Origin of the sequence: Helicobacter pylori (assembly GCF_014498195.1) — a bacterium.
Taxonomy (GTDB): Bacteria; Campylobacterota; Campylobacteria; order Campylobacterales; family Helicobacteraceae; genus Helicobacter; species Helicobacter pylori_DO.
In genome coordinates this window covers 1-115,343 of the sequence record NZ_JACTGH010000004.1, presented here as the reverse complement: position 1 = coordinate 115,343, position 115,343 = coordinate 1, and the positions used below count along the sequence as shown (strand labels likewise).

Here is a 115,343-nt window from a genome sequence, read left to right as displayed (position 1 = left end):
AAGCGCAAATCCTAGCCATTAGAGATGATTTTTCTATCAAGGCGTTCAAAATGGGGGCGTTGTGCAACGCTCAAATCATTGAATGCGTGGCGGACACTTTAGAAACTTGCGATTTTGGGTTGTGCGTTTTAGATCCGGTGATGGTGGCAAAGAATGGGGCTTTGCTTTTAGAAGAAGAGGCGATTTTAAGCTTAAAAAAACGCCTTTTACCTAAAAACCATTTACTAACCCCTAACCTCCCTGAAGTTTATGCGCTCACAGGCGTTCAAGTGCGAGATGATAAAAGCGCTTCAAAAGCGATGGGCGTTTTAAGGGATTTAGGCGTTAAAAACGCTGTGATTAAAGGGGGGCATACAGAGCGTTTTCAAGGGGAATTTAGCAACGACTGGGTGTTTTTAGAAGACGCTGAATTTATCCTAAACGCCAAGCGATTCAACACGAAAAACACGCATGGCACGGGTTGCACTCTTTCTAGCTTGATTGTGGGCTTACTCGCTCAAGGGTTGGATTTGAAAAACGCTATTTCAAAGGCTAAAGAGCTTTTAACCATCATCATTCAAAACCCTTTAAACATTGGGCATGGGCATGGGCCTTTGAATTTGTGGAGCATCAAAAATCTTGTTTGATGCGAATTGTTTGAAACTCATGTTTGTGGCTGGATCGCAAGACTTCTACCACATAAAAGGCGGCAAAAACGATAGGATAAACGCGCTTTTAGACACTTTAGAATTAGCTTTACAATCTAAAATCACAGCGTTTCAATTCCGCCAAAAAGGCGATTTAGCCTTACAAGATCCTACTCAAATCAAACAATTAGCCCTAGAGTGTCAAAAATTATGCAAAAAATACGGCGTGCCTTTTATTATTAATGATGAGGTGCAACTCGCGCTAGAATTAAAGGCTGATGGCGTGCATGTGGGGCAAGAGGACATGGCTATAGAAGAGGTAGTAACTTTATGCCAAAAGCGCCTTTTTATCGGTTTGAGTGTTAACACTTTAGAGCAAGCCCTAAAAGCGCGCCATTTAGATAGCGTAGCCTATTTAGGGGTAGGCCCTATTTTCCCCACATTATCTAAAAAAGACGCTAAAGAAGTTGTAGGCGTCAATCTTTTAAAAAAAATACACGATAGCGGGGTAAAAAAACCCCTCATAGCGATTGGAGGCATCACGACAGATAACGCTTCAAAATTGCGCGAATATGGGGGTATCGCAGTCATTAGCGCGATCACGAAAGCCAAAGATAAAGCCTTAGCGGTTGGAAAACTTTTAAACAATGCGTGAGAGATTCTAAAATTTTGCAATGAAAATTTTTCTACCCTATCGTGTCCAATAAACGCTCTTCAAAGGCAAAAAGCATGGGGGTTTTTTCGCACACGATTTCCACAGAAGAAAAGCCTAAAAGGGTGTTTTGAGCCTCTTTTAAAACCTCTTTAGTCCTTTGGAGGGTGGTTTTTAAAAAAAGCTGTTTTTCTTTTTCTTTCAAGTAAATAACGCCGCCGATCTCGCCTAAGTTAGGATACAGAGCGTAAAAATCAACGCTTTGTTTTTTGGCTTTCATCTGTAAAAAGGCTTTTTTGCGTTCGTTTTCAACCACAAAGCTTAAAACTTGCGATTGCAAGCTTAAAAGCATGTTGGCTGTATTCAAAAACTCTTGCGAATTTTTAGCATGGACTAATTTTTCGCTCAAAAACTCTTTGTATTCTTTTAAAGGGGTATTGTCTTTGGCGCTTAAGATTTCTTTTAATTTATGCATTTCAATAGCGGGCAAATCGTCCAATCCGTCTAAGATTTTTGGGGCAGGCACTAAATTTTTAAGCACAATATCGCCCAGCTGATTTCTTTGCATAGTCGCAAAATAAGGCTGATTGATTTTTAATTCCTGTTCGCTTTTGGTGGGGATAATTTTATTGCCCACTTGCAAAAGAAAAAGATCTTTATCTTGTTTTTCTAAAACCTTTAAAAGAATGGGTAAGGCAGCGTTAAAATGGTGCGCGGCGTTTTTGGAATGCAGAGCGTTAAGCTGGTTTAGGGCGTTTAGGGCTTCTAACATTAAAGGGCGTTGTCTTTGATAAAATCAAGGATTTTAAAACTCGCTTCTAATTTGTTCATAGAAGGGATTTTTTGGGTTTTTTTATGGCTAAAAAGCCACAATTCATTTTCTAATGATCCAAAAGGGCGTGAATCTTTAATGAGATTCAAAGCAACCACAGAGCAATCCTTGCCGTTATCTTGAGAAGGTTTTAAAAGATTTTGAGCGTTTTTGATGGCGTTTTGTTGATTATCTTCGGCTTTAAAACCGATTTTAACGAATTGATTGGAATTGATAGAAGCCAGTAAATCCTTATTTTGAACGCATTCAATGTTTAGGGTTTTGCCGATCTCGCTTTTTTTAAGCTTATGGTTAAAAGAAATTTTAGGCAAATAATCGCTAATGGCGGCTAAATTAAAGAGCAGGGGTTTTAAGGCATGCTTTTGCAAGTTGTTAGCGGCGTTATTTAAGGCGTTTTCATAAGAAGCGGTGTCGCTAACGGAAACGCTTTTGATTCCTTTGGGCAAGGGGGTAGGGAAGTTTGATGCAATCAAAGTAACTTTGGCTCCCTTAAAATATAACGCTAGGGCTAAAGCGCTCGCTTGAATCCCGCTAGAAAGATTGCTAATAATTCGAACGCTGTCAATCTTTTCCACGCTCGCTCCGCCCATGATTATGACTTCTCTGTTTTCAAAATAAGCGTCTTTTAAGAGCGTTTGAGCGGCTTTAAAAAGGATTTCTAAAGGCTCAGCCATCGCTCCATCGCCTTTAGTATCGCATGCTAAAAGGCTGTTTTGCGTGTCTAAAATAGTGTGGTTGGAATCTTTCAAGCGTTTTAAATGGCTTTGAATGATAGGGGAATGAAGCATGTTAGTGTTCATGCTGGGGGCTAGGATTTTAGGGGAAGCGCAAGCTAAAAAAGTCGCGCTTACGATATTATCCGCTAAAGCGTGAGCGATTTTAGACAGGCTGTTAGCGCTTAAAGGGGCAAAGATGAGTAAATCAGCATTAGCAGCGCATGCGATGTGGTTATGGTGCAACGCGTTTTGGTGGTTGTAATACCATTTTTCATTACGATCATGCAAGACTTTGTGGTGGCTCAAAGCTTCAAAGCTTAAGGGCTTGATGAATTTTTTTGCGCCCTTGCTCATCACCACTTGAATACTAGCTCCGCTTTTAAACAACAAACGCACTAATTCTAGGGATTTATACGCCGCAATAGAGCCGCTCACGAGCAATAAAACGCGCTTGTTTTCTAACAACCTTAAGGGGTAAAACAAATCTTCTAAAAAATTCATAGTAATTTCAATAAATCATCAGGCTCTAGCCATTTGCTGTTATTATGGCTGCTGTATTCAAAATCGGGGGCGACTTTTTGGCCTTTTTCGTGGAGTCTGGTGAGCGTGTAATCTTTAGGCGTTTGGAAGCTTATAGTGGGCTGAATGATAAAAAAGTCTTCAAATTCTAGGGCTAAATGGCTCTCATCTTTAGGGATCATCACTTCATGGAGTTTTTCGCCCGGGCGAATGCCTATGATTTTAGTAGGGGTATTAGGGGCTAGGGCTTTAGCGAGATCAGTCATTTTCATGCTGGGGATTTTAGGCACAAAAATTTCCCCCCCATGCATTCTTTTCAAGCTTTTAAGCACAAAAGAAACCCCCTCATCTAAGGTGATCCAAAATCGTGTCATGCGAATATCGGTAATGGGGATTTCATTCGCCTTGTTTTGGACTAATTTTTTAAAAAACGGCACCACGCTCCCGCGACTCCCCACCACGTTACCATAACGCACCACGCTAAATTGCGTTTGAGAAGAGCCCTTAAAATTATTCGCGCTCACAAAGAGCTTATCGCTGCACAATTTCGTCGCGCCGTAGAGGTTAATGGGGTTAGCGGCTTTATCGGTGCTTAGGGCGATGACCTGACTGATAGCGTTTTTTAAGCATGCGTTAATCACGTTGCTCGCTCCCATGATGTTAGTTTTAATGCATTCTAGGGGGTTGTATTCAGCGATGGGCACATGCTTGAGCGCGGCGGCATGGATACAAATATCCACGCCCTCTAAAGCGTAATTCAAGCGCTCTAAATCCCTCACATCGCCGATAAAAAAACGCATCCTGGGATCATTAAATTCCATGGCCATTTCGCTTTGCTTTAATTCATCTCGGCTATAAACGATGATTTTTTTAGCGTTGGTGGTGTCTAAAACTTTACGCACAAAGCGTTTGCCAAAACTCCCAGTGCCACCGGTGATTAAAATCGTTTTGTTATCCAACATGTTTTGATGATTTGGCATGTTTTACCAGCGATAGCCTAAAGAGGCGCTAAAGATTCTCAATTGCCCAATGTTTGAGGATTGATACAAACTAGAGCGGTTGCTTTTAAAAGTGAAACTCCCCGCTACGCCCAAATCAAATCCCCTAAAATTGTATTTAGTCCCAAAAGCCACGGTATAGCCATTGGAATCCGGAATGCCTATCGCGTCTTGGGGGCTTGGAGCTTGGTCATAATCAATAGCGCCCATTAAACGCAAGCTTTTGCCCATGTAAGTTACCCCTAATCTAAAGGTGTTGGTGTCCCTCCAGCCAGCCCCCATGTTCATCACGCTTTTAAAATTCGCTAAGCCTACCATTTTTTTAAGCGTTTCAGAGTCTAGTGAAGCCACCGTCCCGCTCAAGCCCTTGTAAGTGGCGTTCGCAAAATCAGGGGTTACTAAAAATTTATTCCCTTGACTCCAAAAAGTGCGCTCAAACACCCCCTCTATTCTTAAATGGTCTTTAAAAAATTGGTGGGCGTAGGCTAGGCTTAGGGTTTGGGGGAGTGAAACATTGATATTCAAGCTGCCTTTAGTCAAAACGCTCCCTAAAGAAGGGCCAAGCTCGGTGATGGCCACTAGAGCGCCTTTCATATTGAATGTAACTGAAGAATTATACACCACAGAAAACATGCCATGATCAAAGATACGCAAACTCGAACCCACTCTATAGCCCCCCGATACGCCTTGCCCGTTGGATTTTTGCACGACTTGAGTCGTGCCATAAAGATTCGCGTTCGCTTTGATTAAGCCACTATAGCCCATGATTTTTTTCAAGCCGTTATAAAACTCTTGACAGCTTTGATCGCTCATATCCCCACCGGCTTTTTGGCAATTAAGTGCTGGCTGGTAGCCAATATTGCCCAATAAAGTCATCATGTTGCTTGGCACTTGATCGGCAAAAACATTGTTGGGTAAATTTAAGATTTGCTCCGCGCTCAAAACCGAAGCGCCTTCTAAAGGCACATAAACGGTGTTATTAAAGCTCCCGGTCGCATAAAGCCCCCTTAAGCCTACACCCACTGAAAAGCGCTTATTAATAGTATAACTCATGCTAGGGGCAAGCTCTACCATCATGATGAAAACGTCATGCAAAAATTCCCCCCCTTTACCATTCCATTTCATGCCCAACCCACTAGGAGCGGTGAAACTCCCCCCAAAAGTGAAGCCGTTATGCGTGCGCGTTTTATAAAAGAATTTGGGTAAAACAAAATTAGTCGTGCCCGTCCAGCCATTCACGATTTGAGAATCAGGTTTTGAAGCGAGGGTTACGACTTTTTGATTGGTTAGATTCATAAGCCCTTGAACACGATTGATAGCTTGTGATAAGCCGTTGGTAGCGGCCGCATTGCCAAGCGCTTTAAGGATATTGCCTAACCCTATAGTGTTGATGATGCCTAAAATATTTTGTTGGCTTTTATCAATTTCTAAACTCGTTACCGAATACAAGCCTTGATTAGTCGTAGGGACTTTAAAGCTAAAGGCCGGGATATTGATCACGGTGGTGGTCATTTCAAATTCGCTTCTGTTTTCACCCCAATCGTTAGTAAAGCCCATATTCGCCGGGTTATAAAAGGAAGCATCAGCCCCCCTAGCCCCAGCGACATACGCCGAGCCTAAAGCCGTGCCATTTAGGCTTTGCTCTTGGATTTTAAAGCCATTGGCATAAGAAAGCAAAGGCAAGCTCAAAGCGATTAAATGGCGTTTTTTGAGCTTTTTAAAACAACAAAGTGGGGAAAAGTTTTTCATTGAAGCTCGCTATCAGCGTTTTCATTGTCTTCTAAATCTTGCAAAGAAGGCTCATAGGGTTCAATCCTAATAGCAATTTTTTGCGTCAAGTTTTGGAAAGAAATCAAACCATTTTTTCTTTCATAAAGGATAATTTCCCCGCTTTTTTGAAACCTTTGGATCACGTATTCAGGGGTTAGGTGGCGTTTCCCTAAACCTTTAAAAATATCCCTCCCTAAAACAATATCATCAAACAAATCCCCATAGCTCACCTTGCCAAACAAATCCCTTGCAGCAATCCATTTGGCCGAACATTTTTGGCTAAAACAAATGCTCCGTTTAGTCATGTAAATATCGCCCACTTTTTGGCTGAGCTTGTAAAGGGTTACTTCAATATTATGGTCTTTATCGGTTTTGATCGTGCCGTAATCATAAAAGCGAAAAACCGGCGTGTTAATGTAAATGAGCCTGAATTGGCGCAAGGCGTTCAAAGTCTCTTCTCTTTTTTTATTGGCTTCTTCTTGTCTGATTTGCTCCCTAGTTTTGGGGGTTTGCTTAGAAAAAGGGTGCTTAGAGCAAGAGACAAAAAAAAGCGTCATGAAAAATAATAAAAAAGCGCTTCTAAAATACCGCATGATTATAGAGTAAGAGAATTTATCCTCTCGCTCCGCTCAAAATACGATACCAAATCCTGCCGTCTAATTTAAGCTCCATGCTCACTTGACACAAGCCGTCTTTATAGATGGTCTCAGTGATTTCAGCGTTACGAATGAGAGCATTGACTCTCGTTTTAATCACGGAATTTTGTAAAACCATGTCTTTGACGGTGTCTTGAGCGTTCACCCTAATACCATACATTTTTTCACCCAATTGGCGGTAGCCATCAACAATGGCCGCTCGCTTGGCCAAAGCCAAGGCTTGAGAGGGCGAAATGGTGGATTCTGGAGCCACACCCATGCCCACTGCGTTTAATTCAATGACATTATTAGGCGTGAGAATGGGGGTGTTAGGGATAGCGTTAGTGGGGTTAGAGCTAATGATGGGCTGATTGTTATTCTCAAAGCGTGGGCTTGGGAGAGGCTGAATGCTCTTTCTGGGGGTGAAATTGGTTGGAGGATAAATGGGGGCTTGCAAGCCATTAGCTGAAGGGGGGATTAGCTGGGCGTTAGTGTTACGCTTTTTAAAGAGACTGCAACCGCTTATCAAAAGAGTGGCGACAAGTAACGAATTAATACCAAAAAAGGCAGAGTGCAAACGCATGGGCATTTCCTTAAAATGAGTTCATCAAGTCTATTATATCATTTTTGAAGGGATTTGTCATGCGGATATTCTCACTAATCTTATAAGGCTAGTGAGCTTTAAGTTTAAAGTCTAGGGGGTTATGATTTATTTTTTGGCTTTCCTAAAATTTTTAATAGGGATCACTCAATTTTTTAAAAAAGGGATTTTAATGGCTTGATTGTATCGTTTTGAGGTTTTATTTTACGATAAAACTCATTTTTTAAGTTTGATTTTTAAACCCATTTTCTTAATAGGATAGGGGGCATTTTGAAAAATCCTCCCCTACAACCCACAACTAAAACCCCCTTAAAGAGCGCTTTTTTAAGAGGTTATCGCTTGCTTTTTGCAAGATCTTTTTAATTGTAAAAAATGCTTTGAATATTTTTTAAATAAGATGAAAAATAAAATATTTTTTTGAGTGCTTTTTAAGGATAAGGTTAAATTTTTAAAATGATTCAAAAAGAGTTTTTAAGTTCTTTTAATTACCAACCTTTTTCATCAAAAACACAAACAACGACTATTTTAAATCCCTATGGTAGTAGAAATAGTGTGAATGGTGTCCTTGGCGGGATTCGAACCCACGACCTTACGATTAGGAATCATACGCTCTATCCAGCTGAGCTACAAGGACATAAGAAAGCAAGAAACTCTATTGATAAGCCCCTTGCTGAGTGGATCAGATTTACTTGCCTTCTTCAACTTTTTGTTTAAGGATTTTGCCGGGTTTGAATTTAGGCACTCGTTTGTCTTCGGTTTTATAAGTTTTATCGCTTCCTGGAACTTTACCCTCTTTGCCTTTTTGCTCTGCGGTTTCAAATTTGCCAAAACCAACCAACTCCACGCTCTCACCCTTGCTTAAAGCTGTTTCTACCGCTAGAGTAAAGGCGCTGATCGCTTCTTCGGCTTCTCTTTTGCTGTTGTATTTACCCGCTTCTTTAACCAAATCAATAAATTCCGCTTTGTTCATGTGGATAACCCCTTTTTAATGGATGCCAAAACCAAGCGGTTCAACCGCTTAGCCTGACTGATTGAGCGGTAATTATAATCAAATCCTAAAGATAAATCAAGCAAAAAACGCTTTTTTAAGGGGGTTTAACGCATAAAAAATTTAATTTTGTTGGGTGCTTTTTTTATCTTTAGCGTTAAGGATTAAAGGCGTGCCTAAAAAATTAAATTCTTTCCTTAAGGTGTTGATCAAATAGCGTTTGTAACTGAAATGCAAGGCTTTAGGGCGATTCATGATAAGAGAGATTTGAGGGGGTTTGGTGGCAAATTGCGTGGCGTAATACACTTTCACTAATTTCCCTCCATCGCTTGGCAAGGGGTGTTTTTGGGTGGCTTGATTGATCACATTATTGAGCAAGCTTGTGGGAATGCGTTTGGAAAAACACTCATAGACTTCTATGATTTTATGCTTGATTTCATCAATATGACGCGCTTTTAAGCAGCTGGTTGTGATCACGGGGGCGTATTCTAAAAAGCGGAATTTCCTTTTTAAGGTTGCCATGATCTCTTCATAAGGGGCGTAGCGGATGTCCCATTTGTTTAAAATGAGAATGATGCCTAAAGAGTGTTTATCCGCTAAAGAGCTAATTTTTTCGTCTAATTCCACAAAAGGAGCGCTCACGTCTAAAACTAAAAGCGCAATGTGGGATTTTTCTAAGGCTTTTTGCGTGCGTTCTAGCGCGTATTTTTCAATGCCTAAGATTTTACCCCTATGCCTGATGCCAGCGGTATCCACAAAGCAAATTTTTTGATCGCCTATGAGAATGGTTTCATCTATGGGGTCAATAGTCGTGCCAGCCACGCTAGAGACAAGACTCCTTTCTTTTTTCGTGAGCGCGTTTAAGAGCGAGCTTTTGCCCACATTCACCCTCCCAATGATGCCTACTTGAATGATTTCTTCTTCTTTATTTTCTTCTAAAGCGTTATTAGGGGTTTCTAAGCTTTCTAAAATATCCGCATCCAAATCTTGCTCTATGATTTGGTTTAAATTCAATGCGTTCAATACCGCATCAATTAATGCGCTAATGCCTCTATTGTGCGAAACGGAGATATTAAAACTCTTGGGAATGCCAAAAGAAGAAAACGCATAAGATCGCTCTTTCTCTTTGTCGTTATCAATTTTATTGATCACTAAAAAGCAGTTAGGGTTGATCTTAAAAACCTCTCTAAAAAGTTTGATGTCTTCATCGCTAGGGATAGACTTGCCATCCACAACATATAAAATCAAATCGCTCATTTGAGCGGCTTTTAAATTGAGGGCTTTGATTTCTTTAGACAAAAGGGCGTCTTTGGCCATGCCTCCTGTGTCTAATAGTTCCACTTCATGGCCATTCAATGCGATTTTTCGTTTGTTAATGTCTCGTGTAGTGCCTGCAAAATTTGAAGTGATAGCGATCCTTTCTCTAGCCAGGCGGTTAAATAACGAGCTTTTCCCCACATTAGGCTGGCCTAAAATCGCAATGGTTTTTAAAGTTTTATGGCTTGTATTCATCTTTTTTATCGCTTCAATTTAATCAAAATTAGATTACAATATTATAGTTATTTAAAGCTTAAATAAGGGTCTAGCATTGTTTTTAGTCAAAAAAATAGGCGTGGTAGTAGTGGTTTTAATATGCTTTTTAGCTTGCTCGCAAGAGAGGTTTATTAAATTGCAAAAAAAAGCCCAAGAACAAGAAAATGACGGCTCTAAACGCCCTAGCTATGTGGATTCGGATTATGAAGTCTTTAGCGAAACGATTTTTTTACAAAACATGGTGCATCAGCCTACAAATGAAAGAAACGCTTTTTTCCAACTGACTAAAGATGAATATGATTCTTTTAACCCTGAAACTTCTGTGATTTTGTTGAATGAGCCAAGCGATAATAATGAAAAAAACCCGCCCTTAAACCAAAATGAGTCTAATACTAACACTGCCAATAACGATACAAAAAACCCGTTCCTTTACAAACCAAAAAGAAAAACAAAAGATCCAAAACTCATTGAATATTCCCAACAAAATTTCTACCCCCTAAAGGATGGGGATATTATCATGAGTAAAGAAGGGGATCAATGGCTGATAGAAATCCAATCCAAAGCCTTGAAGCGTTTTTTAAAAGATCAAAACGATAAAGATCGCCAGATCCAAACTTTCACTTTTAATGACACTAAAACGCAAATCGCGCAATTTAAGGGCAAAATTTCTTCGTATGTTTATACCACCAATGACAGCGATTTGAGTTTAAGGCCCTTTTATGAATCCTTTCTCTTAGAAAAAAAGAGCGATAATGTTTATACGATAGGGGATAAGGCTTTAGATACCATAGAGATTTCAAAGTGTCAAATGGTGTTAAAAAAGCATTCAACCGATAAATTAGACAGCCAGCATAAAGCCATTAGCATTGATTTGGATTTTAAAAAAGAACGCTTTAAGAGCGATACGGAACTCTTTTTAGAATGCCTTAAGGAAAGTTAGGGCGTTTATTACGACAATTTAGATTTTTTTGGGTAGCATGTTAGCGTTTCAAAGGCATGGATATTGTTAAAAAGTAAGGAATGTTTATGTGGATCACCCAAGAAATCACGCCGTATTTGCGTAAAGAATACACCATAGAAGCGAAATTATTAGATGTTAGAAGCGAGCATAATATCTTAGAGATTTTTAAATCTAAGGATTTTGGTGAAATTGCGATGCTTAACCGCCAATTATTGTTCAAGAATTTTTTGCACATTGAAAGCGAGTTGCTCGCTCATATGGGGGGTTGCACTAAAAAGGAGCTTAAAGAGGTTTTAATCGTGGATGGGTTTGATTTGGAATTAGCCCACCAGCTTTTTAAATACGACACGCATATAGATTTTGTGCAAGCGGATGAAAAGATTTTGGATAGCTTCATTAGTTTTTTCCCCCATTTCCATGAAGTGAAAAACAACAAGAATTTCACGCACGCTAAACAACTCTTAGATTTAGACATTAAAAAATACGATTTGATCCTTTGCTTGCAAGAGCCGGATATTCATAAAATGGATGGTTTAAAAAGAATGCTTAAAGAAGATGGGGTGTTTATTTCGGTAGCCAAACACCCATTATTAGAGCATGTGAGCATGCAAAACGCCCTTAAAAACATGGGCGACTTTTTTGCTGTTGCCATGCCTTTTGTAGCACCTTTAAGGATTTTGAGCAATAAGGGTTATATTTACGCTTCTTTTAAAAACCACCCCTTAAAAGATTTAATGGTGCCAAAAATAGAAGCACTAAAAAGCGTGAGATACTATAACGAAGACATTCATAGGGCCGCATTCGCTTTGCCTAAAAATTTACAAGAAGTCTTTAAAGACAATATCAAATCTTAAAATGATCTTAAAAAACGCTATCGCTCTCACAGGGGGGATAGGCACCGGTAAAAGCACTACTATTAAAATATTAGAATCGCAAGGCTATAAAATTTTAGATGCGGATAAGATCGCCCACCAATTATTGCAAGAGCATCGGTTTAAAATCGCCCAACATTTTGGATCAGATATTTTAGAAAAAGATATTTTAAACAGAAAAAAACTTGGTGCGATCGTGTTTCAAAATGCTAATAAATTAAAGTGGCTAGAGGATTTTTTACACCCCTTAATCCGTGAACGCATGCTTAAAAAAGCCTATGAATTAGAAAAGAATCATCAAGCGTATTTTTTAGACATCCCTTTGTTTTTTGAAGTGGGGGGTAAAAAACGCTATCCTGTGAGTAAAGTGGTTTTAATCTATGCGCCCAGGGCCTTACAAATTGAGCGCCTTTTAGAGCGAGACACACTCAAAGAGGCTGAAATCTTGCAACGCTTAGCTTGTCAAATGGATATAGAGCAAAAACGCGCCATGAGCGATTATATTATAGACAACAGCTCCAGTTTAAAAGATTTAAATAAGCGAGTTGAACGCTTTTTAAAAACGCTCTTATAAGCTCGTTTTATATGTAAGCATGTTAAACTACTATTAAATTTTTTGTAAGGCTAAAAACATGATCACTTTAAAACAAGCCCTTTCTTTATCCCAAGATGAATTAGAAACCCTTAAAAACGAAATTGACGCTAAGGTTAGAGCTTCAGATTTGAACGCTTATATTAAAGCCCCTAGCCTTAATGGCGCTAGCGCTAAAGGGGTGCCGATCCTCATTAAAGACAATATCAGCGTTAAAGGGTGGGAAATCACTTGCTCTAGTAAGATTTTAGAAGGCTATGTCGCTCCTTATCATGCGAGCGTGATTGAAAACTTGCACCAAAACGGCATGGCAGGGTTTGGGCTTTCTAACATGGACGAGTTTGCGATGGGAAGCACCACGGAGTCTAGTTGCTATGGGATCACTAAAAACCCACGAGACAAAAACAGAGTGCCTGGGGGGAGCAGCGGGGGAAGCGCGGCAGCAGTCGCTGGTGGCTTGGCGGTGGCGGCTTTAGGGAGCGATACGGGTGGGTCTATCAGGCAGCCGGCGAGTTATTGCGGGTGCGTGGGGTTAAAGCCCACTTATGGGAGGGTGAGCCGTTATGGCTTGATCGCTTATTGCTCTAGTTTTGATCAAATCGGGCCTATCACGCAAAATGTAGAAGACGCTTCTATTTTATTTGACGCTATTAGCGGGTATGATAGCAAGGACTCCACGAGCATAAATCTCAAACCCACGCAAACCTTTAAAAACCTTAACAGAGACAAACGCTTTAAAATCGCTGTCTTAAGGGATCACATTAAAGACGCGAGCAATGAAGTGCAACTCGCTTATGAAAACACCCTTAAAGCCTTGAAAGAAATGGGGCATGAGATTGTGGAAAAAAAGATGCTAGATTCGCATTATCAAATCTCTATCTATTATATTATCAGCATGGCTGAAGCGAGTTCGAATCTGGCCAGATTTGATGGGGTGCGTTATGGGAGGAGGGCTCAAAATATTAAAGATTTGAAAGAATTGTATCTCAAAAGCCGTAGTGAAGGTTTTGGCGATGAGGTGAAACGGCGCATCATGTTAGGGAATTTTGTCTTAAGCAGTGGGTATTATGACGCTTATTATTTGAAAGCCCAGCAAATGCGTTTGATAATTAAAGAGCAATACAACAAGATTTTTGAAGAAGTGGATTTGATTTTTACCCCTGTAGCCCCTACGAGCGCTCATTTATTCAACTACCATGCAAGCCCTTTAGAAATGTATTTGAGCGATATTTACACGATTGGGGCGAATTTGAGCGGTTTGCCAGCCCTTGCCTTGCCGGTCGCTAAAGATCCTTTAGGCTTGCCCATAGGGATGCAATTCATTGCTAAGGCTTTTGATGAGCAAAGCCTTTTAGACGTTTCTTACGCTTTAGAGCAAGAATTGGATTTAAAATTAGATTAAGGATAGAAAATGAGAATTGTACAAAGGGCTTTGACTTTTGAAGACGTGTTGATGGTGCCTAGAAAATCCAGCGTTTTACCTAAAGACGTGAGCTTAAAGTCTCGCCTAACCAAAAACATTGGTTTGAATATCCCTTTTATTAGCGCGGCTATGGATACGGTTACAGAGCATAAAACCGCTATCGCTATGGCGCGCCTTGGGGGTATTGGCATCGTGCATAAAAACATGGATATTGAAACGCAAGTTAAAGAGATCGCTAAGGTTAAAAAAAGTGAGAGCGGGGTGATTAATGATCCTATTTTTATCCAAGCGCACAGGACGCTAGCGGACGCTAAGGCTATAGCGGACAATTACAAGATTTCAGGCGTGCCTGTGGTAGATGATAAGGGGTTGTTGATCGGGATTTTAACCAACAGAGACGTGCGCTTTGAAACCGATTTGAGTAAAAAAGTGGGCGATGTGATGACTAAAATGCCTTTAGTTACCGCTCATGTGGGCATTAGTTTGGATGAAGCGAGCGATTTGATGCACAAGCATAAGATTGAAAAATTGCCTATTGTGGATAAAGATAATGTTTTAAAAGGCTTGATCACGATCAAGGACATTCAAAAACGCATTGAATACCCTGAGGCCAATAAAGATGATTTTGGGAGGTTGAGAGTGGGGGCAGCTATTGGAGTGGGGCAGTTAGATAGGGCTGAAATGTTAGTTAAAGCTGGGGTGGATGCGTTGGTGTTGGACAGCGCGCATGGGCATTCAGCTAATATCTTACACACCTTAGAAGAGATTAAAAAAAGCTTGGTAGTGGATGTGATTGTGGGGAATGTGGTGACTAAAGAAGCCACAAGCGATTTGATTAGCGCGGGAGCGGACGCTATTAAAGTGGGTATTGGGCCAGGAAGCATTTGCACCACTAGGATTGTGGCTGGAGTGGGAATGCCCCAAGTGAGCGCGATTGATAATTGCGTAGAAGTGGCGTCTAAATTTGATATTCCTGTGATTGCAGATGGAGGGATCCGCTATTCAGGCGATGTGGCTAAGGCTCTAGCTTTAGGGGCATCAAGCGTGATGATAGGCTCTTTACTCGCTGGCACAGAAGAATCTCCTGGGGATTTTATGATTTACCAAGGGAGGCAATATAAAAGCTATAGGGGTATGGGCAGCATTGGGGCTATGACTAAGGGGAGTTCTGATCGGTATTTTCAAGAGGGCGTGGCGAGTGAAAAATTAGTCCCAGAAGGCATTGAGGGGCGTGTGCCTTATCGTGGTAAGGTTTCGGATATGATTTTCCAATTAGTAGGGGGCGTGCGCTCTTCTATGGGGTATCAGGGGGCGAAAAATATTTTGGAATTGTATCAAAACGCTGAATTTGTAGAAATCACTAGCGCGGGGTTAAAAGAAAGCCATGTGCATGGCGTGGATATTACTAAAGAAGCCCCCAATTATTATGGGTGAATTGTAAAAGAAAACAAGACAAATCGTTAAAAAACTCGTTAAAAAGCTTGGTTTAATGAGTTTTTAAAACTTAATTGCTACAATTAAGGAAATTTTCAATAAGGCTTAGAGAAACTTTTTCATGGAACACAGAGTATTTACTATTGCTAATTTTTTTAGCTCCAATCATGATTTTATCACCGGGTTTTTTGTCGTTTTGACAGCGGTTTTGATGTTTTTAATCTCGCTTGGCGCGTCGCGTAAAATGCAGATGGTGCCTATGGGTTTGCAGAATGTGTATGAGAGCATTATTAGTGCGATTTTGAGCGTGGCTAAGGATATTATAGGCGAAGAATTAGCCCGCAAATACTTCCCCCTAGCAGGCACGATCGCTTTGTATGTCTTTTTTTCTAACATGATAGGTATCATTCCTGGTTTTGAATCCCCTACGGCTAGCTGGAGCTTTACGCTGGTTTTAGCACTGATTGTGTTTTTTTATTACCATTTTGAAGGCATTAGAGTGCAGGGTTTTTTTAAGTATTTCGCTCATTTTGCAGGCCCTGTGAAGTGGCTCGCCCCTTTCATGTTCCCTATTGAGATCATCTCGCATTTTTCTAGGATCGTGTCTTTATCGTTTCGCTTGTTTGGGAATATCAAGGGCGATGACATGTTCTTGCTCATCATGCTTTTATTAGTGCCTTGGGCGGTTCCTGTAGCACCCTTTATGGTGTTGTTTTTTATGGGGATTTTACAAGCTTTTGTTTTTATGATTCTTACTTATGTGTATCTGGCAGGGGCTGTTTTAACCGATGAAGGGCATTAAACAAAGCGTCCTTGTTTGGCTTTGATATGGTGTTTTTAAACTTTGTTTTATGGTAAAGCTTAAAAGGATAGGGGGGTGATTTTGAAACCATATTCCCCTTATCCTTTGATAATACTTTTTGAAATTACCGCTTGCTTGTGTAAGTTCTATTTTATTATCAATACCCAATTTTAATAGCTTTTATAATTTTTTAAGCAATCATTAGATAGAATCCACCATACTTCTGTTTTGGATGTGTTTGGGTTTTAGAAGTGTTACTTTTTTATAACTTTTTCATATTCTTATGGGTATATTGTCATTTTTTTACCGGAGAATTTTATCTTGAAAAACATTTATGTAGGGAATTTGGTTTATAGCGCTACCAGTGAGCAAGTTAAGGAGCTTTTCAGTCAATTTGGCAAAGTTTTTAATGTCAAACTGATTTATGACAGAGAAACGAAGAAACCTAAAGGTTTTGGCTTTGTAGAAATGCAAGAAGAGGGCGTTAGCGAAGCGATTGCTAAATTGGATAATACGGATTTTATGGGCAGAACGATTAGGGTAACCGAAGCCAATCCTAAAAAGTCTTAATCTTAAAGCATTAGAAAATTAGAAAATAATTTTCTGATGCACTTCATTTTCTTAATGCGTCTTATTTAGATTGCTTATAGAAGCTAAAAGGGGTTAAAAACCCTTTTAAAATCCATTTAAAGATTGTAATCCATTCTTAAAAGCGATTAAAAACTGGTTTTGTTCTAATCAAACAAGGACAACTAAAATTTTAAAACGCTCTTTAGTATTTTTATTATTGACTATACAAACTGCCAATATTTCAAATATTTAAAATGGAGTTCTCTCATTAAGGCGATTTTAGGGCTATAAGGTTCTTCTTTTCGCACTATCGTAGAGATCTGCTCATCATCAGCGATCACAAAAGGTTGTAACACCAGATTTTTCACGCCATGGATAAAAGTAGCGTCCATTATCGTATCCACAGGAACAACCCATTTTCGGCTGTGTTTCAAAAAAACTTTGGCAATCTTGGGCGTGATCACATAGCCTTGAGTCCCCACCCCATGACTATAAGCTTTAATGATCCCCACACGCTCTTGTATCTCGTGGTTTTTGTGGTTCAATGGCTCACTTCTTACATTGGCATCATACAATAAATGCATCAAGCGGATATAGCCTAACTCTTGGATGTGTTTTTCTAAAAAATCCAAGCCCTCTTTAAAATCCTCTTTCAAGGTTATATCGTCTTCTAAAATACAGATCGCTTCATTGAGCTCTATGCATTTTTGCCACAAGGAATAATGACTCGCATAGCACCCAAGTTCTCCCAAACTCATAAACTTCGCATGGTATTTTAAAGCGTAATAAAACTTAGAAACCTCACTGATGAGATTGGTTGTAATCCCCATGTCTTTGATGTTTTGCGTGATGAAATAAGGGTGTAAATGCTTTTTCACTAAGGGGTGCAACCCGCCTTCAAAAGTTTTAGAATAAATCGCATCAAAAATTTGTGCTTGGTGGTGGGTGGCATTGATGCTATTGAGTAAAGTCGTGGTGTCTCTAAAAACCAAACCAAATTTATCGCACACTTTTTGATTTAAAGAAATGATAAAAACACGCAAAGCTTAGACTCCCATAATTTTTAATAGAGTATATCGTTTTTAGGCTCTGTTTTACAATAAAACTCTTAAGAGAATAGGGGGTATTAAAATAGTTCTCCCCCCTACAACCCCCAACTAAATCCCCACAACCCCCTAAGGAGCGCTTTTTTGATTAAACAAGTTCTTTTTATTATATTGATTGTAAAAAATGTTTTGAGCGTTTTTAAATTTTGTGATCAATATTTAATTAAAACAAAGCAAGAGAACGAAATCGCATTGCAACTAAACAAAAAACTAAAATACCTTACAAGTTTTGAAAATCCAATGAATGTTTGAAGCGAGAACTCATAACCCTAAAATCTAGGGCTATGAGCTTGATTTAATGGTGTTCTAAATAAGAAATCACGCTTAAAGCCGCCGTAGCGCCATCGCTTGCAGCACAAACCACTTGCTTAGGGGCAAAAATGCGAATATCTCCTGCCGCAAACAAGCCTTGAACATCCGTCTTCATGGAAAAATCCACGACTATAGAGCCGTATTCATCGCATTTGCATAGCATGGAGTTATCTTCTTGTTTCAACACGGCGTTATTCACATCATAACCCACAAAAATAAAAAACCCCGGCACAACTAATTCTCTTTTTTCGTTAGTGGCTGTGTTTTTAATGCTTAAAGAAGACACGCCAGAAGCATCGCCCTTGATTTCTTCCACCACATAAGGGGTTAAAAACTCAATCTTATCATTGTTTTTGGCATGTTCTAAAGTGATAGGCGCGCACCTAAAACCATCTCTTCTGTGGATGAGATAGACTTTTTTGCAGATGTTGGCCAGATAAATCGCCTCTTCTACGGCGGTATCGCCCCCACCAAGCACCGCTACTTCTTTATTTTTGTAAAAGAAGCCATCGCATGTCGCACAAGTGCTAACGCCTTTACCCCAATATTCTGACTCGCCCTTGATTCCTGTGCGTTTAGGGCTACCACCGGTAGCGATAATCACGCTCTTAGCTTCAAAAGTCTTGCCATCTTCTGCCAAAATAACAAAATGAGAGTCTTTTTTAGAAACCCTTTGAACAGCGGTCATCTCATGCTTTAAGCCAAAGCGGAAACACTGCTCTTGCCATGGCTGCATGAAATCCAACCCGCTCACCACTTCCTTAACGCCCGGATAGTTTTCAATCTCACTGCTGCCAGTGATTTGCCCCCCAGGCATTCCTTTTTCAAATAAAACGGCGTTTTTAACACCGCCCCTAGTGGCATAAAGCCCCGCGCTCAAACCTGCAGGACCACCTCCAATAATCGCACAATCTATCATGGCTACTAGCCTAGAAGTTTGTTCAATTGCTCTTTTAAAGCAACTTTAGTTTGCACGCCCACCAACTGATGGACAACTTCGCCATCTTTTGTGAATAAAAGCGTAGGAATGCTTCTAATCCCAAATTTCGCGCTCAACTCTTCTTGCTCATCGGTATTGACTTTACAAATTTTAGCCTTACCTTCATATTCGCTAGCTAATTCATCAATCACAGGGGATAGCATCTTACAAGGACCACACCATGGCGCCCAAAAATCCACTAACGCAACCCCTTTTTTAATGGTGCTTTCAAAATTTTCTTCAGTTAATTCAATATAGTGACTCATTAGTTACTCCTAAATATATGATTTTGATTAACGAGAATTATATTAGCTTAAGAATGTTAATGAAAACGCATGGGTTTTCTATAAAAATCTAAAAAGTGATATTTTCTAAAAGCTCAAATTTACCATTTTTCACAATAATAGCGTCAATGCAAAAATCGCTATTGGGATCTTTTTGAGACAAATAACAGCGGATCGTTTTAATCATCTTTTTTAATTTACTCGGCGTGATCGCATAAATGGGATCAAAATTTTCCCCGCTTTTGACTTCAATGAAATGCAAAACCCCTTTTTTCAAAGCGATAATATCAATTTCGCCAAATTGTGAAAAAAAGTTCCTTTCTATTATTTCAAACCCTAGCGTTTTTAAAAATTCGCAAGCTTCTTCTTCAGCCTTCAAGCCCTTTGCCCTGTGCTTGTTATTCAAAAAGTGCATCAATTTTCCAAACGGATCATTTTAGGGGTATCCAACACGCTTTGTAGATTTTCAAGTTCTTTAAGGGCGTTCAGCATAGACTTTTCGTTGGTGGTGTGCGTGGAAAGTAAGATTTTAGCCTTGTTGGAATGCGGGATTTCTTTTTGCAAGACATTGTTGAGTGAAATATCATTTTTAGCTAAAATCGCGCTGATTTGAGAAAAAACCCCTTTTTCATCGCTCACTAACAAGCGCGCATAATAAGCACATTGGATTTCTTCTTTGGGTTTTAGGGGGAGTTTTTGAGGGGTTTCAAAGCCTAGCATTAAAGAGCTTTTTTTCCTTGCGATTTCTATAATATCGCTAATGACCGCGCTTGCGGTAGGCTCTCCCCCAGCCCCAGCCCCATAATACAAAGTCTCGCCCACCTTATCCCCTATAACGCTGATAGCGTTCATCACCCCATCCACTTTAGAAAGCATGCATTCGTTTTTGATCATGCTTGGATGCACTCTTAATTCAATGCAATCTTGGTGTTTTTTAGCGATGCCTAAAAGTTTAATGCTATAACCAAACTCTTTAGCAAACTCCATGTCGTCTGGCTCTATTTTTTCAATGCCTTCAATCAAAATTTCTTCTAATTTCGCGTCAATGCCATACGCTAAAGACGCTAAAATCAATAATTTGTGTGCCGCATCAATGCCTTTAATGTCAAATTCAGGGTTCAATTCCGCATAGCCTAAATGCTGCGCGTCTTTCAAAGCGTCCTTAAAGCTCGCTTGATTTTTAAACATCTGGCTTAAAATGTAATTGCTGGTGCCGTTTAAAATCCCTTTAAAAGAAAGGATGTGATTAGCGCTCAAGCCGTCTTTTAAAGCCTTGATAATAGGGATACCCCCACACACGCTCGCTTCAAAGCCTATGGGGGTGTTTTTAGCGATTTGTTCTAATTCATAGCGGTGATACGCTAACATGGCTTTATTGGCTGTAACGAAGGCTTTTTGTTTGGCTAAAGTTTTTTTAGCTAAAAGATAAGGCGCTTCCACCCCACCCATAAGCTCCACGACAATATCAATCTCTTCATCTTCTATCAGGCTTTCTAAATCATTACTGATTTCAAAAGGATAGTCTTTGCGCTTTTTCACATCTCGAACCACCGCTTTTTTAATCATGATTTCCACACCGGCTCTGTCTTTAATGATTTCTTGATTTTCTTGTAAGATTTTAGCGACCGCGCTCCCCACACACCCTAAACCCACAAGCCCTATATTCAATCTTTTTTTCATGTTTTTTCCTTTAGATTCGTTTTTTTAAAACGGCGTTTTTTTCCTGCTCGCTCGCTTTTTCTATCGCTTCAAAACTCCCAAAATAATCCAACAATTTTTTCACGCTGGCTTCTCCTATTCCCTTTTCTTTTAAAAGAGCGATTTGTTTCATGTTTTTAAGTTTAGTGGATCTATGGAAGTTTATCGCATACCGGTGGCTTTCATCGCGCAATTTTTGCACCCACTGCAAGCGTTTGTCGCTAGGGAGCAATTTAAAAGTATCGCTAGGCGTATGGATAATGTCTTTAGCGCCCCCTTTAGAGCGATAAGCTTTAGAATCCCTTTTTTCTTTAGAAATAGCGATCACTTCTACAAAACTCCCGCTGCTTTTTAAAATTTCTAAAGCGATGTTTAATTGCGCCCTCCCTCCATCAATCACCCATAAATTAGGCGGCGGCTCTTTGGCAAAGTCTAAAGCCCTTCTAGTGAGCAATTCGCTCATTTGAGTGTATTCGTTAGAGCCTTTTAAATGGTAGCGCCGATAAGAATCTTTTTGAAATGCGTTGTTTTCATACACGACCATTCCCCCCACGCATTGGCTGTTGGCATGGTGGCTTACATCAAAGATTTCCACCCTATAAGGCATGCACTCTAATTTAAAGAGCGATCGCGCTTCTTCTAAAATCAGATCCTCATTAGAGGTTTTTTCTTGGCTAAAAATCTCTTGAGCGTTTTTCATAGCGATTTCTATTAAAGCGAGCTTATCGCCCTTTTTAGGAATGCTAAGAGCGATTTTTTTAGAATATTGATGAGAGATAAATTCTTGCAATTCTTTAAGCAATTCATTAGAGCAAGCGTTTAATAGAATTTGTTCAGGCATCAAAGGCAAATGCGATTGGTAATGATTGATAATGGCTTGTTTCATCGCTTCATCGGTGTCAAACCCATTGAGGGAGTGGATTTTTTCAAACGCTGAAGAAATGATTTTACCCCCGCGCATAAACATTTTCACCAACACCGCCTTATTGCTTGCGCCATAAAAAGCGAAAATATCCAAATCATAGAGTTTGGCTAAATCCATGCAAGTGAAAGGGGCGATTTTTTGGATTTTTGCAATCCTATCCCTGTAAATTAGGGCTTCTTCAAAACGCAAGTTATTGGAAAGGCGCTCCATTTTCAATTCAAGCTCTTTGATGAGCCTGTCTTTATTTTCAATCATTTCTAAACATTCTTTAGCGATTTTTAAATACTCTTCTTTAGTGATTTTATCCTCGCATGGGGCTTTACAACGCTCTATTTGATAAAACATGCATGCCTTTTTATCCTTGATGCAATTTTTCTTTTGAACCAACGGGAGCAACTCATACAAGCTGTCCAAAATATCCTTAGACCCACTCGTAAAAGGGCCAAAATATTTAACGCCAGGCTGTTTTAAAATTTTTCGTGTGATTAAAGGGATAGGGAAATCAGTGGAAAAATCCATGTAAATATAAGGGTAAGTTTTATCATCTCTTAAAAGAATGTTGTATTTGGGCTTGAGCTGCTTGATTAAAGAATTTTCTAAAATCAAAGCGTCTTGCTCGTTTTCCACTAAAATGGTTTCTAAAAAAGCGATTTGTTTGACCATCATTTGGATGCGTAAGCTTGCACGAGGATTGGGCGTGATTTCATTGTTACGGATGGAAAAATAGCTTTTGATGCGCTTTTTTAAGTTTTTTGCTTTACCGATATAGAGTAATTGGCGGTTTTTATCAAAATATTGATACACGCCACTGCTATTAGGAAGGTTTTTCAAACTGGACAATAAATCAGCCATTCATTTCTCAAAAAAACTTCGTTGGTAGTGGATCAAAGCGCGTGCTTTTTCAAAACATTCATGCAAACGAGCGTCTTTAATGGGGTTATGGAACAACCCTAAAGCGCTAGGGCGAAAAAAACGGGCTTGTTTTTTAATGGGGGCATAAAAATTGGCTTTTTTTAGCGCGTCTTTAGGCACATAACCTAAAATTTCTAACCCATTCAACCCGTCAAACCCATAAGCATGCCCTTGCGTGTTCAAAAAATGGCTGATTTCTTTAGCGAATCGCTGGTTAAATTCTTTAGAAGCCCAAAGATCTTTAAACGCAAAAAGCAATTTAGAGTCTTTTATGAAGATAAAAAGCAAATTTTCTTGTAAACTTAAAGGCATAAAAACCTTAAGCTTTTTGAGTTTCAAAAGAGTTTCAAGCTTTTTATAAGACTTTTTTTGAATGAGTAAGGAGAAAATATTTTGTTCCATAAACTGATCTTAACATGCTTTTTAACGCTTGTGGCAATAACGATTCAAGCTTGCGGCTATAAAGCCCCCCCATTCAATGAAAAACCCGCCAAAAAAACTTCAAACAGCTCTAATTCTTCTATGCAAACGCCCACCAACAGCACCACGCCAGAATTTTTAAACGAGCCTTAAAATCATTGCTCTTGTTTAAGGGCTTTGATTTCTAGGGTTTTTGTGGCTAACTTTTGCGCCTCTTCCTCATCATGCGTTACCATAATGAAAGTAGCGCAAGAATTTTGGTGTATCTCTTTGATGAGATCCTGTAAATTCTTACGATTTAAACTATCTAAAGCGCTAAAAGGCTCGTCTAATAAAATGAGTTCTGGCTTGTGGATAATCCCCCTAATAATGCCCACCCTTTGGGCTTGCCCCCCACTCAATTCATTAGGGAATTTATCCATAAGGCTCTCATCTAACCCCATTTTTAACGCTAAGGCTTTGGCCTCTTTTTGAGCGGCTTGTTTGTTTATGCCTTGCAGATTAAGGCAAAAAGTCATGTTTTGTAAGGCGTTTAAATGGGGGAATAAGGAATTGCCTTGAGCGATATAGCCTATTTTTTGGCGTAAAAAAGCGTTGTTTGAAAGGGTCTCATTAAAGATTTTAACGCTCCCCAGACTGGGTTTTAAAAGCCCTAAAATCAAGCCTAAAAGCGTGCTTTTCCCGCTCCCGCTCTCCCCTAAAACGCATAAAAAATCCCCTTCTTGAATGCTTAAATTAAAATCCTTAAAAACAGCACGATTGTGGTAGTTAAAAGACACATTCTCTATTGTAACGATTTCTTTCATGTTATAACCCTAATCTTTCTAAAAACTCTTTAGCGGCTATTTGGGGGCTTTTTTTCAACGCTTCCACCTGATAGTTTAAATCCTGCATCGTCTCATCGTTAATTTTTGAATCCAATTTTTCTAAGATTTCTAACGCTTCAGGATACTTTTTTACTATTTCTTTTCTCATAACAATACCGGCCTGATAATTGGGGAAAAACCCTTTATCGTCCTTAAGCACCTTTAAATCCAATTCTTTGATTTGAGCGTCTGTGGTGAAGACATCTAAAGCGTTGATTTTATGGGATTCAAAACTTTTATAACGCAAATTAATATCCATTTCATGCAAACTTCTAAAATGAAAGGGATAAGCTTTCACTAAGCCCTTAAAAGCGTCCTCTCTTTCAAAAAAGTCAAACTCCGCTCCAAAATCAAAATTTGGGCTATAAAGGGCTAAATCGCTGAAAGTTTCAATCGCGTATTTTTGAGCGTCTCCTTTAGAAATCGCTAAAGAATAGGTGTTGTTAAAGCCCAAAAGCCCCACCCACAAAAGATTAAATTCCTTCTCATAACGCTTTTTAATCGCTTCAAAATCCACTTTTTGAGTCAAAGGGTTTTTGAGCGTGTTCACCCAAGCGGTGCCGGTATATTCCACATACAAATCAAAATCGCCCCTAAGTAATGCCGGATGGATATTCATCGTCCCCCCACCAATGCCAAACGCCCGCTTGATAGGGATATGGTGTTTTTCTAACAAAAGGCTTAAAATCTCGCCCAAAATATACTGCTCGCTGCTAGGTTTTGTAGCCACGACTAAGGGCTTTTCTTCTATGGCGTTTCTAGGAATGAGCCATAAAGTGCTCGCTAGCAATAAAAAAAGAAACACCGCTAAATTAGTATAAACTCTTCTTTTTTGTTTTTGGGTGGCGTTTTGAGAAAATAGGCGTTGCAAGGCGTTTTCATGCTGAAAGACGCTCACAAATTTATCCGCTAAAACGCTAAAAAGAGCAATGATCAAACTACCCGCCACTAAAAGCGTGGTATTTTGTGTGTTTAGCCCTCTAAAAATCGCCTGCCCTAAGCCTCCAGCCCCAATGAGCGCCCCGATCCCAGCCATCGCCACTAACATCACCACCGCAATCCTTAAACCCGCTAAAATTTGGGGGATAGCGAGCAAGAAGTGCACCCTAAAAAACAACTCTTTGGGGTTACACCCTAGCCCAATAGCGGCCTTAATGACTTCTTCTCGCACCTCTTTTAAAGCGTTATAAGTGCTATGGACAATGGGCAATAAGCCGTATAAGACCAACACTAAAAGCGCGTTTTTTAACCCCACCCCAATCACAGGAATGAATAACGCGAATAACGCTAGCGATGGGATGGTGTAGAGGAAATTCACCACAGGGAGCAAGAACGCTCTGGCCTTTGAATTATAAAACACCAAAACCCCAATCAAAACCCCAAACACCAACACGAGAAAACCAGAAAGCGCAACGATGATAAAATGCTGTGCGAGTAAGTCTATAAAGTAAATGAAGCGATCATGAAATTCTTTTATCAAATATTTTACCACGCCTATTTTTAACATCATAGCAACTAAATGCTGCGTAGCCACATCTATAGAATGGAGCAACCATTCATACAATTCTTTGATCAATTGTTTAAAAACGCCCATGCTTGGCATTATAACCAAACTTATTTGAATAAAGGGGTTTTAAAACGCTAAAGGCATTCTTTAATGTTGGTTGTAGGTTAAAACTGAAAGGTGCGTTTGCCTAAATTGGTGCTCACTTCTATCCATAGCGGCTGGTTTTCGCATAAAATTTCATAGGCTACGCTTTGATTCCTCACTAAAGAAACGCTTTTAGGCGTGGGGTAGAGCGAGCAAGAACGCCCTTGATTGATGTCAATTTTTAAAATAACCACGCTCTCCACCACAGCGCTCACCTTCAAATAATACGACTCCCTAGCCCCTTGCCATTCTAAATAGGGCGTTTCTTGGGGGACAATCTCTAAAGCCACTAAAGGGCTTTGAGCCAGTTTTAAACGCGTTTTTTGCTCCTGCTCTTTTAATTCTTGTTCTCTGTTGATCCCTTTATCAATCAAATCAAAGAGGTTTGAAGAAGCGTCCTTTTCTCTAGCGATAAGGCTCGCTAACAACAAAAAGATTAAAAGATAATTTTTATTCATGCGATTCATTCTTGCTGTTTGTGGGGATTGAATTCTTCATCTAAAATAGAATGGATTTTACTCAAATCGTTCGCATCGGTTGAAAAAAAGATTTCCACACGATTGTTTTTCATTCTGTTTTCTAGGGAATCATTAGGCGCGATAGGGTTGGTAGAGCCGTAAGAAGAAAAAGACAATTGGTTAGGATCCACGCCGTATTGTATAAGGACTTTCATCACCCTATAAGCGCGATTGGCGGCTAATTCATAGTGGCTTTTAAAACGGGTTTTAGTTAAAGGCGTATTATCTGTAAAACCTCTCACATTGATATGCACCCTTTTAGGGAGTTTTTGAATGATTTTAGCGATCCGTTCAAGATAAAGCATCATGTCTTGATTGATGGCGTCTGAAGTGGCGTTTTCAAACAACAAACTAGAGGGGAGCTTTAAGATAGAGCCTTGATCAATTTGCTCTAAAACACTGCCTTCGCCTTTGCGAGCGATAGTGGCTTTTGTTTCGGTATTTTGCGAAGCCGGTTTGGAGCTTTCGCTCGCCATTTGCTCTTCTTCTTTCCCTGAATCAGGGGGGATCACTACAACCGGCTGCATCGCCTCTGGCTTAGGAGCGTAATTAAAAATCTTAATAAATTCGGTTTTTAAGGCTTCCACTTTGGATTTATTGACCGCTGAAATGGCATAAAGAGCGATAAAAAGCGCGAGCAACAACGACAAAAAGTCCGCATAAGGAACCGCCCATTTTTCGCCGGCGGGGCATTCGGTGGGTTTGTTTTTCTTAGCCATCTTTAGCCCTCAAATTGAGATTTTTTAGGCTCACCGGGAGCGATGTAGTTTAAGAGTTTGTTTTCTAAATCCCTTGGATTTTCCCCATTAGCGATGCCTAAAATCCCCTCTAAAAGAACGGTTTTTTCTTTGATAATGTCTTTAGATTTAGCTTTGAGCTTATGCCCAAAAGGGCCAAAAATCGCATAAGAACACATAATCCCTGTAACAGTAGCCGTAAATGCCCCAGCGATCCCTGCTGCCATTTCAGCCGGGTTGTCTAGTTTTTGCAAGGCCAACATAAGCCCCATAACCGCCCCCACTAACCCCATAGTAGGAGCGGTCTCACCGGCCGTCTCCCAATAATGAGCGGCGCCGTGGTAATACTCTTCCATTTCTTCAATGCTGATTTCTAAGCTTTCCTTAACGGATTTTAAATCCTTGCCATCTATGATCATAGACAAACCATTACGGGTGAAATCGTCTTCAATTTGCGCCACTCGCCCCTCCAAACTCAACACCCCATCTTTTCTAGCCAGAGTGGCTAATTCCACTAAATTTTTAATGGTTTCGTTTAAATTGATTTTAGGGTTTAAAAAAACAATTTTTATCTCTTTGTAAGCGGCTTTCACGTAACGAGCATGCGTGCCTGTCATGGCGGCAAAAAGCGAAGTAGGCACGATGATGATGACTGAACTCAAATGGATAATGTGCAACGGGTTGCCATCTTCTAAAATATCGCCTAGCGAAATAGAAGCGACCGCCAATACCAAGCCTAGTATGGTTGATAAATCCAAAACTTACCCCTTAATCTAAATTTCATAATCTTGTAAATGCGTGATTTTATGCGTGCCACAAACCCTGCATTCAGGGTTTTTGGGTGCTTGAATTTTTTTAAAATCCATCGTTTTAATATCGGCTATAAGTAAAGTATTTATAAGTAAAGTTTCAAACCCTAAAAAATATTTAAGGCATTCGCTCGCTTGGATACACCCTAAAACCCCAGGTAAGACCCCAAAAAGCCCTGAAAGTGGATTCAATCCCTTTTTAGGGGGCTTATCAAAAACACACGCTAAGCATGCGCTATTAGGTAAAACGCTCATGCTTTGCCCCCTGTATTTTAAAACCCCGGCATGCGAATAGGGTTTTTGGGCTAACACGCAAGCGTCATTGATCAAAAATTTAGCGTTAAAATTGTCTGTAGCGTCTATGATAAAATCGTAAGGTTCTATGAGAGAAAGAGCGTTATGAGCCTCAAAGCGTTCTTCAAAAGCCTCTATTTCAATACCGGCATTGAGTCGTTTTAAGCGCGCTTTAGCGCTAGAGGCTTTAGGTTGGTTTAAAAAATCCTGTGAATGGATGATTTGGCGTTGCAAATTACTCATATCCACCACATCAAAATCCACAATACCGATTTTTCCTATTCCAGCGGCACACAAATACATCAAAACCGCCGATCCAAGCCCACCGGCTCCAATGACTAAAACGCTAGATTTTAAAAGCTTCAATTGGCCTTCTTCGCCCACATCTTCTAGCATGATATGGCGCAAATAACGCTCTTTGTCTAGCCGGCTTAACAATTAAGCCATCCTTGAAACCCAAATTTTAGAATGCTCTCTTTCAGCAAAAAAACTTGTCTTATCCCCATGCCCTGGATAAATCTCTATGTCTTTAGAAAAATCTAAATTTTGAAACCTTAATAGGGACTCTTTCATGTCTTTTTCATTAGAATAAGGGAAATCATAACGGCCAATGCTACGATAAAAAATAAAATCCCCGCTAAAAATCACCCCTTCTATTTCTATGATAGAGCAGCCGGGCGTGTGCCCGGGAAAATGCCAGTACTTAATGGTGGTGTTTTCTATCTCTAAAGTGGTGCAACCCTTATTGCAAGGCACGCTGAAATTGGGGCTAAAAACCGGCATGCCTAAATGGAAAATATCATTTTCTAGCATGAACACATCGTCTTTGGGGGCGTAAATGGGGGTGTTTTTAAGGAGTTTTGACAATTGAGCGCTATCCCATACATGATCATAATGCCCATGCGTGATTAAAATCGCCTTAGGGTTTTTAGCGTTTTCTAACACCCATTCGCTGCTAGAAAATCCGGGATCAATAATAAAATCTATCCCACTAGAAAGCTTCACAATATAAGCGTTTTCTTCCACCGCCCCGCATTCTCGCCTTAAAATTTCCAAACTCTAAACTCCCTTCAAACTTAGCTTAAAAAGTCATTATTATTGAATATCATAGCGCAAAAATAAGGCGATTTTGACTAGAATAGCGCTTCTATTGTTGTTGGTTGAGATGAGTTTAATGAAAGGAAAATCATGCGTTCGTTTGGGAATTACATGCAAGAGTGGCTTTATGGAGAAAAGGGGTATTACAAAAAGGCGCTAATCGGTCAAAAAGGGGATTTTTACACTTCGGTGTCTTTGAGTAAGTTTTTTGGGGGCGCTGTTGCGTTTTATATCGTCAAGCTTTTAGAAGAAGAAAAATTATTTTTGCCTTTAAAAATTGTAGAAATTGGCGCCCATCATGGGCATTTTTTGAGCGATATAGCGAATTTTTTAAACGCTTTGAGCGTGGGCGTAATGGAAAAATGCGAGTTTGTCAGCTGCGAGCCTTTAAAGGAATTGCAAAAACTCCAACGAATTATTTTTAAACAAGCCACGCAATTGGATTTGAGTAGTTGCAGTTTAGAAGAGCTTGATTTTAAAGAAAAAAAAAGTGCGTTTGTTGTCTCTAATGAATTGTTTGACGCATTCGCTTGCGAGATCATTAAAGATAACAAAATGCTTTTTATTAACCATGATCATAAGGGTGTTTGGGGCGCTATTGATGAATCCACTAAAGAACTTCTTAAAAATTTGGATTTAAAACAAGGGTGTGCACCGTTATTTTTAGAGGCTTTCATTAAGGATTTGTTAGAGAAATTGGATGAGGCTTCTTCTTGGGTGTTTTTGAGCTTTGATTATGGCGATGAAATAGAGAGGAAAGACATGCATTTAAGGGCTTTTAAAAACCACCAAGCGCTGGATTTTAAGGATATTTTAAACAATCTGGCTTTTTTGTATCAAAAGAGCGATTTGACCTATGATGTCAATTTTTCTCTGGTGCGCTTTTTATTTGAAAAACACCATGCGCAATTTTCATTCTTCAAATCGCAGGCTAACGCTTTATTGGATATGGGGCTTATGGAATTATTAGAAACATTTTCAAAGAGCGTGGGTTATGAAAGGTATTTAAAAGAAGCGGCTAAAATCAAGCCCCTAATTAGCCCTGGGGGCTTGGGGGAGCGTTTCAAAGCGTTAGAGTTTGTGAAAAAAAATAATTTGTGAAAAAAAATAAAATGTAAAGCATTTTTACAATCTAAATAATAAAGAGTTTGCGTATTTTTAAAGGGGGGATTGGTGTCTTGGATTTTATAATATTAAACACTACGCTTTCAAGGTTAGTTTGTGTGAAAAGTTGAGAGAGGCTAGCTTGCTTTCTCAATTTTAAGGTAAGAGCGTCAGGACATTTTAATGAAAAAGTTTATTAAAATGCTAAGTTATAGTAAAGAAGGAAGGAATATAAAACGCCTTTTGCTCTTACCTTCACCGAGCATTATACCAAAAAAAAAAAAAAACGATGTTATTTGGACTTTATTTTTAACATTCTTTTTTTCTTTTTCACAAAATAAAACACTTTTTGATCGTATTTATTTAGTATTGGCGCTTAAAAGAAAGAATTGCTATAATTTGAAACAATTTAAATCTATTGATGGGATAAAAGGGGTTTTTTGAAAATTTTTCTTTCTTGCAAGTCTTTGTTGATTCAAAGGAGTTTGGAATTTTATTTGAGCGATTGTCTTTCTCCTATGGAAGTTTGCGATCTTGTTTTAAGCGATGATGGAAAGCTAGAAACCAATAAGCCCCTATGCTTTATAGAAGAGCGCTTAAGAAAGCCTTTCACTAAACAGAGCGTGAAAGAAGATGTAAAAAATTTTTATTGCACTTTAAAGACGAGCGAAAAACCTTGCGAAGAAATGAAAATTTCTAAAGAGCAAAAGATTAAGCAATTACTAGAAGAATACACCCACAAATTATGCCAAATCATCAGCCAGTAAAAAAATTTAAGATTATTGGGGGGGCTTGTAAGGGATTGGGCTTGAATTTGCCCAAAATTTCTAGCACGCGCCCCACAAAAGCGATCGTAAGAGAGTCGTTTTTTAACACCTTGCAAGCAGAAATTAGGGGGGTGCATTTTATAGAAGTGTTTTCAGGCAGCGCTTCTATGGGTTTAGAGGCTTTGAGTAGGGGGGCTAAAAGCGCGGTGTTTTTTGAGCAAAACAAAAGTGCTTATGCCACGCTTTTAGAAAATATTTCCCTTTTTAAAAACCGCCTGAAAAAGGAAATTGAAATTCAAACCTTTTTAGATGACGCTTTCAAACTTTTGCCCACGCTGGGTTTAAAAAATGGCGTTTTGAATATCCTTTATTTGGATCCTCCTTTTGAAACGAGCGGATTTTTAGGGATTTATGAAAAGTGTTTTCACGCTTTAGAAAGGTTATTAAAACGCTTTAATCCAAAAAATCTTTTAGTGGTTTTTGAGCATGAAAGCCTGCATGAAATGCCTAAAAGTCTTGCAACTTTAGCTATAATCAAACAGAAAAAATTTGGGAAAACCACTTTAACTTATTTTCAATAGGAATAGGCATGGCAGAAGAACAAGAAAATACCGCGCAACAACCTCCCAAAAAAAGCAAAGCCCTTTTATTTGTCATTATTGGAAGCGTGTTAGTGATGCTTTTATTGGTAGGGGTGATTATCATGCTGCTTATGGGGAATAAGGAAGAATCTAAAGAAAACGCTTCTAAAAACACCCAAGAAATTCAAGCTAATCCTATGGCGAACAAAAATCAAGAGGCCAAAGAAGGCTCTAATATCCAGCAATATTTGGTGCTTGGGCCTTTGTATGCGATTGATGCACCTTTTGCGGTGAATCTGGTTTCTCAAAATGGCAGACGCTACCTTAAGGCTTCTATTTCGTTAGAATTGAGTAATGAAAAGCTTTTAAATGAAGTCAAGGTTAAGGACACAGCGATTAAAGACACGATTATAGAAATTCTGTCGTCTAAAAGCGTGGAAGAAGTGGTTACTAATAAAGGCAAAAACAAGCTTAAAGATGAAATTAAGAGCCATTTGAATTCGTTTTTGATTGATGGCTTTATTAAAAATGTCTTTTTCACTGATTTTATCATCCAATAATTTTAAATGATTGGCATAGATATTATCTCTATTGCTAGGATAGAAAAGTGTGTAAAACGCTTTAAAATGAAGTTTTTAGAGCGTTTTTTATCGCCAAGTGAGATTGTTTTATGCAAGGATAAATCCAGCAGTATCGCCGGGTTTTTCGCGCTTAAAGAGGCTTGCTCTAAAGCCCTTCAAGTGGGCATTGGTAAGGAATTGAGCTTTTTGGATATAAAAATCTCTAAAAGCCCTAAAAACGCCCCCTTAATCACCCTTTCCAAAGAAAAAATGGATTATTTCAATATCCAAAGCTTGAGCGCAAGCATCAGCCATGACGCTGGTTTTGCGATAGCGGTTGTGATGGTTTCTTCGTCAAATTGATAAATAACGCGCTCTAAAACTCCCATAACATTCTGTTTTAAAAAGCGCTTAGTAGCTGTCTAAAAACACAAAAAACCTTTTTCAAATCGTTTTGATAACAAATTGTAAATCAATAAAATCAAACTTCAAAATTTAAGTTAATTATAATAATTATTTTTATAGTATACATCGGTTTGAATTAAATGAGAAAGGTTATCATAATGAATGGTTATTTGAGGGTAAAAACCCCGTATTTTTTAGCGTTGGGTGCTTTGACTTTTTGGACTTTTAATTCTTTTATGAGCGCGAAAGATAAGCACCATTTTTTAAAAAAAGTTACAACCACCGAGCAAAAATTCAGTTCTAGCGCGCCGCTTTCATGGCAAAGCGAAGAGGTGCGCAATTCCACAAGCTCTCGCACGGTGATTTCCAACAAGGAACTCAAAAAAACGGGGAATTTGAATATTGAAAACGCCTTGCAAAACGTGCCTGGGATTCAAATCAGAGACGCTACAGGCACAGGCGTGCTGCCTAAAATTTCGGTGCGCGGTTTTGGTGGGGGCGGTAACGGGCATAGCAATACGGGCATGATTTTAGTCAATGGTATCCCCATTTATGGCGCGCCGTATTCCAATATTGAATTGGCGATTTTCCCTGTAACTTTCCAGTCAGTGGATAGGATTGATGTGATTAAGGGGGGAACGAGCGTCCAATACGGCCCTAACACTTTTGGAGGCGTGGTGAATGTTATCACTAAAGAAATCCCAAAAGAATGGGAAAATCAAGCGGCTGAAAGGATCACTTTTTGGGGGCGATCCTCTAATGGGAATTTTGTCGATCCCAAAGAAAAAGGCAAGCCTTTAGCCCAAACTTTAGGAAACCAAATGCTGTTTAACACTTACGGGCGAACGGCCGGGATGCTAGGCAAACATATAGGCATTAGCGCGCAAGCCAACTGGATCAACGGGCAAGGTTTTAGGCAAAATAGCCCCACAAAGGTGCAAAACTACTTGCTTGATGCGATTTATAAGATTAATGCGACCAATACTTTTAAAGCCTATTACCAGTATTATCAATACAACTCTTACCATCCAGGCACTTTGAGCGCGCAAGATTACGCCTATAACCGCTTTATTAATGAACGCCCTGACAATCAAGATGGAGGGAGAGCCAAGCGCTTTGGGATCGTGTATCAAAACTACTTTGGCGATCCGGATAGGAAAGTGGGGGGCGATTTTAAATTCACTTATTTCACGCATGACATGAGTAGGGATTTTGGCTTTTCTAACCAATACCAAAGCGTGTATATGAGCAGTCAAAATAAGATTTTACCTTTTAAGGGAAAGGGGGAGATTAGCGCGACTAACCCTAATTGCGGTTTGTATTCTTATAGCGATACGAACAGCCCTTGTTGGCAATTTTTTGATCAGATCCGCCGCTTCGTGGTGAATGCCTTTGAGCCAAAACTCAATCTCGTAATCAATACCGGTAAAGTCAAACAAACTTTTAACATGGGAATGCGGTTTTTAACCGAAGATTTATACCGCCGATCCACCACCAGGAAAAACCCTAGTGTGCCTAATAATGGCAGTGGGTTTGATGCAGGAACTTCACTCAATAATTTCAACAATTATACCGCTGTGTATGCCAGCGATGAAATCAATTTCAATGACGGCATGCTAACGATCACGCCGGGCTTGAGATACACTTTTTTAAATTATGAAAAAAAAGACGCTCCCCCTTTTAAAGCAGGCCAAACAGGAAAAACCACAAAAGAGCGTTATAACCAATGGAATCCGGCGCTGAATGTCGGCTATAAACCCATTAAAGAATTGTTGTTTTATTTCAACTATCAAAGAAGCTATATCCCGCCCCAATTCAGCAATATCGGTAGTTTTGTAGGCACAAGCACGGATTATTTTCAAATCTTTAATGTCATGGAGGGCGGCTCAAGATATTATTTCAACAACCAAGTGAGTTTTAACGCGAATTATTTTGTGATTTTTGCGAATCACTATTTTACTGGGCGCTATGGGGATAATAAAGAACCAGTCAATGCGAGATCGCAAGGCGTGGAGCTAGAGTTGTATTACACGCCGATTAGGGGGCTTAATTTCCATGCGGCTTACACTTTCATAGATGCCAATATCACAAGCCACACGATGGTTACTAACCCTGCTGATCCTAAAGGGCCTAAAAAAGATATTTTTGGCAAAAAGCTCCCTTTTGTCAGCCCGCACCAATTCATTTTAGACGCGAGTTACACTTACGCTAAAACCACGATTGGGTTGAGTTCTTTCTTTTATAGCCGTGCTTATAGCGATGTGTTAAACACCGTGCCTTTTACTCAATACGCGCCCACGATTAAAAATGGGGCCATTACCACAAGAACAGCGGGCATGACGCCGTGGTATTGGGTGTGGAATTTGCAAATTTCTAGCGTTTTATGGGAACGCAAAAATCAAAGCGTTAATGCGAGCTTGCAAATCAATAACATTTTTAACATGAAATATTGGTTTAGCGGGATAGGCACTAGCCCTAACGGCAAAGAAGCCACACCTCCTAGAAGCATCACAGCGTATGTGAGCTATCATTTTTAAGGCTTAACGTTTATGGCTGTAATGGCTTGAGCAGTTGGGTATAAAAAACAACCCTTTGCTTTAAACGCTCCCTTAGAGCACGGTAATTATGGCAAAAGGTTTTTACGCAACGCCAGAAATTTTTGGAATGGTTTTTGTGGATCGTGTGGGCGAGCTCATGGATGATGACATAATCAATCGCTTCTTTTTGGGCGCAAACCAATAAAAGAGCGAAACTCAAGCGGTTATGATAAGAGCAGCTCCCTAAAACTTTGGCGTTGTTCCTAACACTAAAACCGGTATAGGAAGTTTGCATTTTTTGAGCGATTAAGGGGAGTTTTTGCTCCAAATAAGTTTTTAAGATTTTTTTAAGTTCTGTTAGGGTGTAATCGTTGGCGTTTTTCACCTCATCAAACACAAGGATTTTGTTTTTATATTTTTCTAGGTTAGCGCGCAAGAGCGAGTGTTTTTCTTGCATGGCTGAAAGGGTTTTTTTTAGCCAAGCTTCTTGTTCTTTTAAAAAAGCGTTCGCCCTAGCTTGAGGGCAAGAATCAGGCATTTTTAGAATCACTTCTAAAGAAGGCGTGATATTCAAGCTCAGGGTTTTGATTTTTTTACTTTTTTGAATGGTAATAGGAATATCATCTAACATGATGCGTATTTTACTAAAATTTGCGCTAGAATGTAAGTCTGTTTAATATTGATTTTATTTGTATTAAGAATTAAGGCTAACATGCGTGTTTTTATTATTCATTTAAGCCCAAAAACCTGTCAAAATTTTTCTTTAAAAGAAACTCATATAACCCCTCTTTTAGAGAGCCTTAAACTTCAAGGGATCTCTTATGAAATTTTTGATGCGATCTATTCTAAAATCTCTCCCACTCAATTACACCCCTTGATTTTAGAGCATTTGCACCCTTCTTTTATGGTTGAATATTTATTGGCTTTTTGTAAAGATAAAAAACACCCCCCTTGTGCGTTCAAAAATTTCTTTTACGCGCTCAAGCATTGCGGGAAGAGGATGGGGTTTGGGGAGCTTGGGTGCTATGCGAGCCATTATTCATTGTGGCAAAAATGCATAGAACTCAATGAAGCGATCTGTATTTTAGAAGATGATATTATTATAAAAGAGCGTTTTAAAGAGAGCTTGGAGTTTTGTTGCCAACACATCAACGAATTAGGCTATATCCGCTTGATGCATTTAGAAGAAAATGTGGCTAAACAAAAGACTCCCGTTAAAGGGGTTTCTCAAATCTTAAATTTTAAAGATGGCATTGGCACTCAAGGGTATGTTTTAGCCCCCAAAGCCGCGCAAAAATTATTGAAATACAGCGCGAAAGAATGGGTGATGCCTATAGATTGCGTGATGGATAGGCATTATTGGCATGGGGTTAAAAACTATGTGTTAGAAGAATTTGCGATCGCTTGCGATGAGATGAACGCTCAAAACTCCAACACAGAAAAACAAAGGCCTAAAAAATTACCTTTAAGCATCAGGATTGGCCGTTTTTTGCATAAAAGCGCGGTTAAAATCTTGGATAAAGTTTTTAGGTATAGCCCAAAACCAACCATTAGAAAAAACTAATCATTAGGCTTTGCAAACATTAGAATAAGTCTTTGAGCATTTCTTGCATGAATAGGGGGAGTTTCATTCAATTGATTTAAAGGCTTAGCGGTTTGCTAAATGCGGTTTGCTAAATAAAGCAATAAAGTAATAATCGTTATTAAACATGCTATATTTCTTTTTTTTATAAAACTCAATATTATTGAAAAACTAGGGAGTTAGAATGATCTTAAGAAGAGTTACCGAAGCTTTAGAAGCGTATAAAAATGGCGAAATGATCATTGTTATGGACGATGAAGACAGAGAAAATGAGGGGGATTTGGTTTTAGCTGGGATTTTTTCCACCCCTGAGAAAATCAATTTCATGGCCACGCATGCTAGGGGGTTGATTTGTGTGTCTTTGACTAAAGATTTAGCGAAAAAATTTGAATTACCCCCTATGGTTAGCGTGAATGATTCTAACCATGAGACCGCTTTCACGGTTTCTATTGACGCTAAAGAAACCAAAACCGGGATTTCTGCTTTTGAAAGGCATTTAACGATTGAATTATTGTGTAAAGACACCACAAAACCGAGCGATTTTGTGCGCCCAGGGCATATTTTCCCTTTGATTGCAAAAGATGGAGGCGTGTTAGCGCGCACGGGCCATACGGAAGCGAGCGTGGATTTGTGCAAATTAGCCGGATTAAAACCCGTGAGCGTGATTTGTGAAATCATGAAAGAAGATGGCTCTATGGCGAGGAGAGGGGATAAATTTTTGAGCGATTTTGCCATTAAACATAACCTTAAAACCCTCTATGTCTCTGATTTGATTAGCTATCGTTTGGAAAATGAAAGTTTATTGAAAATGTTTTGCCAAGAAGAAAGGGAATTTTTAAAACACCAAACGCAATGCTACACTTTTTTAGACCACCAGCAAAAAAACCATTACGCTTTTAAATTTAAAGGCGCAAAAACCCATGATTTGGCCCCTTTAGTGCGTTTCCACCCTATCAAAGAGGATTTTGATTTTTTAACGACTGATGCGTTTGAAGTGTTTTTTAAGGCTTTAGAATGTTTAAAGCACGAAGGGGGTTATTTGATCTTTATGAACACGCATTCCAAAGAAAACAATATCGTTAAAGATTTTGGGATTGGGGCGTTAGTGTTAAAAAATTTGGGGATAAAGGATTTCAGGCTTTTAAGCTCTTCTGAAGACAGGCAGTATAAGGCTTTGAGTGGGTTTGGGCTTAAGCTTGTAGAAACGATTAGCCTTTAGAGGCTTGTTAAGTTTTATTGAATGTGTTGTAATGTTTTTAAGATATAATAAACTCTTTTTAAGTCAAGCAATAAAGTTTGCAACCTGATGAGAGTAATAATAGAGTTTATGCTGATTTCATTAAAAACATTCCTAAAAATATTATTGAAAATATTCCTAAAAACCTTCCAAAAGATTTGGATGGTTTGCGTTATTATTTGGGGGTTAGGTTGTAGTTTTTTAAACGCTAACAGCATTCAATTAGAAGAAACGCTCAAACGAAGCCCTAAAAATCTTGTTTGGCAACACTTTAAAAAGAAGTTTAAAAAGAGCAATACGATCCCTTATGCCCCAAATAGCCGTTGGAAATATTTAGGCACGAGTATAGGGATTTTGGGCGTGTCTTTGGTGATAGGGATTGTGGGGTTGTATCTCATGCCAGAGAGCGTAACGAATTGGGATAAAGAAAAGTTTGGGATCAAAAGTTGGTTTGAAAATGTCCGCATGGGGCCAAAACTGGACAACGATAGTTTTATTTTTAATGAAATTTTGCACCCTTATTTTGGGGCTATGTATTATATGCAACCGCGCATGGCTGGGTTTGGCTGGATGGCATCAGCGTTTTTTTCTTTTATCACTTCCACGCTTTTTTGGGAATATGGCTTGGAAGCGTTTGTGGAAGTGCCTAGCTGGCAGGATTTAGTGATCACCCCTTTATTAGGCTCCATTTTAGGGGAAGGTTTTTACCAGCTCACGCGCTATATCCAACGCAACGAAGGCAAGCTTTTTGGCTCTTTATTTTTAGGGCGTTTAATTATCGCTCTTATGGATCCTATCGGTTTTATCATTAGGGATTTAGGGCTTGGGGAAGCCTTAGGGATTTATAATAAAAAACATGAAATCCGTTCTAGTCTAAGCCCCAATGGTTTGAATTTGACTTACAAATTTTAAGAATTTAAAATTTAAGAAAATTATAAAGAGTTTTGATAGAATACCTTTTTTTAAAAGACGCGTTTTAAAACTAATTTTAGGAGTATCCTTGAAACGATTAGAAGTTTCTAACCAAGCCAAATTACCCACTCAATTTGGGGAGTTTTGTATCCAGTGTTTTAGAGAAAAGGGTTCTAATGGCTCTAAAGATCATTTAGTCATTTTCACCCCTAATTTTTCTCAAAACCCCTTAGTGCGTTTGCATTCAGAATGCTTAACGGGTGATGCTCTAGGCTCTCAAAAATGCGATTGTGGGGGGGCGTTGCAAATGGCGTTAGAAAGGATTTCTAAAGAAGGGGGGCTAGTGATTTATTTGCGCCAAGAAGGGCGTGGGATAGGGCTATTTAATAAAGTCAATGCTTACGCTTTACAAGATAAGGGCTATGATACCATTCAAGCCAATGAAATGATAGGGTTTAAAGACGATGAAAGGGATTATAGTATTGCGGGTGAGATTTTGGAATATTACCGCATTAAAAAAATGCGCTTGCTCACGAATAACCCTAAAAAAATCGCCGCTTTAGAAAAATACGCTGAGGTAACAAGGGAGAGCTTGATCGTGTGCGCTAATGAGCATAATCAAGGGTATTTGGAAGTTAAAAAGCTCAAAATGGGGCATTTATTGTGAAAACTAAAAGCGCTTTTCAAAGAGGTTTTAAAAATATTTAAAATCATGCTTTAAAAGATTTAATATAAGGGTAAATAATGGTAGAAGTGCGATTCTTTGGACCCATAAAAGAAGAAAATTTTTTCATCAAAGCGAGCGGTTTAAAGGAATTAAGGGCGATTTTACAAGAAAAAGAGGGCTTAAAAGAGTGGTTGGGCGTTTGCGCGATAGCCCTTAATGATCACTTAATAGACAATTTGGATACGCCTTTAAAAGATGGCGATGTAATAAGTTTGTTGCCACCGGTTTGTGGGGGCTAGGTGTTAAAAATCATTCAAGGGGCATTAGATACTGACAAGCTTTTAAAAGCCTATCAAGAGGAAGCTTGCGCGAAAAACTTTGGAGCGTTTTGCGTGTTTGTTGGGATTGTGAGAGAAGGGGATAACATTCAAGGCTTGAGTTTTGATATTTATGAAGCGCTATTAAAGACTTGGTTTGAAAAATGGCACCATAAAGCCAGAGATTTGGGTGTGGTGTTAAAAATGGCACACAGCTTGGGCGATGTTTTGATAGGACAAAGCTCATTTTTATGCGTTTCAATGGGAAAGAACAGAAAAAATGCCTTAGAACTATACCAAGATTTTATTGAAGATTTTAAGCATAACGCCCCTATTTGGAAATACGATTTAATCCACAATAAACGCATCTATGCTAAAGAAAGAAGCCACATTTTAAAAGGGAGTGGGCTTTTAGCTTAAAAAGGAGTTAAAATGCAAACGATTCATATAGGCGTTTTGAGCGCAAGCGACAGAGCGTCAAAAGGGATTTATGAAGATTTAAGCGGTAAAGCGATACAAGAAGTGTTGAGCGAATATCTGCTCAATCCTTTAGAATTTCATTACGAAATTGTCGCTGATGAAAGGGATCTAATTGAAAAATCGCTGATTAAAATGTGCGATGAATACCAATGCGATCTAGTCGTTACTACAGGAGGCACAGGCCCTGCTTTAAGAGATATAACCCCAGAAGCCACAGAAAAAGTGTGCCAAAAAATGCTTCCTGGGTTTGGAGAACTGATGCGAATGACTAGCTTAAAATACGTGCCTACAGCGATTCTATCGCGCCAGAGCGCTGGCATTAGGAATAAGAGCTTGATCGTTAATCTTCCTGGTAAGCCAAAAAGCATTAGAGAGTGTTTAGAAGCGGTTTTTCCAGCAATTCCTTATTGCGTGGATTTGATTTTAGGGAATTACATGCAAGTGAATGAAAAAAACATTCAAGCGTTTCGCCCCAAACAATAGGATAAAAAAATGCCGCTCACTCATTTGAACGAAGAAAATCAGCCTAAAATGGTGGATATAGGGGATAAAGAAACCACTGAAAGAATCGCTCTAGCAAGCGGTCGTATCAGCATGAATAAAGAGGCTTATGACGCTATTATCAATCATGGCGTCAAAAAGGGTCCGGTGTTACAGACCGCTATTATTGCTGGGATCATGGGGGCTAAAAAGACAAGCGAGCTCATTCCCATGTGCCATCCAATCATGCTCAATGGGGTGGATATTGACATTTTAGAAGAAAAAGAGACTTGCAGTTTTAAACTCTATGCGAGAGTCAAAACTCAAGCTAAAACGGGCGTAGAAATGGAAGCGCTAATGAGTGTGAGCGTAGGGCTTTTAACCATTTATGACATGGTGAAAGCCATTGATAAGAGCATGACAATTAGCGGTGTGATGTTAGAGCATAAGAGTGGAGGCAAAAGCGGGGATTATAACGCTAAAAAATAGAAAAAAACTAATAATCTAAAGATGTTAGGGTAAAATAACATTTTGACAACAAAAGCGTGTTGGTTGCTTTGTTGTTATAGAAGTCTGAAATATTACAATCAAGGATAGAACGATGAAAACAAATGGTCATTTTAAGGATTTTGCATGGAAAAAATGCCTTTTAGGCGCGAGCGTGGCGGCTTTATTAGTGGGGTGTAGCCCACATATTATTGAAACCAATGAAGTCGCTTTGAAATTGAATTACCATCCAGCTAGCGAGAAAGTTCAAGCGTTAGATGAAAAGATTTTACTTTTAAAGCCAGCTTTCCAATACAGCGATAATATTGCTAAAGAGTATGAAAACAAATTCAAGAATCAAACCACGCTTAAAGTTGAAGAGATCTTGCAAAATCAGGGCTATAAGGTTATTAGCGTGGATAGCAGCGATAAAGACGATTTTTCTTTTGTGCAAAAAAAAGAAGGGTATTTGGCGGTTGCTATGAATGGCGAAATTGTTTTACGCCCCGATCCTAAAAGGACCATACAGAAAAAATCAGAACCCGGGTTATTATTCTCTACCGGTTTGGATAAAATGGAAGGGGTTTTAATCCCGGCTGGGTTTATTAAGGTTACCATATTAGAGCCTATGAGTGGGGAATCTTTAGATTCTTTTACGATGGATTTGAGCGAGTTGGACATTCAAGAAAAATTCTTAAAAACTACCCATTCAAGCCATAGCGGGGGGTTAGTTAGCACTATGGTTAAGGGAACGGATAATTCTAATGATGCGATCAAGAGCGCTTTGAATAAGATTTTTACAAGTATCATGCAAGAAATAGACAAAAAGCTCACTCAAAAGAATTTAGAATCTTATCAAAAAGACGCCAAGGAATTGAAAAACAAAAGAAACCGATAAAGACAAATAACGCATAAAAAAAGAACGCTTGAACAAACTGCTTAAAAGGGGGTTTTTAGCGTTCTTTTTGAGCGTGTATTTAAGGGCTGATGATTTGGTTACTTACACCATCATCAAAGAAAAAGATCTAGGATACCAGCGGTTTTTAGCCAAGAAGTGTTTAAGGGGTAAAACCCACCCTCCGTGTTTTACTAAGCCTAAAAAGCCTAAAAGAAAACTTTTTAATATAGACAAAAGCTCCCACTATTATGGCACAAGCGTGGTGCAAATGTCATGGCTACAGAGTAGGGAAAAATTTGAAAACCATTCAAAATACCGAGACATTCCTTTTGCTGAAGTCAGTTTGATTTATGGCTATAAACAATTTTTTCCTAAAAAAGAGCGCTACGGCTTCCGTTTTTATGTCTCTTTGGATTACGCTTATGGGTTTTTTCTTAAAAATAAAGGCGCATTAGGCGATAGTTTGAGGGAGAGTTCGCAGATCCCTAAAAGCTATAGAGAAAAATTGCAAAGAAAAGAGACTTTTATCAACGCTATTTTTTATGGCGCGGGAGCTGACTTTTTATACAAACGCGCTTTTGGGACGCTGATTTTAGGGATGAATTTCGTGGGAGAAACCTGGTTTTATGAAACAAAGATTTTTAAAAAGTGGGTTAAAGATCCTTTGAGCGTTTATCACCCCTACATGTTTCAAGTGATGTTAAATATAGGGTATCGTTACCGCTTTTCAAGGTATAAGAATTGGGCGATAGAATTTGGCGCGCACATCCCTTTTTTAACCAATGATTATTTTAAAACCCCTTTATACACCCTTCATTTCAAGCGCAATATTTCTGTCTATCTCACTTCAACTTATGATTTTTAGTTTTTTCAATTTTTGAAAACTAGAATTAAAACCGCTTTTTATAAACTAGAATTAAAACAAATTAAGCTATAATGATACAAAAATTTAATTTTTTAACCATTAAGGAAAAAAATGAATCTTGAAGTGAAAAAGATTGACACCGCTAACGCCCGTTTGAGCGCTAAACCTTCCATTGAAAATTTAGAAAAGCGTTATGATAAAATCGCTCAAAAAATCGCCCAAAAAGTTAAAATTGATGGCTTTAGAAGAGGTAAAGTCCCCCTTAGTTTAGTGAAAACCCGTTATCAAGCCCAAATTGAACAAGACGCTCAAGAAGAAATGATTCAAGAGGTTTTGAAAAACGCTTTTAAGGAATTAGGGATTGAAAATAAGGATCTCATCGGCAGCCCCAATCTCACTAAATTTGAAAAAAAAGACACGCATTTTGAAATAGAAGCGGACATCGGCTTAAAACCCACGATTGTTTTAGACAAGATCAAAGAGTGCGTGCCTAGCGTGGGAGTGGAAATCCCCAATGAAGAAAAAATTAATGAGCGTTTGAAACAGCTCGCTAAAGATTACGCGAAATTTGTGGACACTGACGCTCAAAGAAAAGCCCAAAACGACGATAAATTAACGATTGATTTTGAAGGCTTTATAGACAATGCGCCTTTTGAAGGGGGCAAGGCTGAAAATTTCACTTTGATTTTAGGCAGTAAGCAAATGCTAGAAGATTTTGAAAAGGCTCTTTTAGGCATGCAAGCTAGCGAAGAAAAAGAATTCCCTTTGACTTTCCCTAGCAAATACCACGCAGAGCATTTAGCCGGCAAAGAAGCCCTTTTTAAAGTGAAATTGCACCAGATTCAAGCGCGTGAAGCGTTAGAAATCAATGACGAACTCGCTAAAATCGTGCTAGCCAATGAAGAGAATGCGACTTTAAAGCTTTTAAAAGAAAGGGTTGAAGGGCAGTTGTTTTTAGAAAATAAAGCCAGGCTCTATAACGAAGAGCTGAAAGAAAAATTGATTGAAAATTTAGATGAAAAGATCGTTTTTGATTTGCCTAAAACGATCATAGAGCAAGAAATGGATTTGTTATTCAGGAACGCTCTTTATTCCATGCAAGCTGAGGAAGTCAAATCCTTACAAGAAAGTCAAGAAAAAGCCAAAGAAAAGCGTGAGAGCTTTAGAAACGATGCGACAAAAAGCGTGAAAATCACTTTTATCATTGACGCTTTAGCGAAGGAAGAAAAAATTGGCGTGCATGACAATGAAGTCTTTCAAACTTTGTATTATGAAGCGATGATGACAGGGCAAAACCCAGAAAATCTCATTGAGCAATACCGCAAAAACAACATGTTAGCGGCGGTAAAAATGGCGATGATTGAAGATAGGGTGTTAGCTTATTTGTTGGATAAAAACCTGCCTAAAGAACAGCAAGAAATTTTAGAGAAAATGAGGCCTAACGCTCAAAAAACTCAAGTGGGTTAAACAGCTAAAAAGGAGAGATGATGGGATACATTCCTTATGTAATAGAGAATACCGATCGTGGGGAGCGTAGCTATGATATTTACTCACGCCTTTTAAAGGATCGTATTGTTTTATTGAGCGGTGAAATTAATGACAGCGTGGCGTCTTCTATCGTGGCCCAACTCTTGTTTTTGGAAGCTGAAGACCCTGAAAAAGACATTGGCTTGTATATCAATTCTCCCGGTGGGGTGATAACAAGCGGTCTTAGCATTTATGACACCATGAATTTTATCCGCCCTGATGTTTCCACGATTTGCATCGGTCAAGCGGCTTCTATGGGGGCGTTTTTACTAAGCTGTGGAGCTAAGGGCAAGCGCTTTTCACTGCCCCATTCAAGGATTATGATCCACCAGCCTTTAGGGGGGGCTCAAGGGCAAGCGAGCGATATTGAAATCATTTCTAATGAGATCCTTAGGCTTAAGGGTTTGATGAATTCTATTTTGGCTCAAAACTCAGGGCAGAGTTTGGAGCAAATCGCTAAAGACACGGATAGGGATTTTTATATGAGCGCTAAAGAAGCTAAAGAGTATGGCTTGATTGATAAAGTGTTACAGAAAAATGTGAAGTGATTGCATGGCGTTATTAGAGATTATCCATTACCCTTCTAAAATCTTAAGAACGATTTCTAAAGAGGTCGTTTCTTTTGATTCAAAACTCCACCAACAACTAGATGACATGCATGAGACTATGATCGCTAGTGAGGGGATAGGGTTAGCCGCTATTCAAGTGGGCTTGCCTTTAAGAATGCTCATTATCAATCTCCCGAAAGAAGACGGCGTGCAACACAAAGAAGACTGCTTGGAAATCATTAACCCTAAGTTTATAGAAACTGGGGGGTCAATGATGTATAGAGAAGGGTGCTTGTCTGTGCCAGGGTTTTATGAAGAAGTGGAGCGTTTTGAAAAGGTTAAGATAGAGTATCAAAACCGCTTCGCTGAAGTGAAAATTTTAGAAGCGAGCGAGCTTTTAGCGGTAGCCATTCAGCATGAGATCGATCACATCAATGGCGTGTTATTCGTGGATAAATTATCCATTTTGAAGCGTAAGAAATTTGAAAAAGAACTCAAAGAGCTGCAAAAAAAACAAAAACACAAGTAACCACCATGATTAACACGATATTTTGCGCGACCATGCAAAGGGGGGTGGCAGAAATCGTGGCCGTGGAAGCGACTTTCACAAGGGCTTTGCCGGCGTTTGTGATTTCAGGATTGGCTAATAATTCTATCCAAGAAGCCAAGCAACGGGTCCAATCGGCTTTACAAAATAATGATTTCATTTTCCCGCCTTTAAAAATCACCATCAACCTTTCTCCCTCAGATTTGCCTAAATCCGGGAGCCATTTTGATTTGCCTATCGCTCTTTTAATCGCTTTGCAAAAACAAGAGTTGGCTTTTAAAGAGTGGTTTGCTTTTGGGGAGTTAGGGCTTGATGGCAAGATCAAACCCAATTCTAACATTTTCCCCATGCTCTTAGACATTGCCATTAAGCGTCCCCATGCCAAAATCATTGCACCTAAGGCGAATGAAGAGCTTTTTTCGCTTATTCCTAATTTGCAATGCTTTTTTGTGGGGCATTTTAAAGAAGCTTTAGAAATCTTGCAAAACCCTGAAACCAAAGCAGACACCCACACGAAAAAACTACCCTTTAAAACGATAGAATTGAACGATAAAGAGTATTATTTTTCAGACGCCTATGCCTTAGATTTTAAAGAAGTTAAGGGGCAAGCTGTCGCTAAAGAAGCCGCTTTGATCGCTAGTGCTGGGTTTCATAACTTGATTTTAGAGGGAAGTCCAGGGTGCGGGAAAAGCATGATTATTAATCGCATGCGTTATATCTTACCTCCCTTAAGCCTGAATGAAATCCTAGAAGCGACAAAATTACGTATTTTAAGCGAGCAAGACAGCGCCTATTACCCTTTAAGGAGTTTTAGAAACCCTCACCAGAGCGCTTCAAAATCCAGCATTTTAGGCTCAAGCTCTCTAAAAGAGCCAAAACCTGGCGAAATCGCGCTAGCGCATAACGGCATGCTTTTTTTTGATGAATTGCCTCATTTTAAAAAGGATATTTTAGAAGCCTTGAGAGAGCCTTTAGAAAACAATAAATTAGTGATCTCACGAGTGCATAGCAAGATTGAATACGACACCTCTTTTTTATTCGTGGGGGCTCAAAACCCTTGCTTGTGCGGGAATTTACTCAGCGCAACCAAAGCATGCCGTTGCCAAGATAGAGAGATCACGCAGTATAAAAACCGCTTGAGCGAGCCTTTTTTAGACAGGATTGATTTGTTCGTGCAAATGGAAGAGGGGAATTATAAAGACACGCCGTTGCATTCTTGGACTTCAAAAGAGATGCATGAATTAGTATTGTTAGCTTTCAAACAGCAAAAGTTAAGGAAACAGAGCGCTTTTAATGGTAAGCTTAACGAAGAGCAGATAGAACGATTTTGCCCTTTAAATTTTGAAGCGCAAAAGTTGTTAGAGCAGGCGGTTGAAAGGTTTAATCTGTCCATGCGCTCTGTCAATAAGGTCAAAAAAGTCGCTAGGACGATTGCGGATTTAAACGCTTGCGAGAATATAGAAAAATCTCACATGCTTAAAGCGTTGAGTTTTAGAAAGATTTCTTAAAAGGATTTTTATAAGGGAGAGAAAATGCAAGAATACCACATTCACAATTTGGATTGCCCTGATTGCGCGTCTAAATTAGAAAGGGATTTAAACAAACTGGACTATGTGAAAAAAGCTCAAATCAATTTCAGCACCAGTAAGCTGTTTTTGGATACGAGCGATTTTGAAAAGGTTAAGGCTTTCATCAAACAAAACGAACCGCATTTGAGCCTGTCTTTTAAAGAGGCCGCAGAAAAGCCCTTGAGTTTTACCCCACTCATCGTTACGATCGCTGTCTTTTTAGGCGCGATTTTAATCTTACACCTAAATCCTAGCCCTTTCATTGAAAAAGCGGTGTTTGTGGTATTGGCTTTAGTGTATCTCATAAGTGGTAAAGACGTGATTTTAGGGGCGTTTCGTGGGCTTAGAAAAGGGCAATTTTTTGATGAAAATGCTTTGATGCTCATTGCGACTATCGCGGCTTTTTGCGTGGGGGCTTATGAAGAGAGCGTCTCTATCATGGTGTTTTATTCAGCGGGCGAATTTTTGCAAAAACTCGCTATCGCTCGCTCTAAAAAATCCCTTAAGGCTTTAGTGGATGTCGCCCCTAATCTGGCTTATTTGAAAAAGGGCGATACATTAGTGAGCGTTGTGCCTGAAGATTTAAGAATCAATGACATCGTGGTGGTGAAAGTCGGCGAAAAAGTGCCTGTTGATGGCGTGGTGATTAAGGGTGAAAGTTTGCTAGATGAAAGGGCGTTGAGTGGGGAGTCCATGCCTGTTAATGTCAGCGAACGCTCTAAAGTTTTAGGGGGGAGCTTGAATTTAAAAGCGGTCCTTGAAATCCAAGTAGAGAAACTGTATAAAGATTCTTCTATCGCTAAAGTGGTGGATTTAGTCCAACAAGCCACGAATGAAAAGAGCGAAACGGAGAAATTTATCACTAAATTTTCACGCTACTACACCCCAAGCGTTTTATTCATTGCCTTAATGATCGCTGTATTACCGCCCTTGTTTTCTATGGGGAGCTTTGATGAGTGGATTTATAGGGGGCTTGTGGCTTTAATGGTGAGCTGTCCTTGCGCGTTAGTGATTTCTGTGCCTTTAGGGTATTTTGGAGGCGTGGGAGCGGCGAGTAGAAAGGGGATTTTAATGAAAGGCGTGCATGTTTTAGAGGTGCTTACCCAAGCTAAAAGCATCGCTTTTGATAAAACCGGCACTTTGACTAAAGGCGTTTTTAAAGTAACAGATATTGTGCCGCAAAACGGGCATTCTAAAGAAGAAGTTTTGCATTACGCTTCTTGCTCACAGCTCTTATCCACGCACCCGATCGCCTTATCCATTCAAAAAGCATGCGAAGAAATGTTAAAGGACGATAAGCACCAGCATGACATTAAAAATTACGAAGAATTGAGCGGGATGGGGGTTAAAGCGCAATGCCATACGGATCTAATCATCGCAGGGAATGAAAAAATGCTCGATCAATTCCATATCGCGCACAGCCCTTCCCCAGAAAACGGCACGATCGTGCATGTGGCTTTTAACCAAACTTATATCGGCTATATCGTCATTAGCGATGAGATTAAAGATGACGCCATAGAGTGCTTAAGGGATTTGAAAGCGCAAGGGATAGAAAATTTTTGCATTTTGAGCGGGGACAGAAAAAGCGCGACTGAAAGCATCGCTCAAACTCTAGGCTGTGAATATTATGCGAGCTTGTTGCCTGAAGAAAAAACGAGCGTGTTTAAAGCTTTTAAAGAACGCTATAAAACCCCGGCGATTTTTGTAGGCGATGGCATCAATGACGCTCCGACTCTAGCGAGTGCTGATGTGGGGATTGGCATGGGGAAAGGCTCAGAATTGAGCAAGCAAAGCGCAGACATTGTGATCACCAATGACTCTTTAAATTCGTTAGTGAAAGTTTTAGCGATCGCTAAAAAAACGAAAAGCATTATTTGGCAAAATATCTTGTTCGCTTTGGGGATTAAAGCCGTTTTTATCGTGCTAGGGCTTATGGGGGTAGCGAGCTTGTGGGAAGCGGTCTTTGGCGATGTGGGGGTTACGCTTTTAGCCTTAGCCAATTCCATGCGCGCGATGAGGGCTTAACTTATCTTGACCCTATATAAAATTGGAATTTGTTTTGAAAAGTAATCAATACAAGATTATCAGTTTATTTTCTGGGTGTGGTGGGCTAGATTTAGGCTTTATTAAAGAGGGCTTTGAAGTTATTTGGGCCAATGATTTTTTTAAAGAAGCTGTAGAAACTTATCAAAAAAATATTGGCTCTCATATTATTTATGGTGATATAACAAAAATTCCTAGTGGTGATATTCCAAACGAATGCGATGTTTTACTTGGAGGTTTTCCTTGCCAAGGTTTTTCAGTAGCTAACACCAAACGCTCTATGGAAGATGAAAGAAATTTTTTATATAAAGAATTATTAAGACTTTTAAAAGACAAACAACCTAAATTTTTTGTGGCTGAAAATGTTAAGGGATTGTTATCTATGCAAAAAGGGCAAGTGATTGAAATGATCGTGCAAGATTTTAAATCGCTTGGTTATTGTGTGGATTATAAGTTATTAAAAGCTTCTGATTATGGCGTGCCTCAACACAGAGAAAGAGTTATTATTATTGGCAATAGGTTGGGGCTTAAGAATCCTTTTCCTAAAAAAACTCATGGGTTATGCAATGACTTATTTAATGAAAAATTAAAACCTTATGTGTGCGTTAAAGATGTAGTGGGGCATTTAGCTAATGTAAGAACAAGAGACGCTAGTTTTATGCTAGATGGTGTGATGATACATAATCACGTAGCGCGCACTAATGTTTATGATACATTTTGGGGGAGAAAGCATCCTATTAATCAGCATGAAATTTGTGATTATTTGAAGTTTTGGCGTTCTTGTAGTTCTTATAGCACCAAACAAATTGATGAATATTTTGGATATGCTCATACTGCTGGACATTGGTTTAGAAAGGATAACAATTCAGGGAGTATTCCAAAAGCACAAGATTGGTGGGAGTTAAAAAAACTTTTAAAATTTGATGATACCTATGACAAGGCGGTTACAGAATTTGAACTAAAAGAAATCAAATTTGAGCAATCTTTAAGAATCAATAATTGGGAGTTGCCAAGCGATACTATTACTGCAACGGGTCCTGAGATTCACCCTAATAGACAAAGGCGTATGTCAGTAAGAGAATGCGCCATTATTCAAACCTTTCCTAACGATTTTATTTTTTATGGAAGTTTAGGGAATATGTATAAGCAAATTGGCAATGCTGTGCCAGTATTATTGGCTCAAAAGATTGCAAAAGAGATTTTTAAGGAGTTAAAAAAATATGATAAATTTTAGAGAAATTGAAGAAATGGAAAATAAATATCTGGAGAAATTTTATCATTTTCTTAAGTATTGTGAAGACGAAATGATGCAAGGATTTTTAACTAAAGAAAAAATTAAAGACGATTGGATAGGCAAATACGATTCTAAAATCTCTGATTTTGCTGTAGGGGCTGAACGCATTATTTATGCGCTCTTTAATGGTAAGGGAGTGGGGCAACCTAATTCTTGTCCTGTGGGGGCTGATATGTTTTTTGAAGTAGAAGATGCTTTTATCCATATTGATTTAAAAACGGTTCAAACTAGAAACATAGGAGATTTTTGTGAGAGCATTTTTGTAGGCACTAACCAAAATAGTTATCAATCTGAAATTATTAAAACCAATGGAGAATCTTTTGAAGAACCCAGAATGTATAAGCCTGCTCTACCTTATTTTTATAATCAAGGTAAGATTAATGAAAAAATATGTTTGACTTATTTTATTACTATTTTATATGAAGATGAGAATTTAAATATTTTAAATATCAATTTAATGTGCATGCCAAATGGATTATTGGCTAAACACTATGGCACAAGGGTGTTAAAAGCGGGCAAGAATTTAGATAAAGCTAGATTTCATTTTGTTAAATGTGCTGATTTTGAATGTTTAGAAGAAAAGAAATCACGCATTAAAGTTATTTATTTTGATAATAATATGAAACAGGAATATAAAAATAGGTTGAAATTTATTGAAAGTTTGGTTGGCAAGAATTAAAATATTGATTTTTAAATAACTATAAATATTATTTTTATGAAATTAAATTCTAACTTAATAGAATTAGAAACTAAAGAAAATTTTTACGATAAGCAAAAAAGCCCGTTTTAAAAAGTTTTAGTATAGCGGAGTCAAAAATACCCATAGCGTAATGAAAAATGAAATAAAAAAGTTTAAAATTCTAATTTGAAAAACAAGCCTTAAAACAGGCGATAAAGCGGTTTGTAATGGCTGTTTTATGGCTAGGCGTTTTAACAAACCCTTAAAGGGTTGTTATTAAAGAGATCTTAAAGCTTCCACACTATCTCGGTAAAAATATGACTCCTGTCTTGATCGGTAGCGGGCTGGCTGTCTAATTTTGGCCCGTTCCACCCCATTTTATAGCCTTGATGCATCAACACATTATAATATTCAAATTTAATGTCGGCTGAGAAATTTTTAGTGAATTTATAGCCCAAGTTGAGCGATAGGACTTGTTCATTAGCCCTAGGCCCATAAGTCAAACGCCCTAATAAACCCCAAAGGAGTTTCCTATGCACCCCACCGCCAAAGGCAAACACGGTGAAAGCGTTCGCGTCCATCATGTAAGACAAAGAGTTAAGGGTGTTGGCATAAACGGTGTTCGTCCAAAAGTCAAAGCCCAAGCGGTTACCATGGTAGCCTATCATCCAGTTAGCGTTCCCAAAGGATTTGTAAATCCCAAAACCAAAATTGTATTCATTCCATTCAAACTTTTGTTTGATCATCAAGCTGTGCGCGTTTTTACCGGCTGGCATGCCAAATTGATAGGTGTCCCAAAATCTTTTAGCATAAAAGGGATTAAGCACGGTAACATCTGTTTGAGAGCGAAACCCTAATCCAGTGAAAGTGGGGTTACTATCATAAGTGATCGTGAAGTTGGGGTCGTATTCGTTAAAGGGTGAAAAATAGACAAAAGGCTGAATGCTGAAACCCTTGTAATTCCAAATGATATAAAAGGCATGCACCCCAGGGTTTATGGTTTGCCCATTTTTAAGAGTGTAGGTTTTAGGCGAATAGAAATTATAAAGCCACTCATTATAGGCAAAGCCACGACCAAACGAGCTAAACCACCAGAATTTGAAATTCCCTAAGTTTAAGGTCATGTCCAAGCCTTGGTTGTAACCGCTCATGTAATCCGCTGGGGATTCGTACCTCCCGCCCCTAATTTCAAAAATATCCTTGTAGTTGTAGCGCAAGTAAGCGTTATAAATCACATAGTTTCTCGTGTGATCGGCATAGGTTTTTGCGCAAGTGGAAGCCGCTAAAGCTTCTTGATTAGACAACTGCGTCATTTCAGCTTGAGTCATCTTATCGTATTGGCCTTGGGTCAAATTCCCTGTGGCTAACCCGCAACTAGCCCATGGTTTTTGCCCTACAAGACCGCCCCAATAGCCCACATAGTTCCATGTCATAGCCCCATAGGGTTTTCCTGTAACTTCGTTAATAAAATCCTTAGTGCTATCATAAATCACAGCACCCCCCCAACCCCCAAGGCTCCCGTCTAAATGATGCCCGTTAGCCGTAGCGCTTTTGGGCAAGAGCTCCGTAAAATCCACCTGCATGTAAGCCATAATCGTCATAAAGGTTTCGGTAGGGTAAATCCCTTTATTAGTGTTGATAGGTTTGTTATTGAAACCGACTTTAGAGAAACTTTCAGCACCCGCTTTGATTTTAGCGATTTTACCCAAATCAAAAGCTTCACTTTGAGAAGAGAATAAAAAAAGAAGCGTTGCGATATTTTTAGCAGATGCAACTTTGTAGTTCATGTGTTTAACCTTTAGTATAAACCAAAAATTCTAAATAGAGTAAGCCAACACCGTTCAAAGAAAATTTTTTCTTGCAGATCTTAAACATCTAATCAGTCTGTTCATCTTCCGTCCTTTTTTCTACGAAGTCCGACTTACAAAGTTAATTCTTAACTAAGTCGTGCGTTAATACTAGCATAATATTATTGTTTTTTTTAATTTTGAGAATAAAATTTTTCTTTGTTAGTCAAATATAGACACTCAAAGCCTTATTTCATCTCAATATTATTTAATTTTTTAATTTATTCATTCCTCAACACGCTTAAAGCGTCAATAGTAGAAGCTTTTTTAGACGGGTAATAAGAAGAAAGCCCTACGATAATGATAGAGCCTATTAGAGTGAGCGTAAAATCCATTAAAGACAGATCCAAAGGTAAGGTGTTGATGCCATATACATCTGCCGGGAGCGAGATGATAGGGAACACGCTTAAAAGATACATGCTTAAAAACGCTAAAACCACCCCAAGTGCCACACCGCCTAAACCAATGATATTGCCCAAATAAAAAAAGGTTTTTTGGATTTCTTTTTGACTGCTCCCCATGCTAAAGAGTAGGGCGATTTCTTTACGCCTGTTCATCACCACCATTAAAAGCGAACTGATGATATTCAAAGACGCCATTAAAATAATGAGCATGAGCACAATGAATAACGCTCTTTTTTCTAATTCCATCGCCGAGAAAAAATTCCCGTTTTGTTGCCACCACCCTTCAATGCCTATGCCATGATGGTTGATGGTTTTTAAAGCGTTGCGTAAAATTTCAATATCTTTCATGGGCGTTTTAGAATAGACATGCACCCCATCATAAAGCCCTAAGGGTAACCTCCTGATTGCACTTATGGCTTGAAGGCTCGCATACATGTAGCTCATGTCATAAGATTTTAGCCCTGAATCAAAATCGCCTTTGATAGTAAAGCGTTTCATGATAGGGGAGAGCGTGAGACCGGTTGGCTCTAATTCGGTGAAAAACAAATCGGCTTTTTGATTGAGATCTAAATTCAAGCTGTATCTCAAGCTTTTCCCCACGATCAAATTAAAAGGGTTTTTAAGAAGATCGTTTTCATTAAGGTTTTTTAAAGCGTCGTTTAAAACTCCATTGATGCGCCTTTCTTTAGAAAAATCAACCCCAAACACCACGCCACCATTCATGGAATGCGCGCTTTTAATCAGGCTTTGAGTTTGCAAATAGGGGCTAAAAAGCAAATTAGGGAACTTTTTTTCTAAAGCTTGAACCACTTCTTCGCTGATCCCATAAGGGCTTGTGGTATAGAGCGTTAAGGGGTAATTCATCACAAAAAGCTTTTTTTCAAATTCCTTACTCATGCCGTTCATGATCGCCATAGCCACAATTAAAACCATCACGCCAACCGCCACGCCAAAGAAAGCTAACAAAGCAGTGATACTAATGAAAGGCTGGCTTTTATCAAAACGCAAATAACGCTTGATAAGGAAAAAGATTAAGGATCTATTTGGCAAATAAGCCCTTTTTAGGCCCGCTTTTAGCGCAACAATCTTTATATTTTTTCCCGCTCCCGCAAGGGCAAGGCTCGTTTCTTTTAGGGGTTTTAGAAAAAGCTTTCATGGACATATTCAAATCTTCATCTAAGGCTTCTTCATGGCGGTAAGTTACGCTCTCATGCTCTCTTTCTTCGCTGAAATTATCCAAATAACGCTCCGCATCGCTAGAATCTTGCTCGTTTTCAAACTGGATCTTAGAAAAGGTTTTGATCGCTTCTATTTTAATGTCTTCAATGAGTTCTAAGAAAAGGTTGTAACTCTCTTTTTTGTATTCTACAAGGGGATCTTTTTGGTTATAGCCTCTCAAATTGATGCCGGTTTTGAGATTGTCCATGGTATAAAGGTGCTCTCGCCATGCGTTGTCTAAAATCTGCAAATACACGATGCGTTCGATCCGGCTTCTTTGTTCGCTATCCAAAGCTTTCATTTTGTTTTCATAATCGCTTTTGAGTTTTTCAGCCACAAATTTTTCAATAGGGGAGGCTTTTTCTAAATCTTCTAATTCAACGCTAGCGTTAAAATCTTCTTTTAAAATGTTTTTAAGCCCTAAAAGTTCCTCTTCAGACAGGTTTTGATGGTCAAAGGCTTTGAGTTTAGAAAAGATTTGATTGAGCGCGTATTCTCTATTTTCAGCGATTTTAGTGCCAATATCGTAATTGATGTCTAATAATTCATCTCTAAATTTATACACGCTTTTTCGTTGCTCATTAGCCACATCATCGTATTCTAACAAATGCTTACGGCTTTCAAAATGCAAGTTTTCCACTTTTTTTTGCGCGTTTTCCACCGCTCTTGTTACAAGTTTTGATTCAATGTGTTCGCCGTCTTTAAGCCCTAATTTTTCCATCACCCCCTTAATCCTATCGCTCCCAAAAATGCGTAACAGATTGTCTTCTAAACTCAAATAAAACTGGCTTGTTCCCGGATCGCCTTGGCGCCCGCTTCGCCCCCTTAATTGGTTGTCAATCCTACGGCTCTCATGCCTTTCAGTGCCAATGATATACAGCCCCCCAAGCTCTTTAACCTCATCGGTGAGTTTAATATCAACGCCTCTTCCTGCCATGTTAGTCGCAATCGTAACCGCCCCCTTAAGCCCGGCGTCTTTGATGATTTCAGCTTCTTTGGTGTGTTGTTTGGCGTTTAAAACGGTGTGAGGGATGCGCTCTTTTTTGAGTAAAGCGTGCAAGGTTTCACTCTTTTCAATGCTAGCCGTGCCAACTAAAACGGGCTGACCCTTATCGTGCAATTCTTTAATTTTAAGGATCACGGCATCAAATTTTTCTTTTTCACTCTTATAGATCAAATCGTTCAAATCTTTTCGCTTGATCGCTAGATTAGTAGGGATAGATACCACTTCTAAATTATAGATTTCTAAAAATTCTGTGGCTTCGGTTTGAGCCGTGCCTGTCATGCCTGAAAGTTTAGAAAACATCCTGAAATAATTTTGGAAAGTAATATCGGCTAAGGTTTGGCTCTCTTCTTTAATGCTCACGCCCTCTTTAGCCTCTAAAGCCTGGTGTAAGCCCTCACTAAAGCGCCTCCCCTCAGACAAGCGGCCGGTAAATTCATCTACAATCACCACTTCATTATTGGCTACAATATAATCTTTATCAATAAAAAAGAGGTAGTTCGCTTTCAAAGCTTGGTCTAAATGGTGCGATAGGGCGGCGTTTTCAATCTTGTATAAATTATCCACGCCAAAGAGGTTTTCGGCTTTTTTAATCCCCTCTTCAGTGATTAAAATCGCGCGGTTTTTTTCATCTATGGTGAAATCTACTTCCACTTGCATGCTTTTAGCGACTTCATCAGCCTTGTTGTAATTTTCCATGCGCCTATCCACAGGCCCTGAAATGATTAAAGGGGTTCTCGCTTCATCAATTAAAATGGAATCCACCTCATCAACAATAGCGAACGCATGGGATTTTTGCACCTTATGCTCTAAAGAATATTTCATGTTATCCCTTAGATAATCAAAGCCAAATTCATTATTAGTGCCATAAACAATGTCTTTAGAATAAATTTCTAAGCGCTCATCATCGTCTCGCACGCTCGCGGTGATCGTGCCTACGCTATAACCTAAGAAATGATACAACGGCTCCATTTCTTTAGAGTCCCTATGGGCTAGGTAATCATTGACCGTTACCACATACACGCTTTCACCTTTCATAGCGTTCAAAGCCACCGCTAAAGTAGCGACTAAAGTCTTACCCTCTCCGGTTTTCATTTCAGCGATTTTGCCATCGTTTAAGACCATGCCTCCAATGAGTTGCGCATCAAAATGGCGCATCTTTAAGATCCTTTTACTCGCTTCTCTAGTGATAGCAAAACTTTCCGGTAAGACTTCTAAAAGAGTTTTTTCTTGCAAATCTTTTTCTGTGGATCGCACTCGTTTTTTTAACTCTTCAAAAGCGTTTTGCAGCTCATCATCTCTCATTTTTTCATAAGTAGGTTCTAAGGCGTTAATGGTTAGGACTTGTTTTTTGTATTGTTTGATCCAGCGATCGTTTCTGGTGCCAATGATTTTTCCAATGATTGCTTTTATCATGGTAGTAGTAACCTTTTAAGAGTGCTTCAATCCCATTTATTTGATTAAAGCGTCAGTTTTTAATCCCATTTTAGCATGGATAAAATAAAAGTCATGTAAAATAAAGGGTTTTATTAAAGATGAGAGATTATTTTAAGGTTTGAATAATGAAAGCTTTTTTAAAGATTTTAATGGTTTTGATTTTTATAAGCGTCGCTTGCGCTAAAAATCCTCCAACGCTTTCTAAAGAAGAAGAAATTTTACAACATTTGCAAAGTTTTAGCGCGCATTTCAAGCAGGTTTTAAAAAGTGAAAAACCCTTAGTTTATTATGGGGTTTTAAAGGCTAAAGCCCCTAATTGGGCTTTATGGGTTTATGAAAAGCCTTTAAAAAAAGAAATTTACATGAACGATAAAGAAGTGGTAATTTATGAGCCTAATTTGTTTCAAGCGACCATCACGCCCTTAAAAGACAAGACGGATTTTTTCACCATCCTCAAGCGCTTAAAAAAGCAAGATGACGGATCTTTTAAAACGACTATCAACAAAACCACTTATCGTTTGGTTTTTAAAGACGGCAAGCCTTTTTCGTTGGAATTTAAAGATGAAATGAACAATCTGGTAACGATCACTTTTTCTCAAGCAGAAATCAACCCCACCATTGCTGATGAAATCTTTGTTTTTAAGCCTAAAGATGAAAATATTGATATTGTGCGCCAGTGATTTTTAGCCGCTCATTAATAAAAGTTAGCTAAAATAGACAAGCTTTTAGAAATCATGGGGCTGACTTGGATTTCGACAGATTTCTTGTCGCACAGATAGCATGCCAAGTGCTGCTTGTAAAACAGCAACAAAAATAACTGTAAACAACGCAGATTACGCTCCAGCTTACGCTAAAGCTGCGTGAGTTAATCTCCTTTTGGAGCTGGACTGATTAGAATTTCTAGCGTTTTAATCACTCCATAACCTTAAGCTAGACGCTTTTAAAAGGTGGTTCGCCTTTTAAACTAAGAAACAAGAACTCTTGAAACTACCTCAAGGTTTTAGAAAGTTGGACCAGAGCTAGTTTTAAGGCTAAAAAACTAACCAATTTTCTAAGCATTGTAGAAGTTTGTGTTTAGGACAAGATTTTTGGACTGGGGTTCGATTCCCCACAGCTCCACCATATTAAAAAGTATCATTTTTATAGCGTATTTAAGGAAGGTAAATGCAGAAGTTTTTCTCTCGTTTTAGAAGGTGGGCATTGCCCTTTTATTTTGTGAGCGCTTTAGCAGCGATTGATATTGATGAAGTGACAGAAGCTCAAGCTAACAGCGTTAAATTAAGCGATCAGTTGGTGAGCCTGAGCGATAAGCTTTTAGAAAAAGCGGTGGATAGGGGGCGAAACACCGATCACTTAAAAGATCTTAGCGATTTGCATGAAAAAATCAAACGATTGCGCTTGATTTTAGAGCCTAAGCCTAAGGATAAAGAAAATAATCCTAACTTAAAAGATCATCAAGGCTCTGAAACGATTGAAATCGGCGAAACGATTAAAAAGGCTTTAGGCGAGCCGGTATTCCCCCAAGACGCGCTAGACGCCGCTTTGCAAATTGACAAACAGCTGGATTCTTTCAAGCAAGACAATTTGATTGATGTTAAGCCCTTAAAAGATGTTTTAGCCCAACTAGAAGCCGAATTGAGAAAAGCCATTGATTTCCAAAAACAATGGCTCAATTCTACCAAGCCTAATTGATAGGGTTTAAAAAAAGAATTTCAAACTCACCAAGAGATTGCTCCTGTCTTGTGTGTTCGCCTTAAAGGCTTTATCAAAAGGGCTAGTGAGATCATTAACCTTATAGCCAGTGTGCATGCTCACCGCATAGTATTGTAAATTCACATCAACGCTAGCAAAAGAACCCCATTTATAACCCAAGTGCAAGTTAATGGATCTTTCGCTCGCTCTAGTGGCGTAAGTGTATCTGCCTAAAATACCCCATAAAAACTTTCTATACACCCCCCCCACCAAAGACATATCCGCTAACAGAGTCTGCGGTAACAGCGTTACTAAAAACCAAACCATAAATGCTGTTACTTCTTATATCAAAAGGGATCGGGTTACCATACCAGCCAATCCTTGCGTTGGCGTTGCCAAAATTTTGGTAATAACCAAAGCCAAAGTTAAACTCGTTGTAGTCAAAGCGTTGGTGGATTAAAAGCGATGCACCCCATTCGCCAATCTTAGAGTTACGCCAATACACATCGTATAAATCTTTAGCATAAACGGGGAAAATCGCATTGATAAGGGTTTGAGATCGTAACCCTAAACCTTTAAATTTTGGGTTGCTATCAATATGGATTTTAATCCCGGGCGCTTCGTAAGTCTTAGGTGAAAAATAAAAAAAGGGCGTGGCTTGAACATGTTTGCTAGAAAAATAGAGTTGCACCGCATGGATGCCATAATCAACATCTTTTCTGTCGTCTTCAGTAACAATAGGGGCATACCAATCTCGTATCCATTGCCCCGCAGCTAAAGCCCTCCCAAAAGAGCTGAACCATTTTAACGCTATTTTAGAGTTGATTTTATAATCCACTTCAAAGCCTTGCGTATAACCGCTCATAAAATCCATGTTAGAAAGGTAACGCCCTAATTTGATGTGGAATTTATCGCCATAAGAATAAAATAAATAAGAATTATACAGTACATAATTACGGGTGTGAGCGTCAGATTCTATGCGAGAGTCTTTCCAAGGAGCGTCGCCTAAATACCCCCACCAACGCCCTATGAAGAAAAAAAGTTCTGAGCCATAGACTTGATGCGTGGCTTGGTCTATGAGCGTTTTGGTAGAATCGTAAGCGAGCGCTCCTAAAATCCCGCCAACGCCTATTTTTAAGCTGTGTTTTTCAATGTTTTTAGGGAGCAGATTGGAATCCACTTGAAGCTTGATCGTGGCGGTTACAAAGGTGACTGTAGGGAAAATCCCTTCTTTGGAATTGAGTTTGGAATGGTTAAACCCCACTTTAGAAAAGGATTCCGCTACCCCGCTAAACTTATAATCAAAAGCCAACAAAGGGCTTTGATTGTAAAGAATGGAAACAAACAATAGAGGTAATTTTTGAAATTTTAACACAGAATAACCTTTGTTTAATTTTTGCTCGCATCATATTCCAATTTTATTAAAAAACCCATTAAAAATAAAAGTATTCAAATAATTATCTAAATATTATTCTTTTTTTGTTCCGCTTTCATTTTTTATCGGCTCAAAAGAATACCCTAAAGCCTGATAAATTTGATTGTGGTAACGGACTTGATTGTCTTCTAAACTCTCTTGAAAAGATTTTTTAAAATGCGGATCCAGTGTGTTTAAAAACACCTCTAGCCCGATTGCGCTAGAATAATTCACCCAATCATGCCTTAAGTCGCTCTCCAATAAGGAGGCGTATTCTATAAGCGTTTCATCGCTATTTTGTAAGGCATTGACAATGAATAAATTCTTTCTGTCTTTAGGCTGGGTGAGTAAGAGTAAAGAGGGGTTGAAATTGATTTGTGTGGAAAGGATTTTAAAGGGCTTGTATTCTAAAAGCCCTATTTGAGAAAGGATCAGGCCGCTTTTAGTGGTAGGGGTGTTTAAAATCAAGGTAGAATTTTTAAAAAACGCATCGTTTTTTCTAAAATTTTTAGAAAAACTGGTGGCTTGCTTGTAAGAAATATTTTCTTGGTGTTTGACTTCAATGCTTAAAGACTCCGTGATTTGCCTTAAGCGTTCGCCTATCAAGCCATCATCATCGTATTCAATCACGGGCGAATTAGGGCTAATAAAGGAAGTTAGCATGCTTAATTGCTCTTTATAGTCAATCCCCCCAAAATACAAGCGCTCGCTTAAAGAAAGCTCGGTATGATTTTCTAGTTGCGTTTTATTCACCGTAGGCACATAAGTAGGGGTGCTAATGGTGGTGTTTTGGAGCAAATTTTCCACGCCCTCTTTAGTCAATAAGGCTATCACAAAAGGGAATTTTTCTTTTTCAATTTCTTTATAGGTTTGCTCTAATTTTTCAGGGCTTTCTTCATCGCTGTCAAAGACTTGGATATTGAAATCGTTGTTTCTGGTGTTCAAATACGCTAAAAGGGTGTTCATCACCGAAATGGCATAACGCCCCACCACCTTTTTAGGCAGTAAAACCGCTAATTCAATTTTAGGCTCATAGCTTTCTTTAGCTGGAGTTTGAGAGGCGATGGATACGGGGTTGAGTTTATTGAGTATGTCTTTATAATAAGTTTTAAGGCTCTCATCTTGGTTGTTGTTATCGTATTGAGATACAAAAGAAAAGATTTGATTTTGCAACATCAAGTCTTTCAAGCATTCCAAAGAGCAAGGCTCTGTCTTAATGATTTGCTGGTGCACTGGAGGCAGTGGGGAAAACAGATAGCTTTTAGCGCTCAAACTTATCGCACAAAAAGTGGAAACAATCAGCGCAAGGCGTTTGAAAAATCTTTTTCTTAAGGCGTATGGCATTTTTTAATATCTTTAAAACGAATTTCCTAAAATTTTATTATATAGAATAATTAACCCTAACAAGGGGACTGATTTTACCCCTACAACCCAACAAGAGAACTTTTTTCAAGGCGTGTGGGATCAAACACGCTTTTAAACACTCAAACCCTGTAAAATCCCTATTATAGGGATACAGAGCCAAAACCAAACCCTCCTATAACTTTAATTTCCAACTATTAAAGGATTGCATCATTGAATGGCGCATGCTTTCATGCTTTGATGATTCTCTAGCGCCAATTATAAATATAAGGCCTTAAGCTAATGCAATAATCTCTAGTGCTTAATATATCCTTACGCATATCCCCTAATTGCCCAGACAACACTTCTTGCACTTTTCTTAAATTGTTAATCTCAGTGTTTTGCGCACTGATGACTTTTTTTAAATCCCTTATCTCTTTAATCAAATCCGCATTACTGATCGCTTTATTGGCTTGCACTGGATCCGCGCTTAAAAAAGCCAACGCTACACACCAACTCACAACGATTTTTTTCATCACCGCTCTCCTCTTTTATCCTCTCCCAACACTCAGCCATAGCCAAATAAAAGGGATCATTCCCTTTTAATGAAAACAAAACTAGAGCCTGAAATTCTCCATTAAGTTAAAGTTCATGTAGCGATAGATCTTGTCTTTTTGGCTCTCTAGCTTTTCACTCACTAAATTCATGTATTCTTCTTTAGTAGGGATTCTCCCTAGTAAAGCGCACGCCGCCCCAAGCTCCGCGCTGCCTAAATACACTTTAGCCCCTCTACCCATACGATTATCAAAATTGCGCGTGGAAGTGGAAAAGACGACCGCATTATCCCTAACTCTCGCTTGATTGCCCATGCACAAGCTACAGCCTGGGACTTCAGTCCTTGCCCCAGCAGCCCCAAAAATCGCATAATAGCCCTCATTAATAAGCTCATGTTCATCCATTTTACTGGGTGGCACTACCCAAAGACGCGCTTGGCTGGGAGGAGCGTTTTTAACGATTTCGCCAAAGGCTCTAAAATGCCCGATATTCGTCATGCAAGAGCCAATAAACACTTCATCAATAGCATGCGGTCTTTTGCCGGTCGTATCCGCTAAAACTTCGCTCAAAGTAGCGACATCATCAGGGTCATTAGGGCAAGCCAAAATAGGCTCAGTGATTTCTGCCACATCAATTTCAATGACAGCGGCGTATTGGGCGTTACTATCTGGCTCTAACAGAACCGGATTATCCACCCAAGCTTGCATCGCGTCTCGGCGTTTTTTCAAAGTCTCTTTGTCTTCATAACCGCTCGCAATCATCTCATCAATGAGCTTGATATTGGATTTCAAGTATTCAATCATCGGCTCTTTATTCAAACGCACCACGCAAGCCGCCGCACTCCTTTCTGCACTCGCATCGCTTAGTTCAAAAGCCTGCTCCATTTTAATATCAGGCAAGCCTTCAATCTCTAAAATACGCCCGTTAAAGACATTGATCTTACCCTTTTTCTCCACCGTGAGTAACCCTTTTTTAATGGCATAATAAGGGATCGCATTCACCAAATCCCTTAAGGTGATCCCAGGATTCATTTCCCCTTTAAAACGCACCAACACGGATTCTGGCATGTTTAATGGCATCGTGCCTGTAACCGCTGCAAAAGCGACTAACCCGCTCCCTGCCGGGAAACTAATGCCTAAAGGGAAACGAGTGTGGCTATCCCCCCCTGTGCCTAAAGTGTCAGGCAATCCCATGCGATTCAGCCATGTATGGATCACGCCATCGCCCGGATGCAACGCCACACCGCCTCTTTGAGTGATAAAGCTAGGCAAGCTCGCATGCAAACTCACATCGCTAGGCTTTGGGTAAGCGGCGGTATGACAAAAACTCTGCAACACAAAAGGCGCATCAAACTTCAAACTCGCCAATTCTTTAACCTCATCTCTGGTCATCGCCCCTGTGGTGTCTTGACTGCCCACGGTGGTAACCTTTGGCTCACAATAAGTCCCAGGCAAGATCCCTTTTACCCCACAAGCATGGCCTACAATTTTTTGGGCTAAAGTGTAGCCTTTAGCGTCGCTTTTAGGAGCGGCTGGTTTTTTGAACGCTTCCGATTCGCCTAGCCCTAAAAATTTACGCGCTTTATTCGTCAAACCCCTACCGATGATTAAAGGGATACGCCCAGAAGCCCTGACTTCATCCAACAAAGTTTCAGGCTCTAGCTTAAAGGTGCTAACCACCTTATCGTTCAGCGTGATTTCGCCTTTATAAGGATAGATTTTAATCAAATCGCCCTCTTTTAAATCCTTAACATCAGCCACAATGGGTAACGCCCCGCTATCTTCACAAGTCGCAAAGAAAATCGGAGCGATCACCCCCCCAATCACAATGCCCCCACTCCTTTTATTAGGCACAAAAGGAATGTCCTTACCAAAATGCCACATGATAGAGTTTGTCGCGCTTTTTCTAGAGCTTCCTGTGCCAACCACATCGCCCACATACGCTACAGGAACGCCTTTAGTTTTAATAGCTTTTATGCGTTGTTCGTAATTTTCAATCCGGTTTTTTAGCATGGCTTTGGCGTGTAAAGGAATATCGCTTCGCGTGAAAGCGTCGCTCGCCGGGCTTAAATCATCGGTATTGGTTTCGCCATCAATCTTAAACACGCACGCTTCAATGCATTCATTCAAAGGCTCTTTATTCAAAAACCATTCGGCGTTCGCCCAAGACTCTAGCACCTCTTTAGCTAAAGCGTTAGTTTTGCTCATTGCAGCGATTTTATCAAACGATCCATAGACTAAAAGAGTGGTTTTTAACGCTTTCGCGCTCTCTTTAGCGATGTTTTTGTCTTGACTCTCTAATCCCATAATCAAAGGCTCTACATTATACCCCCCAAGCATCGTGCCTAAAAGAGTGGTCGCTTCTAAAGCGCTAATGTGCGCGCATTCTAGTTTTTTTTGAGACAATTGGGCTAAAAATTCCGCTTTGACTTTCGCCCCCTCATCAACCCCAGGGCTTACTCTGTGAATGAGTAATTCTTTAGCGAAAGCGGCGTTTGTGGGATCTTTCATTAAAATCTCAACGACAGCTTCCACTTGTTTAGCGCTTAAGGGGAGTGGTGGGATATTCTCACTTTCTCTTTCTAAAACGCTTTTTTTGTAATCTTCTAAAAAATCTTTCATCATTTCTCCTTTTTTAATAGCATTATTGGCTAATGCCCTAATCATTTGCTCCATGATAACAAAACTCTTTTTACTTTTAGTTAAGTTGTAAGAAACTTTAGCTACCATGCGATACAAAAAAGGATTTTAAGTGCGTTTTGGTAAAATTGATTATTTGAACATGCTCCCTTTTGATGTGTTTATCAAATCCTACCCCACCCCTTGTTATTTCAAACAATTTTTACGGCTTAAAAAAACCTACCCCTCCAAACTCAATAAAAGTTTTTTATTCAGGCGTATTGATGCGGGGTTTATTTCTTCTATCGCTGGCCATTCATTCGCTCTCCATTCTTATTCTCTAGGCATTGTCGCTTATAAGGAAGTTTTAAGCGTGCTGGTTGTGGATGCAAAAAACGCTTTTGATAAAGAGAGCGCTTCTTCAAACGCCCTCTCTCAAGCGCTAGGGTTAAAGGGCGAAGTCTTAATCGGCAATAAAGCGTTGCAGTTTTATTATTCCAACCCTAAAAAAGATTTTGTAGATTTAGCCGCTCTGTGGTATGAAAAAAAACGCTTGCCGTTTGTTTTTGGGCGTTTGTGTTATTACCAAAACAAGGATTTTTACAAGCGCTTGTCTTTAGCTTTCAAACACAAAAAAACAAAAATCCCTTACTACATCCTTAAAGAAGCCGCTTTAAAAACCAACTTGAAACGCCAAGACATTCTAAACTACTTGCAAAAAATTTACTACACTTTAGGCAAAAAGGAACAATCAGGCCTTAAAGCGTTCTATCGTGAATTGTTGTTCAAACGCATCCAAAAACCCAAGCGTTTTTAGTGATTCGCTGGGAATGCAGGCTTAAAATTCAGAAAGGGTGTTTTTAAGCAAGATTAGGTTACAATCAAAAGTTTTATTAATGGATTAAGAAGGGATCATGCAAGCAAAGATAAAAAACAAGCGGGTTTTGGTGAAATTTTCTGGGGAAGCGTTAGCTGGGGACAACCAGTTTGGGATTGATATTCATGTGTTAGATCACATCGCTAAAGAGATCAGAAGTTTAGTGGAAAACGATATTGAAGTGGGTATTGTGATTGGTGGAGGCAATATCATTAGGGGGGTTAGCGCGGCTCAAGGGGGGATTATCAGGCGCACCAGTGGGGATTATATGGGCATGTTAGCCACCGTGATTAATGCGGTAGCGATGCAAGAAGCTTTAGAGCATATCGGTTTAGACACAAGAGTGCAGAGCGCCATTGAAATTAAAGAGATTTGTGAAAGTTATATTTATAGGAAAGCGATCAGGCATTTAGAAAAGGGTAGGGTGGTGATTTTTGGCGCTGGCACGGGAAACCCGTTTTTCACCACCGATACGGCTGCTACTTTAAGAGCGATTGAAATTGGATCGGATCTAATCATTAAAGCGACTAAAGTGGATGGCATTTATGACAAAGACCCTAACAAATTCAAAGACGCTAAAAAATTAGACACTTTAAGTTATAACGATGCCTTGATAGGGGATATTGAAGTGATGGACGATACCGCTATTTCTTTAGCTAAAGACAATAAGCTCCCCATTGTGGTGTGTAACATGTTCAAAAAAGGGAATTTGTTGCAAGTGATCAAGCACCAACAAGGCGTGTTTTCTATGGTAAAATAAGCCCTTTAAAATTGGATAGAACTCAAAATAAAAGGATCATTTTGAAAAAAGAGAGAACAGAGAGTTTAGTCGCTCAAGCCTTAAAAAATATTGGGAACGATCGCTACATGCTAGATAATTTGGTTTTCGCTCGGGTGAAGCAACTAAACGCTGGAGCCAAAACTTTAGTGAATATGGACCCTAAACGCCATAAATTAGTGGATATCGCTATTAGAGAAATCGCTGAAGGGAAAATTGATATAGACAGGATAGATGAACGAAATTGACAAATCCGTTGATATCGGATTCTTACGGATTTTGGATGTTATCAAAAAAGTTAAAACCCCAAAGGGTGGCATTGAAGTTTTAAGGACTTTAATTGATTTCACGCCCAAAATTGAAAACGCCCTAAATTTAGCGACCAAAAGCCACAAGGGGCAATACAGAAAAAGCGGCGAGCCTTATATTGTCCATCCTATTTGTGTGGCAAGCTTGGTGGCGTTTTGTGGGGGCGATGAGGCGATGGTGTGCACTGCGCTTTTGCATGATGTGGTAGAAGACACGCCTTGTGAGATTGAAACGATTGAGCGAGAATTTGGGCAAGATGTGGCTAATTTAGTGGATGCGCTCACGAAAATCACTGAAATCAGGAAAGAAGAATTAGGCGTGAGCTCTCAAGATCCCAGAATGGTGGTTTCAGCGCTCACTTTTAGAAAGATCCTAATTAGCGCGATACAAGATCCAAGAGCCTTAGTGGTAAAGATTAGCGACAGGTTGCACAACATGCTCACCTTAGACGCCTTGCCTCATGACAAGCAGGTGCGTATTTCTAAAGAAACTCTAGCGGTGTATGCCCCCATAGCGAGCCGATTGGGCATGTCTTCAATCAAAAATGAATTAGAAGACAAGAGCTTTTATTATATTTATCCGGAAGAATATAAAAATATCAAGGAATATTTGCACAAAAACAAACAGTCTTTGCTCTTAAAACTCAACGCTTTTGCGAGCAAGTTAGAAAAAAAACTTTTTGATAGCGGGTTTAGCCATTCAGATTTTAAACTCGTTACAAGGGTGAAACGCCCCTATTCTATCTATCTTAAGATGCAACGAAAGGGTGCGGTTAATATTGATGAAATTTTGGACTTGTTAGCCATTAGGATTTTATTGAAAAACCCGATTGATTGCTATAAAGTTTTAGGGATCATCCATTTGAATTTCAAACCCATTGTTTCTCGTTTTAAAGATTACATCGCTTTACCGAAAGAAAATGGTTACAAGACGATACACACGACCATTTTTGATGAATCTTCTGTTTATGAAGTGCAGATCCGCACCTTTGATATGCACATGGGGGCGGAGTATGGTAATTCAGCCCACTGGAAGTATAAAGCCGGGGGCGTGGATCATGAAGATCATCATGAGGGCATGAGGTGGTTGCAAAATTTTAAATACCATGACAGCGATTTGAAAAACGACCCTAAGGAATTTTACGAACTCGCTAAGAACGACTTGTATCGTGAAGATATTGTCGTTTTTTCGCCTCATGGGGACACTTACACCTTACCGGTAGGAGCGATTGCTTTAGATTTTGCTTACATGGTGCATAGCGATTTGGGCGATAAAGCCACGGACGCTTATATCAATAGTAAAAAAGCCTTACTCAATCAGGAATTAAGAAGCGGGGATGTGGTTAAAATCATTAAAGGCGATAAAATAATACCTCGTTTCATTTGGATGGATCAGCTTAAAACTTCTAAGGCTAAAAACCATTTGCGCATCCAAAGAAGAAACCGCTTGAAAGAAATTGACACTAAGAGCATGGTAAATATTCTAACGACTTTTTTTGGGCGCTCTGTTTTTGAAGACGTGGGTTTAAAAGATTATAAAAACTTTGAAGAAAAATTAACAGATTGTGGGGTGGAGACCACCTTAACAGAAGCGATGAAAAGCTTTGAAAATTTAGCCAAACTCACTGAAGAAATTGAAAATAAGGTGTTTTCTTTAAAAGAAGATGCGATTTTAGAATACCAAGAGATGAGTTTATGGACTCGAGGTTTGAGGTATTTGGGTTTTAAAACCAATGTTTTGAATTTTTTAACCCCAAACCGGCAATGGCAGTGCAAGGAATTAGAACATTTTAGCGTTTGTTCAAGCAATGCTTTAGAAATCAAACAGGTGTTGTTGAATGATTGTTGTTACCCTAAATATGGCGATGAAATCATTGCGATTGTAACGGATTTGAAAGATCCAAAAGCGGTTGCGCACCATAAATTTTGCAAAAAAGCGATAGCGGAAGTGGACGCTAAAGCGCCTATGGTTTATATAGAATGGCACAAGCGGGATCGAACGATTTATAAAATGATGTTTTATTTAGGCGAAAAAAAGTCGGTTTTAGCGGGTTTATTGACTTTTTTAAACAGGAATGAATGCAATATTGTGGGCGTGTCTTATTTGGGCTATAAAGACAAGTATTCTAGCCATTGCGAAGTGAGTTTTGAAATAGCCACGGATAAGGCGGATTGGATGAGGGCTTTAATCAATCGCAAATATCAGGATAGGATTGTAGAATTATCCAGTCTGGATGACGCTTATGAGCTACAATAAGCCTAATTAAGGGATAAACATGGAACAAAAAATCAGTGTGGCCTTAAAAGAGATCAAAAGAGGCGCTAATGAAATCATTGGATTAGAATACATTGAAAAGCTGGTGAGAAAATATTATGAAACCAATGAACGCTTTATCGTTAAGGCCGGGTTTGATCCTACCGCTCCCGATTTGCATTTAGGGCATACGGTATTGATCCAAAAACTGGCTTTATTGCAGCAATATGGGGCTAGGGTCAAGTTTTTGATTGGGGATTTTACCGCTATGATAGGCGATCCTACGGGTAAAAATGAAACGAGGAAGCCCTTAAACCGGGAGCAAGTTTTAGAAAACGCTAAAACTTATGAAGAGCAAATCTATAAAATTTTAGATCAAAAACACACCGAAGTGTGCTTTAATTCCACTTGGTTGGATACTTTAGGCGCAAAGGGCATGATAGAATTGTGCGCGAAGTTTTCAGTCGCTAGAATGCTAGAAAGGGACGATTTTGCTAAACGCTATAAAGAAAACCGCCCCATTAGCATCGTGGAATTTTTATACCCTTTGTTGCAGGGCTATGATTCAGTGGCGATGGATGCGGATATTGAGCTTGGGGGCAATGATCAAAAGTTTAATTTGCTGGTGGGGCGCTTTTTGCAACGATCTTATGGCTTGAATAAAGAGCAGTCTATCATTACCATGCCTTTATTGGAGGGGCTTGATGGGGTGCAAAAAATGAGTAAAAGCTTGGGGAATTATGTGGGGATCACTGAAGAGCCTAATGCGATGTTTGGGAAGATCATGAGCGTGAGCGATGATCTCATGTGGCGCTACTACACCCTTTTGAGCGCTAAGACTTTAGAAGAAATTGAAGACTTAAAACATGGCATTTTAAATCAAACCTTGCACCCTAAAGCCGTTAAAGAAGATCTCGCTAGTGAAATCGTGGCTCGTTATTATGACAATGATCAAGCATTCAAGGCTAAAGAACAATTTTCTAAAGTGTTTAGCGCAAACCTTTTGCCTGAAATTTTATCAGAGAGCGATTTTGATGAAGGGGTTGGGATTTTAGATGTTTTAAAACAGATTGGCTTTTGCCCATCCACTTCACAAGCTAGGCGTGATATTCAAGGGGGAGGGGTAAAGATTAATCAAGAAGTGATAAAAAATGAGAGTTATCGTTTTGTTAAAGGAAATTATGTTATACAGCTTGGTAAGAAAAGATTTATGAAATTAAATATTAACTAATATTAAGGAAAGAGCTATGGTATCAACACTCAAACCGCTAAAAATCGGTAAGCACACCATAAAATTCCCTATCTTTCAAGGGGGAATGGGTGTGGGGATTAGCTGGGATGAACTAGCTGGAAATGTTGCCAAAGAAGGGGCTTTAGGAGTGATTTCAGCCGTAGGGACTGGTTATTATAAAAACATGCGTTTTGTAGAAAGGATTGTGGCTAAAAAACCCTTTGAAGCCTTGAATTTTTACTCCAAAAAAGCGTTGAATGAGATTTTTGCAAACGCTAGGAAGATTTGCGGGAACAAGCCTTTAGGAGCGAATATTTTATACGCTATCAATGACTATGGCCGTGTTTTAAGGGATTCTTGTGAAGCGGGAGCGAACATCATTATTACAGGGGCTGGTTTGCCCACCAACATGCCTGAATTCGCTAAGGATTTTAGCGATGTGGCGCTCATCCCTATTATTTCTTCAGCGAAGGCTTTAAAAATCCTTTGTAAAAGATGGAGCGATCGCTATAAAAGAATCCCGGACGCGTTTATTGTGGAGGGGCCTTTGAGTGGGGGGCATCAGGGCTTTAAATACGAAGATTGTTTCAAAGAAGAATTCCGATTAGAAAATTTAGTGCCTAAAGTCGTGGAAGCTTCTAAAGAATGGGGGAATATCCCTATCATCGCCGCTGGGGGGATTTGGGACAGGAAAGATATAGACACCATGTTAAGCCTTGGAGCGAGTGGGGTGCAAATGGCGACTCGTTTTTTAGGCACGAAAGAATGCGACGCTAAAGCGTATGCCGATCTTTTGCCCACGCTCAAAAAAGAAGATATTTTACTCATTAAATCGCCTGTAGGCTATCCGGCTAGGGCTATTAACACTGGGGTGATCAAACGCATTGAAGAGGGTAACGCACCCAAAATCGCATGCGTGAGCAATTGTGTAGCGCCTTGCAACAGGGGTGAAGAGGCTAAAAAAGTGGGCTATTGTATCGCTGATGGCTTGGGGCGCAGTTATTTAGGCAACAGAGAAGAGGGGCTTTATTTTACCGGGGCTAATGGCTATAGAGTGGATAAGATTATCAGCGTGCATGAATTGATCAAAGAGCTTACAGAGGGTTAATTTGTAGTGCTTGTGAGATTAGGGGTTGTTGCATGTCTTTTGTGGTTGCATTTTGCTTATGCTACAACCCTTAAAATTACCAACATTGTGCCTTTTGGCTCTAGCAGCGTTAAAATTCTATTCAATCAAGAGGTTAAAAAATTCAAAGAAGTTCCGCTCAAAAATTTCAAGAGCTATTTGGAATTAGAAGCCGTTTTAACCATTCCTAAAAAGCATTACCAATTTTCCAAGCAATCTTTCATCACGATCGCGCAATTCAGCCCTAAATTAGCGCGAGTGGTTATCGGCTATGCTCCCAAGATGACTTATGAAGTCAAAATCCTTAAAGACAAACTCTATATTTCTATCGTGGAGAAAAAGCCCTTAATTAGGCATCAAATAACACCTAAACCACCCAAACACCATGCACTCAAACACACAACGCCAAAACCCACCCCTAAACCCATTAAAAAAGAGGCCAAAAAGTCTCAAGAGGCTAAAGAAAAAACGCCAACTAAGCATGCACGCTCAAAACATGCGCATTCTCCATTGAACGAAAGGAGCGCTAAAAAAGAAATTCTTAAAAAAGAAATTCTTAAAAAAGAAATTCTTAAAAAAGAAATTCTTAAAAAAGAAGCAGAAAATGAGAGTAAGAACCAAGTCTTTATAGCAGAAAAAAATGATGCTTTCATCAAAACCAAGCGCAAAAAACACAAAAAGATCGTTTTAGACGCTGGGCATGGGGGGAAAGATTGTGGGGCGATGAGCGCGAATTTAGTGTGTGAAAAGGACATTGTTTTAGAAGTGGTGAAGTTTTTATACAAAGAGCTTAAAAAAAGAGGCTATAGCGTTTTATTGACAAGGGATAAGGACATTTACATTGATTTAGTGGCCCGAACGGAATTAGCCAATAAAAAAGGGGCGGATTTATTCATCTCAGTACATGCCAATTCCATCCCTAAACGCTCCACCTCTAACGCCCATGGCATAGAGACTTATTTTTTATCCACCGCAAGGAGCGAAAGGGCTAGGAAAGTGGCTGAGCAAGAAAATAAAGACGATGTGAATTTAATGGATTATTTTTCTAAAAGTTTGTTTTTAAATTCACTCAACACGCAGCGATTGATCGTCTCTAACAAATTAGCGATTGACGTGCAATACGGCATGCTCCAAAGTGTCCGCAAAAATTACCCTGATGTGGTGGATGGGGGTGTTAGGGAGGGGCCTTTTTGGGTGTTAGCCGGGGCTTTAATGCCTTCAATTTTAATAGAAATTGGTTATAATTCCCATGCGATAGAATCTAAACGCATCCAAAGCAAACCGTATCAAAAAATCTTGGCTAAGGGCATTGCTGATGGCATTGATAGTTTCTTCAGCAAGAATGATTAGGCAATGATTAGGTTGTAGATGAATTTTTACCAAAAGATATACACGCATAAAGTCGTTTTTTCTTCATTGTTTTTTTTGTTGTTTTTGTTCAACGTGGAAACTTTGTTGTTTTCGCATTTCAGCGATGATTTTTCCCAATTGTTTTTTTTGTTTGAAAACCATGTTTATGATTTCATTATCAAATTAGATTACTTGGGACTAATAGGCGTTTCTTCAATTTATTTGCTTGCGCTTATTCTAAAGCCTTTCACCCTCACGCGCCAAAAATGCGCTTGTATAGGGATATTATGCCTTTCTTTCTACGCTTGGAATTTTCCTATTAAAAATTCTTCAATAGTGCTTTATGTTTTCTATTTCGCGCTGTTAGGGACTTTATTGTGGCGTTTTTTAGGGGCTAGCATGAAGCAATCTTTCTTGCCCTCTATGAACATTTGCGTCGTGTGGGTTTTTGCTTCTTCTTTACAGAGCTTTAGATTTTTAAGCGTGTCTGATTGCGTGGATTTTTCCCTTTTTACACTCGCTCTTTTTTTATTGATACTGGTTTTAATCTATCATAAACGCCTTTTTGGGCTGTATGAATACGCTAACACGCTTATTTTGATCGTGGGGCTTTGTGTGGTGGTGCTGTGTTCTAGCATGTTCATTCAAACTAAAGAATATTATGGCATGCGGTTGGGTTTTTACTTTTTAGGCCTGTTAGGGTGGCTTTTAGAATACATTCATAACACTTTAAGGCGCTTGGAGCATCAAGTTTAAAGCTCAAGTAGGGATTGTTAAAGCCTTTTGATTGAGCGTCCTTGATTGAGTGTCTTTTTTGGGGCTTAAAAGCGGGTTTAAAAAATCTTAAAGAGGTTTGATGATCTTTTGTTTTTGGCGTTCTTGCTCTAATTTAGCCACTTGAGCGAAGACAATCGCCACGGCTTCAAACAATTCTTCTGGTATGGCGGCGTTTAATTTCACATCCCTATAAAGCTCTCTAGCGAGCGTTTTATTTTCTATAATTTCTATGTCATGCTCTCTGGCGATGCCCTTAATCCTAATGGCTAAATAATCCGTGCCTTTAGCCACCACCACAGGCACAGGGTGTTCTTCATCAAATTGAAGAGCGACGGCATAATGGGTAGGGTTAGTCACCACGACATTGGCTTTAGGGATTTCTTGCATCATTTTATTCGTGGCGTTTTTTACCATCATTTGGCGGATTTTGGCTTTGATTTCTGGGTTTCCTTCTTGCTGTTTGTATTCGTCCTTAACTTCTTGTTTAGTCATTTTTAAAGAGTTGGTGTATTGGCGGCGTTTGATGATTAAATCCACAAAAGCCAAGACAAAAAATAAAAACAAAAGCGAAGAAATGAGCCATAACGCCTTATTTTTAAACCACAATAACTGGCCTTGCAAATTCAAAAGAGCCGCATGGTTTAATTCCCCTAAAAATAAAGAAAAGATGAAAAACCCTAGGGAAAAAGCTAAAAAAACTTTCAAAGTGATCAAACTCCCATCAAGGATCTTTTTTAAAGAAAAAAGGTTTTTGACGCCATTGATAGGGTTGATTTTAGAAAATTTGGGTTCAATGACTTTGGGGGCAAAGAGCCAGCCAAATTGCAAGACATTAGACAAAAACGCCACCACCATTAAAATGATTAAAATAGGCAAAAGCAATAAAAAAGTGTCTTTAGCCAGCTGGTTAAACAGCTCTTGAACGCTTTCTTTGCTAAAATCTAGGGAAAAATCTTTCAACACATGGCGATACATCTCGCTAAAACCATCCACCCACCATATAAAAAAAACAAAAATACTCATTAGCCCGGCTAATAACCCTAAAAACCCCACCACTTCCATGCTCTTAGGCACATTGCCTTCTTCTCTGGCTTTTTGGATTTTTTTCGCGCTAGGGAGTTCGGTCTTTTCTTCTTCAGCCATTTGATCCCTCTTTTAAAATTTGAACGGCTAATTCATAGTCTTTTAGGGTGTTGAGGTTTAAAAATTCTTCTTCTTTATCAAAATGGATAGCGGTTGAAGAGGCGTTTTTGATAAGATTGCTCAAGCGATAATCTTGCGTTTTAAGGGCGTAATTAAGGGCGTTAAGGATACTTTGATGCCACAAAGAAATCAAATAATGTTCTTTTGTGGGGCTTTTAGCATAGACTACGCTAAAGTTTTGAATCCCACAAAAAAGAATTTTAATGCTTTCAAAGGACACTAAAGGCGTATCTATGGCGATAAAAAAAATATAAGGGGTTTGCAGCGTTAAAAAAGCGTTATGAATGCCAAAAAGGGGTGAAAAAAGGCCACTTTCTCTTTCTAAAAGATAGGGAGCGTTTAATGCGTAAGATTTTTTCGCGCTGATAATGACTTGTTTGAAAAGTTTTAAAAGGCGTGTGTATTGGTATTCTAAAAGGCTAGGATACGATTTTAAAGGCATGAGAGCCTTATTGATTTGAACATCATTGATGATGAAACGAGAGCTTTTGCCCCCAGCTAATAAAACGCAAGGAATGTTATCGATGATAGGGTTTTTCAAAAGTTCTATCCATTTTGATGTTGTTAAGTCGTTGTTTATCATGTTACACTAAAAGCTTAAATAAAGAGCATAAGGGATAAAGGGAGTGTTAGTAGATAGTTTTAATAGGGTTATTGATTATATTAGGGTTTCTGTAACCAAACAATGCAATTTCAGGTGTCAGTATTGCATGCCTGCTACGCCATTAGATTTTTTTGATGGTGAAGAATTATTGCCTTTGGATAATGTTTTAGAATTTCTTAAAATCGCCATTGATGAAGGCGTTAAAAAAATCAGAATCACGGGTGGGGAGCCATTGTTACGCAAGGGTTTAGACGAATTTATCGCTAAACTACACGCTTACAATAAGGAAGTGGCGTTAGTTTTAAGCACTAATGGTTTTTTACTCAAAAAAATGGCTAAGGGTTTAAAAGATGCTGGGTTATCACGGGTGAATGTTTCATTAGATTCTTTAAAAAGCGATAGGGTTTTAAAAATCTCTCAAAAAGACGCTCTTAAAAATGCGCTAGAAGGGATTGAAGAGTCCTTAAAAGTGGGTTTAAAACTCAAATTAAACACGGTTGTGATGAAAGGCGTTAATGATGATGAAATCTTAGAGCTTTTAGAATATGCAAAAAAGAGGTGCATACAAATCCGCTACATTGAATTTATGGAAAATACGCATGCTAAAAGTTTGGTTAAAGGCTTGAAAGAGCGAGAAATTTTAGATTTGATTGCTCAAAAATATCAAATCATTGCGACAGAAAAACCCAAACAAGGGTCTTCTAAAATCTACACGCTAGAAAATGGCTATCAATTTGGCATTATCGCTCCGCATAGCGATGATTTTTGCCAATCTTGCAATCGTATCCGTTTGGCTTCTGATGGCAAGATCTGCCCATGTTTATACTATCAAGACGCCATAGACGCTAAAGAAGCGATCATCAATAAAGATACAAAAATGATGAAAAGGCTTTTAAAGCAATCTGTCATCAATAAACCAGAAAAAAACATGTGATAAAAACAGCGAAACTCCCACAAGGGCGTTTTACTACACAGGGGGGTAGGAGAAAATATTTATTATTTTAAACCTTTTTATAAAAATCAAGCGGTTTGTTTAGGATTTTTGGCTGTAGTGGCTAGGATCAAACAATAAGGAGGTCTTTATGGAAAAAGTCCTAGCGTTTTTAGTCCTAGTCTTTTATTTCTAGCTTTTCTGGGTGGGGGGTTACTTATAAGCCTGCCCTAAACCTTTTAGAATCCCCCAAATTTCTCGCTTTTTTTAAATCTCTCTTTTTTGGGGTTAGGTCATGAAAAAAGATCGAGAGAAAAAACAAAAATACAGCAACATTACAGACGCAACCATCATGGGTTCAACTGGCGAAGAAAGTGCACTTCATGCTAGTGCCAATAGAGAGCATTTTTCTGTCTTGGATAGATTAGAAGAGATCTCAAAAAGGAAGATAAACCCTAACTATACTAAACAAAATATCCACCAACAGGCGGGGTATTCTGCTGAAATCAAAGAGCAAGCCCGTGTTAATGCGCATAATATCCTTGCAGGAAAAAGAGAAAGGATAGTGCAGTATGATGATCTTTCTAGTGAGAAAAAGGCTCAGGTTCAAAAGCTTTTCCCAAACTATGCCACGCCCAGTAAGAACCACGAAATCGTGGATTATATCAGTGTGGATGAAAAGGGGAATGTCATTCCTGGCACGGCTGTGCAGAGTAAATTTGTGGGCCGAAATGGTGCGGAGTGTTTTGAAAAATTCTTATCCAAAGATTATGAAAAATACTTTGAAAACGGTGCGAAGATGAAAATCGCTAGGAATCATTATGGGGATTTTCAAAGAGCGGTCAATACTAGGATCAAGAGCCTAGAATCTCAAATCGCTAAACAAAAGGGGCTTGGCAATTTTCAAAAAGCCGCTCATTTAGAGGAAAAACTCCAACATTGCAAAACAATCAAAGCCCATACAAGGCCTGCGAGCGCCACTAAAGGAGAGGCAATTGAAGCCAGATTGAACCCAAAACTCTCCACTGCCAAAGATGTTGCCAGCGTTTCGCATCAAGCAGGAATGAACGCTATGCAAACCGGTGCGTTGATAGGTGGTGGGGTCTCACTCGTAACGAATGTTTATGAATGTGTCGCAAATGGCAAGGATCCTATAAAAGCGATCAAGCACACCGCCATTGCTACCCTAAAGGGTGGAGCGCTTAGTTATGGTAGTGCGTTTGCAAGCTCCTCTTTGGAAGGTTGGATGCAAAGCAGCGCTAATAAAGTCATCCAAAGCCTTGGCAAGGGTTCATTGCCTGCAATGTTTGTGGGTGTTTGTGTGGCAAATGCTACGGTTTTAACTCGCTATTTTTCTGGAAAGATTGATAAGGCAGAGCTTCCTATTGCGGGCTGTGCTGTAAAAATATCACCGGGATTATTGAACTTATTGAGTTTGATGCTGGCAATGGGGTGTGCAAGTTTTTAGATTTAGAAACGAATCTGTGCAAGATTTATGAATCGCGCCCGTTAATTTGCAGGATTGATGAAGCGCACAAAAAGCTTTATCCCCACATCCCGCTTAAGGAGTTTTATGCCAAAAACGCAGAAGTTTGTAATGTTTTGCAAGAAGCAAACCATATGGATAAGAGCTTCAGGGTCATTCTTAGGAAATAATTTTTAATTTATTGTTCCACAAACACCGCATCAACCAAATCTTCTATAAAGCGTTCTTCATCAAAAGCGATCAAATCGTCTTCTTTTTCGCCCATTCCTAAATAAAGAATGGGTAATTTCAACTCATACAGCACGCTTAAAATCGCTCCGCCTTTAGAAGTGCCATCAAGCTTAGTCATAATCACGCCATCTAGCGCCAAAGTCTCATGGAAAATTTTCGCTTGCGTTAGCCCAGAACTCCCTTGCGTGCCGTCTAAAATAAGGAATTTATAAAAGGGGGCGTCTTTTAAAACTTTAGAGCAGGTGCGTGCGATTTTAGAAAGCTCGTTTTTAAGGTTGGTCTGGTTGTGCAGCCTCCCGGCGGTGTCTATAAAAACTTCATCTATATTTTTAGCGATCGCGCTTTCTATGGTGTTGTAAGCTAGAGAGCTTGGATCGCTCCCTTCTTTGGCGCTAATGACTTGAATGTTAAGCTTTTCACCCCATAATTGCAGCTGTTTGACTGCGGCCGCTCTAAAGGTATCGCCGGCTCCTAAAAGCGCTTTTTTATGCTGTTTTAAAGAAAGCTTAGCCAATTTAGCGATCGTTGTGGTTTTACCCGCCCCATTAACCCCCACGATCAAATGCACTAAGGGCTTTGTGGTGATAGTCTTTAGGCGGGTTTTATCATAATAGCTTTCCCCACGCACAAAACGCAATAAAGCGACTTCTAATTGCTTGGGCGTAACTAAATCGCCTAAATGCTGTAACAAGCTTTCTATCAAATCGTATTGGATGTCAAAGCCAATCAAAATTTCTTCTAATTCCTCTTTAGGAACATTTTCACGCTTTTTTTCTTTAACCTCTTCGCCTTTAATTTTATTGACAATTTTTTTGAAAAAATTAAACATAATTTTTAATCCTTTAAATTAGAAATATCAAATTGGAGCATTTCTGCTGGCACGATCCCTTGATACATTTTAATCAATTGGTGTTTGTGATATAAGAGCATGTTAAAGGAATGGTTTAAAGCGTCATACTTTAAATGATCAAAAAGAGCGGTATCTTTAGGGTTTAAAATCATCAAATCAGCTTGAGAACGCACGCTAAAATCTTTGATTGCATCGCTTGAATAGGGTTTATTGAGTAAAATAAGCACCCTCAAACGATCTTTAAAAGTTTTTTTTAAGACGTTAAAGGTGGGGGCGTAATCTTTTAAAGAATTATCTAAAGTGCTTAAAATCAATAGAGTAGGGGCGTTAGAATCCGGGCTGATGTTTAGAGAATCTAAATCGCCTGTAATGGTGTATTCTTGGTTATTTAGATCCATAGCGGTGTAGGTTTTAGGGCTATCTTGTTGGGTGGTATTGTTTTGAGAATCTTGAGATTTTTGAGAATTTTTACAAGCGCTAAAACCCAACAAAACGATCAAAACCAGCGCGATAAAACGCAAAAAATAAGCCTTAATTCTCATTATAAACACATCCTTAAGAATAATAAAATGGTAACTAATAACCTAAAATTATACTATAATGTAAGTCTAAAATTTAAGGATTATAACCATTAAAACGATTTTTAGAGATTTTTGTAAAGAACGCTTGAAAAGGGCTAAACCAACCAAAGATAAAGCAGTCAGGGATAAATTGGCTTGCAAGCTTTTGTTTTGGAAACTCAAAGATTATCAAAATATTTTATTGTATAGCCCATTAGGGCATGAGCTTGACATTAGGCCTTTGATTTTGAAGTTAAGACAAAAAAATAAGCATGTGTGGTTGCCTAAAAGCATCAAAAAAGGCACTCATTTTTCTAAAGAGGGCTTTACTATCGCACCCTTTAGGTTGCCCTTAAGGCGTTTGGGGTGGTTTGATGAGCCGAGTTTGTCGCGCTATTATAAGCGGGAATTGGATTGTATTGTCGTGCCGATTTTAGGAATGGATACAAGCTTTAGGCGCGTGGGTTTTGGGCTAGGCATGTATGATAGGAGTTTACCCCAATTGTTTAAAAAGCAACTAAAACGCCCCTTAGTCATATTTGTAAGTAGGGAGTTAGCGATCGCTAATGGTATCCTTACAGACGCTTATGACATTGAAGCAAATCTTTACATGAATGCTCGTATCGTTATGAAGAATAATAGAAGGAAACATTATGAGCAGCGGGTTAATTTATATTTCATTAGAAGTCTTGGTAGCGTGTTTGATTACCGCTCTAGCCATGTATTATGTGATGAAAAAGATCTATTACGCTAGAGGGCAAGCCACTTTAAAAAGCGCTTCAGCTAAAGCCAAATTGATGGAGTTTCAAGCGAAATCTTTTGTGGAAGCTGAAGAAATGCGCATGAAAAGCCAAGAATGCAAATTGCAACAGCAATATGAAAACAAGAACTTGCAACTCCAAACCCATTTTGACAAAAAAGAAGCGCATTTGAAGCATTTAGAAGCGCAACACAAAGAATTTGTAAGAGATGAAAAACGCTATTTGGAAAAGGAAAAAAAAGAGCTTGAAAAAGAACGCCAGATTTTAGAACAAGAAAAGGAAAATTTTAAAAAACAGCGCGCTATTTGTAAAGAAGTTCAAGCCAAAGCGCTAGACGCGATGCTCAATTACATGGCTTATACCAAAGATGAAATTAAAAACATGATCTTGGAGCAATTAGAAGAAGAATTAGAAGCGCAAAAAAGCGCCTTGATCAGGCGTTATGAAAAAGAAGCCAAAGAAGAGGGCAAGAAAAAATCGTATGCCATTTTAGCGGAAGCGACAGCCCGTTTTGCGGGTGATTATGCGACAGAGAATTTAACAAGCCGTATCGCTTTGCCTTGCTCAGATTATATCGGTCGTGTGATAGGCAAAGACGGGAAAAACATTGAAGCGTTTAAAAAGATTAGTGGGGTGGATATAGAATTTAGCGAAGATAGCAGCGAATTGTGTTTGTCCAGTTTCAATATTTTTCGGCGTGAAGTGGCGAGCGAGACGATTAAAATTTTAATAGAAGACGGCCGTATCCAGCCTAATAGGATTGAAGAGGTTTATCATAGAGTCGCGCACAACATGGAAAAAGAACTGCTTTCTGAAGGGGAGAGCGTGGTGCTAGAATTAGAGCTTGGGGCTATGGAAGATGAGCTTAAAATTTTAATAGGCAAAATGCGTTACCGCTCTAGTTTTGGGCAAAACGCCTTACAGCATTCTAAAGAAGTCGCCCTTTTAGCCGGCTTGATTGCAGAACAGCTTGGGGGGGATAAAAAGCTCGCCAGAAGAGCCGGTATTTTGCATGATATTGGTAAAGCGCTCACCCAAGAGCTTGGGAGAGACCATGTGAATTTAGGGGTTGAGGTGTGCAAGCGCCATAAAGAAGACCCGGTTGTGATTAATGCGATTTATGCCCACCATGGGCATGAAGAAATCATGAGCGTGGAGTGCGCGAGCGTGTGTGCGGCTGATGCGCTTTCTGCAGGGCGTCCTGGGGCTAGAAGAAAGAGCGATGAAGAATACGCTAAACGCATGCAAGCTTTAGAAGAGATCGCGCTAGAATTTGATGGGGTGGAAAAGGCGTATGCGATGGAGAGCGGGCGAGAATTAAGAGTGATTGTCAAATCCAACCAAGTTAGGGACAATCAAGTGCCTATTATTGCCAGAAAGATCGCTAAAAAGATAGAAGAGAGTGCTCAGTATGTGGGTGAAGTGGGCGTGCAAGTGGTGCGAGAAAGCCGTTTCAAAACGACCGCTACGCTCAAGCAATGATTAAGCCTTTTTTCCGCACCTTTTCCAAATGCCTTTAGAAAAAACTTTATAGTAGATGAATGAACGCAAAAAAGTTTCTGATGCGATCACTACAAAAATAAATTCCACCTTAAAATGATGAATTAAAAGCAAGTAAATAGGCATGATCCTTAACCCCCATAAGCTTAGGGTGTTAATGTATAGTGAGACTTTAGAAATGCCAGCCCCTCTAAAAACTCCATCTAGCACAAAATACCCAATTAAGGGGGCTTGAGAGAGACCTACAGCGATCAAATAAGAACGTGCCACTTCTAAGACTTCTTCATCTTGAGAGAAAAGGCTCGCAAATTCTTTAGCGAATAAGACTAAAACAATCCCTAAAACCCCCATTAAACCCATAGAGATTTTTAAAATCAAATGCGCGTATTCTGTGGCGATTTTTGGCTTGTTCGCCCCTAAATTTTGCCCTGTTAAAACCATCGCTGCGATCATAAACCCAAATCCGGGCATGAACGAAAAGGTTTCAACCCTAATGCCTATTTGCATGCCCGCTAACACTTTATCCCCATAGCTCGCTACAAATTTGGATAAGAGTATTAAAGAAAATAAGCTCAATAAACGCTCAAACCCGGCCGGCCAACCCACTCTAAACATGGTTTTTAAAAAAGAAAAATGAAAGGTTATTTTGAATTTTAAAGGGATTTTTTTGATTTGTATCCAAACGCCAAGCGCGAGTAATTCCAAATAAGAGACAACCACATTCGCTAAAGCAGAGCCTACAATCCCCATTTCTTTAAAACCAAAATCCCCAAAAATCAAAGCTTGATTCAAGAAAATGCATGCGATGACCATGATGATTTTGACAATAAAGGGGGTTAGGGTGTCTGAAAAGCTAGCGAGCGCTGAAACTAAAACATTTTTTAAAAAAATACTCGGTAGCGCGATAACTAAGACTTCTAAATAATCTTGCGTCAATTGGCGCGAAGGATTTTGTAATTGCATCCAATTTAAAAAAGGCTCAATCAAAAAATAAGAAACCAACAGCACGCCTAAACAAATCACAAACGCCCCTATAAAAATACTTGAAAAAGCGTGGTTGATTTGAGTAAAATCCCTAGCCCCCACAAGCCTAGAAAGAATGGCGTTAGTGCCGGTGTATAAAATCGTATTGATGCCATAAAAAAGCATCAAAAATTGCAAGCCCACCCCTAAAGCCACGATATGATGGTGCGAAATCTTGCCCACAAAAAAAACCGAGAGCGCGACCACCAGCACATCTAAAAAAGCATTGACCCCAGAGGGTAAGGCTAAAGAAAAGATTTTCTTAACTTGATAGATTAGCCTAATAGTAACGCTCCAAGAACTCCAAAAACAATCAAAGGGATGTTATAGACTAAAAAAGTCGGCACGCATGTGTCATAGATATGATTGTGTTGGTTGTCTGCATTAAGCCCGCAAGTAGGCCCCATGGTGCTATCGCTAGCCGGTGAGCCTGCATCGCCTAAGGCTGCGGCTATGCCGATGAGTAAAATCGTAGATTCTATGCTAAAACCTAATTTTGTGCACAAAGGGACATAAAACACAGCGATGATAGGGATAGTGCCAAAAGAAGTCCCTATCCCCATAGTGATAAAAAGCCCTACAACAAGCATTAAAAAAGCCCCTAAAAACTTCCCTTGGATCACGCTTATGATCGCATTCACTAAGCCATCTATCGCATGCACTTTTTGCAACACTTCTCCAAACCCGCTAGCCACTAGCATCACAAAAGCGATAAACGCCATCATTTTCACGCTATCGTCCATTAAAGAGTCTGTTTCTTTAAACTTAATGCCACGGCCTAGTAAGATAATCGCTAACGCTAAAAAGGCAGCTAAGGGCATAGAATCGGTGGCTAATTGGATCACAAACGCCACGACAATCCCTATAAAAGTCAAATAATCATGGTAGTTTAATTGAAGCGAGGCGTAATTTTCTATATCAAAAGATTTTTCTTGGTAGTGCCTGGGTTTTTTGTATAGCGTTAATACGGCGACAAGTAGCCCAACGACCATCGCTAACCCCGCTATCCACATCACTCCTGTGATTTGCGCTATGGTGGTGCTAACGCCATTGGCTTTTAATTGCTCTAAAATGGTCGTTTGAAAAATCAAGCCAAACCCTACAGGAAGCACCAAGTAGGGGGCTTGCAAGCCAAAGGTTAAAGCGCAAGCGACCGCTCTTCTATCCAATTCTAGCCGGTTCATCAAATGCAAAAGAGGGGGGATTAAAATAGGGATAAAAGCGATATGCACCGGCACTAAATTTTGCGAAAAACATGCGATGAAAGCGATCAAAAAGCAAAAAGTGGATCGCTTGTAATTCATTAGGCCTATTAATTTACTCAAAGCGACTTTAATGAGATTGCTTTTAGCGATCGCTACCGCTAAAGCCCCTAAAAGGATGTAGCTTAAAGCGATGTTTAAATTGCCTTTCATGCCGTCTATCATTACATTAAAACTCTCCGTGATCCCAAGCCCTCCCATAAGTCCTGCTATGAGAGTCGCGCTAATCATAGAAAGCATGACATTGAGTCTTAAAAGGCTAAGAACGCACATGCAAATGATAGCCACAAAGGCGGGATTGCTCCATACAGAGCTATTTTCTAGCATTTTTGCTCCTTGTTAAAATGAAAATACCGCGCAAAAATGATAGAATTTTTGCGCTTGTTTGGCGCAAAAAACCGCATCTACCATGTTTAATCCTTTCTAACCTTAAATTTTAAACTGATTGACTGATTAAATATAGCGTTTCAACAAATCGTTATAAAAATCAATGCGTCTGTCTCTTAGAAACGGCCACATTCGGCGCACTTCTTCGGTGCGTTCTAAATCAATTTCCGCATACAAAATCTCTTCTTTATCGCTCGCTTTAGCCAAAAATTCGCCCAAAGCCCCCACCACAAAACTAGATCCAAAAAAAGTAATGCCCCCCTTAATCGCACCGCTCGGATCTAACTCCACGCCCACTCTGTTAGTCGCAATCAAAGGCAAGCCATTAGCGATCGCATGCCCTCTTTGAATGGTCTCCCATGCGTTTTGCTGACGCTTTTTTTCTTCATTAGAGTCTTCTTCTAAAAACCCTATCGCGCTAGGATAGATTAAAATTTCTGCCCCTTTTAAAGCCATAATCCTTGCTGCTTCAGGATACCACTGATCCCAGCACACCATAAGCCCTAATTTACCCACGCTTGTAACAATAGGCTCAAAGCCCAAATCCCCCGGCGTGAAATAAAATTTTTCATAAAACCCTGGGTCATCAGGAATGTGCATTTTGCGATACACTCCAGCGATTGATCCATCTTTTTCAAACACAACCGCGCTGTTGTGATACAACCCTTTAGCGCGCTTTTCAAATAAAGAAGTAATAAGCACCACTTGAAATTTTTGAGCTAAAGCACTAAAAAAAGCCTTATCTTCTTCAAAATACTCGCCTAAATCAAAAAATTTAGGGTTCTCGCTCTGGCAAAAATAACTATAAGGGTTCAATTCTTGCAACACTACTAAATTGGTTTTAGGGTGTTTTTTTAGCGCTTGTTCAAGCAGGTTGGCTGTATGCTCTATGGTCTTTTTTCTAGAGCCGCAATAAGCATGCTGGAGGACGCTCGCGCGAATCATTTTTCACTCTTCTTCATAATCAGAATTATAGTCTTCATAATCGTCATCATCATAGACATTCTTATAATCATTATACTCTTCATCTTCTTCTTCAAAGCCCTCTAATTCTTCTTCTTCAAAATCTTCCAATTCGTCTTCGTAATCTTTCATTTCATTGCCTTTCATTTTTGATAATATCTTGCACGACTTCACTCGCTATTTGCAAACCAAAACTCGCCGTAACCGCATTAAAACTCCCAAGCTCTATGCAATGCGGGACTTCAGGGCTAAAAACCACTTTAAAATCCCCTTTAAAACGGCGTTTTTTTAAAAAATCCCTAAATTTACGCCCGAATTTATCGCCATAGCTTTCCCAAACGCTCCCCACTTGGATGTGTTTAGGATTCAAACGCTTCGCGCTCCCCATAGAGCTGATAAACTTCCCGTAAGCGAAATTTTGACATTTTATCGCCAAGCTTGTTTTAATGGGCAAATCGTCCATGCAATCTAAAATGTAATCATAATCTCTAAAATTAAATGAATTTAAAAACGCTTCATCTATGCGACAATTTAAAGCTTGGATGCCCTTATAGAGATCTTGCAACACCAACACTTTAGATTCTCCTATCCTTTCTGATCCAATCTGGCGGTTTTGATTGGTAACATCAAACACATCTTTATCAATGATAGTGATTTGCCCTATCCCCACACGATACAAAGAATCTAGCGCAAAGCCTCCAACGCCCCCCACGCCACAGATTAAAACCCTTTGTTGGCGGATTTTTTCAAAATCGTTTTTAAACAACCACCTTATGCGCGTGAATCTATCTATGGGTTCAGACAATCTTTAGCCTTCAATAAAAATAGTGCTTTTATTGTATCGTAGTTTAAAAAATCTAAGACAAAAATTTTTGGATTTGCTTAGCCTTATGCATTTGCGATTGCAGTTCTTCTTTTTCTTTTTCTAATAGTTCAATGCTTTGGGCTATCATTTCCTTAAGGCTTAAAAGCGTGTCTAAATCCAAGCTTTTTATTTGCTCTAAAGAAAGGCGCTCTATCAGTAAAAAGGCTTGTTTAGAATCTTTTTTAATGAGAGCGATTTTAAAGGGATCTAATAACATGTTAGGCGAGTTCATCTGAATGGATTTCCCTCCAAGCTTCTAACAACCCCCTAGCCACATTCAACACCAAATCAATCTTACTCGCATCATTTTCCACATTGGCCTGCGTTAAAACTTTGATTTGATGGGTGTATAAGCCTGTAAGATACACCGCCACTTCCCCCCCTTTTTCATAATCTAAAATATTCAACAATTCCGTGAAAATATCCGTAACCCTGTTAATATAATAAATCTTCTTTTCAATGTCTTCATTTTCAATACAGCGTTTGGCTTGCGAGGAAAATCTTAAAATCCCTTCATAAAGCATTTCAATGAGTTTTGCTGGGGATTCCACACTCACTCGGTTATGCTGGTAGGCTTGATAAGCGTTAGCGTATTGCATAATGTTCCTTTATCCTTTAAAATTGATAACTCTCTGTTTTTTTAATTCTTTTTAGCCGCTGCTTGATCGATCATCATTTGCACGGAATTGAATTTTTGATTGGCTTTAGAAATTTGGCTATCATAAGCGGCAAAGCGCTCCGCCATGATGTTGTAGCGGGTTTTTAAAAGCTCTTGAGCGTTTTCTTTGTCTTTGGTCAGGCTTTTAGCGTCTCTGTCTAGGGAATCTTCATAAATCTTTAATTTAGCGTTCCCTCCGTCTATGAGATTAGCGATAACTTGATTGAATTTAGAAAAAATGCCCTCTTGGTGGATTTCTCTGCCCCCCATATCCTTGCTATCGCTCCCATAGAAAAAATCTTGAGTCGCTTTAGGGTTAGAATTTAATGCGCTTGATAATTTAGCTTCATCCAAACTCATCACGCCCTTATCGTCTAAACTAAGCCCGTATTTCATCAAACTTTCTACCCCATTATCCGTATGCACGCTATAAGAAAACACATTATTAAGAGAAGAGCGGATCGCGCGAATATCGCCCACGCCGTTAAAAATCCCAGCGATTTTAGTGTCAGCGTCATAGCGCGTGTCTTCATCTAATTTAGGAATAAGCTCATTATAGGCTTTGACAAATTCTTTAAGGCTGTCTATAATGGCTTGATTGTCTCTGCTCACGCTGATAATGGCAGGCTTATTAGGCTCTGTGGTTTGCTCTAAAGTGATATTAACCCCGCTGATCACATCATTGACCTCATTAGTGGGGCGCGTGATGCTCACCCCATTATAAGTGAATTGCGAATCGCTCGCTTTTTGCAAATTCTTAGACATAAAAAGCGTGTCTTGCGAAGCTTCATAAGATTGCACCATGCCAGCACTCAAGCCCAAATCCTTCAAACTATTCTTGCCTAAAGCGTCTTCGCCCTTAATGGTGAGCATTCCGGTTTTAGAATTGATCACAAGCTTGCCTTCGGCGTTCTTAAACGCATTCAAGCCTTCTTTGGAATTGATCGCTTGAATGATAGCGTCTGTGTTTTCTTCGCTGGTGTTGCTCTCTTTGGTTAAAGCACCCAAATCCAATTTTTGGCCATTCAAACTAACCACCCCTTCTAATTTACCCTCTTTTATCGTGCGAGTGCTTTTTAACAAATCGCTTTCTTGGGTGGTGGTTTGCAAAAACCCAAGCTCTTTAGCCTTACTCCCTTTAACTTCAATGTTTCCCCCACGCCTGTCATTAATGATTAAAGATTCCCCCCCATGAAGAGTGTCTATGGAAATATCCCCATTAGCGATCAAGTCTTTAAAATTAGGGTCGTTTTCTAAAGCCTGCTCCATAGCCTTTTGGATCGCTGCGTTTTTTTGTTTGATAGAAGCGCTTTCAGGGAGCTCTAGCATGATAGGGACTTCATGCATGCTCCCATCAGCCCCCTTTAAATTCAAACTCAATTCGCTTTTCCCGGCTCCATCAAGTCCTAAAGAAAGGGCGTTTTTGTTAGTGAGCGTGGATTGGAGGTGTGAGCCAAAATAGACTCGGTTGTCTTCGCCGGTGTTTTTAGTATTCACCATTAATTGATAGGGGTCATTCCCTCCTGTTTTCATCACAATGCCCATCACTTCGCCATTGGTAGCGTCCGTGATGCTTTGAGCCACATCGCCTAAAGTCATTCCTGCTTTAATATCAACGGCGTAGTCCTTGTTTTGCGTGTAAAATTTGAGCGTGGTATCCACTTGGCTAAAAATATCATCTCTTGAAGAAAATTTCGCCCCTAGTTCGTTAATATCGCCTTGCGCTAAATTTTGCACATCCACTTTAATGTCTTGAATAGGCACGCCAGCCCCCACGCTCGCGCTCAACGCATCGCCTGTAACATTGCTTTTCCTGCTGATATAAGTGGAATAATCTGAAAGCGTTTTAACCGGGCCTTTTAGAGCTGAAAGGAGCGTTTTAATTTCCACAAGGGCTTTTTGTTTTTCAACATTTTGCTCCATTTTCTTGTCTAGGGGGGCGATTAAAGCTTTTTCATCAGCGTCCTTAAGCTTGTCAATCACATCGTAATTCAAAACCTTACTGCCAAGCCCTAATGAGCTTAATGAACCTATTGCCATGTTTTACCTCTAATGTTTAGCCTCTTTTATCAAAGATAATGCCTATCACATCGCGCATTCTTTGCATAAGCTCCACAGCTTCTTTAGAGGGTATTTCTCTTATCACCTTATCCCCATTAGCGTCTTTGACTGAAACCACTAACCCTTTGATCGTATCGTTATAACTAAAATTAATATCCGTGCCAATGCGTTTCATTTCTTCATTCAAACGCTCGCTCAATAATTCTAGCTTGGGTTTGTATTGATCAGGGTCTATCGTTGTCTTAGATTCATCAACGGTGTTTATAGTGTTTGCGCGACTGATCTCTTTTGTAGGGGTTGTTTGAACGCTTGCATGAGATGCGGGAATCCCAATCCCTTGAACTTCATTGACCATAAAAACCTCCAAATTTTTCCATACCTATAAATGTAACTATTTCTTTGTTTGTTAAATTCTTTAGCTAATATCGGCAAAAAGACGATTTGTTAAATCTTAATTGCGTGCGATGAGTTCTAAGGGGTTGATGTGTTTTTCTTTCATGGTTACTTCAAAACCCAAGCGCTGCTCAATGCGCCCTAAAACATAGCCTTTTTGGATCCGCATGCCGCTTTTAATGGTGGGGGCGATTTTATCCAGTTGAGAATAAATCGTGCGGATGCCGTTTTTATGCTCAATGATAACGACTTTTTTAAGCATGTTGATTTCTTTAGCGAACACGATTTTCCCGTCTAAAACATTACGCACCAAAGCGTTTGGGGTTTTTGACACTAGCGTGATAGACTCGCTAAAAATTTTTAAATTATAAACCGGATCAATATAAGGGCCAAATTTTTGCACCACTTCATAATCGTTCAAAGGAGCGATCGTTTTTGGCCCGTTATAGCTCGTGGTGTTGATGTTTTGATAAGAGCTAGCCACTTGTTTGACTTCTAAGGCTTGAGAAGATTTTTTCAAACTGACTTTTTCTTCATTTTCTCTATTTTGTTTGATGATATTCAAGCGTTTTAAAAGGGCGTTTAAATTCTGGCGTTCTTTTTCTAAAAGGGTTAGCCGCTGGTTATAGATTGCGTAATCTTTTTGCATGCTCAAAATGAGCTTATTTTGTTCGGTTTGCAAGGATTTTAAGGTTGATTCACGAGTTTTTTGCTCATCCATGACAGAGGAGATTTTTTGAATGCTGTTTTTGACTTTTAAAGCCTGCGTATTGAGTTCTTTTTCTTCTTGGCTTAATTGCGACATTTTAGACAGAGTGTTTTGGTGCAAGTTTTCAAACGCCACTTGTAAAATCACATCATTAGAAGAGACTAAATTCTGCCCCTTTAGGGCTTGTGAAAAAAGAAAATCCTCTAAAAGCGTATCAAACACCCTCTTTTGTAACAATGATCGCTGTTTTTGCAAATGATCTAAAGACTTGCGGTAGTTGGTTAGGACTTTTTCTTGCGCCAAACTTTCATTACGATTTTTTTCAAGACTCTTTTTTAAGGCGACCATTTGGCGCTCAATTTCCGCTTTTTGAAGCTCTTTAGAGCGGATCGCTTCGCCTAAAGAACTCAAACGGCTGTTCAGTTGGTTTTTTTCTTCATGGGTTTTTTTTAAAAGGGTTTCTTTATGTTGAATGTCTTTAGCAATATCGCTCACTTTTTGCGTGTTAGCTGATAGTAAGGTAGCTAACAAAAACACCCCTAATTTATACATGCCTAGTCCTCCAAGCTACAAGTAAAACAGAAACAAATGAGACTACAAGGCTAAAAAGCAGTCCCCATAAAAAATGGTTTAAAACAAACGCGCCTCCTATAATACCCAAAGTATCCATTGTTTTTTCAAAACCTTTTTGCGAAGTGATATAGAGCATGAACATGGGGGCTAAAAAACTAGCGATTAGAGAATCCATTAAAGCTATTTTATACAAAAACCCGTTTTTAAAAGACACCGAAGCCCCTAATAAATCCATGATCTCTAATCTCTCATGGTATTGATAGATCCAGATGCGGACTTGCTTGAACATCAATAAAACCGATAAAACAAAGACCACTAACGCAAAGATATAAATCGTGGCTTTAATCAAGCTTAAGAGATCATACACTTGCATGTAAGTTTTGGCAAAGACTTCAACTTTTTGAACGCCAGGGATTTTGAGCAATTTTTCTTTAATGTTTTCTAAACGCTCTTGAGTGGGGAATGTGGAAAGTTGTAAAGAATAAAAAAAGGGTAAATTCTTTCTTAATTCCTTAAGCCCGTCTGTGCCTAAAGTTTTTTGAAGAGGCTCTAAAGAATAATTAGGATCAATTTCTTTTAACGCCGTGATTTCGCTAAAATTTTGACGCAACAATTCCAAGCCTAATTTTTGCGTGCTGGCCAACACGACTGAATAATCTTCAATCAATTTTTTTTCTTTCTGTTCGATCGCTTGATTGATAAATAACACGCATTCCAAGCTAAACAATAACGCCACTAGGGGAATGATAAAGGCTAAATGCTTTTTAAGAGTATTCATAAACTTCCCCCTCTTCTATGTAAAATTTTCGGTGATAAGCGCTAAAATTTTTAGGGAATTTGTGCGTAACCACCACGATCGTAGCGTTTAATTGCGTGTTCATGCCCCTTAATAGGCTCCAGATTTTATCGCTAGAATAATCGTCTAAATTCCCGGTAGGCTCATCGGCTAAAATGAGTTCAGGGCAGTTCGCCATAGCCCTAGCCATAGCCACTCGCTGTTGTTCGCCCCCACTGAGCTCTTTGGGGTAGCGGTTAGCCTTATGGCGTAAATCAATATGCCCTAAAAGTTTTTCTAGCTGCAAATGGCATTCTTCTTTTTTAACGCCACAAATAATCATCGGCAGTTTGATGTTTTGCTCAATCGTGTAATCTTGGATCAATTTATAATCTTGGAAAACCACGCCAATATTTTTACGCAAATCTAAAATCGTTGCTTTTGAAGCGTTGTTCATGTTGATATTGCAAACTTCTAATTTACCGCTAAAAACCTTCAAATCCCCATAAAACGAGCGCAAAAGCGTGCTTTTACCGCTCCCGCTAGGCCCTGAAATGAACACAAAGTCCTTGCGTTTGATGCGCAAATTGGCATGTTTAATGACCGGTTCGTTTTGCTGGTATTGTAAGCATAGATTGTTCGCTGCGATGATCACACTCATCCAATTCCCTTTTGGATTAGGATATTTTGAAGCAAAAGATGCGCTTTGTGGTTGTTTAAGGTTTTTAAGGGGCTTTTATTGAGATAAAAAATCTGATTTTCTGCCAATAAAACAAACAAACGCACAGGCCAGTCAAAATCCCCCATACTCAATTCCACTAAAAAATCCCCTTTATTTTCATAAATATTACAAACATGCACAAAATACCCCTCTTGGATGATTTTTGGGGTTTTTAAAATCGCTCCAACGCTTTCTTTATCAATTGTTATTGTATCAAAAGAAAAATCAAATGCATGGTCATCAAAAGGGGTTTCATTTAATTCTAAAGAATAAATTCTTAAATCATAAATATCTTTTTTGAGTTTATTCCAACGCGCTTCATACTTGCTGATAACCGGTATTTGAGCGTTTTTTTTGATTTCTATCTCGCATTGAAAATTTTTTAGGGCTAATTTTAGGCTGTCTTCAAAATAAAGGCTATCATCGGTTCGTAATTCCAAAAACCCTTTAGACTTTAAAACCCTTAAAGCTTCGTTTAAAAATTTTTCGCTTAGCACCCGGCGGTGTTTTTTCTCATTCCATGGCACAGGGAAATGCACAAAAATTTTCTCGCACTTATAATTTGGCATGCTCTCTAAAACCAAACGGCCATCGCCTTGCAAGATGTGCAGATTTTTTAAATCTAGCAATTCAATTTGCTTTAACGCTTGCGCGATAGAGGGGGTGTGAATCTCTATCCCTAAGCATGTTTTAGTGGGGTTGTTTTTGGCTAATTCTATCAAATGCCGCCCGCTCCCAAAACCAATTTCTATTAAAATAGGGGCTTGATTGTTGTGGATAAAGTCTTCAAAAGTTTCTAAATCAAGGGCTTTTTTTTGGCTCGCATGTTTAGAATTTTCTTGCAAATTATGCGAAATGACTTCAAAAGATTGCGAATAAATCCTTAAAGCTTGTTTTAAAACCTCTCGTTTTAAGGGCGTGGCTTTTTCGCTTTTGATCAAAAAATCACCCGCTCGCCGGATTTTTTGCAATAAAAAAACATCATTCTTAAAACTCGCATACACACAGCTTTTAGTGGGGTGTTTTAAGCTTAAAAATTCCCTATGGAAACAAAAATCCCCTTTGATTATGGGGTATTCTAAAGGCTTGGAATCTAATTTGGCTAAAAAATGGGGCATTAAAACCCTTTTAGCGCTCTAAAAACAAACGCACTTCTTTGCTTGGGTGCGACTCTAAACCATCTTTATCCACGCTCACCACTTGATAGCGATAAGCCACGCCCACTTTCATGTCCTTATCCACGAATTGGTTTTTGGTGATATTCCCAAAACGCAAAGGGGTTTTAGAATTGGCTTCAAAACGATACACCGCATAAGTGGCTATTTTAGCACTTGGGTTATTTTCCCATTGAATGAAAGCCGAAGAGTCTTGAATAGTCCCTTTAGTGATGATAGGGGATTCGGGTCTGTCAGCGGTCTCACCCATGGCAGGCTCTTTGGGTAACGCCCCTTCAAGATGCGTTTTATCAAGGGCGACGACTTTGTAATAGCGCGTGAGGTTGTCTTTTTCTATTTTATCCACATAGGAAGTGTTAGTGGTTTGAGCGATGAATTTGTATTTATCGTTGCGGTTGTTGGAAGCGTAAATGCGATAAGCTATCACATCTTCTTCGGGGGATTTGTCCCAACTCAATTCAATGTGTCGTGTGAGGTTTTGGCTCACTCTAACATTAGCGATTTCTTTGGGTAAATCTTTGGTTTTCCCCTCCACTATCACGCTAGGCCTGGATTTATCCCCCATGAAATTTTCAGCAATGACTTGGTAGCGGTATTTTTTCCCATCCTCTAAATCTTTATCAAAAAACTCCACAAACAAGCGGTTTTTCACAGCCCCCACATTTAAAAATTTGCCGTCTTTATTCTGCCTTTGAATGATGTATTTAGAAACGCTGGGATTTGGGTGCGGACTCCAAAAGACTTTCACGCTTTTAGGGTATTCAAGGCTTGCAAAAACGCTTTCTACAGGATTGATAAAAGAGGTTTTCACTAAAACAGGCTCTGAAAGGTTAGAGATTTTATCGCCCTTGTAAGTAGCGAGTTGGTAAGTGTAAGAACTCTCTGTTTCTAGCCCCTCATCATAATAATGAGTCGCATAAGGGTTTTTAATCGTGGCGATTCTTTTAAGCTTGGAGTCTTTTTTCAAACGATACAAAATAAACCCATCAATGTCATAAGTATCAGCGATTTTAGGCCATTCAAAGCCCACTGAACTCACATCGTTAATCGTTTTAACAGAATGGACTACCGGAAGATTAGTGTCTGTATTTTCTTGATTACTAAGGGCTGAAAAAGTATGATTCCTGGTAGAAGAACACCCTATAAAAACCGCTAATACCACACTACTTTGCAATAAAAGCGTGAAGTATTTTTTCTTCATCCAAGACCTCATCTAAATTCTCCTTGTCAAAAACTTTTTTAAAGTATTCTAACATATCCTTTAATAGGGGAACTTTAAAGCGCAGTTTTTGCTCGCTTCTAGGGTGTTTGAACTCTATCAAATAGGCATGCAGCATGATTCTTATTTCTTCTTTAGGAAGCGCTTGATTAAGCCCATAAAGATTATCGCCTATGATGTGTCTGTTCAAATATTCTAAATGCGCTCTGATCTGGTGCGTGCGCCCGGTGAACAATTTAGCCCCTATCAAATTAAGATTATTTTGAGAAGTCAGCAAGCTAGTAAATTCGCTTTTAGAATAGCGGCTTTTTTCTTTTTTGGCCGCTTTGAGCGCTACCATTTTTAGGCGGTTATTGGGGTTTCTTGTCAAATAGCATTCCACGCTCATTTTTTCTTCTTTTAAGGGGGTTGAAAGCAAGGCGATATAGTAGCGCCCCATCATTTTAGTTTTGAGTTGCTCGCTCAAATGAACATGGGTAAAATTGTTTTTAGCGATGACAATCCCTCCGCTTGTGTCCTTATCCAAACGATGCACAATCCCATAGCGCTCTTTAGATCCCAGATTAGAAAGCTCGTAATTTTTAAATTCCAGCCAATCCACTAAAGTAGGATCTTTCACGCTTGGGGCTTTATGGATGACTAAATTAGGAGGCTTATTCAACACTAATAAATCTTCATCTTCAAAAATGACTCCTATTTCTAAATCAAGCTCTTTTTTTAAGGGTTTGGGCGCGATTTTGGGCGTTAAAAGCGTGATTTCATCGCCTTTTTTTAAGGCTAACCCTCCCTTTTTTACCCCCTTTTTTTGACAAAACACTAGCCCCTCTTTAATCAAATGCAACACTTGGTTTTTAGAAATTTGCAATTCTTTGGCTAAAAATTCATCAATGCGTTTGTGATCGGTTAGGGCGATAAAAATTTTTTGCATCCAAACTCTTTTTTGCTTTTTTAAAAACCATTATTTTACTCAAAACCCTAAAAAATCATGTTTTTATTTATTAATTTATTAGTTGGTTTAATACGCTATAATCAATCGCCTTATATCTTAAATCATTTTATAAAGGGGTTTTATAATGGAAAACAACGAAAATCATGAAAAGTTGAGCGGTATTTTGCACAAGTTTTTAGGCGATGCGTTCACGCTTGATGGGAAAGAAGGAGGATTGAATATGGAAAAAATGCGCGAAGTCATCAAAAAGGAAAAACCAAAGATGAATGTTTTGATCATGGGGGCTACTGGGGTGGGTAAAAGCTCGCTCATTAACGCTCTATTTGGTCAAGAAATCGCTAAAGCAGGCGTAGGAAAGCCTATCACTCAGCATCTTGAAAAATTCATTGATGAAAAGAAAGGCTTGATTTTGTGGGACACTAAAGGCATTGAAGCTAAAGATTACCACGACACCATACAAAGCATTAAAAAAGAAATGGAAGATTCTTTTAAAACGCTTGATGAAAAAGAAGCCATTGATGTGGCGTATTTGTGCGTTAAGGAGACCTCTGGTAGGGTTGAAGAGAGAGAGAGTTATTAAGCTTCGCTAAAAGTTGGAATATCCCAACGATCGTGGTCTTCACCAACACCCAAGAAAAAGCCGGCGATGAGTTTGTTCAAAAAGCTCAAAAGATTATCAATGAAGAGTGGGGGTTTGGCGGTTTTGTCAGAGCCTATGTGAGAGTCAATTCCGTTGCATTTTCATTTAGAGGTATTGAAGTCCCTGTTGAAGGTTTAAAAGAATTGGTAGATGAAACGAAAAAATGCTTGATAGACGCTAAGAAAAACAAACAAAACCATTTCTTGCTGATTCAAAAAGCTAACATCCAAGCAAGGAAACAAGCCATGATAGATAAAAGTAAAACCATTATCCATGTTGCATCAGGAGCGGCTGGAGGGGTTGGGCTTATCCCCATACCTTTTAGCGATGCGCTCGCTATTGCGCCCATTCAAGCAGGAATGATCTATAAAATGAATGACGCTTTTGGAATGGATTTGGATAAATCTGTGGGCGCGAGTTTGGTCGCAGGATTGTTAAGCGTAACCGCAGTCGCGCAAGTGGGGAGAACGCTCGTTAATGGCTTTTTAAAATTCATTCCTGCTGTGGGGAGTGTTGCAGGGGGTGCAACCGCTGCTGTTATCACAGAAGGCATTGGGTTTGCGTATTTGAAAGTGCTAGAAAAGTGCTTTAATGATGAGACGGGCGAAGTGAATTTGCCTGGTGAAGTTGGCATGATAACTTCTCTCTTTAAGGAGAATTATCTCAATTTGGATACAATCAAAAAATTAAAACCATAAGATTAGGGGTTATGAAAAACGCATGGCATTAGACAAAAGGATTTGGATGCATTTTGATCTTTTGCCTTTTGTGTTTATCATCCCCTTGTTGGTGGTTTCTTTTTTGTTGATTTTTGAGAGCAGTGCGGTTTTGAGCTTGAAGCAAGGGGTTTATTATGCGATAGGGTTTCTTCTCTTTTGGATCGTGTTTTTTATCCCTTTCAGGAAGCTCGATCGGTGGCTCTTTGTGTTTTATTGGGCGTGCGTTATTTTATTAGCGTTAGTGGATTTTATGGGATCGAGTAAGCTTGGGGCGCAACGATGGCTAGTCATTCCCTTTACCTCTATCACCTTACAGCCCAGCGAACCCGTGAAAATCGCTATCCTTTTGTTATTAGCGCATTTGATTAAAATCAACCCGCCTCCTTTTAAGGGCTATGATTGGGGCATGTTTTTAAAGCTTAGTTTTTACATTTGCTTACCGGCGGCTTTGATTTTAAAACAGCCTGATTTAGGCACGGCTCTTATTGTGCTGATCATGGGTTTTGGGATTTTACTTATCGTGGGTTTAAAGACTAGGGTGTGGCTCCCTCTTTTAATCGCTTTAATAGTGGCTTCGCCTATCGCTTACCATTTCTTGCATGATTACCAAAAAAAGCGCATCGCAGACTTCCTTTCTGAAAAGCCTAATTACCATGTCATGCAATCCATTATCGCTATAGGATCGGGCGGGTTTTTAGGCAAATCTAAAGAAGCTTGCACACAAACCAAATTCAAATTCTTGCCTATTGCAACGAGCGATTTTATCTTCGCTTACTTCGTGGAGCGTTTCGGGTTTCTAGGGGCTATGTTGCTTTTTGCGATTTATATAGGCTTGAGTTTGCATTTATTTTTTTATCTGTTTGAGAGCAACAGCGATTGGTTTTTAAAGATTGTAGCCCTTGGGATTTCTATTTTAATCTTTGTTTATTCCAGCGTGAATATCGCCATGACTTTAGGGTTAGCCCCTGTGGTGGGGATTCCCTTACCTTTATTCAGCTATGGGGGGAGCAGTTTTATCACTTTTATGATCCTGTTTGCAATCCTAGAAAACCTGCTTGCTTTTCGCTATATTTTTGGATATAATAGCAAACCATCTTTTGGGAATTTTGGATTCTTAGCTCAGCTGGTCAGAGCGCTCGGCTCATAACCGATTGGTCGTAGGTTCAAGTCCTACAGAATCCACCACTCCCGCTTTTTTATTCCTTTTTTAAGTGAAAAGCGATTGGACGCTTTCATTATGATAAATCCTTCTGATCACTTCCGCAAATAAGGGTGCTACGCTTAAGGTGGTGATTTTATCGCATTTTTGAACTAAAGGGATAGAGTTAGTTACCACCACTTCATCTAACGCGCTTTCTTTAATGCGTTTGATCGCATTCCCGCTCAAAACCGCATGCGTGCCTAACGCCATGACAGAAGTTGCCCCTTGCTCTTTTAAGGCTGAAGCGGCTTTACAGATCGTGCCTGCGGTATCAATCATGTCATCCACTAAAATCACATCGCGCTCCTTGGCTGAGCCGATAATATTCATCACTTCGCTTTCATTAGCTTTTTCACGGCGCTTATCCACGATGATTAAATCCAACCCCATTTGATTGGCGAAATACCTGGCTCTTGTAACCCCACCCACATCAGGGCTGGCGATTATAGGGTTTTTGAGCGCTTTAGAGCGGATATAGTCTCTAAAAACGATAGATCCGTATAAATTATCCACCGGCACATCAAAAAAGCCTTGGATTTGCCCGGCATGCAAATCCATCGTAATGATCCTTTCAATCCCCACTTCTTCCATCAAATTAGCGACCATTTTAGCCGTGATAGGCACTCGTGGAGCCGCTTTTCTGTCCTGTCTGGCATAGCCAAAATACGGCAACACCGCTGTGATAGAATTGGCCGAACTGCGCCTTAAAGCATCTACCATGACTAACAATTCCATTAAATTGTCATTGACAGGCACGCAAGTAGGCTGAATAATAAAAATATCCTTACCGCGCACCGATTCGCTGATTTGGATATTGATTTCGCCATCGCTGAATTTCCCGATCACCGCTTTGGATAAGGGAACGCCTAAATGCCTTGACACTTCTTTGCCAAAGGTAGGGTGAGCGCTCCCTGAAAAAATCTTAAACCCACGCATCTTTGTCTTAAACCCACGCGCCTTCATCGCTGACACTCCCTAAAATGAATTAAAATCAATTGTAGCGCACCCAAACTAAAAGCGTTTGTTTTCAACCAAGCTCCTTTTCTAATAAGTTTTTTAAGGTAAGATAGGTTTCATTTAAATCAATCCCGCACACCCTGGTTTGAGCGATAACGCTCATAAAATTGCTATCGCCTAAAAACCTAGGCACTAAATGCATGTGCAAATGCTCAGGGATCCCTGCTCCGGCGTTTCTGTGCAAATTCAAACCTAAATTGATCCCTTGAGCGCCATAAGCATACAACGCTTTTAAAATTTTAGGCGCTAATTTATTCATGTTCAGCCAAGTGTTCAGATCTAAAAGTTCCACGCTCGCTTGATGCGCATGGGGAATGATCAACAAATGCCCCGGGTTATAAGGGTAGGCGTTCATCACCACAAAGAGATCGCTATTTCTATAAAGCACTCTGTTTTCTGGATCTTTTGTGGGGTTTTGAGAAATCTCGCAAAAGACACAACTCTTATTTTTCTCTTTCAAATAACTTTCGCGCCAAGGAGCGTATAAATGTTGCATGTTCATTTCCTAAATGTAATTGGGGGCGTCATTAGCGAATAAAATCAAATCGCCTTGAATCGTGGTGGCTTGTAAGATATTTTCCAATTGCGCCTTATCCTTGAGTAAGATTTTTTGTGGGGTTTTTAATTTGGAAGCAATCGTTTTGGAATTCAACTCCCCTGTGATGATAGCGACATCAAAAACCTCGTCTATTTTTTGCGCTAAAGCTTCATTACTTTCTGTATTGCTTTCCACTAAGCCCGGTGTTACAATGACTTTACGCCCTTGATGCAAGCTCGCCAAACGAATGCCCTCTAACATGCCCTTTAAATTCCCATTAAAGCTATCGTCTATAATGATTTTTTGATTCACTTCCAAAAGTTGCAAACGATGGGCAATGGGGTTGAGTTCTAAAACAAGCCGTTTGATCCTTTCTGTTTCTAAGCCTAAATGCTTAGCGATTAAAATGGCTGAAGCGATATTATAAGCGTTGAATTTGCCTAAAACTTTCGTTTCAAAGCTTTCCCAAACGCTACCTATAAGCATTTCAAAAGAAGTGCCTTTTAAAGTGGATTGGATGTTTTTAACCAGGCTAGAATAGTCTATTAAAGGGCTATCTTTTGGGGCATAGAGCTTGATTTTTTCTACAGAGTAACAAAAGGCTTTTTCTAAGCGTTTGGAATCCAATAATTCCGCTTTAGTCTCGCAAATATTTTCTAAAGTTTTAAAATATTCTAAATGCTGTTCGCCCACTTCTGCGATCACGGCAAGGTGCGGTTCAATAAGGCGGGTGATTTCTTTAATATCGCCCTTATTTCTTGCCCCGGCTTCAGCGATATAGATTTCACTCTTATCGTCTAAATTCTGGTTAATATCATTCGCAATCCCTAAAAGGGTATTGACGCTTTTGGGGCTTGCATGCGTGTTGAATGTGGTTTGTAAGATTTGATGCAAGAAATTTTTAGTGCTGGTTTTCCCAAAGCTTCCTGTAATGGCGATGACTTTTAAATTCTTTAAAGAAGCGATTTTGTCTTTAGCGGTTTGCAAATACTGCTTGGATAAGACTTTTTCAAAGATTAAAGAAGCGCTTAAAACGAATATAAACAAACACAAACAGCCTAGCGCGAGCGAAATCCCATTCAAAGGGGCTAATTCTGTGTTTAAGATTTCATGCAAGATTAAAAAGAGTAATAAGAAGATAAAAAAGCGCTTCACCCTTGGCGTGAAAACTAAGGGCTTGTCGTTGCGTTTGGCCCAGATAATGAGCATGGGCATTTGAATCACGCCGCAAAAGAAATCAAAAATAAACGGCATTTTGAAAGCATACGATAGGATAAACACCCCTAAAGGCAAGAGGAAATAAATCCCATGCCAACGCATTTTGTGGTGCTTGGTTAAGATCCTAAACACGCTGTAATGATACCATTGCAATAAAGTCATTATATAATAGCCAAGCCCTGTTATAAAGAGCCAACGAAACGCTAAATTCAGCCAACTAAGACTTTGCATGATGATAATTCTCCACTAGTTTTTCAATCTCTTTTGCTTGGTTTAAAAAAAAGAAATGATCCCCTTCTAAAACGAATAACGCGCTTCTTTTCAATAAGGTTTGCATTTTTTGAGCGGAGCTTAAGGGGGTTGCTTTATCATCTTTACCCCAAAATAATAAAACTTCTTTCTCGCATCGTTTGAAATGATCGCTAAAGTCTTCGCTAATCACTTTTTTAAAGGTTTCATACATCGCTTGATTAAGCCCCATAGCGTCCTTACTCCTCAAAAACCCTAAATTCAAGCCTAATTTTTTAAAGATTTTAGCTAAAAGGATTTTACAACGCACTTTTAAGGGTTTTGGCTCTAAAATCCCGGCACTGCTCAATAAAACAATGCGTTCGTTTTCACACAAGATCGCTACTTTCCCTCCAAAGCTATGCCCAAAAACGACATGTGCTTTTTTATCCACGCTTTTTAAGAATAAATTGATGATATTAGCATAATCTTTAGTTTCTAAGACTTTTTCATCGTTAGGGCTTTGATTAAATCCGGGCAAATCCACATACAAATGGTTGTAATTTAAAAAACAGCCTTGAAACGCTTGCTGCATGATTTCTTTAGAACTCCCCCAGCCATGCAAAAACAAGGCGTTTAAAGGGCTATGGTGGTCTATAAAAGTGTAGGAAATGTCAAAAACGCTATCCAAATAAGCGATACTGCGTTTGGCCATTACTTATTCTTTTGGATTTGCAACAAATAAGAGTTTTTGATTTGGATTTTAGGGGTTTTGGGTAACGATTGCGCTAAATTTTCTAGCGTTGTTTTAAAATCATCAAACAAATAATTGGCCAAACTGCCAGGAATGGGGTTGATCTCATTAAGATACACTTCATTTTCTATGACAAAAAAATCGCAACGAATGAGCGCGCCATCAAACAAATCGTTATAGAGTTTTTTAAAATTTTCTTTCAATTGTTCTTCTAGGGCGTTAGAAAGATTCGCTTTAGGGGCTTTGGCGCGTGAAAAATCCAAATATTTTTGTTTGAAATCTAAAAATTCCTGTTTGTTAGGCTCTTCCACATAGGAAAAACAAAAATCCGTTTTGATCTTGCAACCGGCTAAATTGTATTCTTTCACCCCCTGAATGAAAGGCTCTATCAAGACCTCTTTAGAATATTCAAACGCGCTATCCAAAGCGTAAACCAATTCTTTTTCTTCTTTCACAACATTCACCCCTAAAGAGCTCCCGGCGTTACTGGGTTTGACAATGAAAGGGAAATTAAACCCAATCAAATCCAAGGCGTTAGCGCGGTTTTTTTCATTCAAAAGAACATAATCCAAAGTCTTTACCCCTAAATCTTTAGCGTAAAGTTTGGTTAAATATTTGTTATAACTCAGCACGCTCGCTTCAACCCTAGGGCCTATGAAAGCGATACGATAAAATTCTAACAAGCTCGCTAACTTCCCGTCTTCGCCATCGCCCCCATGCACAAGATTGATCACTAAAGGCAGTTCTATCGTTTTAGCGCCTAAAAACGAGTTTTTAAGCAAGCCATTGCGCGTGAGGGTTAGGGGGGGTAATTTTTTTTCTTTGATTTGAGCGAAGTATTTTGAATGCATGTTTAATTCTTCAATCAAGTAAAAATGATGGTTTTCATCTAAAAAAATAAAATATTTAATCCTATCTTTTAACACTCCTTTAAGTGCGATCGCGCTCACAATGCTGATTTCATGCTCAAAACTCGCCCCACCAAATAAAACGCAAAACTCCACGATCAAACTCCCTAGAAACGATTGCAATCAAGTCTATCTATTTTACCTAAAAAAAGGCTTTTGAATTTTCTTAAAATTAAAACTTAATGTTAAAAAATCCCAAAATATTGATGGCTAATAACGCGCTCAATCCGGCTAAAACACCCGCTAAAGCGTCATCAGCCACAACCCCTAAGCCCCCTTTAACTTTTTTGTCTATTGTGCCAATGAGTGAGGGCTTAGTAATATCATAGATCCTAAAAAAGATAAAACTCAAAACCACGCCCGCTAACGATAACCCGCTAATCGCCATCGCCAGCCACATGCCCACTAATTCGTCTATCACAATATAAGAGCTGTCATGGATCTTACTCTCTTCTTCTTCTTTATCTATTTGAGCGATAGCGATAAGTCCAATGAAAATTGCCACTAAAAACAAAGTGTTAGCTGAAAAAATTAAAACGGGTAAGCCTAGCAACAACGCTACTAAACTCCCTATCGTTCCAGGAGCTTTTTTAGAATACCCGCTAAAAAAAAGGGTTAGAAAACATGTGCGAAGATTAAATTTATTCAATCATTGCCTTAAATTCTTTTTAAATCATGGCATTTTAGCATTTTATTTGCATTAAAAAGCGATTTTCTTAAACAATAAGGCTTAATTTTAAGCGCGTTTTAGTATGATAACTTTTAAATTCTCTCAAAAATTAAAGGTTAATTTTAAAATGTTGCTTTTCACTCCAGGCCCTGTAGCCATTAGCGAAGAGATGCGCTCAAGCTTTTCTCAGCCAATGCCCCACCACCGCACCAAAGATTTTGAAAAGATTTTCCAAAGCGTGCGAGAAAATTTGAAAAAAATGACCGGTTTAGAAGAAGTTTTGCTTTTAAGTAGCAGCGGGACGGGGGCTATGGAAGCGAGCGTGGTTTCGTTGTGTCAAAAAGAGTTGCTTTTTGTTAATGCGGGCAAGTTTGGCGAAAGGTTTGGCAAGATCGCTAAAGCCCATTCTATCAAAGCTAATGAATTAGTCTATGAATGGGACACGCCGGCTCAAGTGGATGGGATATTAAACGCGCTTAAAGCCAACCCTAACATTGATGCGTTTTGCATTCAAGCATGCGAGTCCAGTGGGGGGTTACGACACCCTGTAGAAAAAATCGCTCAAGCGATCAAAGAAACTAACCCGAATGTTTTTGTAATTGTAGATGCTATCACCGCTTTAGGGGTTGAGCCTTTAGAAATAACGCATATTGATGCGCTCATTGGAGGGAGTCAAAAAGCGTTCATGCTGCCTCCTGCGATGAGCCTAGTCGCATTGAGCCAAAAGGCAATTGATCGCATAGAAGAACGCGATGTGGGGTTTTATTTCAATTTAAAGAGCGAATTGAAAAACCAAAAAAACAACACCACAAGCTACACCGCTCCTATTTTACACACTTTAGGGTTACAACGCTATTTTGAATTGGTGCAGAATTTAGGGGGCTTTGAAGCGCTCTATAAGGAGACTAAACGAGTCGCTTTAGCCACTCAAAAAGCCGTTTTAGTGCTGGGTTTAAAGATTTTCCCTAAAAGCCCGAGCTTGAGCATGACAACGATTGTTAATGAGCATGCCAAAGAATTAAAAAACCTTTTGAAAGAAAAATACCAGGTGCAATTTGCGGGCGGTCAAGAGCCTTATAAAGACACGCTCATTCGCATCAACCACATGGGGATCATTCCTGTTTATAAAAGCGCTTACGCCTTAAACGCCCTAGAATTAGCCTTAAACGATTTGGATTTAAGGGAATTTGACGGCATGGCGAATACAACCTTTTTGAAGCAATATTATGAAATTTAAGGACTATAATGCATTATTCTTATGAAGCCTTTTTGAAAGACAGCCTGGAGTTAGCTAAACAAGTGGAGCGAATTTGCGGTGTCCCAGAAGCCCTTGTGTGCGTGATGCGAGGGGGCATGACTTTGACGCATTTTTTGAGTTTGCACTGGGATTTAAGGGAAGTTTATGGCATCAATGCGATTTCTTATGACACCACCAAGCAACAAAACGCCCTAAAAATTGAAAATATCCCCACGATCAAAGATCATTTAAAAACCATTCTTGTGGTAGATGAAATCGTAGATAGCGGTAATTCTTTGGAAGCGGTGCTTAAAGTGTTGCAAGACAAACACCCTGATAAAAAATTTTATAGCGCGAGTTTGTTCCAAAAGACAAGCGCGAAATACAAAGCCGACGCGTTTTTAAAAGACGCTCCTGAATGGATTGATTTCTTTTGGGAAGTGGATTTGAAAAACTTAAAAAGCCATTAACATGCAAATTAAAGAAAACAAACAACTCTGCCTGATCTCATTAGGTTGCTCTAAAAATTTGGTGGACTCAGAGGTGATGTTAGGCAAGCTTTATAATTACACGCTCACTGATGACGCTAAAAACGCTGATGTGATTTTGATCAACACTTGCGGTTTTATTGAAAGCGCTAAACAAGAGAGTATCCAAACCATTCTCAACGCCGCCAAAGACAAAAAAGAGGGGGCGATTTTGATTGCGAGCGGGTGCTTGAGCGAGCGCTATAAAGATGAAATCAAAGAGTTGATCCCTGAAGTGGATATTTTTACCGGCGTGGGGGATTATGACAAGATTGATATTTTGATCGCTAAAAAACAAAACCAGTTCAGCGAGCAAGTGTTTTTAAGCGAGCATTATAACGCGCGCATCATCACGGGATCGAGCGTGCATGCTTATGTTAAAATTTCTGAGGGTTGCAACCAAAAATGCTCTTTTTGCGCTATCCCTAGCTTTAAGGGGAAATTGCAAAGCAGGGAATTAGACTCCATTTTAAAAGAAGTAGAAGATCTAGCCCTTAAAGGCTATAAAGATATGACTTTTATCGCTCAAGATTCTAGCTCATTTTTATACGATAAGGGGCAAAAAGACGGCTTGATCCAGCTCATTAGAGCGATTGACAAACAGCAAGCCTTAAAGAGTGCGCGTATTTTATACCTCTACCCCTCTAGCACCACTTTAGATCTGATTGGCGCGATTGAAGACTCGCTTATTTTTCAAAATTATTTTGACATGCCCATCCAGCACATCAGCGACTCCATGCTTAAAAAAATGCGCCGTAACTCCAGCCAAGCGCACCATTTAAAGCTTTTAGATGCCATGAAGCAGGTTAAAGAAAGCTTTATAAGAAGCACGATCATTGTAGGGCATCCAGAAGAGAATGAGGGTGAATTTGAAGAATTGAGCGCGTTTTTAGACGAGTTCCAGTTTGACAGATTGAATATTTTTGCTTTCAGTGCGGAAGAAAACACGCATGCCTATTCTTTAGAGAAAGTGCCTAAAAAAATCATCAACGCTCGCATTAAAGCCTTGAATAAAATCGCTTTAAAACACCAAAACCATTCTTTTAAGGCTTTGTTGAATAAGCCCATTAAGGCGTTAGTGGAAAATAAAGAGGGCGAGTATTTTTACAAAGCAAGGGATTTGAGATGGGCGCCTGAAGTGGATGGGGAAATTTTAATCAATGACAGCGAACTAACCACCCCTTTAAAACCCGGGCATTACACGATTATGCCTAGCGCGTTTAAAGACAATATCTTACTCGCTAAGGTTTTAAGCCCTTTTTAAAAGCTAGCCATAAGGCTAAAAGTGCGGCTGGAGCGTGGCTGGAGCGTGTGGGTTTGCGTTTTTTTTTGTTAAAATGCACGAGAAAAATCCGCTTGAGGCATGCAAAAATGAAAAATATTTATCTTGGCGTAGAAAAGAGCATTAAAGAACTTCAGAGTATTTTCAAAAACGCTGATGACAAAGATGAAAAACTAAAGCAATTCAACCAAGAAGCGTTGGAGGTGTTTCAAAAATTAGAGCGTGAAAGCTTAAAAGAGCTTGAAAGCTTGAAAAATAATGGAGAGTGGGAAAATTTTACCATTGCTTTTTATGGGGAAACCGGTGCGGGGAAATCAACCCTTATTGAATGTTTGAGGCTGTTTTTTAAAGAACAAAGTAAAGTGGTTCAACAAGAACGATTCAAGCGGCTTTATTCAACTTACCAAAACAATTATCAAAATGATGAACGCAACAAACAGGCTGTTTTAAACGAACTTCATTCATTGCAAGATGGAATGGCTATAGGCGATGGGAGGAGCGATTTCACTTTAAAAACACGATCTTATTCTTTCCAATACAACCATCAAAACTTTATTTTGCTGGATGTTCCAGGGATAGAAGGCAATGAAAAAGAGTGATCGATCAAATTTCTAACGCAACGCAAAAAGCCCATGCTATTTTTTATGTTACCAAAACGCCTAATCCTCCGCAAAAAGGAGAAGAAGGGAAAAGGGGAACGATTGAAAAAATCCAAAGACAACTCGGTTTGCAAACAGAGGTATGGACGATTTTCAACAAACCGATTAACAACCCAAGAGCTTTCAAAGATGGGCTTATTGATGAAAGCGAAAAAGAAAGCTTAAAAATTTTAAATAAAAAGATGAAAAACATTTTAGGCAAACACTACATGGGCTATAAAGCAGTGAGCGCCCAAGTGGCTTTTTATGGCCTTTCACAGGCTTTGATCCCAGAGACTGATTTTTATGAAAAGAAACAAAAATTTCTAAAAGATTTTAAAGCAGGAGAATTATTGTATCAATCCCATTTCAAACCATTAGCAGAATTTATAACCGAAGCGCTTCTTGAAAACTCACGCAAAAAAATCATAGAATCCAACTGCAATAAAGCCTTAAAGGTGATAGAAAAATTGCAAAAAACGATCGTAACCACGATTGAGAGAGAGATAGACCCAACTATCAAAGAAATAAAGGATAAGCAACCAGAGGCTCGCTACAACCTGGATCGTTCTAGAGAAAAATACATATCCAATTTGAACAATTCAGTATCCAAAGAAATAGAGCGATTCAAAACTGATTTTAGAGAAGAAATGCATGCGCGCATTGATGACGACATTGAAAATAAAGAATGTGAAGAAATTTTTGAAAATGAGCACAAACAAAGAACTGAAAAATTGCGTAAAAACACAGGACGGCACTTTAATGAATGCAAGGAACGATTCATTGAAGAGATGAAAAAAGATATTGAACAATTTGAAGAGAGGATTAAAAATTCTCTAGTAGTGTTAAGTCGCATCAACACCGATAGTGGTTTTGATAGTGGTTTTGATTTTAGTTTCAATATTGATAGCGGTATTAATAAAATAGGCTTATTCGCTTCAATAGGAGGTTTGCTTCTGCTTTTAGCGACGCCATTAGGTGGGATTGCACTAATTGCAGGATTGGTTTTAGGAGGATTTGGGGCAGTTAAATCAGTGTGGAGTTTTTTTGATTCAGACTATAAAAAATCCCAACAAAGAAAAGAAGTGGATAAGAATTTAGATAAAGTTTGTGAAAAAATTGCAGAGGCTGTGAAAAGCCGCATTGAAAGTTATAAAAAAGGCGCATCTGAAATGATTGAGAATTTAAAAGCCAGTTTTAACGATCTTATTGTTTGTTACGAGCGCATGAGGGAAGGGCTAATAAAGGCCGGTGAAGACTTATGGCACTTAGATAATCGCATCAAAACCACATTAAAAAACAAAGGAGCGCGCAATGAATGAAACGCTAGAACAATTTAAAAAAGATCAAAAGAGGAATCAAGAAATTCTTCAAAAATTACTTGATTTTGTCCATACTGGGGAAGAATACGGAATCAAGGTTGAAGAGTCTCTCAAAGACAAGATCCATAATGCGATGGAAAATGTTGCCGATCAAAAACTGAAAGTGGCGTTGGTGGGAGGTTTTTCTGAAGGAAAAACATCTATAGCGGCAGCTTGGATCGAACGCTTGGATGAGAGCATGAAGATAGACCACAAAGAATCAAGCGATGCGGTTAAAATCTATGACATAGATAATGAAATTGAGCTGGTTGATACCCCGGGACTATTTGGGTTTAAAGTGAAAGAACACGATAGCGGCACAATAGAGCGCTATAAAGATATTACAAAAAAATATGTCAGCGAAGCCCATCTCATTTTATACACGCTCAACCCGTCAAACCCCATCAAAGACAGCCATAAGGACGATTTGAATTGGTTGTTCAGGACGCTCAATCTTTTATCCAGGACAATATTTATAAAAGATTTAAAATCAAAAAAGAAAACATTCAAAACCGACTGAATGATCTGATTTCTTTAAGCGAAGAAGAAAAAGAAAGTTTGATTATTGTCGCTGTTGCGGCAAACCCTTTTGATTTGGGGGTGGAACACTGGCTAAAGCATCAAGAAGAATTCCAAAAACTCTCACACATCAAAGCCTTGCAAGATGCGACGCAAAAAAAGATTAAAGAAAATGGCGGGAAATTAACCATCATAGAGGAAGCTAAAAAAAGCGTCATTCAAGATGTTGTTTATAGGCAAATGCCCTTGGCAAAAAAAGAGCAACAAAATGTTAAGAGAGAATTGGAATATTTGAATAAAGCGATGGAGAAAAGGCTAAAGAAGATTCAAAGTTTAAATGGCGAAATTTCTCGAGCCCGCATTAATTTAAGAGAATTTATAACGAGCTATTTTAGCGATCTCATCCTTCAAGTTTCTGGCACCAGCCTAGAAACCTTTAATGATGTTGTTACTAGAGAAATAGGCGATAAAGGTATCAATATAGAAACAAAAGTCCAAAATGAATTTGAAAGGCAAACGCAAGGGATTGTAAATGAAATTTCTAAAATTGAAACTGGTTTTAACGCTGATATGAGTTTTTTTGAAAAGCATGCCGGAGCGTTTGGAAAAATTGGAATCGATCTTTTAAAACAAAGCGGTTTTATCAATGCAACTAATATCAAACTGGCTAGAGACGCAATAGCGGGTGTGGGAAAATTGGTGGGCCTAAATTTGGCTTTGAAATTCAAACCTTGGGGTGCTGTAAACTTGGCAGGCAATTTGAACAAAGGTTTACCGTTTATCGGTCTTGCTTTTGAAGTGTGGGATTCTTGGAGCAAATATCAAAAAGAACAAAAGCTTGAAGAAGCTAAAAAAGAAATGGTATCCAATTTTGACAATCAAAAAAAAGAAATTTTAGATCTCATCAATGATGAAACCAAATTCAAACAAACATGTTTCCCAATGGCGTTGAAACTGGAAAAATGCGTCCAAGCATGCGAAGAAAGCGTTAAAAAAACGCAAGAGTGCACTCAAGGTTTGGAAAAATGGATTCAAACCGGCGAAGATTTTATCAAGGGCGAAGATTTTATAGAAGTTGAGCCTAAAAGAGACATGAACTGAATTTGTGTTAAAATACCGAATGCGCCAACGCTAGAACGCTTGCTAGTTTTTGGCTAGTAAGCGGTGTTTTAAATCTTTTAAAGGAAAGGCGATGTTTTCTAAAATTTGCGCATCTTTTAAGCTTGCCAACGCATTCAAAGGCTTTATATGCAAACGCATTTCAAGCCCTGGGCAAAGCGCTCGCATTACTAAGATGGTTTTGGGTATAAAAGACGCTTTCAATGACGGTAAAGATCCGTTGGATAACGCTTGTGAAGCTTTGGACTTGGTAGTGAAGTTTAAGAAAGAGCACCCGCAAGACTTTAACGAATTGTTTGAAATTTTAAAAGATCTCATTCAAGAATACGAACAAAATCCTGATGAGATCAAACAAAACCTCAAAAAAATCCTAAAATAAGACAAGGCATGAACCACCTTTTAATCCTTTATAACCCTTACTACCAACAAGATGTGATCCAACAACATTTAAGCGTTTTACAGGAAAAATCCCAAGTGGGCTTTGGTAAAATCCGATCAAAGCTCAACGATCAAGAAAAGCACGACTCTTTAGAAGAAATTTACAAAGCCACCAATGAAAAAAATTTTTTGCAGCTTTTTTTAACCGATTACGCTAATTTATTTGCCGCTAAGGTGATAAAGGTTTCTAAAGAGATTGATGAGGGTTTGATCCCTAGCTATTATAAAGAAAAAAATTTGGAAGTGGAAGACTTTTTTGTTATCAGCGATTTAAGGGAATTAGTCAGGGAAGACTTTAGCCTTTTAAGGGATCAATTTCTAGCCAATTTCATCGCCCCAAACAACCACACTTACGCCATTTATGGGAATAATTATGTCTATCCTTTGCCGGTGAGGCTAAAAGAAGAGCGTTCTTATTTTTTAGGCGATGAAAAGCATTATCTGAGCGTGTATAAAAGCAAAGAATATTTAACCATGCAAGAAAATTTCATGCGTTTTGTTTTTGGCAAAAGGCTTTTTTACCTCTTACACCCTGATAGCATCAATAACATCATTCATGCAGAATTAGAGCTTTTACAAAGCGAAAACGATCTTTTGAATGATTTTACCAGCATCATCGTCAAATACTCCAAAACCTTAGAATACGAAATTTATACTTTTGCTAAACAAGTTCTTTTAAAGGCTTGCAAAAAAGATCCCAGCCTTTATGATTTAGCTTATAAAGTCCAAGGAAAATCTTTTACGCTTAAAGATTTTTTCACTCAAAAGCCTAATCTTGGGAGCGTTAAATTTTTACTCAAACACGAAAAAATCCAATGCCATTTAGAAGAAAACTTAAAAAGATTCATCAATTATCCTTTTTCAAAAAGCCTAAGCCTCATTCAAAACATCCGCAATAAAGCCGTTCATCAAAAAGCTCCAGGTTTGAATGAAGTAGAAAAACTCAGGAATGAGATTTTAGGCATAGAAGGCGCAAGCTTACTCAAAGGCGTTTTAACCCACAAGGAAACTTCATAAAAGTGCAACCCATTCAGCATGCATTTAGCACCGATTTGACAGCGCGAGATTTTAAAAATTATTTAGAGCCTTTAAGAGAGGGGAAAAATTTATTGGGTTTTTCAGGTGGGTTGGATTCTGTTTGCTTGTTTCATCTTTTAGTTGGAGAAAACATCGCTTTTGACATCGCTTTAGTGGATTATAACACGCAAAAACAACGCCTTGAAATCATCCAGCACGCTCAAATACTCGCAAAAACACACCATAAAAAATGCTATATCCATTACGCTCCAAAGATCGCGCGCAATTTTGAAATGCAAGCGAGAAAGATCCGTTATGATTTTTTTGAAGCCCTAATCAAAGAGCATTCTTACAAGCATTTGATTTTAGCGCACCATTTGAATGACAGACTGGAATGGTTTTTGATGCAATTAAGTAAAGGTGCCGGATTAAACACGCTTTTAGGCTTTCAAGCTTATGAAAAAAGAGGGTCTTATGCGATCGTTCGCCCCTTGCTCTACACCCCTAAAGACACCCTTAAAACGCTCGCTAAAGATCGGGAATTTTTTGAAGACGATTCTAATTCTTCTTTAAAATTCAAACGCAATTTTTTCAGGAAACATTACGCTAACGCCTTGATGCAAGATTATTCTAAGGGCATTGTCCAAAGTTTTAAATTTTTGGATCAAGAAAAAGAGCGGCTTTATCCTTTGATTCCCGTTTCACAAAGGCATGGGATCACTTTTTTTAAGCGTTCGCAAAATGCGCTTTTTATGGTGGATAAAATCTTAAAACAAAAGGGGTATGTATTGAGCTTTTCTCAAAAAGAAGAAATCAAACGCCATTTTTTTAGCCTAGAAATCGCTCAAAAATTCATCATTGAAAGCGATAAAGAGCATGTGTTTATCGCTCTTAAACCCCCAAAAACTTTAAGCATGCCAAAGGATTTTAAAGACAGAGCCAGGAGGTTGGATATCCCTAAACGCTTACGGCCTGTTTTATACGCAGAGTTTTTAAAACAACCAGCGCATGATTTTTTAACCCGTTTCAAACAGAGTTTAATGGATCTATAAAAGAGCTTCATTTTAATCAAGCGCTAATTTTTAAAGCGCTTTTTAACCTTGATTGTGTCAAAATACAGCAAAAAACTTTGATATGAGAGCGGATGGACTTTAAGAATAAAAAATGGCTTTTTCTAGCCCCTCTAGCAGGCTATACGGATTTGCCTTTCAGGAGCGTAGTGAAAAAATTTGGCGTGGATGTTACCACAAGCGAAATGGTGAGCTCGCATTCGTTAGTGTATGCGTTTGATAAAACTTCTAAAATGTTGGAAAAATCCCCTTTAGAAGATCATTTCATGGTGCAAATTTCAGGCTCTAAAGAGGGCGTAGTCAAAGAAGCGGTGGAGAAAATCAACGCTTTAGATCATGTGAGTGGGATTGATTTTAATTGCGGTTGTCCTGCCCCTAAAGTGGCTAATCATGGTAACGGGAGCGGGCTATTGAAGGATTTAAACCACTTAGTGAAGCTTTTAAAAATCATCAGAGAAAACACCAATAAAAAGATCACAAGCGTGAAAGTGCGTTTAGGCTTTGAAAAGAAAATCCCTAAAGAAATCGCTCATGCCTTAAATGACGCGCCGGTGGATTATGTGGTGGTGCATGGGAGGACACGAAGCGACAAATACCAAAAAGACAAAATAGATTATGAAAGCATCGCTTTAATGAAAAAGATTTTAAAAAAGCCCGTGATAGCCAATGGCGAAATTGACAGCGTGAAAAAAGCCTTTGAAGTTTTGCAAATCACGCAAGCGGATGGGCTAATGATAGGGCGAGCGGCCTTAAGAGCCCCATGGATATTTTGGCAAATCAGAAACAACACCACAAAATTGCCCGCAGTCGTGAAAAAGGATCTGGTTTTAGAACATTTTGATAAAATGGTGGAGTTTTATGGGGATAGGGGGGTGGTTATGTTTAGGAAAAATTTGCATGCTTACGCTAAGGGCGAAATGCAAGCGAGCGCGTTTCGCAACTGCGTCAATACCCTTACAGAAATAAAGAGCATGCGAGAGGGTATAGAGGAATTTTTTAATCAAGAAATGTTGCAAAGTGAAGTGCCATTATGGGTAGAATTGAATCAAAAAAGCGTTTGAAAGCGTTCATTTTTTTAGCGAGTTTGGGGGTTTTGTGGGGCAATGCTACTGAAAAAACGCCTTTTTTTAAAACGAAAAACCACATTTATTTGGGTTTTAGGCTAGGCACAGGGGCTAATGTGCACACAAGCATGTGGCAACAAGCCTATAAAGACAACCCCACTTGCCCTAGTAGCGTGTGTTATGGCGAGAAATTAGAAGCCCATTATCAGGGAGGTAAAAACCTATCTTATACCGGGCAAATAGGCGATGAAATAGCTTTTGATAAATACCATATTTTAGGATTAAGGGTGTGGGGGGATATAGAATACGCTAAAGCGCAATTAGGTCAAAAAGTGGGGGGTAACACCCTTTTATCCCAAGCCAATTACAACCCAAGCGCGATTAAAACCTACGATCCTATTTCAAACGCTCAAGGCTCTTTAGTTTTGCAAAAAACCCCAAGCCCCCAAGACTTCCTTTTCAATAATGGGCATTTCATGGCGTTTGGTTTGAACGTGAATGTGTTTGTTAATCTCCCTATAGACACCCTTTTAAAACTCGCTTTAAAAACGGAAAAAATGCTGTTTTTTAAAATAGGCGTGTTTGGTGGGGGTGGGGTGGAATACGCCATATTGTGGAGTTCTCAATATCAAAATCAAAACACCCATCAAGATGATAAATTTTTTGCAGCGGGTGGGGGGTTTTTTGTGAATTTTGGGGGTTCTTTGTATATAGGCAAGCGCAACCGCTTTAATGTGGGGTTAAAAATCCCTTATTATAGCTTGAGCGCGCAAAGTTGGAAAAACTTCGGCTTTAGCAATGTGTGGCAGCAACAAACGATCCGACAAAACTTCAGCGTTTTTAGGAATAAAGAAGTTTTTGTCAGCTACGCGTTCTTGTTTTAGTGTGGCTTCGTTCCCATTAAATATTGCTTATAAAATTCAAAAGATGGTTTCATTTATTACAAAAATCAACGCTTCAAAGATAAATAGGTTAAAATACTCCAAAATCTTTTTTTTTTTTTTTTTGAAATCCAATCAATTTATAGTAAAATTAGGTTCATTGTAAATATATTATCACTTCATGATATTCTTACAACAAAAACATTACTTTAAGGAACATTTTATGAAAAAGACAATTCTACTCTCTCTCTCTCTCTCGCTTCATCGCTCTTAAACGCTGAAGACAACGGCTTTTTTGTGGGCGTGGGCTATCAAATCGGTGAAGCGGTGCAAATGGTTAAAAACACCGGCGAATTGAAAAACTTAAACGAAAAATACGAGCAATTAAGCCAGTATTTAAATCAAGTGGCTTCGTTGAAGCAAAGCATTCAAAACGCCAACAACATTGAGCTGGTCAATAGCTCTTTAAACGATTTGAAAAGCTTCACCAACAACAACTACAACAGCACCACCCAATCGCCCATCTTCAACGCCGTGCAAGCCGTTATCACTTCGGTATTGGGTTTTTGGAGTCTTTATGCAGGGAATTACTTAACTTTTTTTGTGGGTAATAAGGATACTAAACAACCCGCTGATGTCTATGGTAACCCTCCTTTTCAAACGGTTATAGAGAACTGCTCAGGAATTGAAAACTGCGCTATGAATCAAACCACTTATGATGAGATGAAAAAACTCGCTGAAAACCTCCAAGCAGCCCAACAAAACGCTACCACTAAAGCAAACAATCTTTGCACTTTATCCGGATGCACCACAACAGACTCAACATCAAACTCATCAAACACGCCAAATTCAACCGTAAGCAACGCTCTTGAAACCGCGCAAAAGCTTATGGATTTAATCGAACAGGCCAAGGTTTCTATGGTGTGGAAAAATATCATCATCGCAGGTGTTTCAAACAGAGCCGGTGGTGCTGGTGCTATCACATCCACTG

The 115,343-nt window shown here is 39.1% G+C and carries 111 protein-coding genes, 2 tRNA genes, 1 other RNA gene and 7 pseudogenes (1 of these 121 running past the window's edge); 65 read left to right on the top strand and 56 right to left on the bottom strand.

All coding sequences use genetic code 11. From position 1 onward, the window contains the following. Both thiD and thiE read left to right on the top strand, forming a co-directional pair. Nucleotides 1-626, top strand: the 3' portion of a protein-coding gene (gene thiD, locus H7N67_RS03190) for a bifunctional hydroxymethylpyrimidine kinase/phosphomethylpyrimidine kinase (protein WP_187939024.1). It extends 184 nt beyond the left edge of the window; the window shows 626 of its 810 coding nt (coding positions 185-810); its start codon lies off the left edge, out of view; it ends in the stop codon at nucleotides 624-626. Beyond that, a complete protein-coding gene (thiE, locus tag H7N67_RS03185; protein WP_187939023.1) occupies nucleotides 619-1,281 on the top strand; it encodes a thiamine phosphate synthase in 663 nt (220 codons plus the stop codon). Before thiD ends, thiE begins: the two co-directional genes overlap by 8 nt. A gap of 31 nt (nucleotides 1,282-1,312) precedes the next feature. Here thiE and H7N67_RS03180 read toward each other — a convergent pair whose 3' ends face one another. The 9 genes from H7N67_RS03180 to der form a co-directional block, all read right to left on the bottom strand. Next, on the bottom strand, nucleotides 1,313-2,050 hold the full coding sequence (locus tag H7N67_RS03180; protein WP_187939022.1) for a hypothetical protein: 738 nt from the start codon (nucleotides 2,048-2,050) through the stop codon (nucleotides 1,313-1,315). Continuing rightward, entirely contained in the window at nucleotides 2,050-3,327 is a 1,278-nt protein-coding gene (coaBC, locus tag H7N67_RS03175) for a bifunctional phosphopantothenoylcysteine decarboxylase/phosphopantothenate--cysteine ligase CoaBC (RefSeq protein ID WP_187939021.1), read from the bottom strand. The genes H7N67_RS03180 and coaBC overlap by 1 nt, the downstream gene beginning before the upstream one ends. Further along, nucleotides 3,324-4,307, bottom strand: coding sequence for a UDP-N-acetylglucosamine 4,6-dehydratase (inverting) (pseB, locus tag H7N67_RS03170; protein ID WP_187939034.1), 984 nt, complete (start codon nucleotides 4,305-4,307; stop codon nucleotides 3,324-3,326). The genes coaBC and pseB overlap by 4 nt, the downstream gene beginning before the upstream one ends. Nucleotides 4,308-4,328: 21 nt before the next feature. Beyond that, a complete protein-coding gene (locus tag H7N67_RS03165) occupies nucleotides 4,329-6,092 on the bottom strand; it encodes an OmpP1/FadL family transporter (RefSeq protein WP_187939020.1) in 1,764 nt (587 codons plus the stop codon). After that, the gene (locus H7N67_RS03160) at nucleotides 6,089-6,706 is read right to left on the bottom strand and encodes an HP0838 family lipoprotein (RefSeq protein WP_001268718.1); all 618 of its coding nucleotides are present in this window, start codon (nucleotides 6,704-6,706) and stop codon (nucleotides 6,089-6,091) included. Before H7N67_RS03160 ends, H7N67_RS03165 begins: the two co-directional genes overlap by 4 nt. 19 nt (nucleotides 6,707-6,725) lie before the next feature. Beyond that, nucleotides 6,726-7,331, bottom strand: a complete 606-nt coding sequence (locus H7N67_RS03155) for an LPP20 family lipoprotein (protein ID WP_001236581.1) — start codon at nucleotides 7,329-7,331, stop codon at nucleotides 6,726-6,728. A gap of 575 nt (nucleotides 7,332-7,906) precedes the next feature. Next, a tRNA-Arg gene (locus H7N67_RS03150) sits at nucleotides 7,907-7,983 on the bottom strand. 51 nt (nucleotides 7,984-8,034) lie between these two features. Continuing rightward, nucleotides 8,035-8,319 carry an HU family DNA-binding protein gene (locus H7N67_RS03145; RefSeq protein WP_001029085.1) on the bottom strand — a complete coding sequence of 95 codons (285 nt, stop codon included), beginning with the start codon at nucleotides 8,317-8,319 and terminating at the stop codon, nucleotides 8,035-8,037. 141 nt (nucleotides 8,320-8,460) lie between these two features. Further along, entirely contained in the window at nucleotides 8,461-9,849 is a 1,389-nt protein-coding gene (gene der / locus H7N67_RS03140; RefSeq protein WP_187939019.1) for a ribosome biogenesis GTPase Der, read from the bottom strand. Nucleotides 9,850-9,925: 76 nt separating this feature from the next. On the opposite strand from der, the gene H7N67_RS03135 reads away from it, so the two are divergent. From H7N67_RS03135 to H7N67_RS03105, 7 genes are all read left to right on the top strand, one after another. Then, nucleotides 9,926-10,810, top strand: coding sequence for a hypothetical protein (locus tag H7N67_RS03135; protein ID WP_187939018.1), 885 nt, complete (start codon nucleotides 9,926-9,928; stop codon nucleotides 10,808-10,810). 86 nt (nucleotides 10,811-10,896) lie between these two features. Further along, nucleotides 10,897-11,685: a spermidine synthase gene (locus tag H7N67_RS03130; RefSeq protein WP_077655095.1), complete on the top strand. Its 789-nt coding sequence runs from the start codon at nucleotides 10,897-10,899 to the stop codon at nucleotides 11,683-11,685. Nucleotide 11,686: 1 nt separating this feature from the next. Further along, entirely contained in the window at nucleotides 11,687-12,277 is a 591-nt protein-coding gene (gene coaE / locus H7N67_RS03125) for a dephospho-CoA kinase (protein WP_150181286.1), read from the top strand. A 58-nt stretch (nucleotides 12,278-12,335) separates the two neighbouring features. Further along, complete coding sequence (gene gatA, locus H7N67_RS03120; protein WP_187939017.1) at nucleotides 12,336-13,697, top strand: Asp-tRNA(Asn)/Glu-tRNA(Gln) amidotransferase subunit GatA; 1,362 nt, start codon at nucleotides 12,336-12,338, stop codon at nucleotides 13,695-13,697. Nucleotides 13,698-13,706: 9 nt separating this feature from the next. Continuing rightward, nucleotides 13,707-15,152, top strand: a complete 1,446-nt coding sequence (gene guaB / locus H7N67_RS03115; protein ID WP_187939016.1) for an IMP dehydrogenase — start codon at nucleotides 13,707-13,709, stop codon at nucleotides 15,150-15,152. 121 nt (nucleotides 15,153-15,273) lie between these two features. Further along, a complete protein-coding gene (locus H7N67_RS03110) occupies nucleotides 15,274-15,954 on the top strand; it encodes a F0F1 ATP synthase subunit A (protein ID WP_000401225.1) in 681 nt (226 codons plus the stop codon). A 321-nt stretch (nucleotides 15,955-16,275) separates the two neighbouring features. After that, nucleotides 16,276-16,524, top strand: a complete 249-nt coding sequence (locus H7N67_RS03105) for an RNA-binding protein (RefSeq protein WP_000790557.1) — start codon at nucleotides 16,276-16,278, stop codon at nucleotides 16,522-16,524. Between the two features lie 221 nt (nucleotides 16,525-16,745). Here H7N67_RS03105 and H7N67_RS03100 read toward each other — a convergent pair whose 3' ends face one another. The 7 genes from H7N67_RS03100 to H7N67_RS03070 all read right to left on the bottom strand — a co-directional run bounded on the left by H7N67_RS03100 (nucleotide 16,746) and on the right by H7N67_RS03070 (nucleotide 23,142). Further along, the gene (locus H7N67_RS03100) at nucleotides 16,746-17,567 is read right to left on the bottom strand and encodes a glycosyltransferase family 25 protein (protein ID WP_187939015.1); all 822 of its coding nucleotides are present in this window, start codon (nucleotides 17,565-17,567) and stop codon (nucleotides 16,746-16,748) included. Nucleotides 17,568-17,925: 358 nt separating this feature from the next. Then, nucleotides 17,926-18,861 carry a thioredoxin-disulfide reductase gene (gene trxB, locus H7N67_RS03095; RefSeq protein WP_000564419.1) on the bottom strand — a complete coding sequence of 312 codons (936 nt, stop codon included), beginning with the start codon at nucleotides 18,859-18,861 and terminating at the stop codon, nucleotides 17,926-17,928. Between the two features lie 5 nt (nucleotides 18,862-18,866). Continuing rightward, nucleotides 18,867-19,187: a thioredoxin gene (gene trxA / locus H7N67_RS03090; RefSeq protein ID WP_000020199.1), complete on the bottom strand. Its 321-nt coding sequence runs from the start codon at nucleotides 19,185-19,187 to the stop codon at nucleotides 18,867-18,869. Nucleotides 19,188-19,275: 88 nt separating this feature from the next. Next, on the bottom strand, nucleotides 19,276-19,620 hold the full coding sequence (locus tag H7N67_RS03085) for a YraN family protein (RefSeq protein ID WP_187939014.1): 345 nt from the start codon (nucleotides 19,618-19,620) through the stop codon (nucleotides 19,276-19,278). Then, nucleotides 19,620-20,885, bottom strand: a complete 1,266-nt coding sequence (locus H7N67_RS03080; RefSeq protein ID WP_187939013.1) for a homoserine dehydrogenase — start codon at nucleotides 20,883-20,885, stop codon at nucleotides 19,620-19,622. Before H7N67_RS03080 ends, H7N67_RS03085 begins: the two co-directional genes overlap by 1 nt. A gap of 10 nt (nucleotides 20,886-20,895) precedes the next feature. Further along, complete coding sequence (gene uvrC, locus H7N67_RS03075; RefSeq protein WP_187939012.1) at nucleotides 20,896-22,680, bottom strand: excinuclease ABC subunit UvrC; 1,785 nt, start codon at nucleotides 22,678-22,680, stop codon at nucleotides 20,896-20,898. Then, entirely contained in the window at nucleotides 22,681-23,142 is a 462-nt protein-coding gene (locus H7N67_RS03070; RefSeq protein WP_000437180.1) for a hypothetical protein, read from the bottom strand. Here H7N67_RS03070 and H7N67_RS03065 point away from each other — a divergent pair. Beyond that, complete coding sequence (locus H7N67_RS03065) at nucleotides 23,134-23,313, top strand: hypothetical protein (protein ID WP_001847249.1); 180 nt, start codon at nucleotides 23,134-23,136, stop codon at nucleotides 23,311-23,313. The two genes, H7N67_RS03070 and H7N67_RS03065, sit on opposite strands and share 9 nt — an antisense overlap. A gap of 2 nt (nucleotides 23,314-23,315) precedes the next feature. Here H7N67_RS03065 and egtV read toward each other — a convergent pair whose 3' ends face one another. From egtV to H7N67_RS03030, 7 genes are all read right to left on the bottom strand, one after another. Beyond that, the gene (egtV, locus tag H7N67_RS03060; protein WP_187939011.1) at nucleotides 23,316-23,966 is read right to left on the bottom strand and encodes an ergothioneine transport ATP-binding protein EgtV; all 651 of its coding nucleotides are present in this window, start codon (nucleotides 23,964-23,966) and stop codon (nucleotides 23,316-23,318) included. A gap of 1 nt (nucleotide 23,967) precedes the next feature. Next, nucleotides 23,968-25,629 (bottom strand): ergothioneine transport permease/ergothioneine binding protein EgtU, encoded by a 1,662-nt coding sequence (gene egtU / locus H7N67_RS03055; RefSeq protein ID WP_187939010.1) that lies wholly within the window; start codon nucleotides 25,627-25,629, stop codon nucleotides 23,968-23,970. A 68-nt stretch (nucleotides 25,630-25,697) separates the two neighbouring features. Continuing rightward, nucleotides 25,698-26,144, bottom strand: coding sequence for a hypothetical protein (locus tag H7N67_RS03050; RefSeq protein WP_001081239.1), 447 nt, complete (start codon nucleotides 26,142-26,144; stop codon nucleotides 25,698-25,700). Next, entirely contained in the window at nucleotides 26,141-26,914 is a 774-nt protein-coding gene (gene motB, locus H7N67_RS03045) for a flagellar motor protein MotB (RefSeq protein ID WP_060473085.1), read from the bottom strand. Before motB ends, H7N67_RS03050 begins: the two co-directional genes overlap by 4 nt. Nucleotides 26,915-26,916: 2 nt before the next feature. Continuing rightward, nucleotides 26,917-27,690, bottom strand: a complete 774-nt coding sequence (motA, locus tag H7N67_RS03040; RefSeq protein ID WP_000366185.1) for a flagellar motor stator protein MotA — start codon at nucleotides 27,688-27,690, stop codon at nucleotides 26,917-26,919. Between the two features lie 15 nt (nucleotides 27,691-27,705). Continuing rightward, the gene (locus H7N67_RS03035) at nucleotides 27,706-28,473 is read right to left on the bottom strand and encodes a HesA/MoeB/ThiF family protein (protein WP_187939009.1); all 768 of its coding nucleotides are present in this window, start codon (nucleotides 28,471-28,473) and stop codon (nucleotides 27,706-27,708) included. After that, nucleotides 28,474-29,091: an MBL fold metallo-hydrolase gene (locus H7N67_RS03030; RefSeq protein WP_078285509.1), complete on the bottom strand. Its 618-nt coding sequence runs from the start codon at nucleotides 29,089-29,091 to the stop codon at nucleotides 28,474-28,476. It abuts the gene before it with no gap. Between the two features lie 132 nt (nucleotides 29,092-29,223). Between H7N67_RS03030 and H7N67_RS03025 the strand changes: the two genes are divergently transcribed. The 7 genes from H7N67_RS03025 (at nucleotide 29,224) to H7N67_RS02995 (ending at nucleotide 35,087) form a co-directional block, all read left to right on the top strand. Beyond that, entirely contained in the window at nucleotides 29,224-30,234 is a 1,011-nt protein-coding gene (locus H7N67_RS03025; protein WP_187939008.1) for a class I SAM-dependent methyltransferase, read from the top strand. Between the two features lie 186 nt (nucleotides 30,235-30,420). Further along, a complete protein-coding gene (locus H7N67_RS03020; protein WP_187939035.1) occupies nucleotides 30,421-30,681 on the top strand; it encodes a hypothetical protein in 261 nt (86 codons plus the stop codon). After that, nucleotides 30,678-31,004 (top strand): dihydroneopterin aldolase, encoded by a 327-nt coding sequence (locus H7N67_RS03015; RefSeq protein ID WP_187939007.1) that lies wholly within the window; start codon nucleotides 30,678-30,680, stop codon nucleotides 31,002-31,004. Before H7N67_RS03020 ends, H7N67_RS03015 begins: the two co-directional genes overlap by 4 nt. Continuing rightward, the gene (rsmD, locus tag H7N67_RS03010) at nucleotides 30,983-31,585 is read left to right on the top strand and encodes a 16S rRNA (guanine(966)-N(2))-methyltransferase RsmD (RefSeq protein WP_187939006.1); all 603 of its coding nucleotides are present in this window, start codon (nucleotides 30,983-30,985) and stop codon (nucleotides 31,583-31,585) included. Before H7N67_RS03015 ends, rsmD begins: the two co-directional genes overlap by 22 nt. 8 nt (nucleotides 31,586-31,593) lie before the next feature. Then, a complete protein-coding gene (fliL, locus tag H7N67_RS03005; protein ID WP_064433286.1) occupies nucleotides 31,594-32,145 on the top strand; it encodes a flagellar basal body-associated protein FliL in 552 nt (183 codons plus the stop codon). A gap of 6 nt (nucleotides 32,146-32,151) precedes the next feature. After that, entirely contained in the window at nucleotides 32,152-32,508 is a 357-nt protein-coding gene (gene acpS, locus H7N67_RS03000; RefSeq protein WP_187939005.1) for a holo-ACP synthase, read from the top strand. Nucleotides 32,509-32,708: 200 nt separating this feature from the next. Next, on the top strand, nucleotides 32,709-35,087 hold the full coding sequence (locus H7N67_RS02995; RefSeq protein WP_187939004.1) for a TonB-dependent receptor family protein: 2,379 nt from the start codon (nucleotides 32,709-32,711) through the stop codon (nucleotides 35,085-35,087). 10 nt (nucleotides 35,088-35,097) lie between these two features. Here H7N67_RS02995 and H7N67_RS02990 read toward each other — a convergent pair whose 3' ends face one another. Continuing rightward, nucleotides 35,098-35,718 carry a M48 family metallopeptidase gene (locus H7N67_RS02990; protein ID WP_187939003.1) on the bottom strand — a complete coding sequence of 207 codons (621 nt, stop codon included), beginning with the start codon at nucleotides 35,716-35,718 and terminating at the stop codon, nucleotides 35,098-35,100. A gap of 81 nt (nucleotides 35,719-35,799) precedes the next feature. On the opposite strand from H7N67_RS02990, the gene H7N67_RS02985 reads away from it, so the two are divergent. From H7N67_RS02985 to H7N67_RS02905, 17 genes are all read left to right on the top strand, one after another. Further along, nucleotides 35,800-36,651: a glycosyltransferase family 25 protein gene (locus H7N67_RS02985; RefSeq protein ID WP_187939002.1), complete on the top strand. Its 852-nt coding sequence runs from the start codon at nucleotides 35,800-35,802 to the stop codon at nucleotides 36,649-36,651. A gap of 202 nt (nucleotides 36,652-36,853) precedes the next feature. Further along, nucleotides 36,854-37,888, top strand: a complete 1,035-nt coding sequence (locus tag H7N67_RS02980) for a bifunctional 3,4-dihydroxy-2-butanone 4-phosphate synthase/GTP cyclohydrolase II (RefSeq protein WP_187939001.1) — start codon at nucleotides 36,854-36,856, stop codon at nucleotides 37,886-37,888. 180 nt (nucleotides 37,889-38,068) lie between these two features. Further along, nucleotides 38,069-38,818 (top strand): DUF3943 domain-containing protein, encoded by a 750-nt coding sequence (locus H7N67_RS02975; RefSeq protein ID WP_232263005.1) that lies wholly within the window; start codon nucleotides 38,069-38,071, stop codon nucleotides 38,816-38,818. Between the two features lie 88 nt (nucleotides 38,819-38,906). Continuing rightward, nucleotides 38,907-39,485 carry a GTP cyclohydrolase II gene (gene ribA / locus H7N67_RS02970; protein ID WP_000825025.1) on the top strand — a complete coding sequence of 193 codons (579 nt, stop codon included), beginning with the start codon at nucleotides 38,907-38,909 and terminating at the stop codon, nucleotides 39,483-39,485. Nucleotides 39,486-39,562: 77 nt separating this feature from the next. Beyond that, nucleotides 39,563-39,784, top strand: a complete 222-nt coding sequence (locus tag H7N67_RS02965) for a MoaD/ThiS family protein (protein ID WP_000230602.1) — start codon at nucleotides 39,563-39,565, stop codon at nucleotides 39,782-39,784. Next, nucleotides 39,785-40,222: a molybdopterin synthase catalytic subunit gene (locus H7N67_RS02960; protein ID WP_187938999.1), complete on the top strand. Its 438-nt coding sequence runs from the start codon at nucleotides 39,785-39,787 to the stop codon at nucleotides 40,220-40,222. A 12-nt stretch (nucleotides 40,223-40,234) separates the two neighbouring features. Continuing rightward, entirely contained in the window at nucleotides 40,235-40,765 is a 531-nt protein-coding gene (mog, locus tag H7N67_RS02955; RefSeq protein ID WP_001193319.1) for a molybdopterin adenylyltransferase, read from the top strand. A gap of 9 nt (nucleotides 40,766-40,774) precedes the next feature. Next, on the top strand, nucleotides 40,775-41,251 hold the full coding sequence (gene moaC / locus H7N67_RS02950; protein ID WP_001131535.1) for a cyclic pyranopterin monophosphate synthase MoaC: 477 nt from the start codon (nucleotides 40,775-40,777) through the stop codon (nucleotides 41,249-41,251). Nucleotides 41,252-41,363: 112 nt separating this feature from the next. Continuing rightward, nucleotides 41,364-42,146: a flagellar sheath lipoprotein HpaA gene (gene hpaA, locus H7N67_RS02945; protein WP_187938998.1), complete on the top strand. Its 783-nt coding sequence runs from the start codon at nucleotides 41,364-41,366 to the stop codon at nucleotides 42,144-42,146. Between the two features lie 28 nt (nucleotides 42,147-42,174). Next, nucleotides 42,175-43,011, top strand: coding sequence for an outer membrane protein (locus tag H7N67_RS02940; RefSeq protein ID WP_187938997.1), 837 nt, complete (start codon nucleotides 42,175-42,177; stop codon nucleotides 43,009-43,011). A 111-nt stretch (nucleotides 43,012-43,122) separates the two neighbouring features. After that, nucleotides 43,123-44,478: a trigger factor gene (tig, locus tag H7N67_RS02935; RefSeq protein ID WP_187938996.1), complete on the top strand. Its 1,356-nt coding sequence runs from the start codon at nucleotides 43,123-43,125 to the stop codon at nucleotides 44,476-44,478. 20 nt (nucleotides 44,479-44,498) lie between these two features. Continuing rightward, nucleotides 44,499-45,086 (top strand): ATP-dependent Clp endopeptidase proteolytic subunit ClpP, encoded by a 588-nt coding sequence (gene clpP / locus H7N67_RS02930; protein ID WP_000540573.1) that lies wholly within the window; start codon nucleotides 44,499-44,501, stop codon nucleotides 45,084-45,086. Between the two features lie 4 nt (nucleotides 45,087-45,090). Continuing rightward, nucleotides 45,091-45,615: a peptide deformylase gene (gene def, locus H7N67_RS02925; protein ID WP_187938995.1), complete on the top strand. Its 525-nt coding sequence runs from the start codon at nucleotides 45,091-45,093 to the stop codon at nucleotides 45,613-45,615. A gap of 5 nt (nucleotides 45,616-45,620) precedes the next feature. Then, nucleotides 45,621-47,141, top strand: coding sequence for a YifB family Mg chelatase-like AAA ATPase (locus H7N67_RS02920; protein WP_187938994.1), 1,521 nt, complete (start codon nucleotides 45,621-45,623; stop codon nucleotides 47,139-47,141). A gap of 24 nt (nucleotides 47,142-47,165) precedes the next feature. Next, the gene (locus H7N67_RS02915) at nucleotides 47,166-49,226 is read left to right on the top strand and encodes a heavy metal translocating P-type ATPase (RefSeq protein WP_187938993.1); all 2,061 of its coding nucleotides are present in this window, start codon (nucleotides 47,166-47,168) and stop codon (nucleotides 49,224-49,226) included. A 34-nt stretch (nucleotides 49,227-49,260) separates the two neighbouring features. Then, nucleotides 49,261-50,478 (top strand): DNA cytosine methyltransferase, encoded by a 1,218-nt coding sequence (locus H7N67_RS02910; RefSeq protein ID WP_187938992.1) that lies wholly within the window; start codon nucleotides 49,261-49,263, stop codon nucleotides 50,476-50,478. Further along, nucleotides 50,465-51,217, top strand: coding sequence for a PDDEXK family nuclease (locus tag H7N67_RS02905; protein WP_000606900.1), 753 nt, complete (start codon nucleotides 50,465-50,467; stop codon nucleotides 51,215-51,217). Before H7N67_RS02910 ends, H7N67_RS02905 begins: the two co-directional genes overlap by 14 nt. A gap of 287 nt (nucleotides 51,218-51,504) precedes the next feature. Here the strand turns inward: H7N67_RS02905 and hofF are convergent, their stop codons facing one another. The 3 genes from hofF to secA form a co-directional block, all read right to left on the bottom strand. Next, the gene (gene hofF, locus H7N67_RS02900; RefSeq protein WP_001931278.1) at nucleotides 51,505-53,004 is read right to left on the bottom strand and encodes an outer membrane beta-barrel protein HofF; all 1,500 of its coding nucleotides are present in this window, start codon (nucleotides 53,002-53,004) and stop codon (nucleotides 51,505-51,507) included. Between the two features lie 281 nt (nucleotides 53,005-53,285). Beyond that, a complete protein-coding gene (locus H7N67_RS02895; RefSeq protein ID WP_187938991.1) occupies nucleotides 53,286-54,518 on the bottom strand; it encodes an ABC transporter permease in 1,233 nt (410 codons plus the stop codon). Then, entirely contained in the window at nucleotides 54,508-57,105 is a 2,598-nt protein-coding gene (secA, locus tag H7N67_RS02890; protein WP_187938990.1) for a preprotein translocase subunit SecA, read from the bottom strand. Before secA ends, H7N67_RS02895 begins: the two co-directional genes overlap by 11 nt. Nucleotides 57,106-57,251: 146 nt before the next feature. Between secA and lolA the strand changes: the two genes are divergently transcribed. The 3 genes from lolA to H7N67_RS02875 all read left to right on the top strand — a co-directional run bounded on the left by lolA (nucleotide 57,252) and on the right by H7N67_RS02875 (nucleotide 58,818). Then, nucleotides 57,252-57,806, top strand: coding sequence for a LolA-like outer membrane lipoprotein chaperone (gene lolA, locus H7N67_RS02885; protein WP_187938989.1), 555 nt, complete (start codon nucleotides 57,252-57,254; stop codon nucleotides 57,804-57,806). A 56-nt stretch (nucleotides 57,807-57,862) separates the two neighbouring features. After that, nucleotides 57,863-58,248, top strand: a transfer-messenger RNA (tmRNA) gene (ssrA, locus tag H7N67_RS02880). A gap of 42 nt (nucleotides 58,249-58,290) precedes the next feature. Continuing rightward, nucleotides 58,291-58,818, top strand: a complete 528-nt coding sequence (locus H7N67_RS02875) for a hypothetical protein (protein WP_187938988.1) — start codon at nucleotides 58,291-58,293, stop codon at nucleotides 58,816-58,818. Between the two features lie 6 nt (nucleotides 58,819-58,824). On the opposite strand, the pseudogene hofE reads toward H7N67_RS02875, so the two are convergent. From hofE to acnB, 4 genes and pseudogenes are all read right to left on the bottom strand, one after another. Continuing rightward, nucleotides 58,825-60,193, bottom strand: a pseudogene (gene hofE / locus H7N67_RS02870) (outer membrane beta-barrel protein HofE). A 93-nt stretch (nucleotides 60,194-60,286) separates the two neighbouring features. After that, nucleotides 60,287-61,576 (bottom strand): IS701 family transposase, encoded by a 1,290-nt coding sequence (locus H7N67_RS02865; protein ID WP_187938987.1) that lies wholly within the window; start codon nucleotides 61,574-61,576, stop codon nucleotides 60,287-60,289. Between the two features lie 266 nt (nucleotides 61,577-61,842). Then, the gene (locus H7N67_RS02860) at nucleotides 61,843-62,109 is read right to left on the bottom strand and encodes a hypothetical protein (protein ID WP_000725307.1); all 267 of its coding nucleotides are present in this window, start codon (nucleotides 62,107-62,109) and stop codon (nucleotides 61,843-61,845) included. 81 nt (nucleotides 62,110-62,190) lie between these two features. Further along, entirely contained in the window at nucleotides 62,191-64,749 is a 2,559-nt protein-coding gene (gene acnB / locus H7N67_RS02855; protein WP_187938986.1) for a bifunctional aconitate hydratase 2/2-methylisocitrate dehydratase, read from the bottom strand. 130 nt (nucleotides 64,750-64,879) lie between these two features. Here acnB and H7N67_RS02850 point away from each other — a divergent pair, with 130 nt between their 5' ends. The 8 genes from H7N67_RS02850 to H7N67_RS02815 all read left to right on the top strand — a co-directional run bounded on the left by H7N67_RS02850 (nucleotide 64,880) and on the right by H7N67_RS02815 (nucleotide 73,426). After that, the gene (locus H7N67_RS02850) at nucleotides 64,880-65,563 is read left to right on the top strand and encodes an MqnA/MqnD/SBP family protein (protein WP_187938985.1); all 684 of its coding nucleotides are present in this window, start codon (nucleotides 64,880-64,882) and stop codon (nucleotides 65,561-65,563) included. Between the two features lie 97 nt (nucleotides 65,564-65,660). After that, complete coding sequence (pyrH, locus tag H7N67_RS02845; RefSeq protein ID WP_001148063.1) at nucleotides 65,661-66,383, top strand: UMP kinase; 723 nt, start codon at nucleotides 65,661-65,663, stop codon at nucleotides 66,381-66,383. A 41-nt stretch (nucleotides 66,384-66,424) separates the two neighbouring features. Further along, nucleotides 66,425-66,649: a DNA-directed RNA polymerase subunit omega gene (locus H7N67_RS02840; RefSeq protein ID WP_000712202.1), complete on the top strand. Its 225-nt coding sequence runs from the start codon at nucleotides 66,425-66,427 to the stop codon at nucleotides 66,647-66,649. Further along, complete coding sequence (locus H7N67_RS02835) at nucleotides 66,636-68,966, top strand: RelA/SpoT family protein (protein WP_187938984.1); 2,331 nt, start codon at nucleotides 66,636-66,638, stop codon at nucleotides 68,964-68,966. The genes H7N67_RS02840 and H7N67_RS02835 overlap by 14 nt, the downstream gene beginning before the upstream one ends. A gap of 19 nt (nucleotides 68,967-68,985) precedes the next feature. After that, nucleotides 68,986-70,194: a tyrosine--tRNA ligase gene (gene tyrS / locus H7N67_RS02830; protein ID WP_187938983.1), complete on the top strand. Its 1,209-nt coding sequence runs from the start codon at nucleotides 68,986-68,988 to the stop codon at nucleotides 70,192-70,194. A 16-nt stretch (nucleotides 70,195-70,210) separates the two neighbouring features. Then, entirely contained in the window at nucleotides 70,211-71,302 is a 1,092-nt protein-coding gene (gene fabX, locus H7N67_RS02825; protein ID WP_000255230.1) for a decanoate oxidase/trans-2-decenoyl-[acyl-carrier protein] isomerase FabX, read from the top strand. Nucleotides 71,303-71,308: 6 nt separating this feature from the next. Continuing rightward, nucleotides 71,309-72,670 (top strand): N-acetylmuramoyl-L-alanine amidase family protein, encoded by a 1,362-nt coding sequence (locus H7N67_RS02820; RefSeq protein ID WP_187938982.1) that lies wholly within the window; start codon nucleotides 71,309-71,311, stop codon nucleotides 72,668-72,670. An 18-nt stretch (nucleotides 72,671-72,688) separates the two neighbouring features. Then, nucleotides 72,689-73,426, top strand: coding sequence for a hypothetical protein (locus tag H7N67_RS02815; RefSeq protein ID WP_187938981.1), 738 nt, complete (start codon nucleotides 72,689-72,691; stop codon nucleotides 73,424-73,426). A gap of 87 nt (nucleotides 73,427-73,513) precedes the next feature. On the opposite strand, the gene flhB is transcribed toward H7N67_RS02815, so the two are convergent. After that, on the bottom strand, nucleotides 73,514-74,590 hold the full coding sequence (flhB, locus tag H7N67_RS02810) for a flagellar biosynthesis protein FlhB (protein ID WP_187938980.1): 1,077 nt from the start codon (nucleotides 74,588-74,590) through the stop codon (nucleotides 73,514-73,516). After that, the gene (mobA, locus tag H7N67_RS02805) at nucleotides 74,583-75,191 is read right to left on the bottom strand and encodes a molybdenum cofactor guanylyltransferase MobA (protein ID WP_187938979.1); all 609 of its coding nucleotides are present in this window, start codon (nucleotides 75,189-75,191) and stop codon (nucleotides 74,583-74,585) included. Before mobA ends, flhB begins: the two co-directional genes overlap by 8 nt. 85 nt (nucleotides 75,192-75,276) lie before the next feature. Here mobA and moaA point away from each other — a divergent pair. From moaA to H7N67_RS02790, 3 genes and pseudogenes are all read left to right on the top strand, one after another. Further along, nucleotides 75,277-76,237, top strand: a pseudogene (gene moaA / locus H7N67_RS02800) (GTP 3',8-cyclase MoaA). A 243-nt stretch (nucleotides 76,238-76,480) separates the two neighbouring features. Beyond that, a pseudogene (locus H7N67_RS02795) lies at nucleotides 76,481-77,566 on the top strand (hypothetical protein); the annotation flags it as partial. Between the two features lie 11 nt (nucleotides 77,567-77,577). Continuing rightward, nucleotides 77,578-77,841 (top strand): YkgJ family cysteine cluster protein, encoded by a 264-nt coding sequence (locus H7N67_RS02790; protein WP_187939033.1) that lies wholly within the window; start codon nucleotides 77,578-77,580, stop codon nucleotides 77,839-77,841. An 8-nt stretch (nucleotides 77,842-77,849) separates the two neighbouring features. Here H7N67_RS02790 and ftsY read toward each other — a convergent pair whose 3' ends face one another. Together ftsY and H7N67_RS02780 are read right to left on the bottom strand one after the other, a co-directional pair. Beyond that, nucleotides 77,850-78,731, bottom strand: a complete 882-nt coding sequence (ftsY, locus tag H7N67_RS02785) for a signal recognition particle-docking protein FtsY (protein ID WP_115044177.1) — start codon at nucleotides 78,729-78,731, stop codon at nucleotides 77,850-77,852. A gap of 5 nt (nucleotides 78,732-78,736) precedes the next feature. Further along, nucleotides 78,737-79,294, bottom strand: a complete 558-nt coding sequence (locus tag H7N67_RS02780) for a hypothetical protein (RefSeq protein ID WP_187938978.1) — start codon at nucleotides 79,292-79,294, stop codon at nucleotides 78,737-78,739. A 97-nt stretch (nucleotides 79,295-79,391) separates the two neighbouring features. On the opposite strand from H7N67_RS02780, the gene H7N67_RS02775 reads away from it, so the two are divergent. Next, nucleotides 79,392-80,066 (top strand): 5-formyltetrahydrofolate cyclo-ligase, encoded by a 675-nt coding sequence (locus H7N67_RS02775; protein WP_187939032.1) that lies wholly within the window; start codon nucleotides 79,392-79,394, stop codon nucleotides 80,064-80,066. Next, nucleotides 80,044-81,555, top strand: coding sequence for a ribonuclease Y (gene rny / locus H7N67_RS02770; protein ID WP_232263007.1), 1,512 nt, complete (start codon nucleotides 80,044-80,046; stop codon nucleotides 81,553-81,555). The genes H7N67_RS02775 and rny overlap by 23 nt, the downstream gene beginning before the upstream one ends. Here rny and H7N67_RS02765 read toward each other — a convergent pair whose 3' ends face one another. The 15 genes from H7N67_RS02765 to H7N67_RS02695 all read right to left on the bottom strand — a co-directional run bounded on the left by H7N67_RS02765 (nucleotide 81,556) and on the right by H7N67_RS02695 (nucleotide 95,285). Next, on the bottom strand, nucleotides 81,556-82,872 hold the full coding sequence (locus H7N67_RS02765) for an MATE family efflux transporter (protein WP_332258178.1): 1,317 nt from the start codon (nucleotides 82,870-82,872) through the stop codon (nucleotides 81,556-81,558). It lies immediately after the preceding gene. After that, nucleotides 82,872-84,185: a Na+/H+ antiporter family protein gene (locus tag H7N67_RS02760; protein ID WP_187938976.1), complete on the bottom strand. Its 1,314-nt coding sequence runs from the start codon at nucleotides 84,183-84,185 to the stop codon at nucleotides 82,872-82,874. The genes H7N67_RS02765 and H7N67_RS02760 overlap by 1 nt, the downstream gene beginning before the upstream one ends. 126 nt (nucleotides 84,186-84,311) lie before the next feature. Next, entirely contained in the window at nucleotides 84,312-85,190 is an 879-nt protein-coding gene (locus H7N67_RS02755; protein WP_187938975.1) for a carbon-nitrogen hydrolase, read from the bottom strand. A gap of 3 nt (nucleotides 85,191-85,193) precedes the next feature. After that, nucleotides 85,194-85,340, bottom strand: coding sequence for a hypothetical protein (locus H7N67_RS02750; RefSeq protein WP_000656207.1), 147 nt, complete (start codon nucleotides 85,338-85,340; stop codon nucleotides 85,194-85,196). Between the two features lies 1 nt (nucleotide 85,341). After that, nucleotides 85,342-86,013 carry a tRNA threonylcarbamoyladenosine dehydratase gene (locus tag H7N67_RS02745; protein WP_187938974.1) on the bottom strand — a complete coding sequence of 224 codons (672 nt, stop codon included), beginning with the start codon at nucleotides 86,011-86,013 and terminating at the stop codon, nucleotides 85,342-85,344. Between the two features lie 52 nt (nucleotides 86,014-86,065). Further along, nucleotides 86,066-86,305 carry a hypothetical protein gene (locus tag H7N67_RS02740; protein ID WP_187938973.1) on the bottom strand — a complete coding sequence of 80 codons (240 nt, stop codon included), beginning with the start codon at nucleotides 86,303-86,305 and terminating at the stop codon, nucleotides 86,066-86,068. Continuing rightward, the gene (gene fliS, locus H7N67_RS02735) at nucleotides 86,292-86,672 is read right to left on the bottom strand and encodes a flagellar export chaperone FliS (RefSeq protein ID WP_001199081.1); all 381 of its coding nucleotides are present in this window, start codon (nucleotides 86,670-86,672) and stop codon (nucleotides 86,292-86,294) included. The genes H7N67_RS02740 and fliS overlap by 14 nt, the downstream gene beginning before the upstream one ends. A 41-nt stretch (nucleotides 86,673-86,713) precedes the next feature. Next, the gene (gene fliD / locus H7N67_RS02730; RefSeq protein ID WP_187938972.1) at nucleotides 86,714-88,771 is read right to left on the bottom strand and encodes a flagellar filament capping protein FliD; all 2,058 of its coding nucleotides are present in this window, start codon (nucleotides 88,769-88,771) and stop codon (nucleotides 86,714-86,716) included. A 16-nt stretch (nucleotides 88,772-88,787) separates the two neighbouring features. Continuing rightward, entirely contained in the window at nucleotides 88,788-89,147 is a 360-nt protein-coding gene (locus H7N67_RS02725; RefSeq protein ID WP_077641825.1) for a FlaG family protein, read from the bottom strand. A 96-nt stretch (nucleotides 89,148-89,243) separates the two neighbouring features. After that, nucleotides 89,244-90,446 (bottom strand): murein hydrolase activator EnvC family protein, encoded by a 1,203-nt coding sequence (locus H7N67_RS02720; protein ID WP_187938971.1) that lies wholly within the window; start codon nucleotides 90,444-90,446, stop codon nucleotides 89,244-89,246. Next, on the bottom strand, nucleotides 90,439-91,245 hold the full coding sequence (locus H7N67_RS02715) for an FtsX-like permease family protein (protein WP_187938970.1): 807 nt from the start codon (nucleotides 91,243-91,245) through the stop codon (nucleotides 90,439-90,441). The genes H7N67_RS02720 and H7N67_RS02715 overlap by 8 nt, the downstream gene beginning before the upstream one ends. Continuing rightward, nucleotides 91,232-91,903, bottom strand: a complete 672-nt coding sequence (locus H7N67_RS02710; protein WP_000111090.1) for an ABC transporter ATP-binding protein — start codon at nucleotides 91,901-91,903, stop codon at nucleotides 91,232-91,234. The genes H7N67_RS02715 and H7N67_RS02710 overlap by 14 nt, the downstream gene beginning before the upstream one ends. Beyond that, nucleotides 91,900-93,081, bottom strand: a complete 1,182-nt coding sequence (trmB, locus tag H7N67_RS02705) for a tRNA (guanosine(46)-N7)-methyltransferase TrmB (RefSeq protein ID WP_187938969.1) — start codon at nucleotides 93,079-93,081, stop codon at nucleotides 91,900-91,902. Before trmB ends, H7N67_RS02710 begins: the two co-directional genes overlap by 4 nt. A gap of 10 nt (nucleotides 93,082-93,091) precedes the next feature. Further along, nucleotides 93,092-94,339, bottom strand: coding sequence for a fibronectin type III domain-containing protein (locus H7N67_RS02700; RefSeq protein ID WP_187939029.1), 1,248 nt, complete (start codon nucleotides 94,337-94,339; stop codon nucleotides 93,092-93,094). Further along, complete coding sequence (locus H7N67_RS02695; RefSeq protein WP_187938968.1) at nucleotides 94,302-95,285, bottom strand: RluA family pseudouridine synthase; 984 nt, start codon at nucleotides 95,283-95,285, stop codon at nucleotides 94,302-94,304. Before H7N67_RS02695 ends, H7N67_RS02700 begins: the two co-directional genes overlap by 38 nt. Before the next feature lie 145 nt (nucleotides 95,286-95,430). Here H7N67_RS02695 and H7N67_RS02690 point away from each other — a divergent pair, with 145 nt between their 5' ends. The 4 genes and pseudogenes from H7N67_RS02690 (at nucleotide 95,431) to H7N67_RS02675 (ending at nucleotide 97,850) form a co-directional block, all read left to right on the top strand. Then, entirely contained in the window at nucleotides 95,431-95,886 is a 456-nt protein-coding gene (locus H7N67_RS02690; protein WP_187938967.1) for a GTPase, read from the top strand. Beyond that, nucleotides 95,868-96,644: pseudogene (locus tag H7N67_RS02685) on the top strand (YcjF family protein); the annotation flags it as partial. The gene H7N67_RS02690 and the pseudogene H7N67_RS02685, both read left to right, overlap by 19 nt. 22 nt (nucleotides 96,645-96,666) lie before the next feature. After that, entirely contained in the window at nucleotides 96,667-97,812 is a 1,146-nt protein-coding gene (locus H7N67_RS02680) for an FtsW/RodA/SpoVE family cell cycle protein (protein ID WP_187939028.1), read from the top strand. Continuing rightward, a tRNA-Ile gene (locus H7N67_RS02675) sits at nucleotides 97,774-97,850 on the top strand. The genes H7N67_RS02680 and H7N67_RS02675 overlap by 39 nt, the downstream gene beginning before the upstream one ends. A 22-nt stretch (nucleotides 97,851-97,872) precedes the next feature. Here H7N67_RS02675 and H7N67_RS02670 read toward each other — a convergent pair. The 6 genes from H7N67_RS02670 to H7N67_RS02645 form a co-directional block, all read right to left on the bottom strand. Then, the gene (locus H7N67_RS02670; protein ID WP_269566001.1) at nucleotides 97,873-98,829 is read right to left on the bottom strand and encodes a ribose-phosphate pyrophosphokinase; all 957 of its coding nucleotides are present in this window, start codon (nucleotides 98,827-98,829) and stop codon (nucleotides 97,873-97,875) included. A gap of 64 nt (nucleotides 98,830-98,893) precedes the next feature. Continuing rightward, a complete protein-coding gene (locus H7N67_RS02665; protein ID WP_187938965.1) occupies nucleotides 98,894-99,379 on the bottom strand; it encodes an HIT family protein in 486 nt (161 codons plus the stop codon). Between the two features lie 9 nt (nucleotides 99,380-99,388). Next, nucleotides 99,389-100,870, bottom strand: a complete 1,482-nt coding sequence (locus H7N67_RS02660) for a Mur ligase family protein (protein WP_187938964.1) — start codon at nucleotides 100,868-100,870, stop codon at nucleotides 99,389-99,391. Continuing rightward, nucleotides 100,857-101,582: a lipase EstV gene (gene estV, locus H7N67_RS02655; protein ID WP_001129378.1), complete on the bottom strand. Its 726-nt coding sequence runs from the start codon at nucleotides 101,580-101,582 to the stop codon at nucleotides 100,857-100,859. The genes H7N67_RS02660 and estV overlap by 14 nt, the downstream gene beginning before the upstream one ends. Beyond that, nucleotides 101,582-102,625 (bottom strand): D-alanine--D-alanine ligase, encoded by a 1,044-nt coding sequence (locus H7N67_RS02650; RefSeq protein ID WP_187939027.1) that lies wholly within the window; start codon nucleotides 102,623-102,625, stop codon nucleotides 101,582-101,584. Before H7N67_RS02650 ends, estV begins: the two co-directional genes overlap by 1 nt. Nucleotides 102,626-102,701: 76 nt before the next feature. Further along, nucleotides 102,702-103,178, bottom strand: a complete 477-nt coding sequence (locus tag H7N67_RS02645) for a phosphatidylglycerophosphatase A family protein (protein WP_187938963.1) — start codon at nucleotides 103,176-103,178, stop codon at nucleotides 102,702-102,704. Nucleotides 103,179-103,326: 148 nt separating this feature from the next. On the opposite strand from H7N67_RS02645, the gene H7N67_RS02640 reads away from it, so the two are divergent. From H7N67_RS02640 to H7N67_RS02590, 11 genes and pseudogenes are all read left to right on the top strand, one after another. Next, complete coding sequence (locus tag H7N67_RS02640; RefSeq protein ID WP_187938962.1) at nucleotides 103,327-104,436, top strand: pyridoxal-phosphate-dependent aminotransferase family protein; 1,110 nt, start codon at nucleotides 103,327-103,329, stop codon at nucleotides 104,434-104,436. A gap of 8 nt (nucleotides 104,437-104,444) precedes the next feature. After that, nucleotides 104,445-104,906, top strand: coding sequence for a phosphoribosyltransferase (locus tag H7N67_RS02635; RefSeq protein ID WP_001948992.1), 462 nt, complete (start codon nucleotides 104,445-104,447; stop codon nucleotides 104,904-104,906). Between the two features lies 1 nt (nucleotide 104,907). Further along, nucleotides 104,908-106,227: a 30S ribosomal protein S12 methylthiotransferase RimO gene (gene rimO / locus H7N67_RS02630; RefSeq protein WP_187938961.1), complete on the top strand. Its 1,320-nt coding sequence runs from the start codon at nucleotides 104,908-104,910 to the stop codon at nucleotides 106,225-106,227. 107 nt (nucleotides 106,228-106,334) lie between these two features. Further along, nucleotides 106,335-108,205: pseudogene (locus tag H7N67_RS02625) on the top strand (hypothetical protein). Then, a pseudogene (locus H7N67_RS02620) lies at nucleotides 108,198-109,864 on the top strand (LeoA/HP0731 family dynamin-like GTPase). The pseudogenes H7N67_RS02625 and H7N67_RS02620 overlap by 8 nt, the downstream one beginning before the upstream one ends. A gap of 145 nt (nucleotides 109,865-110,009) precedes the next feature. Continuing rightward, nucleotides 110,010-110,261, top strand: coding sequence for a hypothetical protein (locus H7N67_RS02615; protein ID WP_332258177.1), 252 nt, complete (start codon nucleotides 110,010-110,012; stop codon nucleotides 110,259-110,261). A gap of 8 nt (nucleotides 110,262-110,269) precedes the next feature. Next, entirely contained in the window at nucleotides 110,270-111,337 is a 1,068-nt protein-coding gene (locus tag H7N67_RS02610) for an HP0729 family protein (protein WP_187938959.1), read from the top strand. A 35-nt stretch (nucleotides 111,338-111,372) separates the two neighbouring features. Further along, on the top strand, nucleotides 111,373-112,389 hold the full coding sequence (tilS, locus tag H7N67_RS02605) for a tRNA lysidine(34) synthetase TilS (RefSeq protein ID WP_187939026.1): 1,017 nt from the start codon (nucleotides 111,373-111,375) through the stop codon (nucleotides 112,387-112,389). 92 nt (nucleotides 112,390-112,481) lie between these two features. Next, the gene (locus H7N67_RS02600) at nucleotides 112,482-113,468 is read left to right on the top strand and encodes a tRNA dihydrouridine synthase (protein ID WP_187938958.1); all 987 of its coding nucleotides are present in this window, start codon (nucleotides 112,482-112,484) and stop codon (nucleotides 113,466-113,468) included. Continuing rightward, nucleotides 113,438-114,355: an outer membrane beta-barrel protein gene (locus H7N67_RS02595; RefSeq protein ID WP_187938957.1), complete on the top strand. Its 918-nt coding sequence runs from the start codon at nucleotides 113,438-113,440 to the stop codon at nucleotides 114,353-114,355. Before H7N67_RS02600 ends, H7N67_RS02595 begins: the two co-directional genes overlap by 31 nt. Nucleotides 114,356-114,575: 220 nt before the next feature. Beyond that, nucleotides 114,576-115,343 (top strand): annotated as a pseudogene (locus H7N67_RS02590) (SabA family sialic acid-binding adhesin); the annotation flags it as partial.

What these genes read in the sequence shown, in the direction of transcription:
- H7N67_RS03180 (WP_187939022.1), bottom strand. Translation starts at nt 2,050, where the DNA reads ATGTTAGAAGCCCTAAACGCCCTAAACCAGCTTAACGCTCTGCATTCC.
- coaBC (WP_187939021.1), bottom strand. Translation starts at nt 3,327, where the DNA reads ATGAATTTTTTAGAAGATTTGTTTTACCCCTTAAGGTTGTTAGAAAAC.
- pseB (WP_187939034.1), bottom strand. Translation starts at nt 4,307, where the DNA reads ATGTTGGATAACAAAACGATTTTAATCACCGGTGGCACTGGGAGTTTT.
- H7N67_RS03165 (WP_187939020.1), bottom strand. Translation starts at nt 6,092, where the DNA reads ATGAAAAACTTTTCCCCACTTTGTTGTTTTAAAAAGCTCAAAAAACGC.
- H7N67_RS03160 (WP_001268718.1), bottom strand. Translation starts at nt 6,706, where the DNA reads ATGCGGTATTTTAGAAGCGCTTTTTTATTATTTTTCATGACGCTTTTT.
- H7N67_RS03155 (WP_001236581.1), bottom strand. Translation starts at nt 7,331, where the DNA reads ATGCGTTTGCACTCTGCCTTTTTTGGTATTAATTCGTTACTTGTCGCC.
- H7N67_RS03145 (WP_001029085.1), bottom strand. Translation starts at nt 8,319, where the DNA reads ATGAACAAAGCGGAATTTATTGATTTGGTTAAAGAAGCGGGTAAATAC.
- der (WP_187939019.1), bottom strand. Translation starts at nt 9,849, where the DNA reads ATGAATACAAGCCATAAAACTTTAAAAACCATTGCGATTTTAGGCCAG.
- H7N67_RS03130 (WP_077655095.1), top strand. Translation starts at nt 10,897, where the DNA reads ATGTGGATCACCCAAGAAATCACGCCGTATTTGCGTAAAGAATACACC.
- coaE (WP_150181286.1), top strand. Translation starts at nt 11,687, where the DNA reads ATGATCTTAAAAAACGCTATCGCTCTCACAGGGGGGATAGGCACCGGT.
- gatA (WP_187939017.1), top strand. Translation starts at nt 12,336, where the DNA reads ATGATCACTTTAAAACAAGCCCTTTCTTTATCCCAAGATGAATTAGAA.
- guaB (WP_187939016.1), top strand. Translation starts at nt 13,707, where the DNA reads ATGAGAATTGTACAAAGGGCTTTGACTTTTGAAGACGTGTTGATGGTG.
- H7N67_RS03110 (WP_000401225.1), top strand. Translation starts at nt 15,274, where the DNA reads ATGGAACACAGAGTATTTACTATTGCTAATTTTTTTAGCTCCAATCAT.
- trxB (WP_000564419.1), bottom strand. Translation starts at nt 18,861, where the DNA reads ATGATAGATTGTGCGATTATTGGAGGTGGTCCTGCAGGTTTGAGCGCG.
- trxA (WP_000020199.1), bottom strand. Translation starts at nt 19,187, where the DNA reads ATGAGTCACTATATTGAATTAACTGAAGAAAATTTTGAAAGCACCATT.
- H7N67_RS03085 (WP_187939014.1), bottom strand. Translation starts at nt 19,620, where the DNA reads ATGCACTTTTTGAATAACAAGCACAGGGCAAAGGGCTTGAAGGCTGAA.
- H7N67_RS03080 (WP_187939013.1), bottom strand. Translation starts at nt 20,885, where the DNA reads ATGAAAAAAAGATTGAATATAGGGCTTGTGGGTTTAGGGTGTGTGGGG.
- uvrC (WP_187939012.1), bottom strand. Translation starts at nt 22,680, where the DNA reads ATGGCTGATTTATTGTCCAGTTTGAAAAACCTTCCTAATAGCAGTGGC.
- H7N67_RS03070 (WP_000437180.1), bottom strand. Translation starts at nt 23,142, where the DNA reads ATGGAACAAAATATTTTCTCCTTACTCATTCAAAAAAAGTCTTATAAA.
- egtV (WP_187939011.1), bottom strand. Translation starts at nt 23,966, where the DNA reads ATGAAAGAAATCGTTACAATAGAGAATGTGTCTTTTAACTACCACAAT.
- egtU (WP_187939010.1), bottom strand. Translation starts at nt 25,629, where the DNA reads ATGCCAAGCATGGGCGTTTTTAAACAATTGATCAAAGAATTGTATGAA.
- H7N67_RS03050 (WP_001081239.1), bottom strand. Translation starts at nt 26,144, where the DNA reads ATGAATCGCATGAATAAAAATTATCTTTTAATCTTTTTGTTGTTAGCG.
- motB (WP_060473085.1), bottom strand. Translation starts at nt 26,914, where the DNA reads ATGGCTAAGAAAAACAAACCCACCGAATGCCCCGCCGGCGAAAAATGG.
- H7N67_RS03025 (WP_187939008.1), top strand. Translation starts at nt 29,224, where the DNA reads ATGCGTTCGTTTGGGAATTACATGCAAGAGTGGCTTTATGGAGAAAAG.
- H7N67_RS03020 (WP_187939035.1), top strand. Translation starts at nt 30,421, where the DNA reads ATGAAAAAGTTTATTAAAATGCTAAGTTATAGTAAAGAAGGAAGGAAT.
- rsmD (WP_187939006.1), top strand. Translation starts at nt 30,983, where the DNA reads ATGCCAAATCATCAGCCAGTAAAAAAATTTAAGATTATTGGGGGGGCT.
- fliL (WP_064433286.1), top strand. Translation starts at nt 31,594, where the DNA reads ATGGCAGAAGAACAAGAAAATACCGCGCAACAACCTCCCAAAAAAAGC.
- acpS (WP_187939005.1), top strand. Translation starts at nt 32,152, where the DNA reads ATGATTGGCATAGATATTATCTCTATTGCTAGGATAGAAAAGTGTGTA.
- H7N67_RS02995 (WP_187939004.1), top strand. Translation starts at nt 32,709, where the DNA reads ATGAATGGTTATTTGAGGGTAAAAACCCCGTATTTTTTAGCGTTGGGT.
- H7N67_RS02990 (WP_187939003.1), bottom strand. Translation starts at nt 35,718, where the DNA reads ATGTTAGATGATATTCCTATTACCATTCAAAAAAGTAAAAAAATCAAA.
- H7N67_RS02985 (WP_187939002.1), top strand. Translation starts at nt 35,800, where the DNA reads ATGCGTGTTTTTATTATTCATTTAAGCCCAAAAACCTGTCAAAATTTT.
- H7N67_RS02980 (WP_187939001.1), top strand. Translation starts at nt 36,854, where the DNA reads ATGATCTTAAGAAGAGTTACCGAAGCTTTAGAAGCGTATAAAAATGGC.
- H7N67_RS02975 (WP_232263005.1), top strand. Translation starts at nt 38,069, where the DNA reads ATGGTTTGCGTTATTATTTGGGGGTTAGGTTGTAGTTTTTTAAACGCT.
- H7N67_RS02965 (WP_000230602.1), top strand. Translation starts at nt 39,563, where the DNA reads ATGGTAGAAGTGCGATTCTTTGGACCCATAAAAGAAGAAAATTTTTTC.
- mog (WP_001193319.1), top strand. Translation starts at nt 40,235, where the DNA reads ATGCAAACGATTCATATAGGCGTTTTGAGCGCAAGCGACAGAGCGTCA.
- moaC (WP_001131535.1), top strand. Translation starts at nt 40,775, where the DNA reads ATGCCGCTCACTCATTTGAACGAAGAAAATCAGCCTAAAATGGTGGAT.
- hpaA (WP_187938998.1), top strand. Translation starts at nt 41,364, where the DNA reads ATGAAAACAAATGGTCATTTTAAGGATTTTGCATGGAAAAAATGCCTT.
- tig (WP_187938996.1), top strand. Translation starts at nt 43,123, where the DNA reads ATGAATCTTGAAGTGAAAAAGATTGACACCGCTAACGCCCGTTTGAGC.
- clpP (WP_000540573.1), top strand. Translation starts at nt 44,499, where the DNA reads ATGGGATACATTCCTTATGTAATAGAGAATACCGATCGTGGGGAGCGT.
- def (WP_187938995.1), top strand. Translation starts at nt 45,091, where the DNA reads ATGGCGTTATTAGAGATTATCCATTACCCTTCTAAAATCTTAAGAACG.
- H7N67_RS02920 (WP_187938994.1), top strand. Translation starts at nt 45,621, where the DNA reads ATGATTAACACGATATTTTGCGCGACCATGCAAAGGGGGGTGGCAGAA.
- H7N67_RS02915 (WP_187938993.1), top strand. Translation starts at nt 47,166, where the DNA reads ATGCAAGAATACCACATTCACAATTTGGATTGCCCTGATTGCGCGTCT.
- H7N67_RS02905 (WP_000606900.1), top strand. Translation starts at nt 50,465, where the DNA reads ATGATAAATTTTAGAGAAATTGAAGAAATGGAAAATAAATATCTGGAG.
- hofF (WP_001931278.1), bottom strand. Translation starts at nt 53,004, where the DNA reads ATGAACTACAAAGTTGCATCTGCTAAAAATATCGCAACGCTTCTTTTT.
- secA (WP_187938990.1), bottom strand. Translation starts at nt 57,105, where the DNA reads ATGATAAAAGCAATCATTGGAAAAATCATTGGCACCAGAAACGATCGC.
- lolA (WP_187938989.1), top strand. Translation starts at nt 57,252, where the DNA reads ATGAAAGCTTTTTTAAAGATTTTAATGGTTTTGATTTTTATAAGCGTC.
- H7N67_RS02875 (WP_187938988.1), top strand. Translation starts at nt 58,291, where the DNA reads ATGCAGAAGTTTTTCTCTCGTTTTAGAAGGTGGGCATTGCCCTTTTAT.
- H7N67_RS02865 (WP_187938987.1), bottom strand. Translation starts at nt 61,576, where the DNA reads ATGCCATACGCCTTAAGAAAAAGATTTTTCAAACGCCTTGCGCTGATT.
- H7N67_RS02860 (WP_000725307.1), bottom strand. Translation starts at nt 62,109, where the DNA reads ATGAAAAAAATCGTTGTGAGTTGGTGTGTAGCGTTGGCTTTTTTAAGC.
- acnB (WP_187938986.1), bottom strand. Translation starts at nt 64,749, where the DNA reads ATGAAAGATTTTTTAGAAGATTACAAAAAAAGCGTTTTAGAAAGAGAA.
- pyrH (WP_001148063.1), top strand. Translation starts at nt 65,661, where the DNA reads ATGCAAGCAAAGATAAAAAACAAGCGGGTTTTGGTGAAATTTTCTGGG.
- H7N67_RS02835 (WP_187938984.1), top strand. Translation starts at nt 66,636, where the DNA reads ATGAACGAAATTGACAAATCCGTTGATATCGGATTCTTACGGATTTTG.
- tyrS (WP_187938983.1), top strand. Translation starts at nt 68,986, where the DNA reads ATGGAACAAAAAATCAGTGTGGCCTTAAAAGAGATCAAAAGAGGCGCT.
- fabX (WP_000255230.1), top strand. Translation starts at nt 70,211, where the DNA reads ATGGTATCAACACTCAAACCGCTAAAAATCGGTAAGCACACCATAAAA.
- H7N67_RS02815 (WP_187938981.1), top strand. Translation starts at nt 72,689, where the DNA reads ATGAATTTTTACCAAAAGATATACACGCATAAAGTCGTTTTTTCTTCA.
- flhB (WP_187938980.1), bottom strand. Translation starts at nt 74,590, where the DNA reads ATGGCTGAAGAAGAAAAGACCGAACTCCCTAGCGCGAAAAAAATCCAA.
- ftsY (WP_115044177.1), bottom strand. Translation starts at nt 78,731, where the DNA reads ATGTTTAATTTTTTCAAAAAAATTGTCAATAAAATTAAAGGCGAAGAG.
- H7N67_RS02780 (WP_187938978.1), bottom strand. Translation starts at nt 79,294, where the DNA reads ATGAGAATTAAGGCTTATTTTTTGCGTTTTATCGCGCTGGTTTTGATC.
- rny (WP_232263007.1), top strand. Translation starts at nt 80,044, where the DNA reads ATGAAAAAGATCTATTACGCTAGAGGGCAAGCCACTTTAAAAAGCGCT.
- H7N67_RS02760 (WP_187938976.1), bottom strand. Translation starts at nt 84,185, where the DNA reads ATGCTAGAAAATAGCTCTGTATGGAGCAATCCCGCCTTTGTGGCTATC.
- H7N67_RS02755 (WP_187938975.1), bottom strand. Translation starts at nt 85,190, where the DNA reads ATGATTCGCGCGAGCGTCCTCCAGCATGCTTATTGCGGCTCTAGAAAA.
- H7N67_RS02750 (WP_000656207.1), bottom strand. Translation starts at nt 85,340, where the DNA reads ATGAAAGATTACGAAGACGAATTGGAAGATTTTGAAGAAGAAGAATTA.
- H7N67_RS02740 (WP_187938973.1), bottom strand. Translation starts at nt 86,305, where the DNA reads ATGAACTCGCCTAACATGTTATTAGATCCCTTTAAAATCGCTCTCATT.
- fliS (WP_001199081.1), bottom strand. Translation starts at nt 86,672, where the DNA reads ATGCAATACGCTAACGCTTATCAAGCCTACCAGCATAACCGAGTGAGT.
- fliD (WP_187938972.1), bottom strand. Translation starts at nt 88,771, where the DNA reads ATGGCAATAGGTTCATTAAGCTCATTAGGGCTTGGCAGTAAGGTTTTG.
- H7N67_RS02725 (WP_077641825.1), bottom strand. Translation starts at nt 89,147, where the DNA reads ATGGTCAATGAAGTTCAAGGGATTGGGATTCCCGCATCTCATGCAAGC.
- H7N67_RS02720 (WP_187938971.1), bottom strand. Translation starts at nt 90,446, where the DNA reads ATGTATAAATTAGGGGTGTTTTTGTTAGCTACCTTACTATCAGCTAAC.
- H7N67_RS02715 (WP_187938970.1), bottom strand. Translation starts at nt 91,245, where the DNA reads ATGAATACTCTTAAAAAGCATTTAGCCTTTATCATTCCCCTAGTGGCG.
- H7N67_RS02710 (WP_000111090.1), bottom strand. Translation starts at nt 91,903, where the DNA reads ATGAGTGTGATCATCGCAGCGAACAATCTATGCTTACAATACCAGCAA.
- trmB (WP_187938969.1), bottom strand. Translation starts at nt 93,081, where the DNA reads ATGCCCCATTTTTTAGCCAAATTAGATTCCAAGCCTTTAGAATACCCC.
- H7N67_RS02700 (WP_187939029.1), bottom strand. Translation starts at nt 94,339, where the DNA reads ATGAAGAAAAAATACTTCACGCTTTTATTGCAAAGTAGTGTGGTATTA.
- H7N67_RS02695 (WP_187938968.1), bottom strand. Translation starts at nt 95,285, where the DNA reads ATGCAAAAAATTTTTATCGCCCTAACCGATCACAAACGCATTGATGAA.
- H7N67_RS02690 (WP_187938967.1), top strand. Translation starts at nt 95,431, where the DNA reads ATGGAAAACAACGAAAATCATGAAAAGTTGAGCGGTATTTTGCACAAG.
- H7N67_RS02680 (WP_187939028.1), top strand. Translation starts at nt 96,667, where the DNA reads ATGGCATTAGACAAAAGGATTTGGATGCATTTTGATCTTTTGCCTTTT.
- H7N67_RS02670 (WP_269566001.1), bottom strand. Translation starts at nt 98,829, where the DNA reads ATGAAGGCGCGTGGGTTTAAGACAAAGATGCGTGGGTTTAAGATTTTT.
- H7N67_RS02665 (WP_187938965.1), bottom strand. Translation starts at nt 99,379, where the DNA reads ATGCAACATTTATACGCTCCTTGGCGCGAAAGTTATTTGAAAGAGAAA.
- H7N67_RS02660 (WP_187938964.1), bottom strand. Translation starts at nt 100,870, where the DNA reads ATGCAAAGTCTTAGTTGGCTGAATTTAGCGTTTCGTTGGCTCTTTATA.
- estV (WP_001129378.1), bottom strand. Translation starts at nt 101,582, where the DNA reads ATGGCCAAACGCAGTATCGCTTATTTGGATAGCGTTTTTGACATTTCC.
- H7N67_RS02640 (WP_187938962.1), top strand. Translation starts at nt 103,327, where the DNA reads ATGTTGCTTTTCACTCCAGGCCCTGTAGCCATTAGCGAAGAGATGCGC.
- H7N67_RS02635 (WP_001948992.1), top strand. Translation starts at nt 104,445, where the DNA reads ATGCATTATTCTTATGAAGCCTTTTTGAAAGACAGCCTGGAGTTAGCT.
- rimO (WP_187938961.1), top strand. Translation starts at nt 104,908, where the DNA reads ATGCAAATTAAAGAAAACAAACAACTCTGCCTGATCTCATTAGGTTGC.
- H7N67_RS02610 (WP_187938959.1), top strand. Translation starts at nt 110,270, where the DNA reads ATGAACCACCTTTTAATCCTTTATAACCCTTACTACCAACAAGATGTG.
- H7N67_RS02600 (WP_187938958.1), top strand. Translation starts at nt 112,482, where the DNA reads ATGGACTTTAAGAATAAAAAATGGCTTTTTCTAGCCCCTCTAGCAGGC.
- H7N67_RS02595 (WP_187938957.1), top strand. Translation starts at nt 113,438, where the DNA reads ATGGGTAGAATTGAATCAAAAAAGCGTTTGAAAGCGTTCATTTTTTTA.